General features: G+C 49.0%; 101 protein-coding genes, 4 tRNA genes, 1 other RNA gene and 1 pseudogene (2 of these 107 cut by a window edge). 33 read left to right on the top strand and 74 right to left on the bottom strand.

The annotated features are described in order from the left end of the window. The 10 genes from hppD to pspA form a co-directional block, all read right to left on the bottom strand. Positions 1–38, bottom strand: the start of a protein-coding gene (gene hppD / locus R3187_RS10395) for a 4-hydroxyphenylpyruvate dioxygenase (protein ID WP_318966891.1). It extends 1,045 nt beyond the left edge of the window; the window shows 38 of its 1,083 coding nt (coding positions 1–38); the start codon lies at positions 36–38; its stop codon lies off the left edge, out of view. Positions 39–250: 212 nt separating this feature from the next. Next, positions 251–1,813, bottom strand: coding sequence for a transcriptional regulator TyrR (tyrR, locus tag R3187_RS10400; RefSeq protein ID WP_318966893.1), 1,563 nt, complete (start codon positions 1,811–1,813; stop codon positions 251–253). Between the two features lie 215 nt (positions 1,814–2,028). Next, the gene (locus R3187_RS10405; protein ID WP_318966895.1) at positions 2,029–2,370 is read right to left on the bottom strand and encodes a 4a-hydroxytetrahydrobiopterin dehydratase; all 342 of its coding nucleotides are present in this window, start codon (positions 2,368–2,370) and stop codon (positions 2,029–2,031) included. Positions 2,371–2,378: 8 nt separating this feature from the next. Beyond that, entirely contained in the window at positions 2,379–3,179 is an 801-nt protein-coding gene (phhA, locus tag R3187_RS10410) for a phenylalanine 4-monooxygenase (protein ID WP_318966897.1), read from the bottom strand. Between the two features lie 173 nt (positions 3,180–3,352). Next, complete coding sequence (locus R3187_RS10415) at positions 3,353–4,546, bottom strand: trans-sulfuration enzyme family protein (RefSeq protein WP_318966899.1); 1,194 nt, start codon at positions 4,544–4,546, stop codon at positions 3,353–3,355. Positions 4,547–4,660: 114 nt separating this feature from the next. After that, positions 4,661–5,671 carry a TIGR01620 family protein gene (locus R3187_RS10420; protein ID WP_318966901.1) on the bottom strand — a complete coding sequence of 337 codons (1,011 nt, stop codon included), beginning with the start codon at positions 5,669–5,671 and terminating at the stop codon, positions 4,661–4,663. Continuing rightward, a complete protein-coding gene (locus R3187_RS10425) occupies positions 5,668–7,053 on the bottom strand; it encodes a YcjX family protein (RefSeq protein ID WP_318966903.1) in 1,386 nt (461 codons plus the stop codon). The genes R3187_RS10420 and R3187_RS10425 overlap by 4 nt, the downstream gene beginning before the upstream one ends. Positions 7,054–7,063: 10 nt before the next feature. Then, positions 7,064–7,477, bottom strand: coding sequence for an envelope stress response membrane protein PspC (gene pspC, locus R3187_RS10430; protein ID WP_318966905.1), 414 nt, complete (start codon positions 7,475–7,477; stop codon positions 7,064–7,066). Beyond that, positions 7,470–7,706 carry an envelope stress response membrane protein PspB gene (gene pspB / locus R3187_RS10435; RefSeq protein ID WP_214000201.1) on the bottom strand — a complete coding sequence of 79 codons (237 nt, stop codon included), beginning with the start codon at positions 7,704–7,706 and terminating at the stop codon, positions 7,470–7,472. Before pspB ends, pspC begins: the two co-directional genes overlap by 8 nt. A 25-nt stretch (positions 7,707–7,731) precedes the next feature. Next, the gene (gene pspA / locus R3187_RS10440) at positions 7,732–8,409 is read right to left on the bottom strand and encodes a phage shock protein PspA (RefSeq protein ID WP_318966907.1); all 678 of its coding nucleotides are present in this window, start codon (positions 8,407–8,409) and stop codon (positions 7,732–7,734) included. A gap of 182 nt (positions 8,410–8,591) precedes the next feature. Between pspA and pspF the strand changes: the two genes are divergently transcribed. The 6 genes from pspF to R3187_RS10470 are packed head-to-tail and all read left to right on the top strand — an operon-like array spanning position 8,592 to position 14,985. Further along, a complete protein-coding gene (gene pspF, locus R3187_RS10445) occupies positions 8,592–9,686 on the top strand; it encodes a phage shock protein operon transcriptional activator (protein ID WP_318966909.1) in 1,095 nt (364 codons plus the stop codon). Between the two features lie 2 nt (positions 9,687–9,688). After that, positions 9,689–11,317: an ABC transporter substrate-binding protein gene (locus R3187_RS10450; RefSeq protein WP_318966911.1), complete on the top strand. Its 1,629-nt coding sequence runs from the start codon at positions 9,689–9,691 to the stop codon at positions 11,315–11,317. Then, a complete protein-coding gene (locus tag R3187_RS10455; RefSeq protein ID WP_318966913.1) occupies positions 11,314–12,330 on the top strand; it encodes an ABC transporter permease in 1,017 nt (338 codons plus the stop codon). Before R3187_RS10450 ends, R3187_RS10455 begins: the two co-directional genes overlap by 4 nt. A gap of 1 nt (position 12,331) precedes the next feature. Next, positions 12,332–13,225, top strand: a complete 894-nt coding sequence (locus R3187_RS10460; protein ID WP_318966915.1) for an ABC transporter permease subunit — start codon at positions 12,332–12,334, stop codon at positions 13,223–13,225. Continuing rightward, positions 13,226–14,218, top strand: a complete 993-nt coding sequence (locus R3187_RS10465; RefSeq protein ID WP_318966917.1) for an oligopeptide/dipeptide ABC transporter ATP-binding protein — start codon at positions 13,226–13,228, stop codon at positions 14,216–14,218. Then, positions 14,218–14,985 (top strand): ATP-binding cassette domain-containing protein, encoded by a 768-nt coding sequence (locus tag R3187_RS10470; protein WP_318966920.1) that lies wholly within the window; start codon positions 14,218–14,220, stop codon positions 14,983–14,985. The genes R3187_RS10465 and R3187_RS10470 overlap by 1 nt, the downstream gene beginning before the upstream one ends. A gap of 88 nt (positions 14,986–15,073) precedes the next feature. On the opposite strand, the gene R3187_RS10475 is transcribed toward R3187_RS10470, so the two are convergent. The 12 genes from R3187_RS10475 to R3187_RS10530 form a co-directional block, all read right to left on the bottom strand. After that, positions 15,074–16,978 carry a SurA N-terminal domain-containing protein gene (locus tag R3187_RS10475; protein ID WP_318966922.1) on the bottom strand — a complete coding sequence of 635 codons (1,905 nt, stop codon included), beginning with the start codon at positions 16,976–16,978 and terminating at the stop codon, positions 15,074–15,076. A gap of 142 nt (positions 16,979–17,120) precedes the next feature. After that, the gene (gene hupB / locus R3187_RS10480) at positions 17,121–17,393 is read right to left on the bottom strand and encodes a nucleoid-associated protein HU-beta (protein ID WP_019674802.1); all 273 of its coding nucleotides are present in this window, start codon (positions 17,391–17,393) and stop codon (positions 17,121–17,123) included. 210 nt (positions 17,394–17,603) lie between these two features. Then, positions 17,604–20,000 carry an endopeptidase La gene (lon, locus tag R3187_RS10485; protein ID WP_318966925.1) on the bottom strand — a complete coding sequence of 799 codons (2,397 nt, stop codon included), beginning with the start codon at positions 19,998–20,000 and terminating at the stop codon, positions 17,604–17,606. Positions 20,001–20,113: 113 nt separating this feature from the next. Further along, entirely contained in the window at positions 20,114–21,394 is a 1,281-nt protein-coding gene (gene clpX / locus R3187_RS10490) for an ATP-dependent protease ATP-binding subunit ClpX (protein ID WP_318966926.1), read from the bottom strand. A gap of 55 nt (positions 21,395–21,449) precedes the next feature. Continuing rightward, positions 21,450–22,055 carry an ATP-dependent Clp endopeptidase proteolytic subunit ClpP gene (gene clpP, locus R3187_RS10495; protein ID WP_318967232.1) on the bottom strand — a complete coding sequence of 202 codons (606 nt, stop codon included), beginning with the start codon at positions 22,053–22,055 and terminating at the stop codon, positions 21,450–21,452. Positions 22,056–22,178: 123 nt separating this feature from the next. Next, positions 22,179–23,492 carry a trigger factor gene (gene tig / locus R3187_RS10500; protein ID WP_413229021.1) on the bottom strand — a complete coding sequence of 438 codons (1,314 nt, stop codon included), beginning with the start codon at positions 23,490–23,492 and terminating at the stop codon, positions 22,179–22,181. A 282-nt stretch (positions 23,493–23,774) separates the two neighbouring features. Beyond that, the gene (locus R3187_RS10505; protein WP_318966928.1) at positions 23,775–25,028 is read right to left on the bottom strand and encodes a glutamate-5-semialdehyde dehydrogenase; all 1,254 of its coding nucleotides are present in this window, start codon (positions 25,026–25,028) and stop codon (positions 23,775–23,777) included. Further along, a complete protein-coding gene (proB, locus tag R3187_RS10510; RefSeq protein ID WP_318966929.1) occupies positions 25,025–26,146 on the bottom strand; it encodes a glutamate 5-kinase in 1,122 nt (373 codons plus the stop codon). The genes R3187_RS10505 and proB overlap by 4 nt, the downstream gene beginning before the upstream one ends. Before the next feature lie 572 nt (positions 26,147–26,718). Further along, positions 26,719–26,795: transfer RNA gene (locus tag R3187_RS10515), tRNA-Pro, on the bottom strand. 22 nt (positions 26,796–26,817) lie between these two features. Beyond that, positions 26,818–26,893: transfer RNA gene (locus R3187_RS10520), tRNA-His, on the bottom strand. Positions 26,894–26,918: 25 nt separating this feature from the next. Then, a tRNA-Arg gene (locus tag R3187_RS10525) sits at positions 26,919–26,995 on the bottom strand. A gap of 147 nt (positions 26,996–27,142) precedes the next feature. After that, positions 27,143–27,219: transfer RNA gene (locus tag R3187_RS10530), tRNA-Pro, on the bottom strand. Positions 27,220–27,407: 188 nt separating this feature from the next. On the opposite strand from R3187_RS10530, the gene folD reads away from it, so the two are divergent. Then, positions 27,408–28,268: a bifunctional methylenetetrahydrofolate dehydrogenase/methenyltetrahydrofolate cyclohydrolase FolD gene (folD, locus tag R3187_RS10535; RefSeq protein WP_318967234.1), complete on the top strand. Its 861-nt coding sequence runs from the start codon at positions 27,408–27,410 to the stop codon at positions 28,266–28,268. Positions 28,269–28,327: 59 nt separating this feature from the next. On the opposite strand, the gene cysS is transcribed toward folD, so the two are convergent. Then, positions 28,328–29,707: a cysteine--tRNA ligase gene (cysS, locus tag R3187_RS10540; protein WP_318966932.1), complete on the bottom strand. Its 1,380-nt coding sequence runs from the start codon at positions 29,705–29,707 to the stop codon at positions 28,328–28,330. Positions 29,708–29,873: 166 nt separating this feature from the next. Between cysS and R3187_RS10545 the strand changes: the two genes are divergently transcribed. Both R3187_RS10545 and R3187_RS10550 read left to right on the top strand, forming a co-directional pair. After that, on the top strand, positions 29,874–30,368 hold the full coding sequence (locus R3187_RS10545) for a peptidylprolyl isomerase (protein WP_318966934.1): 495 nt from the start codon (positions 29,874–29,876) through the stop codon (positions 30,366–30,368). A 9-nt stretch (positions 30,369–30,377) separates the two neighbouring features. Next, positions 30,378–31,127: a UDP-2,3-diacylglucosamine diphosphatase gene (locus R3187_RS10550; RefSeq protein ID WP_318966936.1), complete on the top strand. Its 750-nt coding sequence runs from the start codon at positions 30,378–30,380 to the stop codon at positions 31,125–31,127. Here the strand turns inward: R3187_RS10550 and miaE are convergent. Beyond that, on the bottom strand, positions 31,105–31,908 hold the full coding sequence (gene miaE, locus R3187_RS10555) for a tRNA isopentenyl-2-thiomethyl-A-37 hydroxylase MiaE (protein WP_318966938.1): 804 nt from the start codon (positions 31,906–31,908) through the stop codon (positions 31,105–31,107). The two genes, R3187_RS10550 and miaE, sit on opposite strands and share 23 nt — an antisense overlap. Before the next feature lie 196 nt (positions 31,909–32,104). On the opposite strand from miaE, the gene R3187_RS10560 reads away from it, so the two are divergent. After that, on the top strand, positions 32,105–32,704 hold the full coding sequence (locus tag R3187_RS10560) for a Yip1 family protein (protein ID WP_318966940.1): 600 nt from the start codon (positions 32,105–32,107) through the stop codon (positions 32,702–32,704). A 91-nt stretch (positions 32,705–32,795) separates the two neighbouring features. Here R3187_RS10560 and purF read toward each other — a convergent pair whose 3' ends face one another. The 10 genes from purF to fabB form a co-directional block, all read right to left on the bottom strand. Continuing rightward, the gene (gene purF, locus R3187_RS10565; protein ID WP_318966942.1) at positions 32,796–34,307 is read right to left on the bottom strand and encodes an amidophosphoribosyltransferase; all 1,512 of its coding nucleotides are present in this window, start codon (positions 34,305–34,307) and stop codon (positions 32,796–32,798) included. A 20-nt stretch (positions 34,308–34,327) separates the two neighbouring features. Continuing rightward, positions 34,328–34,816, bottom strand: coding sequence for a CvpA family protein (locus R3187_RS10570; RefSeq protein ID WP_318966943.1), 489 nt, complete (start codon positions 34,814–34,816; stop codon positions 34,328–34,330). Positions 34,817–34,874: 58 nt separating this feature from the next. After that, positions 34,875–35,492 carry an SPOR domain-containing protein gene (locus R3187_RS10575; RefSeq protein ID WP_318966945.1) on the bottom strand — a complete coding sequence of 206 codons (618 nt, stop codon included), beginning with the start codon at positions 35,490–35,492 and terminating at the stop codon, positions 34,875–34,877. After that, entirely contained in the window at positions 35,489–36,778 is a 1,290-nt protein-coding gene (gene folC / locus R3187_RS10580) for a bifunctional tetrahydrofolate synthase/dihydrofolate synthase (RefSeq protein WP_318966947.1), read from the bottom strand. The genes R3187_RS10575 and folC overlap by 4 nt, the downstream gene beginning before the upstream one ends. 6 nt (positions 36,779–36,784) lie before the next feature. Next, a complete protein-coding gene (gene accD, locus R3187_RS10585) occupies positions 36,785–37,657 on the bottom strand; it encodes an acetyl-CoA carboxylase, carboxyltransferase subunit beta (RefSeq protein ID WP_318966949.1) in 873 nt (290 codons plus the stop codon). 142 nt (positions 37,658–37,799) lie between these two features. Beyond that, positions 37,800–38,579, bottom strand: coding sequence for a tRNA pseudouridine(38-40) synthase TruA (gene truA / locus R3187_RS10590; RefSeq protein WP_318966951.1), 780 nt, complete (start codon positions 38,577–38,579; stop codon positions 37,800–37,802). A gap of 84 nt (positions 38,580–38,663) precedes the next feature. Then, entirely contained in the window at positions 38,664–41,396 is a 2,733-nt protein-coding gene (locus R3187_RS10595) for a FimV/HubP family polar landmark protein (RefSeq protein WP_318966953.1), read from the bottom strand. Positions 41,397–41,622: 226 nt separating this feature from the next. Further along, positions 41,623–42,642 (bottom strand): aspartate-semialdehyde dehydrogenase, encoded by a 1,020-nt coding sequence (locus R3187_RS10600; RefSeq protein WP_318966955.1) that lies wholly within the window; start codon positions 42,640–42,642, stop codon positions 41,623–41,625. Between the two features lie 14 nt (positions 42,643–42,656). Continuing rightward, positions 42,657–43,769 (bottom strand): 4-phosphoerythronate dehydrogenase, encoded by a 1,113-nt coding sequence (locus R3187_RS10605; protein WP_318966957.1) that lies wholly within the window; start codon positions 43,767–43,769, stop codon positions 42,657–42,659. 202 nt (positions 43,770–43,971) lie between these two features. Then, entirely contained in the window at positions 43,972–45,186 is a 1,215-nt protein-coding gene (gene fabB, locus R3187_RS10610) for a beta-ketoacyl-ACP synthase I (RefSeq protein WP_318966959.1), read from the bottom strand. A 165-nt stretch (positions 45,187–45,351) separates the two neighbouring features. Between fabB and mnmC the strand changes: the two genes are divergently transcribed. Both mnmC and R3187_RS10620 read left to right on the top strand, forming a co-directional pair. Then, positions 45,352–47,280, top strand: a complete 1,929-nt coding sequence (mnmC, locus tag R3187_RS10615) for a bifunctional tRNA (5-methylaminomethyl-2-thiouridine)(34)-methyltransferase MnmD/FAD-dependent 5-carboxymethylaminomethyl-2-thiouridine(34) oxidoreductase MnmC (protein WP_318966961.1) — start codon at positions 45,352–45,354, stop codon at positions 47,278–47,280. A 129-nt stretch (positions 47,281–47,409) separates the two neighbouring features. Then, on the top strand, positions 47,410–47,739 hold the full coding sequence (locus R3187_RS10620; RefSeq protein ID WP_318966963.1) for a hypothetical protein: 330 nt from the start codon (positions 47,410–47,412) through the stop codon (positions 47,737–47,739). 30 nt (positions 47,740–47,769) lie between these two features. On the opposite strand, the gene R3187_RS10625 is transcribed toward R3187_RS10620, so the two are convergent. Beyond that, a complete protein-coding gene (locus R3187_RS10625; protein ID WP_318966965.1) occupies positions 47,770–48,654 on the bottom strand; it encodes a flagellar protein MotY in 885 nt (294 codons plus the stop codon). Positions 48,655–48,822: 168 nt separating this feature from the next. On the opposite strand from R3187_RS10625, the gene rnt reads away from it, so the two are divergent. Next, positions 48,823–49,488 (top strand): ribonuclease T, encoded by a 666-nt coding sequence (rnt, locus tag R3187_RS10630; protein ID WP_318966967.1) that lies wholly within the window; start codon positions 48,823–48,825, stop codon positions 49,486–49,488. A gap of 77 nt (positions 49,489–49,565) precedes the next feature. Here rnt and R3187_RS10635 read toward each other — a convergent pair whose 3' ends face one another. After that, entirely contained in the window at positions 49,566–49,916 is a 351-nt protein-coding gene (locus R3187_RS10635; RefSeq protein WP_318966969.1) for a Grx4 family monothiol glutaredoxin, read from the bottom strand. A 256-nt stretch (positions 49,917–50,172) separates the two neighbouring features. Between R3187_RS10635 and sodB the strand changes: the two genes are divergently transcribed. From sodB to R3187_RS10655, 4 genes are all read left to right on the top strand, one after another. Then, positions 50,173–50,757, top strand: coding sequence for a superoxide dismutase [Fe] (sodB, locus tag R3187_RS10640; protein ID WP_318966971.1), 585 nt, complete (start codon positions 50,173–50,175; stop codon positions 50,755–50,757). Positions 50,758–51,033: 276 nt separating this feature from the next. Then, complete coding sequence (locus R3187_RS10645; RefSeq protein ID WP_318966973.1) at positions 51,034–52,956, top strand: PrkA family serine protein kinase; 1,923 nt, start codon at positions 51,034–51,036, stop codon at positions 52,954–52,956. A 13-nt stretch (positions 52,957–52,969) separates the two neighbouring features. After that, positions 52,970–54,235 carry a YeaH/YhbH family protein gene (locus tag R3187_RS10650; protein ID WP_318966975.1) on the top strand — a complete coding sequence of 422 codons (1,266 nt, stop codon included), beginning with the start codon at positions 52,970–52,972 and terminating at the stop codon, positions 54,233–54,235. A 9-nt stretch (positions 54,236–54,244) separates the two neighbouring features. Beyond that, positions 54,245–55,768: a SpoVR family protein gene (locus R3187_RS10655; protein WP_318966977.1), complete on the top strand. Its 1,524-nt coding sequence runs from the start codon at positions 54,245–54,247 to the stop codon at positions 55,766–55,768. Between the two features lie 34 nt (positions 55,769–55,802). Here the strand turns inward: R3187_RS10655 and R3187_RS10660 are convergent, their stop codons facing one another. Further along, entirely contained in the window at positions 55,803–56,780 is a 978-nt protein-coding gene (locus tag R3187_RS10660) for a diguanylate cyclase (RefSeq protein WP_318966979.1), read from the bottom strand. 2 nt (positions 56,781–56,782) lie between these two features. Then, positions 56,783–57,790, bottom strand: coding sequence for a response regulator (locus R3187_RS10665; RefSeq protein WP_318966981.1), 1,008 nt, complete (start codon positions 57,788–57,790; stop codon positions 56,783–56,785). Positions 57,791–57,920: 130 nt separating this feature from the next. Between R3187_RS10665 and tpx the strand changes: the two genes are divergently transcribed. Next, positions 57,921–58,541 carry a thiol peroxidase gene (gene tpx / locus R3187_RS10670; RefSeq protein ID WP_318966984.1) on the top strand — a complete coding sequence of 207 codons (621 nt, stop codon included), beginning with the start codon at positions 57,921–57,923 and terminating at the stop codon, positions 58,539–58,541. A 183-nt stretch (positions 58,542–58,724) separates the two neighbouring features. Further along, positions 58,725–59,222 carry an Hsp20 family protein gene (locus R3187_RS10675; protein ID WP_318966986.1) on the top strand — a complete coding sequence of 166 codons (498 nt, stop codon included), beginning with the start codon at positions 58,725–58,727 and terminating at the stop codon, positions 59,220–59,222. 117 nt (positions 59,223–59,339) lie between these two features. Here the strand turns inward: R3187_RS10675 and adk are convergent, their stop codons facing one another. The 10 genes from adk to R3187_RS10725 all read right to left on the bottom strand — a co-directional run bounded on the left by adk (position 59,340) and on the right by R3187_RS10725 (position 75,377). Further along, a complete protein-coding gene (gene adk, locus R3187_RS10680) occupies positions 59,340–59,984 on the bottom strand; it encodes an adenylate kinase (RefSeq protein WP_318966988.1) in 645 nt (214 codons plus the stop codon). A 220-nt stretch (positions 59,985–60,204) separates the two neighbouring features. Next, positions 60,205–62,136, bottom strand: coding sequence for a methyl-accepting chemotaxis protein (locus R3187_RS10685; RefSeq protein ID WP_318966990.1), 1,932 nt, complete (start codon positions 62,134–62,136; stop codon positions 60,205–60,207). Positions 62,137–62,271: 135 nt separating this feature from the next. Next, positions 62,272–64,197: a molecular chaperone HtpG gene (gene htpG, locus R3187_RS10690; protein WP_318966992.1), complete on the bottom strand. Its 1,926-nt coding sequence runs from the start codon at positions 64,195–64,197 to the stop codon at positions 62,272–62,274. Positions 64,198–64,319: 122 nt separating this feature from the next. Further along, positions 64,320–64,922: a recombination mediator RecR gene (gene recR / locus R3187_RS10695; RefSeq protein ID WP_318966994.1), complete on the bottom strand. Its 603-nt coding sequence runs from the start codon at positions 64,920–64,922 to the stop codon at positions 64,320–64,322. A 16-nt stretch (positions 64,923–64,938) separates the two neighbouring features. Beyond that, entirely contained in the window at positions 64,939–65,265 is a 327-nt protein-coding gene (locus tag R3187_RS10700) for a YbaB/EbfC family nucleoid-associated protein (RefSeq protein WP_318966995.1), read from the bottom strand. A gap of 86 nt (positions 65,266–65,351) precedes the next feature. Beyond that, a complete protein-coding gene (gene dnaX, locus R3187_RS10705) occupies positions 65,352–67,487 on the bottom strand; it encodes a DNA polymerase III subunit gamma/tau (protein ID WP_318966997.1) in 2,136 nt (711 codons plus the stop codon). 45 nt (positions 67,488–67,532) lie between these two features. Further along, positions 67,533–68,081: an adenine phosphoribosyltransferase gene (apt, locus tag R3187_RS10710; protein ID WP_318966999.1), complete on the bottom strand. Its 549-nt coding sequence runs from the start codon at positions 68,079–68,081 to the stop codon at positions 67,533–67,535. 313 nt (positions 68,082–68,394) lie between these two features. Further along, the gene (locus tag R3187_RS10715; RefSeq protein ID WP_318967001.1) at positions 68,395–71,367 is read right to left on the bottom strand and encodes a TonB-dependent receptor domain-containing protein; all 2,973 of its coding nucleotides are present in this window, start codon (positions 71,365–71,367) and stop codon (positions 68,395–68,397) included. A 366-nt stretch (positions 71,368–71,733) separates the two neighbouring features. Next, a complete protein-coding gene (locus R3187_RS10720) occupies positions 71,734–72,678 on the bottom strand; it encodes a class I SAM-dependent methyltransferase (RefSeq protein ID WP_318967003.1) in 945 nt (314 codons plus the stop codon). 92 nt (positions 72,679–72,770) lie between these two features. Continuing rightward, entirely contained in the window at positions 72,771–75,377 is a 2,607-nt protein-coding gene (locus R3187_RS10725; RefSeq protein ID WP_318967005.1) for a TonB-dependent receptor, read from the bottom strand. Between the two features lie 548 nt (positions 75,378–75,925). On the opposite strand from R3187_RS10725, the gene dinG reads away from it, so the two are divergent. From dinG to R3187_RS10745, 4 genes are read left to right on the top strand one after another with little or no spacing between them, the layout of a single operon-like run. After that, positions 75,926–77,983, top strand: coding sequence for an ATP-dependent DNA helicase DinG (gene dinG, locus R3187_RS10730; RefSeq protein ID WP_318967007.1), 2,058 nt, complete (start codon positions 75,926–75,928; stop codon positions 77,981–77,983). A 30-nt stretch (positions 77,984–78,013) separates the two neighbouring features. Continuing rightward, positions 78,014–78,799, top strand: a complete 786-nt coding sequence (locus tag R3187_RS10735) for a sulfite exporter TauE/SafE family protein (RefSeq protein WP_318967009.1) — start codon at positions 78,014–78,016, stop codon at positions 78,797–78,799. Next, a complete protein-coding gene (gene priC / locus R3187_RS10740) occupies positions 78,796–79,350 on the top strand; it encodes a primosomal replication protein PriC (protein ID WP_318967010.1) in 555 nt (184 codons plus the stop codon). Before R3187_RS10735 ends, priC begins: the two co-directional genes overlap by 4 nt. Further along, positions 79,350–80,288: a histone deacetylase gene (locus tag R3187_RS10745; RefSeq protein ID WP_318967012.1), complete on the top strand. Its 939-nt coding sequence runs from the start codon at positions 79,350–79,352 to the stop codon at positions 80,286–80,288. The genes priC and R3187_RS10745 overlap by 1 nt, the downstream gene beginning before the upstream one ends. Here R3187_RS10745 and R3187_RS10750 read toward each other — a convergent pair. Beyond that, a complete protein-coding gene (locus tag R3187_RS10750) occupies positions 80,259–81,356 on the bottom strand; it encodes a tryptophan 2,3-dioxygenase family protein (protein ID WP_318967014.1) in 1,098 nt (365 codons plus the stop codon). The two genes, R3187_RS10745 and R3187_RS10750, sit on opposite strands and share 30 nt — an antisense overlap. Before the next feature lie 127 nt (positions 81,357–81,483). Between R3187_RS10750 and R3187_RS10755 the strand changes: the two genes are divergently transcribed. Then, positions 81,484–81,744, top strand: coding sequence for a late competence development ComFB family protein (locus R3187_RS10755; RefSeq protein WP_318967015.1), 261 nt, complete (start codon positions 81,484–81,486; stop codon positions 81,742–81,744). After that, positions 81,741–81,896: pseudogene (locus tag R3187_RS10760) on the top strand (DUF2496 domain-containing protein); the annotation flags it as partial. The gene R3187_RS10755 and the pseudogene R3187_RS10760, both read left to right, overlap by 4 nt. 29 nt (positions 81,897–81,925) lie before the next feature. On the opposite strand, the gene ffs reads toward R3187_RS10760, so the two are convergent. Together ffs and R3187_RS10770 are read right to left on the bottom strand one after the other, a co-directional pair. Beyond that, positions 81,926–82,022, bottom strand: an RNA gene (gene ffs / locus R3187_RS10765) — signal recognition particle sRNA small type. Between the two features lie 143 nt (positions 82,023–82,165). Beyond that, complete coding sequence (locus R3187_RS10770) at positions 82,166–83,035, bottom strand: DUF3014 domain-containing protein (protein ID WP_318967016.1); 870 nt, start codon at positions 83,033–83,035, stop codon at positions 82,166–82,168. Between the two features lie 124 nt (positions 83,036–83,159). On the opposite strand from R3187_RS10770, the gene R3187_RS10775 reads away from it, so the two are divergent. Both R3187_RS10775 and R3187_RS10780 read left to right on the top strand, forming a co-directional pair. Continuing rightward, positions 83,160–84,266, top strand: coding sequence for a patatin-like phospholipase family protein (locus R3187_RS10775; protein WP_318967017.1), 1,107 nt, complete (start codon positions 83,160–83,162; stop codon positions 84,264–84,266). Between the two features lie 121 nt (positions 84,267–84,387). Further along, complete coding sequence (locus R3187_RS10780; protein WP_318967018.1) at positions 84,388–85,362, top strand: GGDEF domain-containing protein; 975 nt, start codon at positions 84,388–84,390, stop codon at positions 85,360–85,362. Here the strand turns inward: R3187_RS10780 and tilS are convergent. From tilS to rpsB, 18 genes are all read right to left on the bottom strand, one after another. Then, on the bottom strand, positions 85,316–86,620 hold the full coding sequence (gene tilS / locus R3187_RS10785) for a tRNA lysidine(34) synthetase TilS (RefSeq protein WP_318967019.1): 1,305 nt from the start codon (positions 86,618–86,620) through the stop codon (positions 85,316–85,318). The two genes, R3187_RS10780 and tilS, sit on opposite strands and share 47 nt — an antisense overlap. A 115-nt stretch (positions 86,621–86,735) precedes the next feature. Further along, entirely contained in the window at positions 86,736–87,692 is a 957-nt protein-coding gene (accA, locus tag R3187_RS10790) for an acetyl-CoA carboxylase carboxyl transferase subunit alpha (protein WP_318967021.1), read from the bottom strand. A gap of 17 nt (positions 87,693–87,709) precedes the next feature. Further along, on the bottom strand, positions 87,710–91,180 hold the full coding sequence (gene dnaE / locus R3187_RS10795) for a DNA polymerase III subunit alpha (protein WP_318967023.1): 3,471 nt from the start codon (positions 91,178–91,180) through the stop codon (positions 87,710–87,712). Beyond that, the gene (rnhB, locus tag R3187_RS10800) at positions 91,180–91,773 is read right to left on the bottom strand and encodes a ribonuclease HII (protein WP_318967025.1); all 594 of its coding nucleotides are present in this window, start codon (positions 91,771–91,773) and stop codon (positions 91,180–91,182) included. The genes dnaE and rnhB overlap by 1 nt, the downstream gene beginning before the upstream one ends. Then, positions 91,760–92,920, bottom strand: a complete 1,161-nt coding sequence (lpxB, locus tag R3187_RS10805; protein WP_318967026.1) for a lipid-A-disaccharide synthase — start codon at positions 92,918–92,920, stop codon at positions 91,760–91,762. The genes rnhB and lpxB overlap by 14 nt, the downstream gene beginning before the upstream one ends. Positions 92,921–93,125: 205 nt before the next feature. Further along, positions 93,126–93,896, bottom strand: coding sequence for an acyl-ACP--UDP-N-acetylglucosamine O-acyltransferase (lpxA, locus tag R3187_RS10810; RefSeq protein ID WP_318967028.1), 771 nt, complete (start codon positions 93,894–93,896; stop codon positions 93,126–93,128). Between the two features lies 1 nt (position 93,897). Beyond that, positions 93,898–94,350, bottom strand: a complete 453-nt coding sequence (gene fabZ / locus R3187_RS10815) for a 3-hydroxyacyl-ACP dehydratase FabZ (RefSeq protein ID WP_413229022.1) — start codon at positions 94,348–94,350, stop codon at positions 93,898–93,900. 2 nt (positions 94,351–94,352) lie between these two features. Further along, a complete protein-coding gene (lpxD, locus tag R3187_RS10820; protein ID WP_318967030.1) occupies positions 94,353–95,408 on the bottom strand; it encodes a UDP-3-O-(3-hydroxymyristoyl)glucosamine N-acyltransferase in 1,056 nt (351 codons plus the stop codon). A gap of 4 nt (positions 95,409–95,412) precedes the next feature. After that, a complete protein-coding gene (locus R3187_RS10825; RefSeq protein ID WP_318967032.1) occupies positions 95,413–95,934 on the bottom strand; it encodes an OmpH family outer membrane protein in 522 nt (173 codons plus the stop codon). A gap of 16 nt (positions 95,935–95,950) precedes the next feature. Continuing rightward, positions 95,951–98,452: an outer membrane protein assembly factor BamA gene (bamA, locus tag R3187_RS10830; RefSeq protein ID WP_318967034.1), complete on the bottom strand. Its 2,502-nt coding sequence runs from the start codon at positions 98,450–98,452 to the stop codon at positions 95,951–95,953. A 26-nt stretch (positions 98,453–98,478) separates the two neighbouring features. Beyond that, positions 98,479–99,834 (bottom strand): sigma E protease regulator RseP, encoded by a 1,356-nt coding sequence (gene rseP, locus R3187_RS10835; protein ID WP_318967035.1) that lies wholly within the window; start codon positions 99,832–99,834, stop codon positions 98,479–98,481. Beyond that, complete coding sequence (ispC, locus tag R3187_RS10840; RefSeq protein ID WP_318967037.1) at positions 99,834–101,027, bottom strand: 1-deoxy-D-xylulose-5-phosphate reductoisomerase; 1,194 nt, start codon at positions 101,025–101,027, stop codon at positions 99,834–99,836. The genes rseP and ispC overlap by 1 nt, the downstream gene beginning before the upstream one ends. Next, entirely contained in the window at positions 101,027–101,887 is an 861-nt protein-coding gene (locus R3187_RS10845; protein ID WP_318967038.1) for a phosphatidate cytidylyltransferase, read from the bottom strand. Before R3187_RS10845 ends, ispC begins: the two co-directional genes overlap by 1 nt. A gap of 5 nt (positions 101,888–101,892) precedes the next feature. Further along, the gene (gene uppS, locus R3187_RS10850) at positions 101,893–102,654 is read right to left on the bottom strand and encodes a polyprenyl diphosphate synthase (RefSeq protein WP_318967039.1); all 762 of its coding nucleotides are present in this window, start codon (positions 102,652–102,654) and stop codon (positions 101,893–101,895) included. A gap of 126 nt (positions 102,655–102,780) precedes the next feature. After that, positions 102,781–103,338 (bottom strand): ribosome recycling factor, encoded by a 558-nt coding sequence (frr, locus tag R3187_RS10855; protein ID WP_318967040.1) that lies wholly within the window; start codon positions 103,336–103,338, stop codon positions 102,781–102,783. Positions 103,339–103,387: 49 nt separating this feature from the next. Continuing rightward, on the bottom strand, positions 103,388–104,128 hold the full coding sequence (gene pyrH, locus R3187_RS10860; protein WP_217667330.1) for a UMP kinase: 741 nt from the start codon (positions 104,126–104,128) through the stop codon (positions 103,388–103,390). Positions 104,129–104,232: 104 nt separating this feature from the next. Further along, entirely contained in the window at positions 104,233–105,105 is an 873-nt protein-coding gene (gene tsf, locus R3187_RS10865) for a translation elongation factor Ts (RefSeq protein ID WP_318967044.1), read from the bottom strand. Between the two features lie 104 nt (positions 105,106–105,209). After that, entirely contained in the window at positions 105,210–105,938 is a 729-nt protein-coding gene (rpsB, locus tag R3187_RS10870) for a 30S ribosomal protein S2 (RefSeq protein WP_318967046.1), read from the bottom strand. A 322-nt stretch (positions 105,939–106,260) separates the two neighbouring features. Between rpsB and map the strand changes: the two genes are divergently transcribed. The 3 genes from map to dapD are packed head-to-tail and all read left to right on the top strand — an operon-like array spanning position 106,261 to position 110,538. Beyond that, positions 106,261–107,049 carry a type I methionyl aminopeptidase gene (map, locus tag R3187_RS10875; protein ID WP_318967236.1) on the top strand — a complete coding sequence of 263 codons (789 nt, stop codon included), beginning with the start codon at positions 106,261–106,263 and terminating at the stop codon, positions 107,047–107,049. A gap of 30 nt (positions 107,050–107,079) precedes the next feature. Further along, entirely contained in the window at positions 107,080–109,704 is a 2,625-nt protein-coding gene (glnD, locus tag R3187_RS10880; RefSeq protein WP_318967049.1) for a bifunctional uridylyltransferase/uridylyl-removing protein GlnD, read from the top strand. Between the two features lie 9 nt (positions 109,705–109,713). Continuing rightward, the gene (dapD, locus tag R3187_RS10885; RefSeq protein ID WP_318967051.1) at positions 109,714–110,538 is read left to right on the top strand and encodes a 2,3,4,5-tetrahydropyridine-2,6-dicarboxylate N-succinyltransferase; all 825 of its coding nucleotides are present in this window, start codon (positions 109,714–109,716) and stop codon (positions 110,536–110,538) included. An 85-nt stretch (positions 110,539–110,623) separates the two neighbouring features. On the opposite strand, the gene R3187_RS10890 is transcribed toward dapD, so the two are convergent. After that, entirely contained in the window at positions 110,624–110,818 is a 195-nt protein-coding gene (locus tag R3187_RS10890; protein WP_318967053.1) for a hypothetical protein, read from the bottom strand. A gap of 221 nt (positions 110,819–111,039) precedes the next feature. On the opposite strand from R3187_RS10890, the gene cysZ reads away from it, so the two are divergent. Continuing rightward, a complete protein-coding gene (cysZ, locus tag R3187_RS10895) occupies positions 111,040–111,801 on the top strand; it encodes a sulfate transporter CysZ (RefSeq protein WP_318967055.1) in 762 nt (253 codons plus the stop codon). Positions 111,802–111,815: 14 nt separating this feature from the next. Further along, entirely contained in the window at positions 111,816–113,108 is a 1,293-nt protein-coding gene (locus tag R3187_RS10900; RefSeq protein WP_318967057.1) for an MgtC/SapB family protein, read from the top strand. On the opposite strand, the gene R3187_RS10905 is transcribed toward R3187_RS10900, so the two are convergent. From R3187_RS10905 to R3187_RS10915, 3 genes are read right to left on the bottom strand one after another with little or no spacing between them, the layout of a single operon-like run. Next, entirely contained in the window at positions 113,095–113,541 is a 447-nt protein-coding gene (locus tag R3187_RS10905) for a flavodoxin (RefSeq protein ID WP_318967059.1), read from the bottom strand. The two genes, R3187_RS10900 and R3187_RS10905, sit on opposite strands and share 14 nt — an antisense overlap. Beyond that, a complete protein-coding gene (gene truC / locus R3187_RS10910; protein WP_318967060.1) occupies positions 113,523–114,335 on the bottom strand; it encodes a tRNA pseudouridine(65) synthase TruC in 813 nt (270 codons plus the stop codon). Before truC ends, R3187_RS10905 begins: the two co-directional genes overlap by 19 nt. After that, positions 114,335–114,652, bottom strand: coding sequence for a YqcC family protein (locus R3187_RS10915; protein ID WP_318967062.1), 318 nt, complete (start codon positions 114,650–114,652; stop codon positions 114,335–114,337). The genes truC and R3187_RS10915 overlap by 1 nt, the downstream gene beginning before the upstream one ends. A gap of 109 nt (positions 114,653–114,761) precedes the next feature. Here R3187_RS10915 and R3187_RS10920 point away from each other — a divergent pair, with 109 nt between their 5' ends. Then, a complete protein-coding gene (locus R3187_RS10920) occupies positions 114,762–115,058 on the top strand; it encodes a DUF3301 domain-containing protein (protein ID WP_318967064.1) in 297 nt (98 codons plus the stop codon). Here the strand turns inward: R3187_RS10920 and R3187_RS10925 are convergent. Continuing rightward, positions 115,055–115,343: the 3' portion of a DUF962 domain-containing protein gene (locus R3187_RS10925; RefSeq protein WP_318967066.1), read on the bottom strand. The gene runs 29 nt beyond the window's last position; 289 of the gene's 318 nt are visible here — the last part of the coding sequence; the start codon falls outside the window, past its right edge; the stop codon is at positions 115,055–115,057. The two genes, R3187_RS10920 and R3187_RS10925, sit on opposite strands and share 4 nt — an antisense overlap.

Consider the following 115,343-nt stretch of genomic DNA (forward strand, 5'->3'; position numbering starts at 1 on the left):
GTACCCAAAGGATTAATTTTATTTTCAGCAGTTGCCATTTTAAGGTTCTCCGAACAACGAATGTGGGCGCTATCATGCGCTTACCAATAAAAAAAGGAAGAGGTGGCGCAGCGGTAATCTGGCGTTAAACCGCGGCCAAATATGTACAGAAATAACTACAAAAGCGGTTTTACCGGGCGGCATGAATGCAAAGGCCGACAGATAAGCCTGTCGGCCCTGCGAAAGTAAACAATTACTGACAAAGCCGCACTTATATCTTTACGGTCTTACGGTTTATGCCATAGTCGCGCAGCTTGTTCGCCACGGCGGTATGGCTTAACCCCAGCTTCTTTGCCAGCTGACGTGAACTTGGATAGGCTGGGTACAGCTTGCGTAACAGGTTTGCTTCAAACCGTTTTACCGCCTCATCCAGGGTGCCATCAAAGTCCTGCTCCAGATAACCAAAGTCGCTGGTGTAACTGGGCAGTTGCAGGTGATCTTTATCCAGCTCGTAGCCATCCAGCAAAGTCACGGCCCGATACAGCGCATTTTCCAGCTGCCGTACATTGCCCGGCCAGGGGTACTGCTGCAAGAACTGACTGCAGCTTTCGGTTAGGCGCGGCGCTTTACGGCCAAGGCGAGCAGCAAAGCGGGCGATAAAAAACTCAGCCAGTGGCACAACGTCCTGCTTGCGTTCACGCAGCGGCGGTAATGTCAGCGTTAATACATTCAGCCGGTAAAATAAGTCTTCGCGAAACCGTCCTTCCTGCACCATGCCTGGCAAGTCTTTCTGAGTAGTGCAAATAACCCGGACATCCACCTTCACTTCGTTTTCATCCGCAACCCGCCGGAAACTACCATCCTGCAAAAAACGGATTAACTTTGTTTGCAGCTGGGTAGACATCTCGCCCACCTCATCCAGAAACACACTGCCACCGTTAGCTTGTTCAAAAATGCCTTTTTTGCCTTCTGTGCTGCCGGCAAACGCATTGGAGCCATAACCAAACAACTCTGACTCGGCAACGTTATCCGGTAACGAGGCGCAGTTGACTGCCAGAAAAGGTTTGGCCGCACGGCTACCTGCGGCATGACAGGCTCTGGCTAACAGCTCTTTACCAGTACCGGTTTCTCCCATTATTAAAATAGGCGCATCCAGCTGGGCCATTTTTTTCGCCTCCCGTACGACTTTGCGCATCAGGTTACTGTTAGCCTGCAGGGTGTTAAAGCTTTCCTGATCGCCTTTTTTAAAAGCAACCATATGCTGTCCTAAGCGGCTTTCAGATTTTAAATTAATCACGGCACCCGCCAGAATCTCCAGGCCTGTTTCGTCTGGCACCATCACCGGTAAAATGTCGGCAATAAAACGCTTGCCGTGAATTTCAAAACGACGGGTTTGCGCCAGTACCTCATCACTCTCCAGCCAGCGCATAAAATTAAAACCTTTAACCATCCCCTGCAGAGACTCGCCCTGAATATCCTGCTGTGCCACCGACAGTGCCTCTAACGCAGCATCGTTTATCACAGTAACATTGGCTTTAATATCAATGGCAATCAAGCCATCTGGCAAGGTCTTCAGCAAGGTTGTCAGTTCATTGTGCTCGCGCTCAGACGGTAAAAACGCCGTAGTTTTTACATCTTCGACACCGGCTATCCGGCGCATTTTTGCCATCAGTTCCTGAAACTTTTCAAAATTGACCGTCGGAAAAGATACATACATCCGGTTCAGTGATGGATCGACCTCAATCCCGCGTAAATCGAGCTGATAACCGACCAGAATGTTTAATACTTCCTGGGCCAGCCCCAGGCGGTTCTGACATTGAATTTCTAAACGCATAACAGCGACATACCCCGATACCAGTGAATGGCTACATAATACGGTATCAGACCATCGTCAGACCAGCAATTTTGTAAAGATATGTGAACAAATAAGCCGAAAACAGCCTGGCGCACGGCAAATAGCGGCTGAAACGAGGTATTTCACAGAGGAGATAGCGACAAATGCAGACGCCAATAACAGAGCGCTATTGGCGTAATTTCAGAATAACAGGGTTAGTCAGCCAGCAAGCTGTCTGTTTTCGCTGCACAGATAAAATCGTTTTTGTGCAAACCTTTAATCGAGTGTGACCACCAGGTTACTGTCAGCTTACCCCATTCCAGCAGTAGTGCCGGGTGATGGCCTTCGTCTTCTGCCAGTTGCGCCACCTTATCGTGAAATGCCCAGGCTTGCTTAAAGTTTTTAAACTTATATACCCGCTCCAGTTGTAAAATACCGTCGCGGGACACCGGGGTCCAATCTGGAATTTGCCGCATCAATTCTGGCAATTCTGCATCAGAAACTTTAGGGGCGTCCGCCTTACAGGCTTCACATTTCATTGTTGTTAAATCAGTCATTCCAATTCCTAACTTGCTTGTTTTTGTTTAGGCTCGAACCGTGGCGCATGCAACCCAAGGGCTTTAGCCTGTTCAACCAGGGCCATAATATCCAAATGAGCAACATCGAATAAATCGTCAATATCATTCAGTAAAAAATATATGGGTTGCATAATATCGATCCGGTAAGGGGTTCGCAGCATATCGACGACATCAAAGGCTTTGCGCTCTGGCGTGTCAGATTCCAGCGCATACACTGTTTCGCCCGGTGACGATAAAATGCCGCCGCCGTAAATTCGTAAGCCATCTGCTGTTTTCAATAAGCCAAATTCAATAGTAAACCAGTATAGCCGGGCCAGGAACACCCGATCCTGTTTACTGGCGGCCAGCCCTAATTTACCGTACATATGGGTAAATTCAGCGAAAGCCGGATTAGTCAGCATGGCACAGTGACCAAATATTTCATGGAAAATATCCGGCTCCTGCAAGTAATCAAACTCTTCCCGCGACCGGATAAAGGTTGCCACCGGAAACCGTTTATTGGCCAGCAATTCAAAAAACTTATCAAAACTGATTAATGCCGGTACTTCAGCACATTCCCAGCCAGTGGTTTCCCGTAAAACTTTGTTTACTTCCTCCAGTTGCGGGATACGGTCGGTTGGCAGTTGCAGCTTCTCCAACCCTGCCAGGAATTCATCGCAGGCTTTGCCTTCGATCACGCCAAGCTGGCGGGTAATCAATTCATGCCAAATCTGATTCTCCTCCGCTGACCAGGCAATAATGCCATTGTCATCGGATTGTCTTGATACATACTGACTTGTCTTACTCATATACAACCTGTTGCGAATAAATCAGTGGCTGGTGCCACCTTATAGGTAGACCGGATACTAGAGGATAAGACCACGACTGTGTATCGGGTGCTCACTAAAAGGCGTGTAAAGCTGTGGCCACAGTTGTAAAGCTTGGGTTACACCATGCCTTCAGGCCACAGCTTACAGCGGGTTCAGCTGTGTTGCTGCATCTTTGCCAGTGCCTGCTCCAGATCTGCGATAATATCTGCAACGTGTTCTAACCCTACCGACACCCGGATCAGGCCATCGCTGATCCCGGCCATTTGCCGCTCTTCCGGCGTATAGGGGCTGTGCGTCATAGAAGCGGGATGCTGAATAAGCGACTCGGCATCACCCAGACTGACCGCCAGGCTCAGCAACTGGCACTGATTAATAAAATAACGGCTTTGCTCCAGGCTGGCGTTCAGTTCAAATGCCAGCACACCGCCGGCCCCCTGCATTTGCTCACCGAGGAACCGGTAACCCGGGTGGCTGGGCAGGCCAGGATAGTAAACCTCTTTCACTGCCGGATGCGCTTGCAAAAACTCGGCAACCTGCTGAGCATTCTGACAATGCCGCTCCATCCGCACCGCCAGGGTTTTTAAGCCGCGGATGATCAGCCAGGCATCATGCGGGCTGATTGTCGCGCCCATATCTTTTAGCGTTGTCATTTTTATCGTGGCAATTTTCTCGCTGTCAGCAACAATGATGCCGGCAACAACATCACCATGGCCATTCAGATACTTGGTGGCGCTGTGAATGATAATATCGATGCCGTATTTGGCAGGCTGCTGCAACAGCGGCGTTAAAAAGGTATTGTCGACTACTGAAATCAGCTTATGCTGCTGACAGAACTGACCTAAAAAGGCTAAATCAAGCACCACCAGATTGGGGTTTATCGGGGTTTCGGCGAATAACATTTTCGTGTTGGGTTTAACGGCTGCGGCAACTGCAGCATGGTCTGTCATATCGACAAAACTGACTTCAATACCATAGCGGGCAAACATATGGTTAAACAACGCAAAGCTGCAACCGTAGATGGCCTTACTGGCAATCAGGTGATCACCATGCTGTAAAAAGGCCATTGTGCTGGCGGCAACGGCGCCCATACCGGTAGCAGTCGCTGCGGCATCGTCCATACCTTCCAGCGCCGCAATTTTTTGCTCGAGCTCACGGGTAGTCGGATTGCCCAGCCGGGTATAAATGTAACCTTGCTGCTCACCAGCAAAGCGCGCTGCGCCCTGCTCGGCGTTGTCAAAGACAAAAGTGGAAGTCTGATACAAAGGTGTTGCTAAGGTGCCATGCTGGTTTTTTTCTTTGCCAGCATGAATACAAAGCGTATGGGGGTGAACATGTTTAGTATGCATTGGATAACTGCGTAAGGTAATGAAAGACCCGCACAGATTTAGCAGAAATCTTAACTTTTGGAAGCATGCCAGACATCTTGCAGTCTGGCCGTTGTTATTTCTCTATGGTTTTTGTCAACTTTCGCTGGCAGCGCCCCGGCCGCGAAAGCGCTGGATCAGACTCTGGCTGAGTTTGGCTACGTTAATCCGCTGCTTTTCGGTTAACGGCAGCGGTCGCAGCTGCTGCATTGCCATATTACCCAACCGGGCGACCAGCAACCCGGCAATAATGCCATGACCTGCCCTGGCTGATAATTTTGCTGTCAGTTCGCTGCTCATCACGTCTGCTGCCATATCCAGTGCCAATTCACTGCCCCCGGCCCACAGTATCGCTGCTAAAGCCCGCTTTAGCATCACCAGACTGCGCAGCTGACCAACAGGTGCGCCATATAAGCTTGCCAGCTGGCGTACCATCCGGCTGCTGCGCCAGACCACCATCAGCATATCAATCAGCGCAAAAGGGATCACCGCGACCGCCAGACTGGTATCGGTCCCTGCCCGCCAGATAATGGCTTTTGCCTGGCTATCAAGCGGTTCCAACACCATTTTGTCCAGCAGCTGCAGCTTTTCCAGATCGCTGTGCTCCGGCCGGGCCGCACTTTGCCAGTTTTCAGCACTAACTTGCAGGCTTGCTGTGGCCGGTAATTGCTTAATAATATCCTGACACAGCCCATCAGCTTCACCATACTGAACACTTTGGGCTATCCGCTGTGCGCTGCGCTGCCACTGCCTGTTCTGCTGCAGCCGCCGCCAGAGCCGCCACTCGCGCCAGAGCAGCCAGCCTGCGACCGACAGCAATGCAGCACTTAGCAGGCTGACCAACGCCCCCTTAACAGGGTTTTGCTGCCAGCTAACAATTAACAGCTCCAGCCATTGCCAGCATGCCAGAACAATCAGACTAAGCAGCGCCAACCAAATCAGTTTATTTAATCCGGCAGGTTTTGCCGGCAGCGGCTCATTTGCTGGCTCTGGCTCTGCATGCCAGTCGGCCGCATCAAATTCGGCCCGGGCTTTTAAAACAGGTTTCGCCGGCTCAGAATTTTGCTCATTAAACGTGAAAACCTGAGCGGGCTTTAACGATTTCATCGTAACTTATCTCCCAGTAAAAACTGCAGGGCATGGTCCATCCGGATATGCGGCAGGCTGGCATTTGCCACCAGCGGCAACGGTAAAAACGCCGGATAACTGAATTTATGGCTGGCAAATACCGTCGTATCCGGTACCTCGGTTGGCACATCCCCCGGGAAAAGACTTATTTTGTTACCACTCTCACTGTCGGTACCGGTTAAGCACACCTGTTTCTGGCCATGTTGTTCAATATAGCCTGTCCGGCTGGCACTTAGCGCGGCTAACGCCATCGCTTCGGTTTTCGCCAGCTGATAGGTTGTTTGTTTCAGTGGCTGGCGCAGCAGATTTTGCAGCAGCAGGGTCAGGGCCTGGTGTTGCTCCGGCGTTACATGATCAGCTTTACTGGCAGCAAATAGTACTTTACTGATTTGCGGTTTAAACAACCGGCGCAACAAACTTGATGGCCCATAGTTAAAACTTTGCATAATCAATTGCAACGCCTGACTTAACTCTGCTGTGGCCTCAGCACCAGCATTTAATGCACTTAAACAATCGACCAGCACAACCTGGCGGTCCAGCTGGGAAAAGTGCTGTTTGTAAAATGGTTTAACCACATAGTCCCGGTAGCTTTGATAGTGGCTGGTCAGTTTTGATAACAAAGCACTGTTTTCTGTCAGCTGTTGGGGCAGCAGTGGCAGCAATTGCAGCATCGGCGCACCTGCCAGCTCACCAGGCACCAGCAACCTGCCGGGTTGGTTTAAGTAGGTGCCGGCTGTGCTGCAAAATTGCTGTAATAATGTCTTATAGGCTTCAGTTAGCGCTTGCAGCTGGCTTTCACTGGCATCGGTCAGATCGGTATTCGTCAGCAAATTTTTAAACTCAGCGGCAAGTGGCTGACGATGCGGTTTGGCGAAAAGTTGCCAGCTGAACTCACACCACTGCTGATAATCAAGCTGCAATAACGGTAAATCGAGCAGCCACTCGCCCGGGTAATCGACAATATCGAGCTCCAGTTCACTGTATGATTGCAGATGTGAGCGCAGGCCATGGCTGGCTTTGTAGCGCAAGGCAAGACTAAGCTGACTCCAGCCGGTGGTAGAAGGTGGCCACTGTGGCTGAGTTTGCTGTAAAAAACTCAGATTATGTTCAAACGGAAAGCGGGGGATGGTTAATGCCTGTTCTGCAGCCAACCGGCCACCCAGGTAGCGGCCTTGCTGCACCACTGAAAAAAAGGGTAAATTTTGCGGACTGTCGCCCTGAGTGAGTTGATGAACCAGTGACGTAATAAAGGCCGTCTTACCGGCCCCGCTTAACCCCGTCACGCCCAGCCGGACATGCCGGTCAAGGGCGCGGTGGCGTAACTGACGACTTTGATGCTGCAGCTTATCAAGCCAGGTCATAAAGCTCCGTTTATAAGTTATTAAATTCCCGGTTTAACTGGAAGCGGCTGGAGGTAACATGGCGCTCCATATCCTGCAATCGCAGCTCCAGACTATTATAGCGGTTCGCCAGGTGCTGCAAAGCCTGCTTCGGCGGCTCACCGCGCTGCCAAACCCGGGTTTTCACTTCAACCCCGGGCTCTTCAGCCCTTGCCGTGCTGCCCAGCGGCCGCTTAGCAGCAACGACTGACTTTTTTTCAAGCACCACCCAGGCGGCGATATACAGCACCACAACAAAACCACCTGCGCCGAGGAAAAAGGCGGATACAGTAATGATCCGCACTAACCACAGTTCCCAGCCAAAATAGTCCGCTACCCCGGCACAGACCCCGGCTAGTTTGCCATTTGCATCATCGCGCAGCAATTCGCGTTTTGGCTTAGTCATGCTGGTTCCTCCACTGCGGGCTTTCAGCATCTAAAATCGCTTCAAGAGTATGAATGCGCTCGGCCATTTTTTCTGCCCGGGCTGCCAGATTATTTAACTGCTGTAATTCAACATCAGTTAAACCCTGCTGCATCTTACTTTTGCTGCGGTAATGCATAATGACCCATAAGGGTGCCACAAAGATCATAAACAGGATCAGGGGCACAAAAATTAACTCATGAATATCCATTTAGCTGCTCCTGCAACGCCTGAAATCAGGCGTTTTCTTTACTGGATTTTTTAGTGACTTTGGCTTTCAGTTCAGCCAGTTCATTATCGATCTTATCCTGAGCCGCCAGTTCTGCAAACTCGTCTTTCAGGGTTTTCTTCCCTAAATCATAAGACTCTACCTGCGCTTCCAGCGAATCAATTTTCTGCTCATAACGCTCAAACTTATACATCGCATCGTTAATCCGGTTGCTGTCCAGTGACTTTTTCACTTCCAGCCGGTTTTCAACGGTAGTGCGACGCATCAGCATTGATTTCTGGCGGGCTTTGGCATCAGCCAGTTTTTCCTGCAGCTGGGATACTTCATCCTGTAACTTGCTGATGTGCTCATCCAGCACCGCAATATCACGCAGCAGTGCCTCGGCCTGCTCGGCAGCTTTTTGTTTCTCAATCAGCGCGGCGCGTGCCAGATCATCCCGATCTTTACTCAGTGCCAGCTCAGCTTTCGTCTGCCAGTCATCGGCTTCATTCTGCAATCTGCTGACAACCCGTTGTAAATCCTTTTTCTCAGCAATGGTTTTAGCAGACGACGAACGCACCTCTACCAATGTATCTTCCATTTCCTGAATAATCAGCCGAACCATCTTTTCCGGATCTTCAGCTTTATCCAGCAACGAATTGATGTTTGAGTTCACAATGTCTGAAAAGCGTGAAAAAATACCCATCTTAGTTACCTCTGTCTGTTGATGTTATTACGCTATTGCTTATTCAGGTTTCTTGCCAACTTTGAAAAATATCATAACGCATTAATTTTTAATAATTTTATTTATTTCAAACAAAAGCTTTAGCTGTCACCGTTTATGAAATACACTACTTATTAGCCAAATTAACTACTTAGTAGCTGCCAATGAACAGAAAATACCAACAAGATAACCTGATTGGCCAGGCCAATAGTTTTCTCAATGTGCTGGATCAGGTGTCGCAACTGGCCCCCCTTGATAAACCGGTATTAATTATCGGCGAGCGCGGCACCGGCAAAGAACTGATCGCCGCCCGGCTGCACTTTCTGTCACAGCGCTGGGATCAGCAGTATCTGACGCTGAATTGTGCTGCCCTGAATGAAAACCTGCTGGAAAGTGAATTATTCGGCCACGAAGCCGGTGCTTTCACCGGCGCCGGTAAACGCCATGAAGGCCGCTTTGAACGGGCCAATGGTGGCACCTTATTTCTGGACGAGCTGGCGAATACCCCGGCGCTGGTGCAGGAAAAGCTATTACGGGTTATTGAATACGGCGAGTTTGAGCGGGTTGGTGGCAGCAGACCGGTACGGGTTGATGTACGTTTAGTCTGTGCTACTAATGAAGATTTACCGTCAATGGCTGAAAATGGCGAATTCCGGGCCGATTTACTCGACCGGCTGGCGTTTGATGTTATTACCCTGCCGCCGATGCGCGAACGCCGGGAAGATATTTTGCTGCTCGCCGAACATTTTGCAATGAATATGGCCAGAGAACTTGGCTTTGAGCTATTTAGTGGTTTTAGTGAGAAAGCCAAAAATACCCTGCTGGAGTATCACTGGCCCGGCAACGTCCGTGAATTAAAGAACGTGGTGGAGCGCAGTGTCTACCGTACTAACAACCCCTATGTGCCGGTACACCATATCCAGCTAAACCCGTTTGAGTCGGCTTACCGGCCTACCCAGCGGATTAAAGCCCGCTCAGCCCCTGCAGCCAGGGTAACAGAGTCGCAGGAACCGGTTATGGAAACCGCTGATAACAGTAAAGTGGTCACCACAGCGCCGCAGGCTAATGACAACATAGACTTTAGTAACGGTGTCGACTTTAAAACCTTGTCGCAGGATTTTGAAGTGAAACTGATAAAGGATGCACTCAGTGCCAGCCAGTATAATCAGAAAAAAACCGCAGAGTTGTTAAACCTGACCTATCATCAGTTACGTGGTTATATGAAAAAATATCAGTTGCTGGAAAGTCAGCAGGGATGAATTTGCCTAATAACAACTTTCTGTACCTCAAGCCTGTCAGTGTGTTACTGAGCATATTGCTGCTTGCGGGCTGTCAGCCACAGCTACCTGAAACCGCGCGCAGTGGCCTGGTATATTGCTCAGAGGGTTCGCCTGAAAGTTTTAATCCGCAATTAGTGACCTCCGGCACCACTATCGATATTATCAGCCAGCAATTATACGACCGGCTGGTCGATATCAGCCCGGACAATGGCGACATTATTCCCGGCCTGGCGACCGACTGGCAGGTCAGCGCCGATGGCACCCGTTATCAGTTTAGCCTGCGCGATGATGTCAGCTTTCATACCACCCGCTATTTTTCGCCCAGCCGTAAATTTAATGCCCGGGATGTGGTATTTACTTTTAACCGGATCACAGACCCGTTGCATCCGTTTCATTTGCAAGGCGGCGGGGTTTATCCTTATTTTCAGAGCGTCGACTGGGCCGGCCTGGTAAAACAGGTACAGGCTATTGATGAGCATACCGTGGTTTTTGAATTGCAACGTCCGGACAGCTCCTTTATGTCTAACCTGACAACCGATTTTGCCGCAATTCTGTCTGCTGAATATGCAGAGCAACTGTTAGCAGAAAAACAACCCGCCCAGATGGACCGTCTGCCGGTGGGCACCGGCCCTTTTCGTTTCAGAGAATACCAGAAAGACATCCTGGTCAGGCTTTATCGTAACAATGACTATTGGCGTGGCGACACCCAACCTGAGCAGCTGGTATTTGATATTGTGCCCAATAATGCCCGGCGCATGGCGAAATTATTTACTCACGAATGCGATATTGTCTCTTATCCCAGAGTGGCTGAGTTAGAGCTTATCGCCGCCCGGCCTGATGTCACTGTCCAGGAAAGTACCAGTATGAATGTCGGTTTCTGGGCATTTAATACCCAGAAACCGCCTTTTGATCAGTTAGCTGTGCGCCAGGCATTGTCGATGGCGATTAACAGAGCGGCGATTTTGCAGGCGGTGTATTACGGCAAAGCAACCCCGGCTTATGGTATCCTACCGCCGACTTCATGGGCGTATAATGATGGTCTGCCTGCCCCGGTGTACTCACCAGCGAAAGCCAAAGCGTTACTGGCAGAAGCCGGTTATCCGAATGGTTTTACTATGGATATCTGGGCTATGCCGGTTCAGCGGTTATACAACCCCAATGCGCTGAAAATGGCAGAATTGATGCAAGCCGATTTAGCTCAGATTGGCGTTAGAGCAAACATTGTGTCTTACGAATGGAACAGTTTCCGGCAGAAGCTGGGCAATTTCGAACATGACTCGGTGCTGATTGGCTGGGCAGCAGACAACCCCGATCCGGATAACTTTTTCAGCCCCTTGCTCAGCTGTGCCGCCAGAGACACCGGCACTAACCGGGCAAACTGGTGCGATCCGCTGTTTGACGACATTATCAGTCAGGCCCTGTTAACGGCCGATCAGCAACAGCGCCGCGCCCTGTACCTGGCCGCCCAGCAGTATTTGCATCAGCAGCAACCGCTGGTCGCTATTGCCCACTCCCAGCGTTTTCAGGCAATCAGCAGTTCAGTCAGCGGGGTCAGTATTAACCCCTATGGTGGTATTTCATTGCAACACGCAACAAGGGTTGAACCATGACCCGTTATTTATTCCGGCGCCTGTTTCTGATGGCCTTTGTTTTTCTGGCATTAAGCTTACTGGCGTTTAGTCTGGGTTACTTATTTCCCGGTGATGTGGCCCAGAATCTCAGTGGCCTGCGACAAATTGACGAGAGTCAGCGCCAGCAACTGATTAACTACTATCAGCTTGACCAGAATATTCTGCAGCAGTATCTGGCTTTTTTAAGCAGAATTGCCCACGGCGACTGGGGGCTCTCTTTTGCCAGTCAGCAACCGTTATTACAGGAAATAAAATTACTGTTGCCAGCAACCCTGGAACTGGCCTGTTACGCCTTGCTGCTCTCTTTTGTGGTCGGTATTCCGCTGGGTATTGTTGCCGCCTTTAAACCGGACAGCATTGTGGGTAAATCCATTTCTGGTTTAGCGATGGTGGGTTATTCGTTGCCGATTTTCTGGTGGGGGTTGTTACTGATTATGTTTTTCTCGCTGGCGCTGGGCTGGTTGCCATCAGCAGGCCGGATTGGCGTACTATACGAAATTCCTCATAGCAGCGGCTTTATGTTGGTTGACATTATGCAGGCAGACATTAGCTATCGCAGCGAGGCTCTGTATAGCGCCCTGCTCCATTTGCTACTGCCGACTATCGTCCTGGCGACCTTTCCGACTACCGTCATGATAAGATTTGTTCGTGAGGCGATGCTTAACGTCTGGGAGCAAAACTATATAAAAACAGCCAGAGCAAAAGGCTTGAACCGTGGCCAGGTGTTATACCGGCATGGCCTGCGCAACGCATTGTTACCGGTGATCCGCCAGATTGGATTGCAGTTCAGTACCCTGATTACCCTTGCCATGCTGACAGAGGTCATATTCTCCTGGCCCGGCATTGGTCGCTGGCTTATCGACAGTATCTATCAGCGTAATTATCCGGCCATTCAGGCCGGGCTGCTCGTTATCTCAACCATGGTTATCACGATAAATATGCTGACAGAGATTTTGCATGCCTTTTTTAACCCGTTGGCCAGGCGAGGTTAAGATGAGCAAATTCCGGCTTTATCTCGAGGAAAATAACCGCTCTCCAGTTAAACAACTGTGGCGTGAATTTAAACGGCAACACTCGGCGATGACAGGGCTGGTGCTGTTTATCACTTTCTTTTTTATTAGCGTGCTGGCACCTTTTATTACACCGCACGATCCCTACTTACAGGTGGATGAACTGCTGCTGTTACCCCCCTCCTGGAGTGCTGCCGGTCTGGTGCAGTATCCATTTGGGACAGATGACCTGGGGCGGGATTTACTGTCGCGGATGATTAAAGGCACCAGCTACACCTTTGGTTTTGCGCTTATTACCGTAGCAGGCGCACTGATAATGGGGCTGGTGCTTGGTGCGCTGGCCGGAATGAGCAAAGGGGTAAAATCGAGCGTTTTTAATCATATTCTTGATCTGGCGCTGACCATTCCGTCATTACTTCTGGCAATTATTATTGTTGCTGTTATTGGCCCGGGGTTGATGAATACCACCTGGGCTATTATGGTCGCGCTGTTACCGCAATTTGTGCATGGTATCCGAAATGCGATTGATGAAGAGTTAAAACAGGACTATGTGATAGCTTACCGCTTAGATGGTGCGAACAGCTGGCAAGTACTGACCCGACTAATTTTGCCAAATATCTGGGAGAAACTGACCATTATGGCCACTATGGCAATTTCTACCGCAATTTTAGACATTGCAGCTTTGGGTTTCCTCGGTTTTGGTGCCCAGGCACCTTTATCTGAATGGGGCGCAATGATCAGCGACTCGCTAGATCTGATTTATCTGGCACCAAGCAGCGTGGCTATTCCCGGCTTACTGATTTTTACTGCTGTGCTATCCGTTAACCTGGTAGGTGATGGTTTGAAAACCGCAATTCTGAAAAGGCGGCAAAATTAAATGTTATTGCTCGATATAAAAAACCTGACGATTGAGCTGGAAACCGCCGACGGTCTGGTAAGAGCGGTGGACAGGGTCAGTCTTAGTTTGCGTGAAGGTGAAACCCGCGGTCTGGTAGGTGAGTCCGGTTCTGGCAAAAGTCTGATAGCGAAAGCCATTGTCGGCGTACTGAATCGTCGCTGGCAGGTAACAGCCGATCGCTTTCACTGGCTGGGTAAAGATTTATTGCGGCTTACCCCTGAGCAACGCCGGCAAATTATTGGCCGTGATATTGCCATGATATATCAGGAACCCAGCCGCAGCCTCGACCCTACCGCGGTGATTGGGGAGCAGTTGGAAGAAGCCATTCCGGATCATCTGCTTAGCGGCCCCTGGTGGCGACGCAGCGCATTGCGACGCAAGAAAGCCGTTGGTCTGCTGCATAAAGTCGGGGTCCGCGATCACCAACGGGTTCTGCAAAGCTACCCCTATCAGTTGTCAGAAGGCATTTGTCAGAAAGTGATGATAGCAATGGCCATCGCCAAAAACCCAAAACTATTAATTGCTGACGAACCAACCACGGCACTGGAGAGCACCACTCAGGCACAGCTGTTTCGGCTGCTTGCCAGCTTTAATCAGCTTAAAGGGATGGCAGTATTACTGATAAGTCATGAGCTGGAAAGCGTCGCGCGTTATACCCAGAAACTAAGTGTTTTATATTGCGGCCAGTTAGTTGAAGCAGGCGAAACCACTCAGGTACTGCAAGCGCCACTTCACCCTTACACTGATGCTTTAATTAAAAGTGTGCCGGAATTTCAACCTGACTTAGCACCCAAAACCCCGCTGTATGCCCTGCCGGGCAGTATCCCTACTTTGCAGCATGTTCCTATAGGTTGCCGGTTAGGCCCCCGCTGTCCCAATGCCCGTAAAGAATGCGTAAAAACACCGGCTCTGGAGCGCCAGCAAAATCATTACTTTAGTTGTCACTTCCCGCTAACGACCAAGGGTAACTGATGACAGACTTACTGGAAGTACAGGCGCTCAGCAAAGGCTATACCAAACAACAGGGCTGGTTTGGCCGGCAGCATATTACCGCACTCGACGATGTCAGTTTTACTCTGGCAGAGGGCAAAACCCTGGCTATAGTCGGCGAAACCGGCTCAGGTAAAAGCACCCTGGCGAAGCTACTGGTGGGTATTGAAAAACCCGATAGTGGTCAGATCCTGCTGGCTGGTCAGCCAGTTGAAATCAGTCACTATAAAAAATATAACCATGTGATCCGTTTTATCTTTCAGGACGCTGGCCGTTCGTTAAACCCGTCGCAAAAGGTGGGCCAGATGCTGGAAGATGTATTGTGTTTCAGTACTGTCCTGGATCAGCAGCAACGGCGCTATAAAATTGGCCAGACATTAAAATTGCTTGGCTTGCTGGATGAGCATGCGGAATATTATCCGCATATGTTTTCAGGTGGCCAACTGCAGCGGGTGGCGCTGGCCAGGGCACTTATCCTGGATCCTAAACTACTTATTCTCGATGAAGCATTAACCGCCCTGGATCCCACGTTGCGGGCGCAAATTGTCAATCTGCTGCTGGAACTGCAGCAAAGCTCGGGCCTAGCCTATTTGTTAATCAGCAATCAATTACGGCTGGTTCGGCATATCAGCGATAGTATTCTGGTGTTGCATCAGGGCAAGGTGGTCGATTACGGTACAACGACAGAGGTGTTTGCCGCGCCTGCTCACGATTACACTAAAAAACTGATAAACAGCTCTGCTGGATAGCGGCTTACCTCTGCCGGGCCTGGCCAGCGTAAAATAAAAAACCGTGCACAAAGCACGGTTTTTTATTTCGTTAAAAAAGCAACGTTGCTTAATTTTGTTCCGGGGTAGCAGCGCGCAAGTTACGACTGATTTCTGCATTAGCTTTCAGCGTTGCCACTAATGCCAGGTAACCCTGCTCAGCCTGCCGCTGAGCCATTCTTTCAAGCTCCTCTGCCGCAGGTACTGCTGTCACTTCAACGTCCTGTACGGCAGACACCGCAACCACTGCCACATCACCACTGGCAAGTGTCACTGAGTCTATACTCGGCGTTCCTGCTACCGGTCTGGCCAATTTAAATGCTTTAGTCCGGATTTCAGGGTCCAGGCTACCGCCAAAACGCGGCGTGGCAGGCGCAGACTGAACAGTACTGCCAACCTGCTCTGCCAGACTGGTAATATCAGCCTGCTGTTGCAGTAAGGCACTAACTTTCTCCTGTGCAAGACGGGCTTGTTGTTCTACTTTCAACGACTCAGTAATTTGAGCTTTTACTTCCTCAAGCGGCAGGGTCCGGGCTGGCTGAAACTCTTTAACCCTTACCACTACCAGGTGCTGATTACCAATTTCAATTGGGTCACTGTTTAAGCCATCAGCGATAAATTGCTGATCAAACAGTTTGTTAATTACCGCAGGGTGGTCCAGTGGATTGGTAGCCTGTTCTTTGCTGAACAATGGCGTAGCGCGCACGCGCTGCCCCAGCACTGCAGCTGTCTCTTCAAGATTGTCGGGCACTTCAAACGCGACCTCAGCCATCCGGGTCTGTAACTGATAGAACTGCTCAGTCGCCTGTTCCTGCTTTAAACGCTCGGCTATGCTGTCACGCACTTCGGCTAATGGCTGTTGCTGGCTTGGGGTAAGACTAACCAGTTTAATAATATGATAGCCATACTCACTTTGAACAACGCCTGTCAGCTGGCCCGCTTCAGTCAGGGCAAACGCGGCCTGTTCAAAGTCCGGGTCCATTTGCCCTGGCTCCAGACTATCCAGCAGCCCGCCATTTTCTGCCGAAAAAGTATCGTCAGAATGGGCTTTAGCCAGCTCAGCAAAATCAGCTCCTTGCTGCAACTGACTCAGTAACGATGCTGCTTCAGCAGCGACCGCTTGATCAGTGCCATCAGACTCCAGCATAATATGCGCAACCTGACGTTGTTCAGCACTGCTGAACCGGGCCTGATTTGCTTCATAATATGTCTGGATCTGCTGGTCGGTAATCTCTATGTCTTCAGCCAAATCTGCTGCAGACAATTCCACGTATTCCGCCGCCACCTTAGGGTCAGTTTCAAAACGCTGCAAATTCATCTGATAATAGTCTTCAATCATCTGCTCACTGATTGTGACCTGATCGGCAAAGCTTTCGGCTTTAACAACGAAGTAACTGATATCACGGCTTTGCTGCTCAAGCTGACGAATTTGCTGCATTTCCGACGGTAAATAGAATTCACTGGCGAACACACCGGCGCGGAATTGACTGGCGGCCATGTCTTCCCGCACCAATTCACGGAAATCTGCACTCTGATAACCCATCTGTCTTAACAACGCGATGTAGCGGTCATTATTAAAGGTGCCGTCAACCTGAAACTCACCCAGATTTCTGATGGTGTCCCGTACCTGATCGTCACCTACCCGGATCCCCAGCTTACGCACAAACTGCTGCTGCAAGGTCTCGTCAATAAGTCGTTCCAGCACTTCAGAACGGAACCGACTATTGTAAGCAGGATCTGCCGCAATGGTGTCATACATTTCACCAAACTGCTGTTGCATGCGAGCCCGATCGCGTTGTAGTGCTTGTTCGAACTCGGTTTGACTGATCTCTTCCCCATTGACTACCGCCACCGACACTTCGGTTGGCGAGCTTAAATAACTGCCTACACCTGCAAGGGCAAAAGTAAGAATAACCAAACCTAAAATAGTTTTGGCTACAACCCCCTGGGAGCCTTCTCTGATTCTCTCTAACATCTTCGCGATATCTCTATATTCAACTTAACGGTAAGTTGTCTTAAAAAAAAAGCGCATCTTAACAGATGCGCCTTTTTTAATGAAGCCCGGTAACTTACCCGTGCTTTACAGGCTGCCCCGGCGCGCCGGGGCGAGCAACCAGTTAGTTAACGGCGTCTTTTAACGCTTTACCTGGCTTGAAAGAAGGAATTTTCGCAGAAGCGATTTGAATAGTAGCACCGGTTTGCGGGTTACGGCCAGTACGGGCAGCACGCTCGCGTACGCTGTAAGTACCAAAACCAACCAGAGCTACAGAGTCGCCTTCTTTAAGAGCATCAGTAACAGCGTCAATGAACGCGTCCAGTGCACGACCAGCTGCCGCTTTTGAGATATCTGCGTTAGCAGCAATTTTGTCGATAAGTTGAGACTTGTTCACAATATCATCCCCTTCAATTGTTATTATTTTCTACAACCAGCAGTTATTAGCTTTTCTAGACTGCGCTTCGTTATAACAAGCATCTTGTTGTCTTGCAAGCAGAAGACGCTTTCAAACTAATAATTTTTCGCTTTAACCGCAGCCCTTGTTCTACAAGGGCTGGGTCGAAACTGACCATAACTTAGCACAGCCAACGGGAATGAAAAGCCCCTAAGCCGGATTTTTTGTGGTTTTTTTACTTTTTGCTGCATTTTTTGCCGTATTTACCACGCTGACGCGGTCTGTAGGCTCCTGCAGGGCAAATTCAAGCACATCTTCAATCCATTTGACGGGCTTAATTTCGATGTCACCTTTGACGTTATCCGGTATTTCTTTTAAATCCCGAATATTGTCATGCGGTATCAGCACCCGCTTAATACCGCCCCGATGCGCTGCCAGTAACTTCTCTTTTAAGCCACCAATAGGTAATACCTCACCACGCAGGGTAATTTCGCCGGTCATTGCCACATCAGCACGCACCGGATTGCCGGTTAAGCTGGATACCAATGCGGTAACCATTGCTATACCGGCACTTGGGCCATCTTTAGGGGTAGCACCTTCTGGTACGTGGACATGAATATCGCGCTTTTCATAGAAATCTTCATTAATCCTCAGCACTTCAGCCCGGCTGCGGACAACGGTCATCGCTGCCTGAATAGACTCTTTCATGACATCACCGAGGGAACCGGTGTAGGTCAGTTTACCTTTACCTACCACTGATGCTGCTTCGATAGTCAGCAAATCACCGCCTACTTCAGTCCATGCCAGGCCGGTAACCTGACCAATCCGGTTACTGTCTTCTGCTTTACCGTAATCATGCCGTTGCACACCCAGATAATCTTCCAGGTTATCAGCATTAATAACGACTTTCTTCACATCAGCATTAAGCAGAATTTCTTTTACTGCTTTACGGCAGAGTTTAGAAATTTCCCGTTCCAGACTGCGCACCCCGGCCTCGCGGGTGTAATACCGGATAATGCCGATAATGGCGCTGTCTTCAATATTTAATTCATTGGGCTTTAAGCCGTTGCGGCTGATTTGCTTGGCAATCAGATGTTGCCGGGCAATATTCAGTTTTTCGTCTTCGGTATAACCTGATAAACGGATTACTTCCATCCGGTCCAGCAAGGCGGCCGGAATATTCAGGCTGTTGGAGGTGGCAAAAAACATCACATCAGACAAATCGTAGTCAACTTCCAGGTAATGATCACTGAAAGTAGCATTTTGCTCAGGATCAAGCACCTCAAGTAAAGCTGCCGCCGGATCACCACGGAAGTCAGAGGCCATTTTATCAATTTCATCCAGCAGGAATAGCGGATTCCGCACGCCTACCTTAGCCATTTTCTGGATAATCTTACCCGGCATCGAACCGATATAAGTCCGACGATGGCCGCGAATTTCGGCTTCATCCCGCACACCACCAAGCGCCATCCGCACATACTTGCGCCCGGTCGCTTTGGCAACCGATTGACCAAGCGAGGTTTTACCAACGCCTGGCGGACCAACCAGACATAAAATCGGTCCTTTTAATTTATTTACCCGTTGCTGCACTGCCAAATATTCGATAATCCGCTCTTTGACCTTTTCCAGGCCATAGTGATCAGCGTTCAGTACCTGCTCAGCCGCTGCCAGGTTTTTCTTGACCTTACTGCGCGCTTTCCACGGCACCGTTGATAACCAATCGATGTAGCTGCGCACTACGGTGGCTTCCGCTGACATTGGCGACATCATCTTCAGCTTTTGCAGTTCAGCCCTGGCTTTATTTGCCACTTCTACCGGCATTTTGGCATTTTCAATCTTGGCCGCCAACGCTTCAAACTCGTCAGGTGCATCTTCCAGATCGCCAAGTTCGCGCTGAATCGCTTTCATTTGCTCATTCAGATAATACTCGCGCTGGCTTTTTTCCATTTGCTTTTTAACCCGGCTACGAATACGACGCTCAACTTGTAATATGTCGATTTCGCTTTCCATCATCGCCATCAGGTATTCCAGGCGCTCGGTGACGTCAACCAGTTCCAGCACCTTCTGTTTATCTTCTACCTTCAGCGGCATATGGGCAGCCATGGTGTCAGCAAGCCGCGCTGCATCATCAATGCCACTTAGTGCGGTCAGCACTTCCGGTGGGATCTTTTTGTTGAGTTTAATGTAACCTTCAAACTGATTAATTGCTGAGCGTAAAAATACTTCCTGCTCGCTACTATCGATATCGACAGACGGGATCAGTTCAACATGCGCAGCAAAGGCGTTTTCGGTTTCAGTAAATTCTGTCAGCCTGGCGCGTCTGGCCCCTTCCACCAGCACTTTGACGGTACCATCAGGCAATTTCAATAACTGCAAAATGGTCGCGACGGTACCAATTTGATAAAGGTCGTCGGCACTGGGATCATCCAGCGAGGCATCTTTCTGCGCCACCAGAAAAATCTGCTTATCGTTGTCCATCGCCGCATCTAAACACTTAATAGATTTAGCCCGACCAACAAACAGGGGGATCACCATGTGGGGGTAAACGACGACGTCACGCAATGCCAATACCGGCATATGCAAACGTTCAGTTTGTTCTACTGTCATTGATTATCTCTCGAATTAATACTGCGGGCGACTCTTAATAGCCAGTATATGGGGTTAAATTGGCAAACTTCAATTGTGAAAATAAAAAAGGAGCTGAACCAGCTCCTTTTTTGTTAGTTTGACTGCGCCACGTCCGGCTCACTGTTCTCATATATCAGTATGGGCTGAGTCTCACCGCGGATCACTGTTTCATCAATAACCACTTTGCTGACATCATCCATTGAAGGCAACTCATACATCGTATCGAGCAATACACCTTCAACAATTGACCGTAATCCCCGGGCCCCGGTTTTTCGCTCCATCGCTTTCTGACCAATGGCTTTTAACGCATCGTCGCGGAATTCCAGCTCAACGTCTTCCATTTTAAATAACGCAGCAAACTGTTTTACCAGCGCATTTTTAGGCTGGCTCAGGATCTGTACCAATGCGTCTAAGTCAAGCTCAGTCAGGGTAGCCACTACCGGCAGACGCCCGATAAACTCAGGAATTAAACCATATTTCACTAAATCTTCCGGCTCTACGTCCCTGAAGGATTCACTCAGGCTGCGGGTGCTTTCCTTGCTTTTCACCATAGCGCCAAAACCAATACCGGCCCCTTTGGCACTGCGCTGCTCGATTACCTTATCAAGGCCAGCAAAGGCACCGCCACAGATAAACAGGATTTTGGAGGTATCGACCTGCAAAAACTCCTGTTGTGGATGCTTGCGTCCCCCTTGCGGCGGTACAGACGCAATGGTGCCTTCAATTAGTTTAAGCAGTGCCTGCTGCACACCCTCCCCTGATACATCCCGGGTAATAGAGGGGTTATCAGATTTACGGGAAATTTTGTCTATTTCATCGATGTAAACAATGCCGCGCTGGGCTTTTTCCACATCGTAATCGCATTTTTGCAGCAGCTTCTGGATGATATTTTCGACATCTTCACCGACATAACCCGCCTCAGTCAGGGTGGTTGCATCAGCCATCGTAAACGGAACATCTAACAAGCGCGCCAGCGTTTCTGCCAACAGGGTTTTACCACTGCCGGTAGGACCAATTAACAAAATATTACTTTTGCTAAGTTCAACTTCCTGCTTATGCTGAGCACTGCGAAGCCGCTTGTAGTGGTTGTACACTGCCACCGCCAGCACTTTTTTGGCGTGCTCCTGACCGATGACGTAGTCGTCAAGGTGGGCCCGGATTTCCCTTGGCGTCGGCAAGGTATCAGACTCGCGTTTAGGCGAAATATCTTTAATTTCTTCACGGATAATGTCGTTGCATAAATCAACGCATTCATCACAAATATAGACTTGTGGGCCTGCGATCAACTTACGCACTTCATGCTGTGATTTGCCACAAAACGAGCAATACAATAACTTGCCGCTTTTATCGCCGTCAGTGCGGTGATCAGACATGTAACTACCTCTTATTACGTCGCTGGTGACCGCAAAAATGGTCACCCTGCTTTATTTACTTCGTTTCTCTTTTACTTAATATGGTATCAATCAGACCATATTCCAAGGCTTGCTGCGCACTTAAGAAACGGTCTCGCTCGGTATCATTTACGATTTCTTCGTACGTTTTGCCGGTATGGTCAGCCATAAGGCGGTTTAATTTTTCTTTAATACCCAGAATTTCCCGGGCATGTATTTCAAAATCAGTGGCCTGGCCCTGAAACCCGCCTAAGGGCTGGTGAATCATTACCCGGGCATTTGGTAAGCAGTAACGCTTGCCCTTGGTGCCACCTGACAACAAAAATGCGCCCATACTGGCGGCCTGGCCAACGCATACCGTCGCTATATCAGGTTTAATATAGCGCATAGTGTCGTAAATTGATAAACCTGCAGTAACTGAACCACCAGGTGAGTTGATATAAATGTAGATATCTTTTTCCGGATTTTCCGATTCAAGAAACAATAACTGCGCCACGATCAGGTTCGCCATATGATCTTCAACCTGACCGGTTAAGAATATTACCCGCTCTTTTAACAGGCGGGAAAAAATATCATAAGAACGTTCACCTTTGGCAGTTTGCTCAACCACCATCGGGACTAAAGCATTAATGATGTCAGTCATATCGCGTGACATTGGCATAAAATGGGATCCCTTACTCTACTCTCGGAATGGTACGGCCGGAAAATAAAATGGCCCGAACTACTGTTCGAGCCATTAAAACCGTCATACCACGATAAGTCAATCTTAGTTAGTGGCTTGCGGGTTCATTATCTCGTCAAAGGCTGCAGCTTGTTCATTAACCTTGGCTTTGGCCAGAATTAACTCAATCGCCTGCTCTTCCAACGCAACATTACGCATGCTTTGCATTAACTCGTTGTTGCTGTGGTAATACTGCACCACTTCAGCCGGGTCTTCATAAGCAGAAGCGACGTTGGCAATTAACTCTTCCACTTTGGCGTTGTCAACTTTCAGCTCATTGGTTTTAATTACTTCACCGAGCAACAAGCCCACTTTTACCCGATCTTTTGCCTGCTCTTCAAACAATGACGCGGGCAATTCAGGTAACTGCTTAGGATCAACGTTATTGCCAAAGCGCTGTAACGCTTGCTTACGCAATACTTCAACTTCACCGCCGATCAGTGATTGCGGTACTTCCACTTCGTTATTTGCCAGTAAGCCTTTGATCACCTGCTCTTTTACTTTACCTTTGATCGTTTGCTTCAGCTCACGTTCCATGTTTTTGCGCACTTCTGTTTTCAGGGCGTCAACACTGGCTTCGGCTAAACCAAATAAAGTAGCAAACTCATCATTTAATTCCGGCAGTACCTGCTCTTCCACCGTGTTTACCGTTACGGCAAAGCTAGCCGCTTTACCTTTCAGGTTTTCAGCATGGTAGTCTTCAGGGAAAGTAACCTCGATGGTGGTTTTCTGGCCGGCTTTTTTGCCAATAATGCCATCTTCAAAACCCGGGATCATCCGACCAGCACCTAATTCCAGCTGGAAGTCGCTGGCCTTGCCGCCTTCAAATTCTTCACCATCAATGGAGCCGACAAAGTCCATTGTCACGCGGTCACCTTCAGCCGCAGCGCCTTTCTTCGCCTGCCATTTCGCATGTTGCTTACGCAACGTTTCCAGCATTTTGGTCAGGTCTTCTTCACTGATTTCAACTACCGGCTTGTTTACTTCAATTTTTTCCAGGTTTGCCACAGTAACGTCAGGATAGACTTCAAAAGTCGCAGCAAACTCTAAATCTTTACCTGCCGCCAGCGTGCCTGGAGCAAAGGTAGGTGCACCGGCAGGTGTCAATTTGTTTTCAATCACGGCTTCGTAGAATGAGCGTTGCATTTGCTCTGAGGCTACTTCCTGCAATACCGCCTGGCCATAACGTTTCTGAATGATAGAAACCGGCGCTTTACCCGGACGGAAACCATCGATACGCTGGCGCTTTGCCAAATCACGTAAACGGTTTTTCACTTCTGAATCAATTTTGTCAGCCGGTACAGTAATAGTTAAACGGCGCTCTAAACCCTGGGTGGTTTCCACAGAAACTTGCATCATGCTACCTCGAAATCAAAATCAGGCGTCTGAAATACGCCGTACTTGTATGGTCGGGACTCGAAAAAACGTAAGCTGAACCTGACCTGTTATAAAATTGGACGCGGCATTATAGCGGGCTAAATCGCCATAGTCGAGCCTTTAGCCACGCTTGTTTTAACGACGTTGCTTGACAAAAAATAAAAAACAGACTTAAGCCAGTAAAGCTAAGTCTGTTCAATAAGTTAGTCAGCTAATTACCTGCTACAACCTGCTGGTTTAGCTCTATACAGTGCCGACTGCCTGCTAGTTCCTTACCTGGCCATTGCCGGTTACCACGTACTTTTCGGTAGTCAGCGCTTCCAGCCCCATTGGACCATAGGCATGCAGCTTACTGGTCGATATACCAATTTCTGCGCCTAACCCCAATTCACCGCCGTCTGAAAAACGTGATGAGGTATTGTGCATGACTACTGCAGTATCGACCGTGCGGATAAAGCGCTCAGCATTGCCCTGATCAGCAGTACAGATTACCTCGGTATGCTGACTGCCGAACCGGTCGATATGCTCCATTGCCTCGTCCATATCTGCTACAACTTTAACTGCGATTTCCGGTGCCAGATATTCCTGACCAAACTCATCATCTGCAATAGCTGACGCACCATTAAAGTAGCCGACACTCTGCTTACAGGCATGGACTTTTACCTGATGCTCAGCCAGTGCTTTGGCAACCATCGGCAAAAAGTCTGCAGCCTGATGCTTGTTAACCAGCAAGCCTTCCAGCGCATTACAGACACCGGGACGTTGTACTTTGCCATTTAGCAGTAAATTCAGCGCCATGGTCAGGTCTGCGCTCTGGTCAACATAAAGGTGACAGACGCCTTTGAAATGCTGAATAACCGGAATACGACTGTGCTCAGTAACAAAACGGATAAGCCCTTCACCACCTCGCGGAATGACCAGATCAATAAACTGATCCTGCTTTAACAGGGCCAGTAATAAATCCCGGTCCGGATCTGGCACTATGGTAATAACCTCTTCCGGCAATTCATGATCACGCAATGCCTGACGCATCGCAGCAGCGATTGCCAGACTGGTATTAATCGCTTCTCGGCCACAGCGCAGAATAACGGCGTTACCAGACTTAAAACACAGTGCGCCGGCATCCGCGGTGACATTGGGCCGGGCTTCATAAATCATGCAAATTACGCCGAGTGGGATCCGGGTTTTCGCAATATTAATACCATTTGGCCGTTGTTCAATTTGCCGCGTTAATCCAACCGGATCGGGTAATTGAATAATTTGTTCAATCGCCTGCGCCATCGCTTCAATCCGCTCAGCATCCAGCGTCAGCCGGTCAATCATCGCCACGCTGGTCCCATTACTTTTAGCCTGGGCCACTTCATCTTTGTTCGCCGCAATAATAGCCGCAGTGGCTTCACGAATACGGTTAGCAAAGCTTTGTAATACAAAATTTTTCTGCTCTGTAGATAATACAGCGACAGCTTTGGCAGCTTTTGCTGCCTGGGCAGCCAGGGTGGCTGCAACATCAGAAATCATAATTTCTCCAATAACATCATTTCACTACGGTGGATAACAGCGTCACTTCCTGCCGGGCAGTAGCCCAGACATTTTGGGATGTCCCGGCTTTGTTGCCCTTTGATTGAGAACAGCTCCGTAGCACTAAACCGGCTGACGCCTTTGGCGATGCGGCGTGTGCCTTTGGCACAGCGAATAATAACCGCATCACCTGAATCAAACTCACCCTTAATCTGGACAATACCGCTGCTTAACAGCGATGCGCCATGCTGGCTCAATGCTTCTACACAGCCATCATCGACCCAGATTTCACCCTTAGCACGCAGAGTGTGACGTACCCAATGTTTTTTAGCCGGTAACGGTTTGTGCTGGCCAAAGAATACTGTGCCAGGATTCTCACCCGCTAAAAGACACTCAAAAGTTTCCTGCTGATGACCATCAACAATCAGGGTATCAATGCCCTGAGCCGTTGCTTTCTCGGCCGCTTCAACTTTAGTACGCATACCACCGGTGCCCACTGCCGACGCAGCGCCACCCGCCAGAGCGAAAATAGCCGCATCAATGGTGCTCACTTCCGGGATCAGAGTAGCCATCGGGTCCTTACTCGGATCAGCGGTATATAAGCCTTTGACGTCTGAACAGATAATCAGCGCATCGGCATTAACGACCGTAGCGACCATCGCCGCCAGATTGTCGTTATCACCCACTTTCAGCTCATCGGTGGCAATAGTATCGTTTTCGTTAACGATAGGTAGCACCTGATGATCGAGTAACCGTCTCAAGGTGTTCTGAATATTGACGTGACGCACCCGGTCACTTAAATCACCGTGTGTCAGTAGCACCTGAGCACAGGGAAAATCGAAACAGTTGGTCCAGAAATTCATCATCTGATTCTGGCCGACCGCTGCCATCGCACGTTTTAATGCTATGGGCACCCGTTGATGTGAAAAATTAAAGTGATGACGGCCTGCCGCTACACTACCAGAAGACACCAGAATAACTTCCCGACCCTGTTGTCTGCATTGGTGGATAAATTCAGCGATTGGACGTAAATATTGTTCACTACATCCTTCGTTATCTGGCGCAATCAGGGCACTGCCCACCTTCAGTACGACCCGACGCCAGCTTGGGTTTATCATAGCTCCTCCGTTATTTTGACCGCCGGCAGTATAGCAAAAAGGCTACCCCGGCACCACCGCCAGTACTGGCATAGAGACCAGCACGCAGTAAAAATAAGCATTAATATTCATTAATTTAGCATGAAACCTGAAGTTGAACGCCAACCGCCTGCTCACTTTTCAACCAGCAAAAGTGTAATAAAATTACAGTTTTAGCGGATATCCCGTTGAGTAGAAAAACGATAAAAACGACTGCATAGCGCACACCACTATAGATTGTGTGAATACCTGGTATACACGAGATAAAATTAAGAAATAGCTTAATTTCAGCCTGCATAATGCAGCACAGCTGAATAGTAATAAGGCTAAATTTGAAATCAGGAAGAGTGGTCGGTCAGGCACGCTGCTTTAACTTTAGGGAGAATGGTCGGTGATGCAGGATTTGAACCTGCGACCACGTGGGATCAAGAATACCCAAACCAAGTGCGCTGCTTTAATTTAAGGGAGAATGGTCGGTGATGCAGGATTTGAACCTGCGAACCGTGGGATTAAGAATACCCAAATCAGGCGCGCTGCTTTAACTTTAGGGAGAATGGTCGGTGATGCAGGATTTGAACCTGCGACCCCTTGGACCCAAACCAAGTGCGCTACCAAGCTGCGCCAATCACCGACTATAAGAACGCTGGGAAAAATGGGGTGGATGATGGGGTTCGAACCCACGACAACCGGAATCACAATCCGGGGCTCTACCAACTGAGCTACAACCACCACTGAAACTGTCTTGCGCTTGTTATGGCGCGCCCGATAGGATTCGAACCTATGACCCACGCCTTAGAAGGGCGTTGCTCTATCCAGCTGAGCTACGGGCGCACAATCGAACCCTATACCAAGCTAAAAAATCGGTCTGTGTAATGTTTTACAAAACCTTTTTAAAATTGGTCGGTGATGCAGGATTTGAACCTGCGACCCGTGGATTAAGAGTACCCAAACCACGTGTATACCAGACCTTTTTAAAATTGGTCGGTGATGCAGGATTTGAACCTGCGACCCCTTGGACCCAAACCAAGTGCGCTACCAAGCTGCGCCAATCACCGACTTTGCTGCACTGCTGCAACGGGGCGGAATATTAACGCCCGCCACCTGAAGCGTCAAACCTTTTTTTGCAATTATCAGCCGATTGCTGATTATTTGAACCTTTATTGCGATTAACTGCTCAGGATGGAGTTCTGCCGGCGGCTGTGCGAAAATGGCGGCATTAAAACGTGACAGAGATCCCTCCAGCATGACAGCACAAATTATTGATGGTAAAGCAGTAGCTCAGGCAACCAAAGACAAAGTTGCATCCCAGGTAAGAGCAAGGGTAAAAGCGGGGAAAAGAGCACCGGGTTTAGCGGTTGTGCTGGTAGGTATGGATCCGGCTTCCCAGGTTTATGTCGGCAGTAAACGCAAAGCCTGCGAGGAAGTGGGTTTTCATTCTGTATCTTACGATCTTCCCTCTGATACGACCGAGCAGCAATTGGTTGAGTTAATTGACAAGCTTAACCAGGACAACACCGTCGATGGCATTCTGGTGCAGTTACCCCTGCCGGCCGGGTTAGACTCGTCTGTCATATTAGAGCGGATAGCCCCGCATAAAGATGTCGATGGCTTTCATCCTTATAACATTGGCAGGTTAGCGCAGCGGATGCCGGCACTGCGCTCCTGTACGCCGAAGGGCATTATGACCCTGCTGCAAAGCACCGGAGTGAATATCAAAGGTATGGATGCCGTTGTAGTAGGCGCTTCTAATATCGTTGGCCGGCCAATGGCGCTGGAATTGCTACTTGCCGGTTGCACCACCACGGTATGTCATAAATTTACTAAGAATCTGGAAGCTCAGGTGCGCCGTGCCGACTTACTGGTGGTCGCCGTTGGCCGGCCGGAATTTATTCCAGGTGACTGGGTAAAACCCGGCGCCCTGGTCATTGATGTTGGTATTAACCGGCTCGACAGTGGCAAGCTGGTCGGTGATGTCGAATATGGCACGGCAGTAAAACATGCGCGTTATATCACTCCGGTACCAGGCGGCGTTGGCCCGATGACCGTCGCCAGTTTAGTAGAAAACACCCTGGAAGCCTGCGAGCTGTATCACGATAAGCACTGACAAATCGTTTATAGATAAAAAAACCGCCAGCAGGCGGTTTTTTTTATCACGGTATTAAATCAGCCTTTGCGCCAACTGGTTACGCCGTTTTTATCTTCAACAATAATCCCTTTGGCGGTTAACGCATCGCGGGCGGCGTCTGCTGCTGCCCAGTCTTTGTTAGCGCGGGCGGTGTTACGTTGGGCGATCAGTGCTTCTATTTCAGCGACATCATCATCTGACGCGCCTGATTGTAAGAACTGCTCAGCATCGCCCTGCAGTAAACCCAAAGCGCCGGCTAACAGTTTCAGCAACGCAGCCAACTCTGCTGCTTTGGCTGGTTCAGTTTCTTTAAAGCGGTTTACTTCACGCGCCAGTTCAAACAACACCGGTAACGCTTCCGGGGTGTTGAAATCATCGTCCATCGCGGCTTTAAACTGAGCGATATACGGGCTTTTTAAGTCGATACTGTGGCTTGGCGTAACATTCCGCAGCGCGGTGTATAGCCTTCCTAACGCTGCATGCGCCTGGTTTAAATTTTCAGCCGAGTAGTTTAACTGGCTGCGGTAGTGGCTGGATAATAAAAAGTAACGAACCGCCTCGGCGTTATACTCCGCCAGCACGTCTTTTACGGTAAAGAAATTGCCTAACGATTTAGACATTTTTTCTTTATCGACCTGCACCATACCGGTGTGGATCCAGGTATTAACGTATTTGTGGCCATGAGCACAGGTAGACTGGGCAATTTCATTTTCATGATGCGGGAACTGTAAGTCTGAGCCACCACCATGAATATCAAAATGCTGGCCTAAATGCCTGGCACTCATTGCCGAACATTCGATATGCCAGCCCGGCCGGCCATTGCCCCATGGCGATTGCCAGAACGGCTCACCAGGCTTGGTACTTTTCCATAACACAAAATCCAGCGGATCGTCTTTATTGTCGGCCACTTCCACCCGTGAGCCCGATTGCAGCATCTGCAGGTTTTGCTGGCTCAGTTCGCCATAAGCGTCATATTTGCTGACATCGAACAATACATCGCCATCACTGGCAATATAGGCATAACCTTTGGCTACCAGCGTCTCAATCAGGCTGATAATTTCTGCCATATGCGTAGTGACTTTTGGCTCTATATCGGCAGGCAGTAACCCCAGCGCGTTAAAATCAGCATGCATGGCTTGGGTAAAACGGGCAGTCAGCGCATCGCAACTTTCATTATTTTCTGCAGCACGTTTAATAATTTTGTCGTCAACATCGGTAATATTGCGCACATAAGTCACGTCATAACCACAAAAACGCAGGTAGCGGTTAATGACATCAAAGGCAACATAGGTACGGGCATGACCCACATGGCAATAATCGTAAATGGTAATACCGCAGACATACAAACCGACTTTGCCAGGCTCAATAGGGCTGAACACTTCTTTTTTACGGCTTAAGGTATTGTAGATCTGTAACATTGGCGTCCCCAAAAAAATTGACTTACAAATAACGAGCTAACATTGATATAAAGGCATAACATTCAGCCCGCTAGTGTACCACCGGCAAACTTCAGCCGCTATCGTTGCTTTATGAAATGCCCTGGCTGAGTTACAATGACGCCATTCAAACAGAGGACCTTATTCAATGATTAAATTACATACCAATTATGGCGTTATTACCCTGAACCTGTTTGCCGATAAAGCCCCGGTTACTGTGGAGAATTTTATCAGCTATGTGAAAGATGGCTTTTTTGACGGCACCATTTTTCACCGGGTAATAGACGGCTTTATGATCCAGGGTGGCGGTTTTACCAAGGATATGGATCAAAAAGAAACCAAGGCAACGATTAAAAACGAAGCTAACAACAAAGTGGCCAATAAAAAAGGCACCATCGCGATGGCGCGGACCAATGACCCACATTCTGCTACCTGCCAGTTTTTTATCAACATCGCCGATAACAGCTTTTTAAACCATACTTCAGAATCTGGTCAAGGCTGGGGTTACTGTGTATTTGGTGAAGTGAGCGAGGGAATGGACGTTGTGGATAAAATTCGCCAGGTAAAAACCGGTCGTTTCGCTGGCCACAGCGACGTGCCAGTTGAGCCGGTAGTAATTGAAAAAGCTGAGCTTGTCGCTTAAGCGTTAGTGATGCCCACCCCACATACGCTGTTTATCGCCGATTTGCATTTATCTGCAGATCGGCCCGATATAACCGCTGCGTTCCTGCGTTTTTTACAACAGCAAGCCGCTCAGGCTGATGCGCTGTATATTCTCGGTGATTTGTTTGAAGTCTGGATTGGCGACGACAATCCTGAGCCGTTGCTTGATACGGTAGCGACTGCCTTAGCAACACTTAGCCAACAGCTGCCTGTCTATTTTATTCATGGCAACCGCGATTTTGTATTACGCCAGGGCTATGCCAGTCGCGCCGGCATGCAATTACTGCCGCAGCAGCAGGTTATTGACTTGTATGGTACCCCTACCCTGATTATGCATGGCGACAGCCTTTGCACACTGGATATTGCCTATCAGAAATTTCGCCGCTGGTGGAACCAGCCCTGGTGGCAATGGTTATTGCTAAAAACACCGATCGCCTTCCGGCAAAGGTTAGCGGCAAAAGCCAGGCGCAAAAGTGCTGAGCATAAAAAACGTTACAACGAGCAGCAGCAACCACAGATTATGGATGTTACGCTGGAAGAAGTGCCAAAAGTCATGGCACAATTTGGCGTTACCCGGCTGATCCATGGCCATACCCACCGCCCGGCCGTGCATCAGGTCGATATTAATGGCGTGCCGGGTCAGCGCTATGTGCTTGGTGACTGGTACAGTCAGAGTAGTTACTTAGCCGTCTCGGCTGACAAATGGGATCTGGTATTTACGCCGCTGACTGATCACTAGCAGCTACCTGAGGGCAACCACTGTGAAATTTAAAGTCAGCATCCGGGCTGCTAATTAACTCAGCTTCCACCCTGCCAAAAAACGTTATCCTCTCAGCCACTTCATCATTATTATTCGCACCGGCAACCTGATAAGCCAACGCTAAATAATCCTGATAATGCCGAGCTTCTGAGCGCAGTAACGAAATATAAAATCCGCCAATATCGTCTGGCAATAAAGGCGCCAGTTTAGCAAAACGTTCGCACGAGCGCGCTTCAATGTAAGCACCGCAAATAAGCTTATCAACCATAGCGGCAGGTTCGTAAGTGCGAACATGGCGCAGCAAACCTTTGGCGTAGCGACTGGAGGTCGTTTTTTCATAGCCAATTCCGTTTGCCGCCATCATCTCCAGCACCTGATAAAAGTGATGCAGCTCTTCTTTTATCAGCAATACCATTTTATCGATTAAATCCTGAGCATGACCGCTGCTGGCCTTTGGGATCATCGACTTTTTCAGGGTTAAACCCGCCAGCGCACGCCAGTCACCCTGCTGACGATAGGTAAAATCTTCATAAGGCTTTAACCATTGCAGCAGGGCGTCAGCACTACTTTCCTCCACCGCATAGCGGCGGATAAGATACATAGCACTCTGGGCCGCTTTTAACTCACAAATAAGATGATCGCGCAGCAACGTAGCCAGATTTTCAGGCCGGGCGGCTTCTGCCAGCCAGGTTTGTGGTGTGGCACAGTCCAAAAAATAGCTGATGGGCTGTATCAGGTTGTCTAATTCACTGCTTAGCATGACGGTCACTGTATAAAAATTAAGACTGCATTATACCTAAAGGCAGCCGCCCCACCAAGTTTGACCTGGATCCAGGCTTTGCTGAAATTTAGTACAAGCCGCTTGACGAATGGCTAAGTTTTAGTCATAACTGAGTTAAGGGTGGCTTTGTAACATAGTTGCCCGATTTGAGGGCGTAGTAAAAAGGATAATAATTATGATACTAAACCATTTATGGGGCATATATGCCCATCCGAAAGAAGAGTGGCATACCATTGATGCCAGACACGAAAGTTTCCGTTACAGCATGGCGCACATTATGATTGTAGCGCTGATACCGGCCATATGTGCCTATTATTCTGCGGTTCATCTGGGCTGGAGTATCGGCGTCGGCGACCCGATAAAACTGACCGCGCAAAGCGGCCTGGTAATGTCTGTCGCCATGTACTGTGGCTTAATCATAGGCGTTTTTGCCCTTGCCTGGCTGGCGCACTGGATGGCCCATACTTTTGGCGCTGAACCCACTTACACTCAGACAGTAGAGTTGTGCTCTTACACCTCTACGCCATTATTTATGGTAGGGTTCGCCGCACTGTATCCGGAACTGTGGTTCGTGGTCAGTGTCGGCCTGGTTGGTCTGGCCTATTCTATTTACTTACTTTATGTTGGCGTACCCATATTAATGCATATTCCGGAAGAGCGCGGTTTTATATACGCCAGCTCTGTCGTTACCGGTGGCCTGACCCTGTTAGCGGTGCTGATGGCGACAACAATGATCCTGTGGATGTCCGGGTTCGGGCCAACCTATACCCACTGACCGACTGACTATGCCAGTCAATATAATAAAACAGGCGCCAATGGCGCCTGTTTTATTATTGCACATAGCTATCTGGGCCACCTGGCCACACTTAGCCTTCGTTATATGTTTCTAAGTTAGTCGCCATTGACATCGCAGTCTGGGCCTTGGCATCGTCGCTGCGTGACTGATCTAAGCGGTTCAGATATTCCTGATCAATATCATTCGTAACATAGTGACCATCAAACACGGAGGTTTCGAAGCGTTTAATATCCTGGTTTTCAGAACGTACTGCAGCGATTAAATCTGGCAATGACTGAAAAATCAGGCCATCTGCACCGATGGTTTCACAAATGCTGTCAACGTCATGGCCGTGGGCGATTAACTCATTGGCTGACGGCATATCAATACCGTAAACGTTAGGAAAACGTATTTCCGGCGCGGCTGAAGCAAAGTACACTTTTTTTGCACCGGCTTCACGCGCCATTTCAATAATCTGACCAGAGGTGGTACCCCGTACTATTGAGTCATCCACCAACAGGACATTTTTCCCCTTAAACTCCTGCCAGATGGCATTCAGTTTACGTTTTACTGACTTTTTCCGTTGCACCTGACCAGGCATAATAAAAGTACGGCCGATATAGCGATTTTTGACAAAACCCTGGCGGAAAGGCAACTGCAGCTCATTGGCTATTTCCAGGGCTGCATCATTACTGGTTTCAGGGATAGGAATAACGACATCGATATCCAGATGTGCCCATTCCCGCTTAATTTTCTGGCCCAGTACCTTACCCATTGCCACTCTTGACGCATACACAGAAATATTGTCAATGGTAGAGTCAGGACGGGCAAAATAAACGTACTCGAAAATACAAGGCGTATAATTGGGGTTCTCGGCGCATTGCTGGCTGAATAGCTCGCCCTGCTCAGTAATGTATACCGCCTCACCTGGTGATACATCACGCAATACGGTAAAGCCGTCTGCATCCAGTGCAACGCTTTCAGAGGCAACCATATATTCGGTACCGGCAGCGGTTTCCCGTTTGCCCATCACTAATGGCCGGATGCCGTTCGGGTCACGAAATGCTACCAGGCCATGGCCGATTATCAGTGCCACAGCAGCGTAACCACCACGAATTTTGCGGTGAGCACTGGCAACAGCATTAAAAATCTGTTCAGGCTCTAACTGCATCGTCGACTTTGACTGCAACTCATGTGCCAGGATATTCAGCAAAATTTCTGAATCTGACGTGGTATTGATATGGCGGCGGGCAAGTCTGAACATGTCTTCTTTTAGTTCGTGCGAATTGGTTAAATTACCATTATGCGCCAGGGCAATACCGAATGGACTGTTCACATAAAACGGCTGAGCTTCAGCGGTACTGGATGAACCAGCAGTCGGGTAACGCACATGGCCAATACCAATATTACCCGACAGCCGTTGCATATGACGGGTTTCAAACACATCTTTTACCAGACCATTGGCTTTACGTAATCTGAGCGTATTGTTATCAACTGTAACAATACCTGCGGCGTCCTGGCCCCGATGTTGTAACACTGTCAGACCATCATACAGCGCCTGATTGACCGGATACTTGCCTACGATTCCAACGATACCACACATTGATTATTTCCTCGCCCGCCCTAAGGCTTTTGCATAAAACTGGAATGGTTTTCCAGATACTCAAAAAACCACTCGATAATAAAACCAAATTCGGGGATCAACACCGATTGCTGCCACCACAGCGCTTGCGCAGCCGGGGTAAAAGCATCCATAAAGAATAACACTGCGCTTACCACCAGCACGCCCCGTAGCGCACCAAATACCAGACCTAAAACCCGATCAGTACCCGACAGCCCTGTGCTTTGCACTAGTTTAGCAATAACAAAGTTAATTAAAGCCCCAAGAATTAAGGTGCAGATAAACAAAATAGCAATGGCGGACGCATTACGGATCGTCGGGTCAGCTATATTAGTAAAAATTGATGCGAGCTTTGAGTAATATTGGCTGGCTATAAAAAAGGCCAGAAACCATACTACCAGCGAGATAGCTTCTTTGACGAAACCGCGGATCAGACTGATAACAGCCGATAAGGCAATAATTGCCAGTATAACAAAATCAACCCAAACCATTTGCTACCAAAGGATGCCTGATGACGGCGCGCATTCTATCAAACCGGCTGAAGCTTGGCTAATTATTTTCAGTTACCTGATAACGGCTCACCACTAACCGCGCGATGCCTGTTAACTCTTGCAGTTTCTCAACCTGTTGTTCCAGATGGGCTTTTCGAAGATCTGGCCCTACCAGCACGCTGGTTAACTCCTGGCCATTACTATTGGTGATATCGCGGGTAAAGGTGACATATCCCTGCTGGCGCAGTTTCGCCACCAATGCATTAGCATTTTGCGGATTACTGAAACTGCCCACGCGCACTACCCAGGCGTTTTCAGCGACTTCGGCGGCGGCTTGACTATCAACATTAGCGGCTGCTGACTCACCATTAACAGTCACCTGCGCAAAAGTATCAGAGGGCAAATCGTCCGGATTACGCTGAGTAACGAGGCGATCATCATCCAACGCACTTTCCTCCACTTGCTCTGTTGCCGCAATACTGCTGACTTCATCAAAAGCGGCCTGGTTGAATGGTTCGGCCTGCTGTACGCCTTTAAACTCAGGACGGTCCGGGATCACTTTGAAATCATCTTTCACTACCTGTTTTTCGCCATCCAGTAAATCAGGCAGAAAAATGATACCGGCTAGTATCAATATAGTGGCACCGAGTAACCTGTGCTTAAATCCCGCGGTCATGTTGTCTCCTGATGGTAGCTTGCCAGCACTGCTGAAACCGTGACAAATGATCCAAAAATAATCAGTAAATCATCATCCTGCAACTTAGATAATAGCTGTCTGAATGCCGTTGTCACGTCCTGATACTGCTGATAATCAGCCTGCGCCGGGGCCGCTGCTTCCAGTGCAGCCGATAACTGTGCCGCTTGTGCTCCCCGGCTGCCAGGCAGGCTGCTAAGATGCCATTGATCAATTACCGGGGTCAAGGGCACCAGTGCCTGCGTCATGTCTTTGTCTTTTAACATGCCGACCAATGCCAGCACCTTATTGTAGCGTGGCTTCAGCGCGGCCAGTTGCGTGGCCAGATAGCGGGCGGACTGCGGGTTATGTGCCACATCAATGATTATTGCCGGTTTTTCCTGCAGAACCTGCATCCGCCCGGCCAGACTGATCTCAGTCAGTACCTTTGCTAATACCGCATGCTCTGGTAATAACGCCAACTGCTTAAGTACTGCCAGACTGGTTGCGACATTCTGAACAGGTAACGCTGGTAGCGGCAGGTTCTGGTATGCCGAAGCGCCGCAATGCCAGCTCCAGCTATCAACATTTTGCTGATAAAAATAATCCTGATTAACGATCAATGCCGGACAATGTAATTCGGCAGCTTTGGCCCGCACTGTGGCCGGAGGTAACAGCTCACCAATCACCACAGGTTTATCCTGGCGGAACACCCCTGCTTTTTCCCAGCCTATTGCCTCGCGATCAGAACCGAGCCAATCCTGATGATCTAAATCTATAGTGGTAATAACGCTGATGTCAGGACTGACAATATTGGTCGCATCCAACCTGCCGCCCAACCCCACTTCAATAAGACAAAAATCGACCGGCTGACGTTTCAGAATTAACAATGCAGCTAAGGTAGTGAATTCAAAATAGGTCAGCGCAGTGTCGCCACGTAGCGCTTCAATTTCCGCCATAGCGCTAACCCACGATGCGTCGTCGACATCATGGTTATTCAGCCGTAGTCGCTCATTAAAGCGCAGCAAATGCGGAGAACTGTAAACACCAACACTGAATCCCCCGGCCAGCAATAATTGCTCAAGGGTGCGGGCAGTGGACCCTTTACCATTAGTTCCGGCAATCAATATCACTTTACCGGGTAAAAGAGCTAATTCAGCGCGGTCGGCAACCCGTTTTACCCGCTCCAGCCCAAGTTCAATTTTATCGATGGGATGGCTTTGCTCAATATAACAAAGCCAATCGGCCAGAGTCTGGCACGATTGGCTTGACGTTAACATCTCTGACATATATTCCTAAGCAGCGTCGTGCTCGGATACCGGCGCCGGCAGCTGCATAAACTTGGCAACAAGGCGGGCAATTGTATCGCGCATTTTCCGCCGGTCAACAATCATATCAATGGCACCATGCTCAAGCAAAAACTCACTACGCTGGAACCCTTCCGGTAATTTTTCCCGCACGGTCTGCTCAATAACCCGCGGTCCGGCAAAACCAATCAATGCTTTAGGTTCACCAATATTAATATCGCCCAGCATCGCTAAACTGGCTGAAACGCCGCCCATGGTCGGGTCGGTAAGCACAGAAATATAGGGTAAACCCTGCTCGCTCAGCTTTGCCAGCGCGGCAGAGGTTTTCGCCATCTGCATTAATGAGAACAGCGCTTCCTGCATCCGTGCACCACCACTGGCTGAAAAACAGACAAAAGGCACTTTATGGGTAAGCGCATACTCTACCCCGGCGACAAACTTGGCACCGACAACAGATGCCATTGAGCCCCCCATAAACTCAAATTCAAACGAGGCGGCAACCATTGGCATACCGTGCAAGGTACCGTGCATGACAATCATCGCGTCTTTTTCGTTAGTTTGCTTCTGGGCTGCCGTGATCCGATCCTTATACCGCTTGCTGTCTTTAAATTTCAGCAGATCCTGGGGTTCAAGCTCAGCGGCGAGTTCGGTGGTGGAATGGCTGTCAAAAAAGTGGCTCAGCCGGGTACGGGCATTTACCCGCATATGGTGATCACATTTCGGGCAAACGCCTAAGTTGCGATCCAGATCGGCTTTGTATAACACAGCGTCACAGGCGCTGCATTTGGTCCAGACTCCCTCGGGAATATTACGGCGCGCCGAGGTGGAGGTTCTGGGCAGGATTTTTTCTAACCAACTCATAATGCATTCCTATCAACAGGTAACAGACGTTAGACCTAAGAGTAGACAAAATACGTCAAAAAACGCCGAAATAAAACTAAACGGGCGCTATTAAAGCATAAACAGCGGCATACAGAATATAAAAAACTGGTCTTAGCAGCCATTATAAGAATAATGGGCCCGGTGCAGCTGCAGGGATTGCATAGTGTTCCGGGTAGTCAACGGCAACCAGATAAAGGCCGCCAGGTTTTGCTGTGGCCGCTGCCAGATTGCGGTTGCGGCTTTGCAATAACTCACCAAGCCAACCGACAGGTTTTCGCCCCATACCAATTTCCAGCAAACTGCCGGTAATATTGCGTACCATATGATGTAAAAAAGCATTGGCTTTAATATCTAAAACCAGATAGTCGCCTACCCGGCTTAACTGCAGATGGTGAATATTACGAAAAGGCGTTTTTGACTGGCACTGCACAGCCCGGAACGCACTAAAATCATGTTCACCAATTAAGGCAGGTGCTGCCTGCTGCATCAGGCTGATATCCAGCTGCTGATGATAATGACTAAGCCCAGAGCGTAATATCGCCGGCCGGTATTTCTGATTACAGATAATGTAGCGATAGCGGCGGGCAGTGGCACTAAAGCGGGCATGAAAGTCGTCCGCTACCGGTTTAGCCCAGCGAACCGCAATTTGATCAGGCAACTGGCTGTTAGTTCCCATGATCCAGGCTTTCTCATCGCGCAAGGCGTCAGTATCAAAATGGACAACCTGACCCGTTGCATGCACACCTGCATCGGTGCGGCCGGCACAAAAAACTTCCACCGGACTGTTTGCCACTGTCGCCAGCGCTGTCTCCAACTCCTGTTGCACACTGTTTACCTCTCGCTGGCGCTGCCAGCCAAAGAAACCAGTGCCGTCATACTCAATACCTAAAGCTACTCGCATGGGGTGCCCTCTGAAAAACTGCGATGATTATACCGCAGAGCACTCCCGATAGCAGCCCGGCAATAGCCTGACTGGTTCAACAATTTATTGCGCTTTTTGCTGCAGCGCTTTAGCTTCGGTTTTTACATGCTCAGGGGCGTCAGAATCAAGCACCTCAGCAATAATCTGACTGGCACTTTCCAGGTCATCAATCTCAATGTACGCCCGCACCAGATCAAGCTTTGCCGCAAAACCATTATCTTCAGCATCAACATCCTGTGGATTGTCATTGCCAATAACATCTGCAAATTCATCCAGACCGACATCAACGTTCAGCTGTTCAAACCTGCCGTCATCTTCCTGTATCTGTTCGCTGCTGGCGAGTAAATTATCAATCTCAACAAAATCAGCATCAGATAAGGCAATAGTATCTTCATCTTCCAGCGCCGGACTAAACACCGCATCAACATCCAGACTTAACTCTTCGCTGTCACTGGCGGTGGTCTGGGCCATCGCTTCAAGCTCAGTCAACAGATTATCAAACTGGCTATCGTCTAGTTTCGCCAAACCTTGATCTGCGTCTGTATCGGCCGCTGCAATATCGACACTGACCGAATCTTCATCGGGCACCAGATGCTCACCGTTAAAATCTTCGTCACTCAGCTCAAGCTCCGGGTAACTCTCCAGCATTTTGCTGGGATTCTCCACAGATAACGCAGCTTCCGACGGTTTGGTTACTGAGTCATCCTCGTGATGTTGTAAGTCAGGGCCTTCGCTATCCACCGTAATATAGGTATCGTCAGCAAGCTCATCCGCAGTTTCATCCGCTTCAAACGGCGTATCTGAATTTATCTGCTCATCAGTGTTGGATTCGGCAAGCCCGGGGTCTACCGCTTCAACCTGTTGCAGCAGTTCATCAAGTTCTGCGCTCAGTAACTCCGATGCCTGGTCGTCTTCAATAGAGTCAGCCCCTTTTACCTGTTCGCCTCCTTCCAATGCCAACGCTTCAGCAAATGCATCAAGCTCGGTGCGATCAAAGCTTTCGTCTTCCACCATATTGGCAATCTGGCTGTCGGTTAACTCCTCGCTGTCAGTGCTAACATACTCACTGATTAACTGCTCACTGCTGTTGTCAGTCTCGACCAGGATCTGTTCAGCATCGCTTTCGTCTGGCACCAGTGCATCTTCAGATTGAACGTCGTCTGGCCCGGGCTGCTGTTCCACCGCAGAAAATGATACCTTGTCTTCAGGCTCATCCGGCACATCCAGCTCAATTTCTTCAAGTAAATCATCGTCTGCAATATCTTCGGCAACAACATCAGTGTCATCCAGCTGATACTCTGCTGTTTCCTGCGGTTGTGCCAGCTCTGTCAACTCGCTGTGGTTATCCTGCTCAGACGCATCTTCATCCAGATCTATTATTTCCTCATCTGTTTCAGTGCTGGCGCCGGCCTGCGCTGCGTCATCAGTAAGATCATGTTCGGTATCAATAGTAAACTGTTCGTTATCTGCTGAAGCCAGATCCAGATCATCGTCATCCAGCGAAATAATGGCGTCGTCATCATCTTCGGCTGACAGCAACGCATTCAAATCGCTGTCTGACAGAATATTATTCGCATCAAACTCAGTTTTGGCCGCATCATCCGCTAATTCTGGGGTTGCCAGCACATCGTCCAGCAAATCGTTATCTGCTGCCGGGCCGCTGCCGCCATTTGCCAGTAAGCTGTCATCGTCCAGCAAAATATCATCGTCCAGCAGCGCGTCATCATCCAGCAACTTATCATCGCTAAAGTCAGGCAGGCTATCGTCCAGTATTTCAGTTCCGGCAAAATCGCCACTATCAGCAAACGTATCATCCAGCAGGCTTTCATCTATATCGAACAAACCGCTGTCGTCCAGATCATTGTTGTCATCAAGCGGCGGCAAAGGTGATTTATAGTCAGCCGGCGGCGCTGCTGCACTATTGGCCGCCTCTACAGCGGCTTCGGTTTGCTGGCCACGTCGTTTTAGCAAAACCACCACCCCAAGCAGCATTAATAGTGCTGGAATTGACGCAGCCAGCACCCATACCAGCGGATTATTAAGAAAAGCAGCGCTCTGCTCCTGTTCAGCAGCCAGGGTCTGAGCGGCTTCTGCTGCTTTTTGCTCCTGCGCTTTTTGCGCCGCAAGAATATCGGCTTGCTGCTGCAACACGGTATTTAACTGTTGCTGTAAAGTGCTGTCTTCGCCCAATTGTTGCTGCAGTGCCAGCAACTCGGTTTGAACCTGGGACAAGGTGGCTTTCAGTTGGTTATTTTCTCTGGCTATTGCTTCAATCATCAGCAATGAATTACCAAACTGATCTTTTAACTCAGTAAGCTCCTGCAATTGTTCGGCGGACACAGCAGGTGTTGCAATCTGCTGGTTGCCGCGTTGTGTTGCAGTGGCCTGACTGGCCGCTTTAGTTCGCGCTGCCCAGGCCTTATCATCAGAGTCCGATTTAGCGCGGGCAATAGCATTGTCAATTGCCCTGATCTCTTGCAGATTAGGCAACTGCAAGGTTGAACCCGGACGCAAATGGTTAAGATTGCCATCAATAAACGAATCCGGATTCTTCAGATAAATGGCATACATCACCTGATAGGTACTGACATCTGCCGTTGCCGGCTTGACCTGCTCCGCAATGCGCCACAGGGTATCAGTTCCGCTAAGTGGCCCCAACTGGCGCTGCATCAGGGCGGTATCAGTACTCTTTGGCCCCCGTAAAGGCGTAGATACCGGTTCATCGGCCAGCGCAACGCCCGCCAGCAGCGTCGAGAAATTGACAAACAACAATAAAGACAACAGACGAAGTGGCATTACCTTTCCTTACCCGGGAAACTAAAGCTGATTTATGCTTTTTTACAGCATAAAGGTATCAATATGAAAAAACATGCAAACACTGTTCCAATATTGGAAGAGCAAAAACTAGCAAGCAGTGGCCAGCAAAATATAAAACAGTAACGGCGTTGTTACCAGCATAAACCTAAACCAGAAAAAAGGCTCCCGCAGGAGCCTTCTTTTACAGCTGGTTACAAAAAGAATATTACAGGTAATCGCGAATAAGATGTTCAGCAATCTGAATGCTGTTTGTCGCAGCGCCTTTTCGAATATTGTCAGCCACCACCCACAGGTTCAGACCATTTTCATGCGAAATATCCTGACGAACCCGACCAACAAATACCTCATCCTTGCCGGTTGCACTGCAAACCTGGGTCGGGAAATCGGCGTTGTCGTCTAACAGGACAACCCCTGGCGCATCTGCTAACAGCGCCTTGGCCTGTTCAACAGTAATCGGCATGCGGGTTTCAATATGAACAGCTTCTGCATGGCCATAAAACACCGGCACTCTTACCGCAGTGGCATTTACTGCAATGCTGCTGTCAGCAAAAATTTTCTGGGTTTCCCAGTGCATCTTCATTTCTTCTTTGGTGTAGCCGTTATCCAGGAATACATCAATTTGCGGAATTACATTAAAAGCGATTTGGCGGGCAAACTGACCTTCACCTTCCAGCGGCCGGCCATTCATTAACTGTACCGTTTCCTGCGCCAGCGCATCCAGCGCTTCCTGGCCGGCACCACTTACCGACTGATAGGTTGCAACGTTAATCCGGCTTATTCCCACTGCATCATAAATCGGCTTTAAAGCCACTAACATCTGAATAGTAGAACAATTCGGGTTAGCAATAATGTTGCGATTGCGAAAATCGGCGATAGCCGAGGCATTCACTTCCGGCACCACTAACGGAATATCGGCCTCATAGCGATAGTGTGATGTGTTATCAATCACCACGCAGCCCGCATCGGCCGCTTTGGGGGCATACATTGCAGAAACACTGCCACCTGCTGAGAATAAGCCGATTTGCGCCTGACTCCAGTCAAAGCTATCCGCATCCAGTACTGTTATTTTTTTACCTTTAAAGGTCACCGTACCACCGGCAGAGCGACTACTTGCCAGCGGAAACAGCTGCGCCACCGGAAAATCTCGTTGCTCCAGAATTTCAATCAAATGCTGCCCAACCAAACCCGTTGCGCCTAAAATTGCTACATTATATTGCGATGCCATGCCTGAACCTCTTTTTACTGACTTGTAAAGCCTAACTGCGCCATCCAGTGCGGTATCTTACTGCCCATAAGCTGTACCGAACTGAATTCTCGTCGCGGCGGATAAGACTTTCGCAGCCAGTCAAACCCTTCTCGCTGGATATGAAAACGGAATAACGCATCATCCCGCCGCACATCATATAACATTCGCGCCAGATTTTGGACATCTGGAAGCCCAAAATTATCAGATATCTGTACTTTTTCCACTGCGGGTACTGGCAGTAGTCCGCTAAGCTGGCGCTGCGGAGCCTGATTAAGCTGCTGACAAAGCCGCTGATACAGCATTGCAGTGCCCCGGGCTTTCCCTTCAATGCTATGGCCGGCAATATGCGCGGTTGCAATATCCAGATATGGCAGCAACTCGTGCAGTATGTCCGGTTCCTGCTCCCAGACATCCAACACCACCGGTCTGGGTTGTGTTTTCAGCGTCTGCAACAATGCCTGATTGTCGAAAACGGCGCCGCGGGATGCGTTAATCAGCGCACAACCCGGTTTTAACAGGGCCAGGCTTGCTGCATTGATTAAATGCCAGCTGGGCGCCGGGCCGGTTGCCACCATGGGAGTATGAAAACTGATGATATCGGCTTGCCGACATAACTCAGTAAAATCGGTGTGATTAAAATCAGGTTCGACCGCAGCACGGGGCGGATCACACAACAACACCTTAATATTCAGTGCCGCGGCAGCTTCAGCCAACCGTTGGCCGATATGCCCTACCCCGACAATACCAAGGATTTTGCTGCTCAGATGCCACTGGTATTTTTCGGCCAGATGCCAGATGGCACTTAACACATACTCCACAACTGACTGGGCATTGCAGCCCGGCGCTGAACTAAAGCTGATATTACGCGCCGCCAGATAAGCCTGGTCAATGTGATCCATTCCTATGGTCGCCGTGCCGACAAACTGTAATCCTTTATTTTCTGCCAGTAATGCCTGATTAACCTGAGTCACCGAACGGACCAGCAGCACGTCAGCATCAGCAAGGTCAGCGGCACTGACCCTGCGACCGTTGAACAGGGTTACCGGCCCCAAATGGCCAAAAAAGTCGGCGACCAGCGGCATATTTTCATCAGCGTATATTTTCATCAGCTTATACTTTCATCCCTCGGTATTTTTTGTTTCAGCCTTATCATTCGGCAGTTATCGCACCACTGGCGCAGTCTAGCAAAAAAACAAAAAGCCAGACGGTATTTCGTCTGGCTTTTTCAGCATACTATATTCAGCACCGCGTATTCAGCACCGCATATTCACCACAGCATATTCAACATCGTCTGCTACTTAACTTACTTCAGGCGCGATAACGTTGCATCACTAAGGTTGCATTAGTGCCACCAAAGCCGAAACTGTTCGACATAATAGTATTCAAGGTTGCCGGTTTCGTTTCGGTAACAATATTAAGCCCTGCTGCCGCTTCATCCAGCTTACTGATATTGATTGAAGGTGCAATAAAGTCATGCTTCATCATTAGCAGCGAATAAATGGCTTCGTGAACACCGGCAGCACCAAGCGCGTGGCCTGTCATTGCTTTGGTAGCGCTGATTGCCGGCGATTTCCCGGCGAAAACCTGCTGAATCGCCGCCAGCTCTTTAACGTCGCCTACCGGGGTGCTGGTACCATGAGTATTGACATAGTCAACCGGCGCAGAGACGCCCTGCATCGCCATTTCCATACAGCGCACCGCGCCTTCACCGCTTGGCGCAACCATATCATAGCCGTCAGATGTTGCGCCATAACCCACTACTTCAGCATAAATCGTGGCGCCACGAGCCAGGGCATGCTCCAGTTCTTCGACCACAACAATACCGCCACCGCCACTGATCACAAAACCATCACGTTCTGCATCATAGGTGCGGGATGCCAGTTCCGGTGTTTCATTATAGCGGCTGGATAAGGCGCCCATCGCATCAAATTCCATTGCCAGCGTCCAGTGCACTTCTTCACCACCACCAGCGAAAACTACATCCTGCTTACCAAGCTGAATAAGTTCAACAGCGTGGCCAATACAGTGGGCACTGGTCGCACAGGCTGAGCTGATAGAATAGTTAACGCCTTTAATCTTAAAAGGCGTAGCAAGACAGGCTGAACAGGTGCTCGACATGGTCTTTGGCACCGCATAAGGTCCAACCCGCTTCACGCCTTTTTCACGCAGGGTGTCGGCCGCTTCGATCTGCGTCTTGGACGATGCGCCACCTGAGCCTACTACCAGGCCAACCCGCGGATCGGAAATTTGCTCAGCGCTTAACCCTGCATCAGTCATCGCTTCCTGCATGGCAATATAAGCGTAGGCAGCGGCATCACCCATAAAGCGCATAGCTTTGCGATCAATGTGCTCAGCCGGGTTCATTTTAATATTGCCCCACACCTGCGAGCGTAATCCAAATTCAACAAACTCTTCTGAAGCAGTAATACCTGAGCGGCCTGCCTTTAACGATTCCAGCACTTCTGCCTGGTTATTGCCAATACTTGAAACAATACCTATACCAGTGATAACGGCTCTTTTCATGCTTACTCCCATGTCTGCCTGGCGGCAGCGAAATTAATTTGGTTGCGGCTATTGTACGGACTTTGCAGTCAAAACTGGTCAGCTTTCAGCGTACAGCTGTACTCTTTTTTAATTTTGCGTCAGCTTGAGGTAAACTACAAGCCGATTTTCCTGCCGGACACCAAGATGCAATCGCTGAAACACGCCAATATTCACTTTAACCAACAGGGTACCCCTGTTGCTACTGATTTTGACGACATTTATTTTTCAAATGACGGTGGTCTGGCAGAAACGGAATATGTTTTTTTACAACAAAATGGCTTGCCAGAGCGCTGGCAACACACCAGCACAACGTTTTTCCATATTATAGAAACCGGTTTTGGCACCGGTGCAAATTTTTTACTAAGCTGGCAACGTTTCCGCCAATTTCGCCAGCAGCAACCTGGAGCAGCCTGTCGCACATTATATTTTTCCAGCTTTGAAAAATACCCTCTCAGTCAGGCAGATCTTAGCACAGCACTGCAAACCCATACTGAGCTTAGCGGATTGTGCGAGCAATTACTCGCGCAATACCCGCCGGCAATCCCCGGCTGTCACCGACTGGTTTTTGATAACGGCACTGTTGTGCTTGATTTATGGCTGGGTGATGTCAATGAACTACTGCCGCAATTAGCTGAGAATAATCAGGCCGATGCATTCTTTCTGGATGGTTTTGCTCCCGGAAAGAACCCGGATATGTGGCAACAAAGTTTGTTTGCTCAGATGGCCCGGCTTAGTCACAACCAGACAACAGTCGCCACCTTTACCTGTGCAGGCCTGGTGAAGCGCGGCCTGCAGCAAAGCGGCTTTGCCATAAAGAAAGTCAAAGGCTTTGGCCGCAAACGGGAAATGCTGACTGCTACCTGTCTCCCCGAAACGGCCCCTGCCGCTGTGCCAGAACACCGCGCTCAGGACGAGCATTACAAAGTGTGCATTATCGGCGGTGGTATCGCCTCAGTTTGTCTGGCATTGCAGTTAGTCGAAAAAGGTGTGAGCACTGAGCTGATTTGTGCAGACGCTGATTTGGCACAAGGCGCTTCTCATAATCTGCAGGGGGCAGTTTACCCAAACCTGCACCCTGCCCCTTCGCTTGCCAGCCTGTTGCATTGTCAGGCTTTTTACTTTGCCCGCCATTTTTATCAGCAATGCTCTGCTAAAGGGTTGTCATTCGCTATGCAGTGGTGTGGGGTATTGCATCTGGCAACTAATCCGGCGTTAGCAGAGCGTCAGCACAAACTGGCAGCACTGGCAAACTGGCCACCAGAGCTGGTTTATCCGGTAACGGCGGAGCAGGCATCAAACCTGGCCGGGGTCGCGCTTAGTCATGGCGGCATTTTTTTGCCGCAAGCCGGCTGGTTAAGCCCTCAGCAGTTTTGCCAGGCGGCGCTGACACATTTACTGCAATCAGGATGCTTCCGGGTGCGGTTTAACAGCAAGGTCAGTGCGCTAACCCCGGCCACTGTCGAAGCCAATAACACGGAGCCTGCAGCAGGGTGGCAACTTCAGTTTGCTGACAACTCCGCTGCCATCAGGTACAAAGATGTAGTACTGGCCAATGGCGCCGATATCACCAACTTTACCGTCAGCCAGCACTTACCGGTTAACCGGGTTCGTGGTCAGGTTAGTCATGTTACCAGTAGCGGTATGCAGCCACTTAATACGGTAATTTGTCATAAAGGCTATATTACGCCTGCGCTCGGCGCGACTCATGCAGTAGGTGCAACCTTTGATCGTAACGCCGCCACGGCATTTATTGCCGAAGCTGACAATGCCGAAAATCTAGAGCTGGTGAACAGCCAGTTGCGACAACCGGCCTGGTTTGCAGATGCGAAAGTCACTGCTGCGCGAGCCGCTTTTCGGGCCACCGTGCCCGATCATCTGCCTTTACTGGGCAAAATTGCTGATTATAACAATTTGTATGCTTTTGGCGGGCTGGGCGCGCGCGGTATCTTGCTGGCACCATTGCTGGCTGAAACCCTGGCATGCCAGCTTACTCAACAGCCACTGCCACTCAGCACCTTATATATGACAAGCCTGGCAGCAGATCGTTTTAATCAAAAAGCTGCAAAGGACTGAAAAATAGCTAATATCAGTCGTTCAGCCGGGTAAGAATTATTGATAACGACAAGCGGTTATTGCTGGTCAAACTCTGCTGAAGTTTGCTATGGTTATGCCGTACTATCGCGCTGCTCAAAAGGAAATATAATGCGTTCTTCAGCTTTGTTACTGGTATCCAGTCTGTTTGCCGCTGTCACTTTCAGCGTAAATGCCGACAGTTTTTATCAGGTTCCGCTAACGGCCGACGCCCGTGAATTCGCCAGGCTGGAAAATAAACTGCCCGCAGTGCTGAGTTATTTCAGCCGGCAGTCAGTTGCACAGTTGCAGGATTTCTATCGCCAGCAGCTTGGAGAGCCCGACAACAGTAGTGTAGTGGATGGCCGTTTAAATCTGTATTACCGGGTAAACCAGCAACAGGTCAGAATTCTGATCTCTGAACAAAATGACTGGCGTCAGATTGATATTATGGTGCAGTAGTTACTGCACATGCCAGCTGCAGTGCTGCCACTAGGGTCTGGCCATTTGTAACACCACCCGCCGGTTGGTAGCCCGACCCAGACTGGTTTGATTTGACGCCACATGGCGTCGCTCACCATAGCCCTCTACCTGCACTTTTTCATTGGCGATCCCTGCTGCTGCTAAAAACTGCTTTATTGCTTCAGCCCGCTTTACCGATAACTGCTCATTCATCCAGCGCCCACCATAGCTATCGGTATACCCTTGCAGCTCTATAGCCTCAATCTGCGGATCATGCTGCAAATACTCAGCAATCTGCTTCAGCCGTCGCTCTGATTCTCTGGTCAGCTGATCACTACCCGATTCATAACTCAGTACCGTAAAGGCGATATCTTCAAAGCTGTAGGGCAGCAGAGCGGCAACGCATTCCGTAAAAGCCTGATAACCTGGTGGAAACTGCACAGGATTGAGTTTAGCGGCAACATGATCATAGGGGCTATGCCAGTCTGCAAAATAAAAGGTCGGACTGAACCCCTGCTCTAACTCAGTCAGCAACGTCCAGGCGGTTTTTTTCGGCAATTCGCCATTAAACTGCTTTAACAATGCCATGCTGGCCAGGTTTTTCCCGGGCTCGCCCGCACGCCACGCCGGTGGCATCGACATCACCTCAGCCAGACTGTACGCATCCGGCAGCCTGAGCATCTTCAGTTCAAAATTGAGATTAAGCGCTTTGCTGGCTTTGCTTTGGAAAACGGCATTACCAAAATTCGGAATAGTGTGCTCCAACTGGCAGAGTAGCGGGGTTTTCTCTGTCAGCTGCCACGCTGACTGCTCAATACTGGCAGAATATTGACGCAATTGCTGAGACACCGCATAGCTGTTACCACTTGCCAGCGCGCAGGCTAACGATATGAATACTAAAGCATAATTATGCATTTACTTTACCCTGTCACAAAATTACAACGTTTTCAGCCCGGCTTAAGCGTTGCTGCCTGGTTCGGCGAGTCAGACTACTGCAGATTAATAAGCAAACACTGTGCCGAATGCAAGACGCTAGCAATTTTTTTTGGCATAATGCGCTCTGATTTGGTTAATGGTTGGCTTATGACAGATAAAACCTCCCTGCTCGCTCAACGGTTTCGTGGCTACTATCCTGTGGTTATCGACGTCGAAACCGCAGGCTTTAATGCTCAGACGGATGCCTTACTGGAAATTGCGGTAAATCTGCTGCAAATGGATGACGATGGCAAGCTGATGCCAGGTGAGACGCTGCATTTCCATGTTGAGCCCTTTGCAGGAGCCAATCTGGATGCCAGTTCGCTGGCCTTTAATGGCATTGACCCTTTTAACCCGCTGCGTGGTGCAGTTTCTGAGCGGGAGGCGTTAACTGAAATTTGTAAAGCAGTACGCAAGGCGCAAAAAGCTGCCGGTTGCCAGCGTACCGTTATTGTCGCGCACAACTCTGCTTTTGATCAGGGTTTTGTCAATGCAGCGATAGCCCGAACCAACTATAAGCGCTCGCCGTTCCATGCCTTTGTGTCTTTTGATACCACCAGCCTGGCAGCATTAGCGTTAGGCCAGACAGTGCTCGCCAAAGCCTGCCAGCAGGCCGGCATTGCCTTTGACAGTAAAGAAGCGCACAGCGCCTTGTATGACACTGAACGTACTGCAGAGTTATTCTGCTTTATTGTCAATAAGTGGCAGCAACTTGGCGGCTGGCCGCTGGCTGTAGCTGAAGATGACGAAGAACACGAAGAACACGAAGACTAAATTTGCACTTCAAATAAAAACAGGGAGCATGGCTCCCTGTTTTTTTAACGCTCGTTAGGCCACCAGCAGATTATCACTTATTCCGTGTCTGCCGGCGCGTCAGAGCTGGCCGTTTTTGCTGCAGTTTCCTTGATGATAGGTTGCAACTCGCCGCGCTGAAACATTTCCAGAATAATATCGCAGCCACCGATTAATTCGCCATCAACCCATAACTGAGGAAAAGTCGGCCAGTTCGCGTATTTGGGTAACTCTGCGCGAATATCCGGATGCTGCAGAATATCGACAAAGGCGAACTGTTCGCCACAGGCGATTAGCGCCTGCGAGGCCTGCGCAGAAAAACCGCAACTGGGAAATTTAGGCGAGCCTTTCATAAATAACAATATAGGGTTTTCAGCAATTTGCTGTTTAATTTTATCCAACGTCTCCATTTTCACCTCGACAGAAACTTAATGATTTGAATCATTTTACGCTTATCTTTCGCTACCGCCACTTGAGTTCACAAAAAAAAACCCAATATCTGCTTTACTATCATAATAATGACTTAAAATAATCGCTGGCTGACGTAACAAACCGGCGCAGCTTGCTAAGCGTAAAAACTGACATAGTCTAAAACTTGAGTAATTTAGTCAGGTTTTGTAGTCTACGCGATGCAGACATCTTTAACAACGATAACGGAGCACAACAATGGCCTTTGAATTACCAGCATTACCTTATCCAAAAGACGCTTTAGCCCCGCATATTTCAGAAGAAACCCTGGAATACCATTATGGCAAGCACCACAATACTTACGTTGAAAAACTGAACGGTTTAGTAAAAGACACACCAAATGCCAGCAAATCTCTGGAAGAAATTATCCGCAGTTCGGACGGTGGCTTATTTAACAACGCTGCGCAGGTCTGGAACCACACTTTTTACTGGCACTGCTTATCACCTAATGGTGGCGGTGAGCCGACTGGCGCGCTGGCCGACGCAATTAATGCTAAATGGGGTTCATTTGCTGAATTCCAAAAAGCACTGAATGACAAGGCAGTAAACAACTTTGGTTCAAGCTGGACCTGGTTAGTTAAAAAAGCCGATGGCAGTCTGGATATCGTCAATACCAGCAATGCCGCAACACCAATCCAGGATGCAGCTGTTACCCCAATCCTTACTGTAGATTTATGGGAACATGCCTACTATATTGATTATCGTAACGCCCGTCCTAAATATCTCGAGGCCTTCTGGGCCCTGGTAAACTGGCAGTTTGCTGCTGATAATTTCGCTAAGTAATTGCTATAGCTGAAACTTGCTTAATTGCTTATCCCCTACCCGGCATCTGCCGGGTATTTTTTTACCCCTCCCATCTGCTGTTTCTGTTTTCAGCATTACCCTTTTTCAGTCCCCTGCAGCAAACCCGGCACGCCTGCGTTACGTAATGATAAAAAGCTGAACGAAAAATATGATTATTTTCGGTGAATTAGGCAGGCAAAGATGATTTTTACTGTCTAACCTTAAAAGCAACAGCAGCGAGATCAGGTTTCCCACGAGCAATGGCTGGAGGTGCAGATGAGCATTTTTGAGCACTACAAATCACGATATGAGGCCACCCGAGAAGAAGAATTCAGTATTCAGGAGTATCTGGCACTTTGTAAAGATGACAAAAGTTGTTATGCCACCTCGGCCGAACGATTGTTATTAGCAATAGGCGAGCCAGAGCTGATTGACACCGCGCAGGATCCGCAATTAAGCAGATTATTCTCTAACAGGGTTATCGCCCGTTATCCGGCGTTTTCCGAGTTTTACGGCATGGAAGATGCCATCGAACAAATCGTCTCTTATTTAAAACATTCAGCCCAGGGCCTGGAAGAGCGCAAGCAAATTTTATACTTACTGGGCCCGGTTGGCGGCGGTAAATCGTCGCTGGCGGAGAAGCTGAAGCACCTGATGCAACAGGTTCCAATCTATTACCTGAAAGGCTCGCCGGTCTATGACCATCCACTTTCGCTGTTTGATGCCGGTGAAGATGGCCGCTTATTGCAACAGGAATATGGAATTCCGCCGCGTTATCTGCGCAATATCCTGTCGCCGTGGGCCACCAAGCGGTTGCATGAATATAACGGCGATATCAGCCAGTTCCGGGTAGTGAAAAAATATCCATCGATACTCGACCAGATTGCCATTGCTAAAACCGAACCGGGTGATGAAAATAATCAGGATATTGCAGCCTTAGTTGGCAAGGTTGATATCCGTAAGTTAGAACATTTCGCCCAGAATGACCCCGATGCTTACAGCTATTCAGGCGCGTTATGCCGGGCAAACCAGGGCTTGATGGAATTTGTTGAAATGTTTAAAGCGCCGATAAAGGTGCTGCACCCGCTGCTGACTGCCACCCAGGAAGGCAATTATAACGGCACTGAGGGCCTGGCCGCATTGCCGTTTGACGGCATTATTCTGGCACACAGTAATGAGTCAGAATGGCAAACATTCCGGAACAATAAAAATAACGAAGCCTTTCTGGACCGGGTTTACATTGTAAAAGTACCTTACTGCCTGCGGGTAAGCGAAGAGAAAAAAATCTACCAGAAATTACTTGAGCATAGTGAACTAAGCGCCGCCCCCTGTGCACCTGGCACTCTTAGTTCACTGGCGCAATTTGCCGTGCTCTCAAGGCTGAAGCAACCCGAAAACTCCAGTATTTACTCCAAAATGCGGGTGTATGATGGTGAAAGCTTAAAAGACACCGATCCGAAAGCGAAATCCTATCAGGAATATCGGGACTATGCCGGCGTGGATGAAGGCATGACCGGCTTATCAACCCGGTTTGCTTTTAAAATATTATCGCGGGTATTTAATTTTGACAGCACTGAGGTGGCGGCCAACCCGGTACATTTATTTTATGTGCTGGAGCAGCAGATAGAACGCGAACAGTTCGCCGCTGACGTGGCAGAGCGTTATCTGGAGCACCTGAAAGGCTACCTTACCCCGAAATACATTGAATTTATCGGTAAGGAAATTCAGACAGCTTATCTGGAGTCATACTCAGAATATGGTCAGAATATTTTTGATCGCTATGTCATTTATGCCGACTTCTGGATCCAGGATCAGGAATACCGTGATCCGGAAACCGGTCAGCTGTTTGACCGGGCTGCCCTGAATGCTGAACTTGAGAAAATTGAGAAGCCGGCCGGGATCAGCAACCCCAAAGATTTTCGCAATGAAATCGTTAACTTTGTCTTGCGGGCCAAAGCCAAGAACAACGGCAAAAACCCGTTGTGGACCAGTTATGAAAAACTGCGGACCGTCATTGAAAAGAAAATGTTTTCCAGCACCGAAGAGCTGTTACCGGTCATTTCCTTTAATGCCAAAACTTCGACAGAAGATCAGAAAAAACATGATGATTTCGTCAACCGGATGATGGAGAAAGGCTACACCCGTAAGCAAGTCAGGCTGCTGTCCGAATGGTATTTGCGGGTTCGCAAGTCACAATAACGCCGGAGGTAGTATGGCGCACTTTATTGACCGTCGACTCAATGGCAAAAACAAAAGCGCTGTCAACCGGCAGCGCTTTATCCGCCGCTATAAACAGCAGATTAAAAAAGCTGTGGCCGACGCTATCAGTGAGCGCAGCGTTACCGACATCAGCAGCGGTGAAAACGTTACCATCCCCAATAAAGACATTACCGAGCCATTCTTTCACCAGGGTAAAGGTGGCCGCCGGCAGATTATTCATCCGGGCAACGACCAGTTTAGCGAGGGTGACCGTATTCCCCGCCCTCAGGGCGGCTCAGGTGGCGCTGGCCAGGGCGATGCCAGTGCTGACGGCGAAGGCAGTGATGACTTCGTGTTCTCTATTTCCAAAGATGAGTATCTGGACCTGCTGTTTGAAGATTTGGCCCTGCCTAATCTCAGGAAGAATCAACTGGATAAATTAGTTCAGTATAAAACTGTCAGAGCCGGTTATCGTGCCGAGGGCGTACCCAGCAATATTGACATTGTCCGTTCGCTTCGTGGCTCACTGGCCAGACGCGTTGCGATGACTGCGGGGAAAAAAGTGACGCTGGCTGAGCTGGAGCAACAGTTGCAAATGCTCGATCTTGAGCCGGTACCTGATCAACAGCAACGGCTGGCGTTACTGGAGCAAATCGCCAGGCTAAAAGCCAGCATTGCCGCAGTACCTTTTATCGATAGCTTTGATTTACGCTTTCGTAATTATCAGAAAAAGCCGGAACCGACCAGTAAGGCCGTCATGTTTTGTCTGATGGACGTCTCTGGTTCGATGGATCAGGCGACCAAAGATATGGCCAAACGCTTTTACATCTTACTGTATTTGTTTTTAAGCCGTAGCTACAAGAATGTTGAAGTGGTCTATATTCGTCATCATACTCAGGCCAAAGAAGTCGACGAACAGGAATTTTTCTACTCACAGGAGACAGGTGGCACTATCGTATCGTCGGCCTTAAAACTGATGCAGCAGATAATAGCCGATCGGTTCGACCCGACTCAGTGGAATATTTATGCGGCACAAGCCTCAGATGGCGATAACTGGACTGATGACAGTGCGCCCTGCGCCGCGCTGCTGGCCAATAAGTTGCTGCCGCTGGTGCGCTACTATGCCTACATTGAAATTACGCCGCGGGCGCATCAAAGTTTGTGGCTGGAATATGAAAAGCTGCTGGCCCAGCATGATAATTTTGCAATAGAACATATCCGGGAGCTGGCTGATATTTACCCGGTATTCCGTCAGCTCTTTAAAAAGCAGGCTGCCTGAGGAGATACTATGGCAAAAGCAAAAGCTCAGCCCCAATGCCTGGCCGACGGCCCGGACTGGACCTTCGATTTGCTGGAGGAGTATCATCGGGAGATTGCCCGGGTAGCCGCTTTTTATCAGCTCGATACTTATCCGAATCAAATTGAGGTTATTACTGCAGAGCAAATGATGGACGCCTACTCCAGTGTTGGTATGCCGCTGGGTTATCATCATTGGTCTTATGGCAAAAAGTTTATTCAGACCGAGCAGAATTATAAACGCGGGTATATGGGGCTGGCCTATGAGATTGTTATTAATTCTAACCCCTGCATTGCTTATCTGATGGAAGAAAATACCATAACTATGCAGGCGCTGGTGATGGCGCACGCCAGTTATGGCCATAATTCCTTTTTTAAAAACAATTATTTGTTTAAAACCTGGACCGATGCCGGTTCCATTATTGATTATCTGGTGTTTGCCAAAAACTATATTAGTCAGTGTGAAGAAAAATATGGCATCACCGAAGTTGAAGATATGCTGGATTCCTGCCATGCGCTGATGAACTACGGGGTGGATCGTTATAAACGGCCCCAGAAAATTTCACTGGAGATTGAGCAGAAACGCCAGGAAGAACGTGAAGCTTACCTGCAAAGTCAGGTTAATGATTTATGGCGCACTATCCCGCTTAAGGCCCCCACTGAAGAGCAGTGTTTAAGCCGTTTCCCGGCGGAACCTCAAGAAAATTTATTGTATTTTATCGAGAAAAATGCACCTTTATTAAAGCCCTGGCAACGTGAAATTGTCAGAATTGTCCGGAAAATTTCGCAGTACTTTTATCCACAGAAGCAGACTCAGGTAATGAATGAGGGTTGGGCAACATTCTGGCATTACACTATTTTGCAGCACCTGTATGACGAGGGAAAAGTCAGCGACCGCTTTATGCTGGAAGTGCTGCACAGTCACACCAATGTGGTGGCACAACCTGAGTACAACAGCAAGTATTACAGCGGCATTAATCCCTACGCCCTTGGCTTTGCGATGTTTACCGATATTCGGCGGATCTGTGAGCGGCCTACCGCTGAAGATAAGGAGTGGTTTCCGGATATTGCCGGCAGTGACTGGTTGCAAACCCTGCACTTTGCCATGCAAAACTTTAAAGATGAGAGTTTTATCAGCCAGTATTTGTCGCCTAAAGTCATCCGCGATTTTCACTTGTTTGCCATTATAGACGACGATGAAGCAAATACCCTCGAAGTCAGCGCTATCCATAATGCCGAAGGCTATCAACGGATCCGGCAAATGCTGTCAGCACAATATAATTTAAGTCAGATTGAGCCTAATATTCAGGTGTATAACGTCAATATAAATACCGACCGGGCCCTGACCCTGCGTTATATCCCGCAACAACGGGTGCCGTTAGCCAAAAATGCTGCGGAAGTACTGAAACATTTACATCGCTTATGGGGTTTTGAAGTCATTTTAGAACAATGTAATCAGGATGGCAGTAGTGAGCTGCTGGCACGCTGTCCGGAACCGGTCACCCGCACCAGCTGAGTGCCGGATATCTGCGATAACAATGGTGGGTGTTTTACTCGTCTTCAGCCTGGTGGCAGGTGACTTTATTGCGGCCATCCACTTTCGACTGATATAAGGCTTTGTCTGCAGCCTCTATCCAGTGACGATGCTCCTGCATGCTGACATCACGTTCGGCCAGGCCAAGACTGATGGTAACAGTAAGCGATGTACTATTATACGGGATAGTCAGATTGGCCACTTGTTGCCGGATCCGTTCTGCCAGGCACAGTGCCTGTTGCATCGTGGTATCCACCAGCAGTATCGCAAACTCTTCACCACCATAACGACCGGCAAGATCTGTTGTCCGGATGTTGGCCTTGATTACATCGGCAACTTTACGGATCACTTCATCGCCAGCAGTATGGCCATAGGTATCATTAACCCGTTTAAAATGATCAATATCACACATCAACAAGGTGCTGTGATGCTGGCTGTAACGCTGCAGCCGGTTAAACTCCTGAACCAGTGCATCTTCCCAATGCCCCCGGGTGCTGAGCTGAGTCAGAAAATCTGTTTTCGATAATTGCTGCAAGCGGCCATTCATCGATTCCAGCTCGCTACGACTGACTGCCGCATCGGTAACATCATAAATTATGATACACAAATGGGTAACCTGACCACGGGTGTCTGTTAGCGGAAAAATCGTGCTGTTCTGATACATATATTCGGCACTACCGGTAATCGGCCGGTAATTCTTGAATTTAAAAATGTAAGGCCGCTGCTCCCAGATAGTAAAAGCCCGATTTTTAAGTAAAATTACCGGGTCGCACTTTCGGCGCAGCCATTCTTCATCAATTTCAGGAAACAAATCAAATAAATAGCGTTCCCTCACCTGTCGCGGCGTCAAGCCGCTATGGCTTTCCATAAAGCCATTCCAGACCTGGATCCGATAATCACTGTTTAACACCACCAGCCCGACATCCACCGTCTGGAACATGTCCATTAACCAATGAATTTCAGAAACATCGAACTCGGCATTGGTTAAACTCATCGTTATTCTTCCAGTAAAAAAGCGACTTTCTGCTTCATAGTCTTAACACTGTCTTCAGTAAACAACAGCAGTAAATCGCAGTTAATATTATAGTTTTCAATACCGTAACTAAGCTCTATCGCCAGTGTTTTGCGCCAGCGCCGGGCGTTGGCTTTAATTAGCTCGCTTACCGGCGCATGCTGGCCAAGTACAACCGGATGGCCCTGACTAAAGCTCATATCGAGTTGCTCAGCGATACCTTTTAACACGGCACCAATCAGAATATTGGCCACATCCATCAGTAATTCCAGTTCAGTTGACGGAGTTAAGTCTCCCTGAAAATTAAGCAGGCTGGCAATATCTTTAAAACTGGAGTCAGTCAGGATCAATAATGCTTCGCCCGCGACACCACCGCCAATAAACCCCTGACATACAGCAGAGGTCGACGAGTGTTGTTCTACCGATGCCAGTGCCATATGCAATTCGCTGACTTCAATCACATTAACGTTAGGAATAGGAAGTTTTACAAATACATTCAGTAACCTCGCCAGTAAATCACCGGCCTGGCCCATGGCTACATTGGTAATTTCCTGAAACACATCGCGCATTTCTGCGTTAAGCTCGGTATCGGTGCTGCGCTTACTCTGCACCAGTGTTTTTTCAGGCTGACGTAAGCTGGCACTTTGCAGAATAACCTGAAGTTTGGCAGCATCGACTGGTTTACGAATAAAATCGAGAGCCCCCAGTTCCATTACCCGCTGATACGCCTCGGGTTGAACATCACCAGATACCACCACAACATTAACACTAAGCTGGCGTTTCTTCAGCTCAGCTAATACCTGATAGCCATCCATAATTGGCATGTTCAAATCGAGAAACAGCCAGTCAATTGACTCCTTCTTCAGGGTTGCCAAAGCATCGGCACCATGGCCGGCGAAATGGACACTGTCCTGCCAGTCCTGTGGTAAGATCCGGGCAAGTTGTTTACGTGCCAGATTCGAGTCATCACATATTAGTACTGCGGTGGTCATTGGGCACTCACTTTAATACTCAGTCTGTTTATAATAGACGCAAAACTGCTTTTGATAACAGCAGTAGTGGCAAATAAATTGCGTTATTGGTTTAAATACCATTAAATTCCAGATAATTAGGACATTCACTATGTTAACTCAGTTTAGAAAACCTGTATTGCTGCATACCCTGTTGTGCGCAACGCTCCTTAGTCTACCAGCATCGGCGATTGATCTCACTGCTGATTTAACCAGCAGAGTCAGCGAAGTAAAAGCAGGTAATCAGCAAGTTGTATTACTGGGAACGGAGCTGAAAACCGGCGAACAGGCACCGGCTTTTAAAGTCGTCGACAACAACTTTAAAACCGTTCAGTTAAGTGATTTTCGCGGTAAAACACTGTTAATCAGTGTGGTCCCGAGTATCGACACCGGTATCTGTTCCCTGCAAACCAAACGTTTTAACAGCGAAGTGGCCAATATGCCGGAAAACGTGGTCTTGCTGACGATAAGTACCGATCTACCTTTTGCTCAGAAGCGCTACTGTCAGCAAGAGCAAGTCGCTGACATGGCGGTGTTGTCAGACGCAGTATGGCGCGATTTTGGCAGCAATTATGGTTTACTGATTAAAGATATGGGCTTGCTGACCCGGGCAATTTTATTGATTGATAGCGAAGGGAAATTACGCTATCAACAATTAGTACCCGAACTGGCGCAGGAACCCGACTACGATGCAGCCCTGGCAGCACTGGCTGAATTACAGAAAAAATCATAAAAGAGCAGTAAAAAAACTTATATTTCCTCTCTTGAAAAATAGTTAAGTAACCTTATTTATTGAGCAGGTGGCCTGATAAGGCACCTGCTCAGGCAAGTCGGCAGCGCATCTGCTGATTAGCTGACAACCCGTTCATTTGAAGGGTAACTACTAACCATTTTGCTATCTACAGAGGATTTGGCTATGAACAACTTAGATTTTACTCCGTTTTACCGTTCTTTTATTGGTTTTGACCATCTGGCAAACCTGATGAACGCCGCTGCGCGTAATGAAAAACAGCCGGCCTACCCACCCTACAACATTGAGGTTACCGGGGAAGATCAATACTGCATCACCATGGCTGTTGCTGGCTTTAGCGAGCAGGAATTGTCGATCGAAACTGAAAATAACACCCTGGTGGTGCAAGGTCAGAAAAACAGTAAGGATGATGGTCGCCATTTTGTCCATCAGGGCATCGCTGAACGTAATTTTGAACGCAAGTTCCAGCTGTCAGATTACGTTAAAGTAACCGGCGCCTCACTTGAGAATGGCTTGCTGCATATTGCACTGGTCCGGGAGGTCCCTGAGGCGTTAAAACCGAGAAAAATTGCAATTGGCAATATTAAACAGCCGCAACTGGTCAATGATGACAATGCGACTAAGCAAGAAAGCAACAAGGTAAAAACTGCCGTAAACAGCTAAGCGGATAAGCAGTGTAGAAACTCGCTGTTAAATCATTGTCTTTAGAAGAAAAAAGCCCTCATCTGAGGGCTTTTTTATAAATCTGAATAACGTTGTAGCCGGCAACCGGTTTGCCGTTCAGTCTAAAAACTTAACCAGGGTGGCACTGATTTCATCTACCGGCTTGGTGCCATCAACGTAATGATACTGGGTTTCTCCCGCAGCTGCGGCATGCCGGTAGTAGCCAACCAACAACTCGGTTTGTTCGTGATAAATCGCCAGCCGTTTGCGAACTGTTGCTTCTTCATCATCGGCACGGATAACCAGATCTTCACCGGTTTCATCATCTTTGCCAGCCACTTTTGGTGGATTATATTTTATATGATAAACCCGACCTGACGCCGGATGCACCCGACGCCCGCTCATCCGCTCAACAATCACATCGTCCGGAACATCAAACTCAATAACATGATCAACGACAACACCGTTTTCTCTCATTGCATCGGCTTGTGGAATGGTGCGCGGAAAGCCATCCAGTAAGAAACCGTTGCGGCAGTCTTCTTTGGCAATCCGTTCTTTTACCAGACCAATAATAATGTCGTCTGACACCAATTGTCCGGCATCCATCACTTCTTTGGCAGCCAGTCCCAGCTCAGAGCCCTCGTTAATGGCTGAACGCAACATATCGCCGGTTGAAATTTGCGGGATCCCATATTTATTCATTAAAAACTGAGCCTGGGTTCCTTTTCCGGCACCCGGGGCCCCCAACAAAATGATACGCATAGCAACACCCTCGTGTTCTGGGATTATTCAAATATTTATAAAACCGAATCTTTACACAATGCGCTTGCTGAGACAAGAATTTTGTCCACTGGTGCTACCTGAAGTGGCGTGGTTACTAGCCTTTAGTCGATAGCCTTGATATCAGCAGGCTCTGACACTGTTTACCCACTAAAATGGCAGAAAGTATGGCTTTTCTGCCCGTTGAAACAGATTCTACCGACTAAAGTCTGAACCGCCGCACCAGTTCCTGTAGCTGCTCAGCCAGTTCAGAAAGTGCATCACTGGCTTTGGCTGACTGCACAACATTTTCGCTATTTTGCACTGCGACATCACTGATCCGGTGAATATTCTGGTTAATATCCCGAGATACCGTTGTTTGCTGCTCAGTTGCACTGGCTATCTGATGTGCAGTACTACTTATCAGCTCTACGGCTTCACTTATCGCAAACAAAGCCTGGCCAGCGCTGCTGGCACTTTCTGCAGTTCCTTTGGCTGAGTGTTCGCTACTCTGGTTGGCTTTCACTGCTCTTTCGGTACCGGTTTGCAGTTTCTCAATCATTTGTTTTATTTCAGTTGTGGAGTCCTTTGTCCTGCTGGCAAGGGTCCGCACCTCATCGGCAACTACGGCAAAGCCGCGGCCGCTCTCACCCGCCCGCGCCGCTTCAATGGCGGCATTTAAAGCAAGTAAATTGGTTTGCTCAGCAATACTTTCAATGACCTGCAAAATACTGCCGATATGGTCGCTATCCTGCTTCAGTAAATTTATAATCTCTGACGCTTTACTTACCTCTGCCGACAGCTTTTTCAAATCAGTTAAGGTGGTACTGACAATTTGCTGACCATGAGCCGTTTCCTGCTCCGCCGCTGTTGCCGCCTGTGCGGCCTGTTGCGTGTTGCGCGATACCTCTTCCAGCGAACTGGTCATCTGATTCATGGCCACCGCAGAACTATTAATTTCGCTGTTCTGCTGTTCAATACCACTGCGGGTGTGCTCGTTAATCTTTGCCAGTTCTGTGGCTGCTGAAGCGACCTGATCAGAGTAGTCTCCAACCTGGCCAATCATCTTGCGCAGATTTTGCTGCATGCTGGCAATGGATGCCAGCAGGCTGTTTTTATCGCCTGGTTTAAGTGTTATCACGGCAGTCAAGTCGCCCTCTGCCACCTGATGCACAGCTGCAGCAGCATACTCGGGCTCGCCGCCAAGTAATTTCGTGACACCACGCACAAGCAAGATACATATCAGGCCAGCGATAAACAGAACCACCAGTGAAATGACTAACAGCGTCCAGAACATGGCTTTTACATCATTCAATGCTTCGGCTTCGCGGCTTTCCAGCACCAGTGACCAGCCAAGCATCGGTATATAGTTATAGCTACCAAACACATCGGTTCCGGCCGCGTTCTGGTACTGCCCCACCCCGCTTTGCTTTGCTCTGACTGCTTCGGCTGCTTCTGTATTTAATGCTCCACTGACACCCTGTAAAGATGCGGCGTCAGTAATGGCGGCGCCCTCCGCATCCAGCAGATAAATTTCGGTATAGCTGTTATGGCTTAGCTCATTTACCTTATCGAAAATTGTACTTAGCTGGACAGCCCCCCGCATTACCCCAACCACCTGACCATTCTGGCGAATGGGAATAGCAACAGTGCTGACTCTCTGCCCGGTGGCCCGCGACACAATAGGTTGTGAGAACGCATCCTGGCCGGCGATAGCCTGCTTAAACCAGGCCCTGTCGGCGACGTTGAAGTCTGCTGCCTCAGATAACGACAACACCCTGGCCTGGCCATTGGCATAACTTACTCCTGCCCGGCCCCGGCCATCCTGGCCCACCACAAAAATAGTGTCATAGTAGCCCTGACTTTCAGCCATTGCCTGCATTAAGCTGGTGCTCATCGCCAAATCACCCTGCTGAACCTGAGCTAATGCTGCCAGGTAGCGCATTTCTTCCTGCCGCACCAGCAGCCAGTCAGTAAAAGCCCCGGCACTGGCACTGCCGTTACTTTGCAAATTGCTCAGAACTGCCTCAGTACGGGCATTTTTATATTCGATGAAAACCACGCTGGTCAGCACCATTATCGATAATAAAATCAGCCCAACCATACTGATGGTCAACCGCACACCAAAACTGTACTTTCTCCAGCTCGACAGCATTATATTCTCCTGATCCAACAACGGATAATGGACTGAGTATAGTTAGCAATCAGTAAGATGCGAGTATGGAATGGCAAATAAAGAAAGCCCGCCGGTGCATCAACAGCCGGCGGGCTTTTTAGCAATCAAAGTAAGTTACTTTGCCAGAGACAACAATAAGTTGTTTAAGCGTGTCACATAACTTGCAGGGTTCTTCAAGCTACCACGCTCAGCCAGAAGCGCTTGCTCGAATAAGACCTGAGCCCACTCGTTGAAACGCGCATCATCGGTTTCATCAGCAATATGCTTTACCAGCTGGTGCTCCGGGTTCAGTTCAAATATAGGCTTAACCTCCGGCACTTTCTGACCAACCGATTCCATCAGCTTCATCATCTGGGTGCTCATGTCATGCTCGTCGGTTACAACACAGGCCGGGCTGTCAGTTAAACGATGGCTTACCTTCACTTCCTTAACTTCATCGCCCAGCGCTGTTTTAAAGCGTTCCAGTACATTGGCAAAGGCTTCTGCCGTTTCCTGCTGAGCTTTTTTGGTTTCCTCGTCATCCAGTTTTGACAGGTCCAAGCCACCTTTTGCCACTGAACGCAGTTTTTTATCACTGAATTCGGGCAAATGCTGAATGAGCCACTCGTCAATCCGGTCTGATAACAGCAGTACTTCGATACCCTTTTTGCGGAATACTTCCAGGTGCGGACTGTGTTTGGCCGCCTGATAACTATCGGCCACCACATAGTAAATTTCGTCCTGGCCTTCTTTCATCCGGCTGACATAGTCGGCCAGAGACACGTTCTGGGTTGCATCATCATTATGAGTTGAAGCAAAACGCAGTAAACCGGCAATTTGCTCTTTATTCGCCATATCCTCAGCCGGCCCTTCTTTTAACACCTGACCGAATTCATTCCAGAAAACCTGATACTGCTCAGGATCTTTTGCCAGCTTATCAAGCATTTTCAAGGTGCGGCTGGTGCAACCTTTACGCAGGCTCTGAGTAACCTTGGTATCCTGCAGGATTTCACGCGATACATTCAGTGGTAAATCGCTGGAATCCAGCACGCCTTTAATAAAACGCAGGTAGCTTGGCATAAACTGCTCAGCGTCATCCATGATGAAGACCCGCTGCACATAAAGTTTTAAGCCATGCTTTGCTTCGCGGTTCCACATATCAAATGGCGCTTTTTTCGGCACGTACAATAAGCTGGTGTAGTTGCTGCTACCTTCAACTTTATTATGGCTCCAGCTTAACGGTTCGCTCCAGTCATGCGAAATATGCTTGTAAAACTCCTGATATTCCTGCTCGGTGATTTCAGATTTATCCCGGGTCCACAGTGCCGTTGCTTTATTTACCGCCTGCCAGCTGCCCTCTGTTGCCGGTATTTTCTCACCGTCTTCTTCCCGCTCTGGCGTGCCTTCCTGCCACATTTCCACCGGAATACTAATATGGTCAGAGTATTTGGTAATAATGCTTTCCACTTTCCAGCGGCTTAAGAATTCATCTTCGCCTTCCCGCAGGTGCAGAATAATGTCGGTACCCCGGCTTGCTTTATCAATTGGTGCCAGCGTGTAGTCACCTTCACCTGCTGATTCCCATTCCACTGCCTGATCAGTGCCCGCTTTACGGGTGCGCACGGTGACTTTGTCAGCAACGATAAAAGCCGAGTAAAAACCAACGCCGAACTGGCCGATTAATTTTGAGTCTTTGCTTTGATCGCCGGATAATTGCGAGAAAAATTCTTTGGTACCCGATTTGGCAATGGTACCCAGATGGGAAATGACTTCCTGCTCGGTCATACCGATACCGTTATCGCTGACGGTCAGCGTCCGGTTGGCTTCATCCAGGCTGATCCTGACCTTTAGCTCACCATCATCGCCATACAGGCTGGAATCAGACAGCGCCAGAAATCGCAGTTTATCGGCAGCATCTGACGCATTAGAGACCAGTTCACGCAGAAAGATTTCTTTATTGGAATACAGTGAATGGATCATCAGGTTAAGCAGTTGTTTTACTTCTGCCTGAAAGCCATGAGTCTGCTTCTGGCCAGAGTTAGTGGCAGTATTATCACTCATTTTCGGGTCCTCGAACGTAGTATTTACAGGAATAATAAGACGCGACTGCGCCCGTCAGTTGCCTGTTATATGGGGCACTCTGTTCTGGAATTCAAGTTAAAAAAAAGCGAAGGAAAGAGAGTTTAAAAGGTTTTACGACCACTGAAGGCATGGGATAACGTGGTACCGTCAATATATTCCAGTTCACCACCTACCGGCACGCCTTGCGCTAAACGGGTAACGGGTATCTGGTACTTATGACACAGCTCTGCCAGATAAAATGCGGTAGCGTCGCCCTCCACTGTCGGATTAGTGGCCAGAATAACTTCGCTGATATGGCCCTTGGCCAGTTGCTTATCCAGCCGGTCCAGGCCAAGCTCAGCGGGGCCAATACCATCCAGCGGCGAAATATAACCCATCAGCACAAAATACAAACCATGAAACTGACCTGTATGCTCAATGGCCAGCTGATCCGATGCCGAACCGACAACACACAAGGTACCGGCCTGTTGTCGTTGTGGATCGGCACATAAGGCACACATATCCGTTTCGCAAAAAGTCCGGCAACACTGGCAATGGCCAACCAGCGCCATTGCTTTGGTTAAGGCCGCGCCCAACCGCTCGCCACCTTCACGGTTGCGCTCCAGCAACTGAAATGCCATACGTTGGGCCGATTTAGGTCCCACGCCGGGTAAAACCCGCAGTGCTTCTATCAATTGCTGAACCAGTGGCGCGAGTTTGCTCATATTACTACTACCTGGATTAAAACGGTAACTTCATACCCGGTGGCAGCTGCATACCACCCGTTACTTTCGCCATTTGTTCTTTATTATTGTCTTCGACCCGCCGCACTGCATCGTTCAACGCAGCAGCCACCAGATCTTCCAGCATTTCCTTGTCATCTGCCAGCAAACTTTCGTCAATCTCCACCCGCCGGACATTATGACTGCCGGTCATGGTAATTTTTACCAGACCTGCACCTGATTCACCTGTGACTTCCATATTGGCAATTTCGGCTTGCACCTTTTGCATTTTTTCCTGCATGGCTTGCGCCTGCTTCATAATATTGCCCATACCGCCTTTAAACATAGCTTTATCTCTCTGTTAAAATTGCTGGCGCCACGATAATCAGTTACGCCATAAATTACAAGTTACGCCACACTGTTGACACGCTACTAGTTTACCTGCAGGGTGTCTAACAATAAACTGGCATCAAATTGCTGTTGTAATTGCTGTACATTCGGGTCTTCCTGCATTAGCCGGCTGACGTAATTTTTGCGCTCAAGCTCAATCCGCTGCTGGATGACCAATGGGGATTGTAATACTTCGCTGCTATAGCTTATCTCCAGCTCCAGATGCTGGCCCATGGCTTCTGACAACAAGCTTACCAGCTGGTTACGGAAGTCAGTGGTATCCAGATGTTGCTGGCTTTGATTTACTACCAGCGTAAGTCGTTGCTGCTGCAGCTGCATGGCGCTGTTGAGCAGGAAAAGCCGCATCAGCCCCCCTACCGGCATTTTTTCAATCAATGCCGCCCAGCTGTCTACTTCGGCAGCAAAACGGATTGAAAAGTTCTGCTCGTTAATTTCACCGGCAAATATTTTAGCTGGCTCCTGTTGGTGACTTTGCTGCCATAGCGAATCCAGCATTGCCTGATTTACCGGATCTTCCGGGTAAAGCTGCTCAGGGTCTGGTTCGGCCTCGTCCGGATAAACCGGCATAGAGTGATTAGCCAGCTCTGGCTCATTGCCAGCCTGCGCTGTATCGGCTGCCGATTTATTCAATATCCGATTATTATTGACTGCCGTTCTCGCCGGACCAGCTGCCGCTACCGGCGCTGGCCGGTGTTCAGACTTTTTTGGCGGCGTCGCTCCGCCATCCACACTCAGGCCTCGGCGTTTAATAATACTTGCCGTCAGCGGGTCAATACTTTCGTTCGGTACAGCCACAACCGGCTGAGGTGCGGCGGCAGGCTGCCCGGACTGCGGCGTAGCATCAAAGTCCGCAGCCTGAACATGTGGCGAAGCCTGAGCTTGTAACGACGGTTGGGCTGGCTGCTCAATATCACCCTGCTGCGGCTGTTCTGGCTGCTGTTGTTCTGGCTGCTGCGCTGGTGCAACATTGCCAGCAAGCCTGGCAGCCGGTTTTTCTGCTACGGGTGCGGGCTGCCTTCCTACCGAAGCTCCAGAGCGGTCTGACGCTGGCTGAACAGCCGTTTGCACGCCACCGGCAACTGGCACAAATGCCAGTGCCCGCAATAGCGTCATTTCCAGACCAGTGCGTTCATCGGGGGCATAGCTCAGCTCGCGTTTACCGCTAATCAGTAGCTGATAATACAACTGCAGCGCTTCCGGACTCTGGCTTGTCGCTATCATTGTCACAAACTCGGGCTGCTCTGATAACTGCGCGGCAGCAGGTTCTAACTGGCTTAACGCTGCCTGATGCAGCAGGGTTAGCATGTCATCCAGCACTTTGCTGTAATCGCTATGCTGACTGATGAGTGCCTGCAGTTCAGTCTGCATTGCCTGGTAGTTCTGGTTTAGAATAGCGCCGAGAATCGCGCTGGCAAATTGTTGATCTAAAAACCCCAGCATTGCCCGCACGGTTTCCAGCGTTAGCTGACTGTTACTCTGGGCAATGGCCTGATCGGTTAAACTTAATGAGTCGCGCAGACTGCCGTTGGCAGCTTTTGCCAGCAGCGCCAGCGCAGCCGGCTCAAAATGTATTTGCTCTGCTGTCAGCACCTGCGCCAGATGAGATGAAATCTGCTCCCGGCTCAACGCTTTTAAACTAAATTGCAGACATCGTGACAATACCGTCACCGGCAATTTTTGCGGATCGGTAGTCGCCAGCAGAAACTTGACGTGCGGTGGCGGCTCTTCCAGTGTTTTCAGTAAGGCATTAAAACTGTGACGGGACAACATATGCACTTCGTCAATCAGGTACACTTTAAAGCGTCCCCGACTTGGCGCATATTGCACATTGTCTAACAAATCACGGGTATCTTCGACTTTAGTCCGCGACGCCGCATCAATTTCCAGCAGATCAACAAAATTGCCGCCATCAATTTCCTGACAGGCACTGCAAACGCCACAAGGTGTGGCGGTAATACCGGTTTCACAATTTAAACTTTTGGCAAAAATGCGGGCAATAGTGGTTTTCCCTACGCCGCGGGTACCGGTAAACAAATAGGCATGGTGCAGCCGACTGCTGCTCAGGGCATTACTTAGTGCGGTTTTTACATGGTCCTGGCCAACCAGCTCGGCAAACTGTTTTGGCCGCCATTTTCTTGCTAATACCTGATAACTCATGCCACAGCCTGATACGTAAAGGGAGGTTCTGCTATCAGCCTAAACTTATTCGCCGCTATACTCAACCAGACTCAGGATATTTAAACCCAACGCTTCTAAACGACTGACGCCACCCAGCTCTGGCAGGGCAATAACAAAGGCAGCATGGTCAACCTTGCCACCTAAACGCCTGACCAGCTGCACCGTAGCATCAATAGTACCGCCGGTTGCCAGTAAGTCATCAACTAACAGCACTTTGTCTCCGGCCTCGATGGCGTCGGCGTGTAATTCGAGTGCATCTTCTCCGTATTCCAGCGTATAACTTTGTGAAATGCGCTCACGTGGCAGCTTGCCTGGCTTGCGAACCGGCACAAACGGTATACCCAATGCGTAAGATAACGGTGCGCCAAATATAAAGCCACGTGATTCAGTACCAATAATTTTCTCAATACCTTTGTCAGCGTAGATGGCAGCGAAGGCGTCAATCACTTTTTTAAATGCCGGACCATCCTGCATCAGACTAGTGACATCACGAAAGGTGATTCCCGGTTTCGGGTAGTCAGGAACGGTTTTAATGACAAGTTTCAGTTCGGTGGCAAGTTGTTGCAAATTCATGGTTCTACCTTTTTAGACCGGCGATGTCGGGCTGGCAATGTTTAATCAGAACAGAAGTTGTACCCAGCGCACTATTGGCACCAGACAAAGCAAAGCAACAAAAACGGCTACGAAAGCCAGAAACTGCCAAAAATTAAATGAATCTTTAAAATTTTCGTCGGCCATGCTACCCACTCTTTGCTATTGAAGAACATTTTTAAGGGCGCTAATGGTAATGAATTTACACAGCTTTGAAAAGCGCCAAAGCGAATAATCCAAAAGAAAAGCCCCGCAAAGTGCGGGGCTTGTTATTTAGCTTTGTATTACAATCAGCTTAGAAATCGTAAGATAAGTTTACAAATGCGCGACGGCCAACAAACTCATACTGAGAATACAATATAGAGTTACCCGCTGTACGAACACCTGCTGGCGAACCTTTCGGTGGGTTCTTATCAAAGATATTAGCGATACCAGCCGTCACATCTACACCATAAAACTCTTTCTGCACTGAGGCATTATGCAAAATATAAGTTGGCGTTTCTGCTACAAACGTAGATGGCTGACCACGGTAAGTGGTTTGATTACCATTAGCAAAGTACTGATAATCGTCTGTCGCTGATGCATAGCGCAGGCTCCAGGTATAGGTCCACTCATCGCGGTCCAATGTAGCACTCATGGTGCCAACATGCTTCGGATCACCTACGTCACCAACATACTGTGATGGCTCACTGTCCGGGAACTGTTTGAATGAACGTTCAAACTGAACCGTGTGATCCCAGCGTAAACGCAATGAACCAAAGTCGAAATCATCCTGATACGTTAGCATAAAGTCAGTACCGCGAACTTTCTGCTGAGCTACGTTTACATAACCACCACGAACGGTATCAATACCATAGTCACCGTTGGTACCGTCACGACGGGTAAACTGATCGCACAGTGGGTCAGTTGGGAAGTTCTCTGACCGGTAACATAAACCAAGTACCGTACCACCACCCAGGTTAGATACCTGAGAACTGATTACTACGTCATAGTAATCTGCTGAGAAACCCACAGTATCTTCAGGGCTCTTCCAGACCAGGCCAATACCTTTTGATACTGACGTTTCAGCTTCCAGTACACCTGCACCACCACCGGTGATAGAGGTCATAGAACTACCCGGGTTCACGTATTCTGCAGGTACACCATCTGCCTGACAGTTTTGCGCAACGCGCGGGTCGATAGTACCCTCTTCCAGACGACCAGCCCAGTTCAGACATGGATCATTACCGGTTTGGTTCAGGAAGCCGGTCTGGCCTTCCAGGAACAATTCGAACAGTGCTGGTGCCCGGAATGAGCTACCGCGGGAAGCCCGAACCTGGAAACCATTACCAATTACCCAGTTTGCTGAAACTTTATAAGTGGTATCAGCGCCATAGGTAGACACATCAGTCCAGCGACCAGAAGCTGTAACATCTAATTGCTCTGCCAGAAGCATGTCACGTAACAATGGCACGTAGAATTCACTGTATATGGCAGTGGTATCAGCACTTCCCCGGGTTATACCAGCGCCGGTAGAGCCCCACAAGTTGCCAGCTAAGGTGGCTTCACCTGGAATATCATTCAGTTTATCTTGCTGAAATGAACCACCCACAGCGACACCAACCATACCTGCCGGTAATTCAAATAAATCACCAGTGATATAGGCATCTACTGTCTGCTGACGATAGCTGGTTTGGCCGTAATCAATATCAAACAGGAAATCTTTAACCTGCTGTGGTTGGTTACCGTTAATATGATCCGGGCTTAACCAGTCCACTTCAACGCAGCTTTTACCTGATACTGGCGAAGTAGCACCCGCACAAGGACCGCCATATACCGCATTCTGCGCCATTAACATCGCATCATATAAAATGACCTGAGTATCGTACTCACCTTTGTTGTAACTGTTCTGATAGGAAATATCCCAGCTCCAGTCACCCAGTGCGCCTTCAAGCCCTAATACATAACGGCTGTAATTAACAGTGGTGTCACTTCCAGAATGATCTGTCATGGCCACTGGCATAAAACCGACAGAGCCATCCCAGCCATCTACAGTACCACCAAAGATATAACCGTTAGCAGCCAGTTGCGCCGTCCAGAACTGACGGAAACTATTTATTTCTGTTTTACGCTGACTGAATGTCAGTTCAGAGTAAGCTGAAATATCATCTGTTAAGTCGTAGTCACCCACCATAAAAATTGAAGCGACTTGGTCTTTTGGGATCATTGTCTGACGGTTCTGGAACGGATGATCAGCATCGGCCCAGCCATCAGTTTCTTTGTCATACGATACCGGGTACCAGCCATCTGGCACGCTGATATTATTTGGGCCAGGGGTTGTGATCAAACTGTCAAAAGTAGGCCGGTCAAATTGCTGAAAAAAGCCATCATAATCGTACTGCGCTTTCATGCCAGAGCGGAAGTTTGACGCACCAGGTGCATAGTTAAAAATCCAGACACCATATTGCGCCGCACTACAATGATAATCGCCGGTACGCGGGTCAATTGGGTCGGTCCGCTCACCGGTTTCCTGGCTGTAAAACATCCGTTCGTTACAAGCAAAATAATCACGGTCGCCACGGGCCAGTTCAGTCTGTAAATTGTAATCTGCTACTACCCGGAATGAACCACGGTCAAAGGTTTTGCCGTAAGTCGCGTTGATCCGGTAGTTTTCGCCACCACTTTCGAATGGCTGATCTAAATTTACAGTGACATTAGAACCATCACCCTTTTTGGTAATAATATTAATAACACCGGCTACGGCATCAGAGCCGTACAGCGATGACGCGCCATCTTTTAATACTTCAACCCGGTCTACCGCAGATAATGGAATAGAGTTTAAATCGAAAGCAGCAACCTGACCACGGGTACCTGCCGGGCCAGCGCGACGACCATTTAACAATACGAGGGTACGGTTAGCCCCTAAACCACGCATTGAAATTGATTCATTACCAGCACCACCTGCAGTAACAAAGCCCACAGATAAAGCTGAAATCAGCTGGCTGGAACCGGCGGCAACAGTTGAGGTACGCAGTAATTCGCCCAGAGTACTAAGGCCCTGATCTTTGGCGATATCAGCACTAATAATGGTAATGGGGGTAGCATTATCCAGTCCATCAGTACGAATACGCGAACCTACAACCTGAATACGTTCGGTTTTTTCTGCTTTTGCTTCTTCTTCTTCAGTTTCAGTTTGTGCTGAAACGGCTCCTGCAGCCAGCATGCTGGAAGCAGCACCGAAAGCAACGGCCAGGCGCACGGCTTTGCTTAGTTTGCTATTTGTGAACATTGTGATCTCCCTGGATTACTTTTTATAAAAGTAATTCTTATTTTATGTGTCTCAGTACCACACCGCTTAGGATAGGTCCGTACTAAAAAATACTGACAGCCGAAGCTGCCAGTAACCAGACCTAATATGCATACCGATTCAGCAGCGGTCAATAATAAGTTCCGTTGTTCGTCGCAAATTCAGGTAGATAAACTTATTGGCCGTAATAGTTTGATTAAACGGGTATTAAGACCAGGGTGTCAGGCGGTGGTAAAGCTGAAAAGCTGAAAACTAATCTTAGTCCGGAGACTTCAGCAAGAAACCTTCAGGTGCAACGCCTGTTCAGGCCGTTTACTTTTTTCTGTCAACGGTCAATTCTGCTATCCGCTATTTAGACAGTTGAAACACCCAAGAAAATTTACCATCTTTCGTTTCCAGGATGCTGCTTGACGCGGAAAAGCCGACTTGTTGAGCGATAATTTGAACTACGTTGCGTTGCTGAACACTCCAACAAGCGCCAACCTGATCTTCTATCCGGCATTTAAAGAAATTTAGGTTGGCAGTTAATTTGTCAATAATCTCAGTTGAATTACTTCGCCAATCGGCAAGACCTGACACTAACTCTTTGGCCACCAAATTAAACCATTCCAGCTGTTCTGCAGTTACAGATTTTTGCACTGCTATAAAATTTGCTAATAAAAGATCACTGTGTTGTTTAAGCAATTGCTGTTGCGGCAATGACAAAACTTTGACTTGTTGTAGCTGTTGACAAAATTTGGCAAATTCCCGGGCTTTATCGAGTAATCCGTCATGTTTAGTAAACAGCGGTAAAACTGACAGACCGATCACACAATCCCGTGAAATAAATGAATCCTTGTGGTGAACTAATGCAACAAATTTAGCGCCAGGCTTAAGGACCCGGTAAAGTTGCTGCAGTGTTGCCTCAGGTTCAGAGTATTCAAAACCGAACTGACTTACAACGATATCAAAGTTTTCATCAGGAAAGCGTAATTCCTCTGAAGGCATACCGCCATAAAACTTGACGCGCTGCAGATACTTGTACTGCTGACTCTGCTTGTCAAATAATTGCATTGGGCAAATATCCGCTTTATCAGAAGCTGAAATATCCAAATGGTTATTGCTCTGCAACGCCAGTACGGCCAAAGCGCCGTTACCGCTTGCCAGATCAAGCACTTTTGCGCCTTTCGTAAATTCAGCAAAAATTCTCTGCCAGAATTCAGCAACTTCGCCGTGGTATCCCTGCCCCTGCTCGCCCTCGGCAAAACTGTTTAATGTTTTTGTTTTTTGCCAGTAGTAATCCCAATGCTGCAAATCACACCTTCCTTTCTGAGCTTTTATAATAGAAAAAAGGCGGGGAAAACCCGCCTTTTTTAATTTAGCTATAAGTTTAAAAGATTATAAACTTAGAACGACTGTGATAAGCGAATATACGCTACGCGACCATAAGCATCATATAAATTGAAGTTATAGTTACGACCACCAAATGGAATCAGCTGAGGTGCTTTCTCAAACGCATTCTGCGCACCAACAGAGATTTTGGTATTTGTAGGCAGTGTATAACTTACCTGCAAGTCATGCGTTACCCAGGTACCCACATGACCAGTACGAACTACTTCACCTGGCTGGTTTGGCACTTGATCAACATCTTCAAACTGCGAACCAATCATGTTGATATTCCACGCGAAGTCAAAGTTGTCCCACGCATAAACGTTAGAGAACGTAACCCGTTGACGCGGCTCACCTGGATCGCGAATGGTGTTACGACCACCATCAATTTCGCTGCTTATCTGATGACTGATTTGTAACGTCTGGTTCAGACGACCAAAAGAGCCAAAGTCAAAGTTAGTATTCAGATTAGCATCAACGCCGCTAATCGCCCACTCACCCTCGTTTGCATAACCCTGGGTAATTAAATCGATACCGCCGTTAGGCAAACGTGCTACACCCAGACCAGCAGGGATTGGGTCGCCAGACTGCTCACGGGTCAGGATTGTAGCTGAACCGAAGAACCGGATTAAGTTTTCAATTTTGATATCATAGTAATCAACAGTGAAATTTAACCAGTCAGTAGGTTGATACGCCACACCTAAAGAAAGCTGTTTAGACGATTCTGAACTGATTTCTGAGTTAGCTAACGTAATAGCATTAACCTGAACATCACAACCAGCCGGTAAACCAAAGTTGATACATGATGGATCATCTGAAACAGTTGGGTTATCCGGAGCCGGTTTCTGAGTCAGAATATCCAGCGTTGGTGCACGGAAACCTTCACCGTAAGAACCACGGAATACTAAACCATCCAGCGGCTCATAACGAACAGAGATTTTTGGAGAGAAATCACTACCATAATCTGAGTATTTATCGTAACGGCCTGCTACAGAGAACTCTAAACCATCCATTACCGGGATCAGCGCTTCAGCATAAGCACTCTTCAGGTTACGACCACCGCCGGCACTGTTACCTGCTGAACCACCAACCTGACCTGCTTCTGACAGTGAGTCATAAGTATCAGTGTAATCTTCTTTACGGTACTCAGCACCTACTACCATCTGAATGGCGCCGGCATCAGTATCCATTACGTCAAACGACGCAGAACCGAATACTTCTTCCTGATCAAAAGTACCAATCCGTGCTGTAGTTACTTTTAAGCCACTTAGCAGAGCTGCATAGTCGCTACGTCCAGCATCAGTGGTAAAACGGGTACCGAATGGGTCATTCAGCATATATTCGCCACTATCAATTGCTTGACGGGCATTTGAACCCATCAGATAGTTACGGCCGATTTCGTAAGTTTTGGTTTTGTTTTTACGTACACCAAAATCAACGATTACATCACCGATGGCACCTTCTACACCCACTAAAAAGTCAGTTGACCAGTTATCAACATAACTATCCCGGTTACCTAAAGCTGCAAAACGGTGACGGAACTGAACTTCTCTGTTATCACCTGCAGCTGGATCATAGAACGGGCTGGCTGGGTTAGTCGGGTTATTCGGGCTGTCTGGCGACATAAACGCTGCGGCGCCTGCATCGTTTAATGACGGTGCATAACGGCCAAATGACTTGGTTTTAGCCACTAATGTGTGAGAAAAAATCTTCCAGTCATCGTTGATGTTATATTCAGCTTTTAAGAAACCAGAAGTATTGCCGGTTGAAGCTTCGTTTGCGTTGGTAGCGTTGAAGTTATAAGCACATAAGCCAGAAGACAGATAGAAGAAGTTTTCTAAGCCGTCACACTCTGCTGGTGAAATAACAGAGGTATAGCCTGATGGTGATAACCAGTTAGCACCAAAGCTTGATGCACCAGGTTGTACCCACTCGTAAGCGTTTTCGAAAATGATGTCACGGTTGTTCCATGAAACACCACCAACAACGCTTGAGTTGTCAGAACTTGAACCGAAAACTGCAGAACCTTCTTCACGGTCACCGCCTTCTTCTGGCAGGCTGATGGTTGAACCACCGATACGGAACTCTGCACCGTTAAAATCTTTACGGGTAATAATGTTGATTACACCGGCAATCGCATCTGAACCATAAACAGCTGATGCACCGTCAGACAGAATTTCAATCCGATCTACTGCAGCCATCGGGATTGAGTTCAAATCCTGAGAGCTACCGGTAGAAGGTGACTTCGGTAAACGACGACCATCAACCAGGATCAATGAACGCTCTGCACCTAAACCACGTAAGTTAACCTGAGAGATACCCTGAGCTGAACTACCAGACTGCGGGCGGAAAGAACCTGCGGTGTTAAACGTAGTATTACGAATCAAATCAGATACAGACATCTGACCTGATAAATCAATAGCAGCCCGGTCGATAACAGTAACAGGCACGGCTTGCTCTAAATCGGTACGCTTAATCCGCGAACCGGTAACTTCAATTCGTTCTACTTTCGCCGCTTCATCTTCTTCCGCTGCATTCACAGATGCAGTGAAAGCGGTAGCTGAAGCCGCGCCGAAGGCGATAGCTAAGCGCACAGCTTTGCTTAATTTATTATTTGTATACATGTATTTCTCCCTGGACCACTATCTCGCTAGTGATTCTATTTTTAAACAGTTACCAATCTTTAAAGGCAATTGGCACTCCATTCGTCTCGGATACACTCCGATTTGTCGCGTCCTGATAATAAACGGTATTTTTCGGTAGGGTCAACAGCTTTTATTGAACAATTTCGCCTGGCAAAGGTCAGCAAGGCATTTAGGTCAAAAATCAGGCGCTCCCAAAAATAGCGCAGTTTTGCCCCAAAATGGCGCCAAACCAAGCCAATCACCCTGTTTTGGCTGCAAATAACCCCATGAAACGCACTAAAACGCCCGTTTGGCTGTTCGCAGCGGCCAATTACAGCAGTAAATTTGTAATCTATTATTTACACTCTGACTATTTTTCTCGAGGTTCATTTTCGGTGCTATCAGAACTAAATGGTTTGGCTGCCTGTCGCCATGGCACTTTTCAGCTTAAAAATCGGCATATTCCGCATAACTGGCGCTTTGCTATATCTCATTTTGCTGGTTAGAATTAGCAAACTGTACATCTATACAGGCAACCTGACTCACTGATGGCAACTGAACTCATGCTTTCTGAAAAGCTCAAACAACAAATACGTGATGCCCAGCAACAGCTAAAAACAGCGTTACCCAATTACCGCAACCGACCTGGCCAGAATAAACTCATCGCCGAAATGGCTAATATTGTTGCCGGCCAGTATCATCGGCACGACCGGATTGGTCTGGTGGAAGCAGGAACCGGTACCGGTAAATCGCTGGCCTATTTACTGGCAACGCTGCCGGTTGCAATAGCACGGCAAAAAAAACTGATAGTAGCGACAGCAACGGTTGCGCTGCAGGAACAACTTATTAACAAAGATATCCCTTTTTTCCGCCAGCACAGCGCCATAGAGTTTGAATATAATCTGGTGAAAGGCCGATCACGCTACGCTTGCATTGAGCGTTTAAAGCAGCAGCTGGTGCAACCGGATTTACTGACCAGTGCTGAGCGTAGTCAATATGCCGTACTGGAAAGGCTTAACGAGGCCTGGCGGCAACGCAGCTGGCTGGGGGACCGAGACACCCTGCCAACTGTGGTGGACGATGCGCTCTGGCATAGTATCAGTGCTGATCCTTATCATTGCAGTAAACATGATAAACGCCATCATCATTGCCCCTTTCATCTGGCGCGGGCAGAAATAAATGACGCTCAGTTGCTGGTGGTAAATCATAGCCTGCTGTTGGCTGATTTAGCCGCTGGCAATGCTATCTTGCCGCCGCCGGAAGACTGCATCTATGTGATTGACGAAGCACACCATCTGCCCGCTTGCGGCCGCGACTATTTCGCCGCTTTTGCCCAGTTAAGCCAGCCCGGCCTCTGGCTGGACAGGCTGGGCATCCTGGCCAGTCAGTTAATTCAGAGCTTGCCTGAAACCAGCTTAAAAGACTTGCTGAAACTTGATGATTACCGCAATGAATTGCTCAGCCTGCTAAAGCCGGTGGAGCGAAGCCTGAACGACTGGCAAAGTCGTTGGTTCAGCAACCCGGAGCAAACCGAGCACCGCTTTGAACATGCCGCCCTGCCCAAACTGTGGCAGCAACAAGCTGAACCCATCGCCAGTTGTGCCCAGAAGACCCTCAGCCTGCTGGATAAAATCAGTGCCGCCGTAGGCGAAGTGGCAATCACATCAGCGAAGCGAAAAAGCCAGAGTAAATTGCTGCAGGAGCTCAGCCAGCTGGCACAAAAGCTGGAACAGCAACAGGCTTTATGGCAATTGTATGCCCAGCCGCAACCCGAGCCAGCGTACCAGGCACGCTGGGTAGTCAATGACAACCAGCAGCAGCTGACCGCGCATGCCTGCCCTCTCAGCGTTGCCAATACGTTGGAGCAGTTATTATTCTCACAGGCCCATGCCTGCATTTTATGCTCAGCCACCCTTACTGTGCTGAATTCGTTCGACCATATTAAATATGAGCTGGGTTTAACCGGCCACCCGGGCTTGCAGACCCTGCGGGTCGACTCGCCTTTTGCGTATCAGCAAAACGGCGTGATTGTTATACCGAAAATGCAGCACGAACCGACTGCCAGTGCCTACACGGACGAACTGATAAGCATGTTGCCAGCTTTTTTACCCGAACAGCAGGCCAGCCTTGTGCTGTTTGCCTCGTACTGGCAAATGCAGCAGGTCGCGCAGGCGCTGCGTGTAAAAGGCTTTTCATTGCTGGTACAGGGTGAAGCATCCCGGCAAACGCTGCTAAGCCAGCACAGTGAAAACTGTCAGCACAAAAAAACCAGTATTTTATTTGGTACTCAGAGTTTTTCTGAGGGGCTGGATTTGCCCGGCACACTGTTAACTAATCTGGTCATCACCAAGCTGCCATTTGCCGTACCGACCTCGCCGCTGGAAGCCGCAATGAGCGAGGCCGTTACCCGCAAGGGGGGTAATCCCTTCGTCCAGCTTGCTATCCCGGCCACTGCCAGGAAACTGGTGCAGGCTTGTGGTAGACTGCTGCGCCAGGAGCAGGATCAGGGCCGCATCGTTATTCTGGACCGGCGGCTGGTTACAAAATCCTATGGTAAGGCCATGCTGGATACGCTGCCGCCATTTCAGCGCCAGATAGAGTATTAAACCTTTTTCGTACTAACAGGATAACGCCCGGTGTTAACTGATTTGCTTCCGACCACTGATTTACTGCTGATCCTCTGTGCAGTCGCTTTTATCGCCGGCTATATCGACGCTATCGCCGGCGGCGGCGGCTTACTGACAGTACCGGCTTTACTGACTGCGGGTTTGCCACCGCACCTGGTGCTCGGCACCAATAAACTGGCCGCAACCTTTGGCTCATTAACCGCCTCAGTCACTTACTACCGCAAACGGCTGTTTAACCCGCGCTACTGGCGGCGCAGTCTGGGTTATACCGCCCTAGGCGCTTTAATTGGCACCCTGGTGGTGGATCAGCTCAGTACGGAGTTGCTCGACAAGTTATTGCCATTGTTAGTGTTGCTGGCAGCAATTTATACGCTGTTTAACCGGATCCAACCGGACGACCGGTTGCAGCTGCCCGCCGAGAACAACAAATTATACTGGCAGCAACGCTTGCAGGGCTTAACCCTGGGTTTCTACGATGGCGTGGCAGGCCCTGGCACCGGTGCGTTCTGGATGGTCTCCAGCATGGCAATGTATAAAATCAATCTGCTGCTGACCAGTGGCGTAGCCAGAACAATGAATTTTATCAGCAATGGTTTTTCGCTGGTGGCATTTATGGCCTTAGGTCATGTTGATTATGTGCTGGGTATTGCTATGGGGCTATGTCTGATGCTGGGCGCTTTTCTTGGTGCCCACAGCGCTATCCGCTATGGCAGCAAATTTATCCGGCCGGTTTTTATCAGTGTTGTTATTGCTATTGCCCTGCGTTTAGCCTGGCAGGCCTGGAGCAATGTATGAACACCCTGCAGCTATTAAGCAGTCAGCTTAACGAACTGTACCAGCGGGCATCAGTTATTGACAGCCAACGCCTGCCAGGTAAACCTCAGGATTGGTTTGAAAGTGGTTTGTTTAGTTGTCATTCCCCCGATTTAGCAGATTATGTGGCAGATGCCAGGCGCAACCTGAAGCGGCTAAGCGATGATCAGCCGCCGCTGTCAGCGGCCAGTAAGCAGCGATTAGCAGAGCATTTGGCTGCCCAGGTCGATGCACTTACCCGGGCATTCAGTAACCTGAGTACCCGCAATAAATTTCAACGCGCAGTAAAATTCAGCCGCGAGCAACCGGCTAAGCCCATCACCGCTAAGCCCGCGACAGCGAATTTGTACCAGCAGTTAACCGATTTTCAGCAGTTTGAGCGCCGCTTGCTGGATATGATAGAACAAGCTGAGCGCTACGGTAGCGATAATGCAAGCCGGGTGTTAGCACTGCACGCCCGGTTAGGCCGCTGTCGCAAAGCGATAACTGAGGTAGAACAGGCTATTTTACAACACGAGCGCCAGGTCCCCTGATGGCAGCTATGATACCGGGCCTGGTATATCATCCCTGTTACAGTGCACTTAGCCTTCCCGAGCGCCATCGCTACCCGATAACCAAATATCAGGCGTTGTATCAGGCACTGCTCGCGTCGGGATTAACAGCTGAAGCATTCAGCACGCCTGAGCCCATCGCCGCGCGCGAGCTTGAATGCATTCACGACAAAGCTTATATCGACAGCATTTGCACTGGCACAATAACCCCGCAGGCTATGCGACGGATTGGCTTTCCATGGTCGCAGGCTCTGGTTGACCGTTCACTGGTCTCCGTTGCCGGCACCCGGCTTTGTGCCGAGCTGGCGTTAAGCCGGGGTATCAGCCTGCACTTAAGTGGCGGTTATCATCATGCCAGAGCTGCAGAAGGCGCCGGTTTTTGCGTGTTTAATGATTTAGCCTTCGCTGCCCGTAGCATGCTCGGGCGCGGTGTCAGCAAAATCCTGATATTTGATCTGGATGTACATCAGGGTGACGGTACTGCCGGGATTTTTGCCCCAGAGCCGGCTATTATTACCGCCTCTGTCCACTGCGAGAAAAACTTTCCTGCCCGGAAAATCTGTTCTGACTGGGATATCGGTCTGGCGAAACACTGCACTGATAGCGACTATTTAGAAGCGGTAAGCCAGAGTCTGGAGACCTTGCTGAACTGGCATCAGCCTGAATTGGTGTTATACGATGCCGGCGTGGATATTCATCAGCAAGATGAGCTGGGGCTGCTGGATATTTCCACTGATGCAGTATATCAGCGTGATTTACTGGTATTTAATGCCTGTCGCAGCCGTGGGATCCCGGTTGCTGCGGTGATTGGCGGGGGTTATCAGCGAGATGTCGCCGCCCTGACCCAACTGCATTTACAGCTATTTAAGGCGGCATTTACTGCTTGGGGTTTAGCGCTCAGGCCCGAAATAAAAACCTAATTTACGTTTAACCTGCTCGGGTAATACCGGCAACTCAGATTTAGGCAGTAAAAAGGTTGCCATATTAAACAAGTCAGTAAAAATCCGGTTTTTTTCAGTAGTGCGCTTTAAGTAGTCATGGCCGGACGAACCACCGGTGCCAATTTTGGTACCCAGCATCCGCTGCACCATCATTGCATGCTTATAGCGCCAGATAGTCAGATTTTCATCAATCTCGGTCAGACAGGTCAACAATTGAAAAGGTAAGTTAAAAACCGGCTCTTCCTGATACAGGCTGATAAATAACGCAGATAACATCGCCCGCTGACTTAACCGGAAGCTGCCCTGCTGCTGCAACTGCTGATATTTTTCTTCATTAAGGAGTGCTGCAAACTTGGCGCGTGTCCGTTCAATTTCAGCCAGCTGTAATTGCCGCTCCGGCTCGGCAATCTGTTCAATGCCGGCTACGGTGCTGGCATCGTCATTCAGCATTTGCTCGGTGGCGTTGTGATACATCTGCCAGAAGCTGAAATCATCAAGTTGTAAAAACGGCATCCGCTCCAGCCATTTTTCAATCCGCTCAAATAAGCTCGGCTCTGTCTCCAGCGCCTCTAAAAAGTTGCGGTCTTTTTCATTCAACCGGCTGTAAAACGAATTTTTATCAAAATCAATGCGGTATTCGCTTTTAAGCCCCAAACCGATTTCCAGCATTTTAAACTGAACACTCTGAAAGCCCGACGCCGGCACCAGATAATCGCGAAACGACATAAAATCCTGTGGCGTCATCGTTTCCATTACGGCAATTTGCTGATTCAGCAATTGTTGAATACTGATCACCCTTTTCAGCTTATGGACAATACCCGTTAACTGCTGGTCTTTCACTTCCGCTTCAGCAAACACCGCCATTACCGCTTTTAACTCATGCAGAATTTGCTTAAACCACAATTCATAGACCTGATGGACCACAATAAACAGAGTTTCATCATGGGCTTCATTGGCATATCTGGCACTTTCCGGTGCCTGAGCAGTGAGAATTTTATCCAGTTGCAGATAATCACCGTAGTAACAGGGCGTGGTATTTTTTTGCATTACATATTTCCGCTTGTTCTGACCCTCGCATTGTAACAGCCCGCTTAGTTAACTCAATCTTTCTATAGCCTTTTGCCGTTAAGCTGATTATGCTGAATATCATTATCTTCAACTTGACGAGGCAACAATGAAACTGGACGATGACATTCATAACTATTATGAAAAACTGTTACTGGACCATATCGTTGAACTAAAGCTCGACGACAGTAAAGACAGCGAATACCTGGCTGACTTATGCTGTATTTCTCTTAACTTGCTGCCACCACGCTATATTCGTTATGAAGTGGATATGTCGTTTTACCTGCCGCAAAGCGAACGTTTTGAAATGCAGATGAAAGTAAAAGAAGCGGTTAGCCGGGCCAGACAATTTCTGGATGACAATAAGTGACTAGTGGGTCTAAAACCGGTCAGAACGAGAACAGCGGACTGGCAACAGCGCCGCCCCATATCAAACTGGCCGTTGATTTAATCATGTTACTGGAACAGCAACACATTAGCGAAGCCGATATTGTAGCAGCGCTGGAAATTGTGCAGAAAGATTATCGCAAAAAGCTTAAGGTGGGTGGCAACTCCACCAGCCACATCCCGGCACCTGCATCATAAGCTGTGGCTGCTTCCTTCCGGACCTGACCAGGTTAACCTACTAGCATTGCGAGAGGACCAATGGAGTTACCATTGACTGCCAGACCGGTTGCACCAGAGCGGCAGGCCCGCATTATGCGCAAAGGCCTGGCAGGTTTCAAGTAATTTAGCGGCAACAGCGCTTTACTGCTTAAACTTTAACCGCTACCGGGCAGGCCGAATCTTATTCAGTCTGTATTTTGCAGCAATTCCAGATACTTCCTGGCTACCACGCGTAAGCGCTGATGATTGTCTGGCCCCAGCCTGATAATCTGTTTCTCAAGATCGCTGCGCCCTTCCACGTCGGGGTCAGCATAGGTGTAAGCAACTGATTTACGCACCAGCGTGGTATCAGGATTATTCAGTTCAATCGCTAAAAACTGCTGCAAAGCCTGCTGTAAACGCTTTTTAAAGCTCAGTTCCGGATATCCCAGCTCGCCAAACGCCTGTTCAAACAACGGCTGATAACGCTCCAGCAACTGCATTACCTGCACGGGTTCAACACTCTCTACCAGACGAACATAAGGCTCATAGCGCTGATAGCTGGCCGGGTCTATCCGGTAGGTATCCCCCTCTTCCGCCGGGACAGCCATAAACGGCTGATCCAGCCGGGCCACAACCGGATGTTTGGCGACAAGCTGCCGCTGGGCCAGATTATCGACCGTTACCACCAGATTCCGCACCATTTGTTCGGTATTAATTAACCCGGCTAAGCCAGGCTGCCAGTCAAGTTGCAGGATGTCCTGCTTGATTACCGGATCCGAATTCTCCAAAGCCGGTAATGGCTCCGGCGCAGGCTCCAGCATGGTTTCATCAGGCTCTGCGCCCATATCAGGTTCAGTAATTTGTTCTGTTTCTGGTTCCTCCAGCGCTGGGGGAACCGGTTGTTCTTCAATAATTTCGACCCGTGCTGGCATTGGATCTTCGGTGATAGCGCCCTGCTCTGGTTCGCTGTCAGCTTTAAACAGCATCCACAGCGCCAGCAAAATAACAATAACAACTGCAGCTATACCTGCATAATAAAGCTGTTGCCCGCTGCCTGATGGTTGCGCAGTCATAAGGGTCTCCTTGTTAGTAACTTAGTTATACTGCAATATAGCAACAAGACCGTGAAATTGCAGAAAAGTTTAAAATACAACTATGGTACGACAACGACCACTTAATGGAAAAAAGACCGCTCTGTTGCTGACTGGTGGTGGTGCCCGCGCTGCTTATCAGGTTGGGGTGCTCAAAGCGATAGCCCAGCATTATCCCAGAACCAGTCCGGCCCCGTTTGACATAATCAGTGGCACGTCAGCCGGCGCTATTAATGGTGCCGGTATCGCCTGCTATGCGTCGTGTTTTCATCTGGGTGTTAAAAAAATCGAATCAGTCTGGCGTCACTTTCATACCAATCAGGTTTATTACTCTGATTACCCAAGGGTATTCTGGCATTTAATGCAAAATGTTTTTGGCGCCTTTCAGGCAGATTATGCCAATAAAAAGCCGGTTAGCGTGTTCGATAATAAACCGCTGAAGCAATTGCTTGGCCGGATCCTCGACTTGCAACGGATTGACCGCAATATTATGGGGGGTTATCTGTCCAGCTTTTCGGTTACCTCGTCTTGTTACAATAATGGTGATTCCATCACGTTTTTTCAGTCTGATCATGCAGAGGAGTGGCGACGGGCCAAACGCTGTGGTCAGCGAACTTTGCTCGGCGTGCATCATTTAATGGCCTCTGCTGCTATTCCGATCATTTTCCCCTCGGTTCGGATCCATCAGCAATATTTTGGTGATGGCTCCGTGAATCAGCTGGCACCATTAAGTGCGCCCATTCATCTGGGCGCAGATAAAATTCTGGTTATCGGCGTAGAGGACCCCCGTAAAGAAGAAACCAGCCGGCGCAACCTGCACCATCCGGACCTGGCTACGGTGGCAGGCCACTTATTAGATACCATTTTCACCGATACGTTGAACTCGGATCTGGAAAGAATGCAACGGGTAAATAAAACCGTTGAAACCCTGCAGGCAAATAATATTGAAACTGAACTTAAGCCAATACAAAGCCTGCTGATTAACCCGAGTCAGAATTTTAACCAACTGGCCAGTGAGTATTATTTATGCTTGCCATTGGCAGTACGCACCCTGCTGCGTGGCCTGGGGATCCGCCAGCATTCTGATTCCAGTCTCGCCAGCTACCTGTTGTTTGAACAAAAATACACCCGCCGCTTAATTGAACTGGGCTTTGACGATGGTTGTAAGCAAATGGACCAGATTGTGCAATTTCTTGCCGCTGAACCGGAGTAACATCTCGTCAATAGCTTGACTGTGCATCGACATCCTTACATAACCTTATGAACTAAAACACAATTAACATTTGGCTTGAATTTTGCTTTAACCAGTCATCACCGTTTAAGAAGGACTGGTAATGGACTGTATAATGACCCGCGAGTTAGCACTGGATGTCGCGCCCAGCTATGCGGCACTGAATCGTTGTCAGCAAACTGACAGCCTGCCCGATTGCAGCGAACAGACACTGACCAGCCAGCTGCAAACCAGCCTCGATATTCAGCAGCAGCTGGATATTTTTTCAATGTATGTCGGACGTTTACTCAGCATCACCGGCATCCGGCTGAATACTGCTTTTGGTCAGCACAGTGCCGCGGGCTCGAGCAATGGTGCCCATACTTATAAAAGTCTGTTGGTACTGAACCAGCAATGCCTGGCAGAACTGCATTATCAAAGCGATCAACCGTTCAGCCCGATGCAGCAGCGGGATCTGTTATTGCTGGAAGGTGAATGGTTGTTCGCTCTGCGTAATGCCCTGGTCGTCGCCCGGTTGCAACAGATGGCGCTGAAAGATCCGCTGACTGCACTGGGCAATCGCCGGTTTTTTGACGACAGTTTTGCCAAAGCAATTCAGTTATCGCGCCGCCGGCAGCAACCCTGTGCTCTGCTGCTGTTAGATCTGGATAACTTTAAACAATTAAATGATAACTATGGCCATGCTATGGGTGATGAGCTGCTGATTGTTGTTGCTGACTGTATGCGCGAAGCGCTGCGCCAAACCGATAGTCTGTTCCGGTTTGGCGGAGATGAATTTGCGGTTATTCTGGCTGACGACGATGCCGACAGCGCCGATTTAGTTGCCCGGCGCCTGCTCAAAGCGATCAATCAACACTATAAATGTCTGCAATACGGCATCAGTGCCAGTGCGGGCCTGGCTTATCTGCAGCCACATCAGGCAGCTGAACAATTTTTTGCCGCCGCTGATCGGGCGCTGTATGAAGCAAAATCATCAGGCAAAGCGAATTTAAGACAAACTGGCCGCGAGACGCCTGGCGCTAATACCCCAGTCAGTTTTGCAACCAGTCAAGCCAGCAGTCCGCCTGTATCGTGCTAACTGCAGATGCATAACCGGCAACAGCGACCAGTTTGTCCTGCTGTAACAACAACGGCACCTGCCCCCGTTGCCAGGGGGGTAACTGCCAGAGCTTAAACCATTGCTTCAGCGGCTTATGCTGAGCCTGTCCTGCGGGTTTAAATGGCAGACTCAGCTGGCCAAATACCACACTGTGTTCGCTGCGATGCATCGGCAAACGTCCGGACCCCTGCTCGTTGCAAGCTACCAACTCGCCAAGACCCGCAGGCAATATAAGACTTGCCTGCATAGACCATGCTATCCGGCAACTCGTTGCCGGTTGCGCTTTTTGTTGTATCAGATACAGCCGCTGGTGATAGCGTTTTACCTGGTAATCTGCCAACACCAGCTCCGGCATGGCGTCCTGGCGGGCTTCAATTACCTGCTCTCTGAGCGTCTGTAACCATTGGCTGGAAGGGTTAAGCTGAAACCGGGCCAGCCATTGCCGAATAACCAAATCCTGCTGCACCGGCAGCTGCAGCAGTAAAGCCGGTAAATTTAACTGTCTCTCATCAGCGCAAATACACAGCGCCAGCGCCTGCGCGGTATAATGATTGATTAGCTCCTGCTGCGCCGCCAGATGCGCCATGCTGCGCAGCGTTGTGCTAACAAACGCCGGCCAGCGCCCTGTCAGCAAGGGTGCTATTTTATTGCGGATATAATTGCGGTCAAACCGGTTGTCTTTGTTACTGCTATCCTCTACCCATCTGAGCTGATGCTGTCGGGCAAACGCCTGAATGTCCGGCCGGTTACAGTCTAATAACGGCCTGAGTAAACTTCCGCTGGCAAAAGGACGTTGCTTAGCCATACCGCTCAAACCCGCTATTCCGGCGCCACGTTTTAATGCCAGTAATAAGGTTTCCAGCTGATCGTCAGCATGATGGCCTGTCAGCAATACGGTACTTTCTGCATCAATAAAAGGGGCGAGCGCCTGATACCGCCCCTCCCGGGCTGCCGCTTCAATATTGCCAGCGCTATCTATAGTTATTGTCAGGCTGAAAAACTCAATATCACGCAAAGCGCAGGCTTGGGCACAGTGCTCAGCCCAGCGAGCCGCATCGGCACTTAAACCATGATTAACATAAACAGCCTGCAGCTGGCACGGCCTGATTTGGCGGGCCTGATGCAGTAACTCAAGCAATACCATTGAATCAAGGCCACCGCTTAGCGCCAGTACCACTTTGGTTGCACCGCAGGCCTCAAGCGTTGCGGCAAGTTCAGTTGCGCTAATGATTGCCATTGCAAATTACCATGGTTAACGATCATGTCCGGTTAACGTGTGTTACCTACTGAGGGCTATTATCCGGATAAAAAAACCAGCGACAAGCGCTGGTTTTTTGCTATTGTTGTTCAGGTCAGCAATAACCGAATGACATCAGCCGCTTATAACGGTTGTCCAGCAGCGTTTTGGTGTCAAGTTGCTGCAGTTTGTCCAGATCTTTCAGTAAGGCTTTTTTCAGGGTTTGCGCCATTTGCTCCGGCGCGCGATGCGCGCCACCAAGAGGCTCAGGAATAACCGCATCAATTAAATCCAGCTCTTTAAGACGCTCGGCCGTTATGCCCATCGCATCAGCAGCCAGTGGGGCTTTTTCGGCACTTTTCCACAGAATAGATGCACAACCTTCCGGTGAAATAACCGAATAGGTGCTGAATTGCAGCATATTCACCCTGTCACCCACACCTATGGCCAACGCACCGCCAGAGCCACCTTCGCCAATAACCGTACAAATAACCGGCACTTTTAAGCCCGCCATTACTTTCAGGTTGCGGGCGATTGCTTCAGACTGGCCCCGCTCTTCAGCGCCAATACCAGGATAGGCACCCGGTGTGTCGATAAAGGTAATAATAGGCATTTTAAAGCGCTCGGCCATTTCCATCAGCCGTAACGCTTTGCGATAACCTTCCGGGCGCGGCATTCCGAAGTTACGGCGGATTTTTTCACGGGTATCCCGGCCTTTCTGATGACCAATAACCATTACAGCATGCTCACCGATGCGGGCAGTACCCGCTACAATAGCGTTATCATTCGCATAGGTGCGATCCCCGGCCAGCTCATCAAAGTCGGTAAATATCAGCTTCAGGTAATCCAGAGTATAAGGCCGGCGCGGATGTCGGGCCATTTGCGCAACTTGCCAGGCACCCAGCTCAGAAAATATCTTTTTGGTTAACCCCAGACTTTTTTCTTTTAGTTTGTTGATCTCTTCTTCTAAACCAAGATCGTAGTCGCCGTTGCGACTGACGTTACGCAATTCGTCTATTTTTGCTTCAAGTTCAGCAATCGGCTGCTCAAACTCTAAATAATTCAGCATCATCGACTATCACTACCTAATTAATTAAATTCCAGTTCTATTGTTGCTAATTGTTTTAACTGATGCAACAAAGCGTCGGCGGGCGTCACCCACCAGGCTGTCCCTAACTGCAGTGTTACCTGCCCTTCCTCTCGACGATACCTGATAGTTACGGGTACCGTGCCGGCCTTAAATTCATCCAGTACCTGCTGCAATCTTTGCAGGTAATTGTGGTCTATTTGTGGCGATTGTACAGTGATATTCAAAGATTTCAGCGATTTTTCCCGCACGGTTGTTATTTCGCTGACATCGCGGCCCGACATTGTAAGGCCACCGTTAAAATCATCAAAGCTGACCTGTCCGGTTATCACCAGAATACGATCTTTTTGCAGCAATTCCTCGAAGGTTTCTAACTGTTCAGGGAAAAAGCGCACATCTAACCGGGCTGATTTATCATCCAGCGTGACGATAGCCCAACGCCGGCCCTTCTTATTAATCATCACCCGCACTGACACCACTAAACCTGCCACCTGCACGCTCTGATCTTTTTTAGTCGGTTGCAGCTCCACCAAACGACAAGACACATAATGGCGAATTTCATCAGCGTAACGGTTGATAGGATGGCCGGTTAAATATAGCCCCAGCGTTTCCCGCTCGCCTTCCAGCCAGACTTCATCCGGCCATTCAGGTACCTGTTTAAACGCAGTAGCGGCCTGTTCCGGTTCCGGACTAAGCAGGCCAAATAAGTCATCCTGGCCAACGGCCTGCGCTTTGGCATGCTGCTCGGCCTTTTTCATGGCTTCTTCCAGGCTGGCCATCAATGCCGCCCGGTGTGGCCCGAGTTTATCCATAGCACCGGATAAAATCAGTTTCTCCATAACCCGCCGGTTTAACCGTTTTAAATCAACTTTAGCGCAAAAATCGAAGAGATCATGAAAGCTGCCATGCTGATTGCGCGCCTCAATAATCGCCTCTATCGGGCTTTCTCCCACCCCTTTAATGGCGCCGATGCCGTATACAATATGCCCTTGTTCATTGACGGTAAACTTATACTGGCCGCTGTTGACATCCGGTGGGTTCAGTTGCAGCTTCATCCGCTCGCACTCATCCACCAGGGTCACAATTTTATCGGTGTTATCCATATCAGCCGACATAACTGCGGCCATAAATTCCGCCGGAAAGTGTGCTTTCATCCAAAGCGTCTGATACGACACCAGGGCATAAGCGGCAGAGTGCGATTTGTTGAAACCATAACCGGCGAATTTTTCTACCAAATCAAATATTTTGATTGCCAGTTCAGGGTCTATACCATTTTTTGCAGCACCTTCCTGAAAGGTATCACGCTGCTTGGCCATTTCTTCCGGCTTTTTCTTACCCATGGCCCGGCGTAATAAGTCTGCGCCGCCCAGCGAGTAACCGGATAACACCTGGGCAATCTGCATTACCTGTTCCTGGTAGAGGATAATGCCGTAAGTGGGTTCTAAAATGGGTTTTAATGAGTCATGTTGCCAGGTGGCATCCGGGTAAGATATCTCTTCGCGGCCGCGTTTACGGTCGATAAAGTTATCAACCATGCCTGATTGCAACGGCCCCGGCCTGAACAGCGCTACCAGTGCAATCATATCTTCAAAGCAATCGGGTTGCAGGCGACGGATCAGGTCTTTCATGCCGCGCGATTCCAGCTGAAATACTGCGGTGGTATCCGCCCGTTGCAGTAAATCGAAGCTGCGTTTATCAACCAACGGAATACTGTTGATATCAACCGCCTTACGGCCCTCTTTCTGCAGTCGGCTGTTGGCCATATTGACCGCCCACTGCAAAATGGTCAGAGTCCGTAAACCCAGAAAGTCGAACTTAACTAATCCGGCATATTCCACATCGTTTTTATCAAACTGGGTTACCGGGTTATTTCCTTCATCGTCACAATACAACGGTGAGAAGTCGGTAATTTTGGTGGGTGCGATAACGACCCCACCAGCGTGCTTACCGGCATTACGGGTAACCCCTTCCAGCTGGCGGGCCATATCTATCAGGTCTTTCACTTCCTGATCCTGGGCATACAGCTCCGGTAAGCGTGGCTCTTCTTTAAAGGCCTGTTCCAGCGTCATGCCCGGCGTAGGCGGGATCAGCTTGGATATACGATCGACGAAACCATAAGGATGCCCCAGCACCCGACCAACGTCCCGGATAACGGCTTTGGCGGCCATGGTACCGAAGGTAATGATCTGCGATACCGCTTCGCGGCCATACATCTCGGCGACGTGGTCAATCACTTCATCGCGCCGGTCCATACAGAAATCGACGTCGAAATCGGGCATCGATACCCGTTCCGGGTTTAAAAAACGCTCAAACAGCAGGTCAAATTCCAGCGGATCCAAATCAGTGATTTTCAGGGCATAGGCAACCAGCGAGCCGGCGCCAGACCCGCGGCCCGGACCAACCGGAATATCGTTGTCTTTACTCCACTGAATAAACTCCATCACCACCAGGAAGTATCCCGGGAAGCCCATCTGGTTTATTACATCAAGTTCTATCTGTAAGCGTTCATCATAAGGTGGCCGCTTTGCCATGCGCTCTGCTTCATCCGGAAATAACTGCAACAAGCGCTGTTCCAGACCTTCCTGCGATTTCAGTACCAGAAAATCGCCGTCGGTCATGCCACCGGTCGGAAACGCCGGTAAAAAATACTCGCCCAGGCGGATAGTCACATTGCAGCGTCTGGCAATTTCCACGCTGTTTTCTAGTGCCTCCGGAATATCGGCAAATAACGCCAGCATTTCCTGCTCAGTACGCAGGTACTGCTGTTCAGAATAATTTTTCGGTCGGCGTTTGTCATCCAGGGTAAAGCCATCATGAATAGCCACCCGGATTTCATGAGCAGGGTAGTCACTGGCCTGCAAAAATACGACTTCGTTAGTCGCCACCACCGGTAACTGGTGCTGCTCGGCTAACAATACTGCCTTCTGGATATAACGCTCTTCGTCCGGCCGGCTGGTGCGGATTAATTCAAGGTAAAATCTGTCGGGAAAATACTGCTGATAAAAACTGACCAACTCAGTAACAGTTTGCGGGTTTTCCTTTACCAGCGCTTTACCCAGCGGCCCATCTTTGCCACCTGACAGCACAATCAGACCACTGTTATGCTCGGCCAGCCACTGGTGATCAAGCTGCGGTTTGCCGGCGACATGACCCCGTAAATAAGCCTTGGAAATCAGCATCGTCAAATTCTGATAACCGACATTATCCATTGCCAGCAACAATAAGCGGGCACTTTCGTTGCCTAACAGCGGATGCTGCACCCAGCAATCAACGCCAATCAGCGGTTTAATACCAGCATCGTGTGCTGCACTGTAAAACCGTACCAGACCGCAAAAGTTCATCTGATCGGTCAGTGCCAGGGCTGGCATTTTCGCCGTGGCTGCGGCTTTGACAATAGGTTTAACCTTGGCAACCCCGTCGATCATTGAAAAGTCGCTGTGTACCCGCAAATGAATAAAAGCCGGGCTGGTCATCAGGAGTGCTGCTCCGCAATCAGTCGGACAGGTTTAAAACTGCGACGGTGCTCAGTAAGAATACCGTGCTCGCTGATGGCAGCCAGATGTTGCGCTGTCGGGTAACCTTTATGTGCCGCGAAACCAAATTGCGGATAGCGCTCAGCCAATGCCGCCATTTCGGCATCGCGGGCAACTTTGGCCAGAATTGATGCTGCACTGATTTCAGGTACCAGTGCATCGCCTTTAACGACAGCCGTTGCCGGCATCGGCAAAGCCGGGCAACGATTGCCATCGACCATCACCCATTCAGGCACAATAGCCAAAGCGGCTACAGCCCGCTGCATCGCCAGCATGGTCGCGTGCAGAATATTCAGCTGGTCTATCTCAGCCGGCTCTGCCCGGCCCAGTGCCCAGCACAGCGCCTGCTCTTTTATCAATGCTGCCAGTGCCTCACGTTTACCGGCACTAAGCTTTTTAGAATCGGTCAGGCCGGCAATTGGCCGGGTCGGATCAAGAATAACGGCGGCGGTAACCACCGCGCCTACCAGGGGGCCACGACCTACTTCATCGACACCACATAATAATTGTACGTCAGGTCTATGCCATAACATCAGATTGCACTACCTCCAGGATCGCGTCAGCAGCGCGGGCGCTGGCGTCACATTTTATTTGTTGATGGATAGCCTGATAGTCGGCAATTAATTTACTGTTGTCTGCCTGTAGCATCGGTGCCATTGCCGCAACCAGTGCAGCAGGGGTGACCTGATGTTGCAACAACTCCGGCACCATGGCACGGCCGGCCAGCAAATTAGGTAAACTGAAATGCGCCAGTTTCACCAGCCGTCGACCAATCTGATAGGTCAGCCAGTTTGCCCGGTAAGCCACTACCATTAAGCATTTGGCTAACATCGCCTCCAGGGTGGCCGTACCCGAAGTAATAAAGGTCGCATCGGCCGCCAGCAATACCTGACGCGCCTGACCGGTATACACGGTAATATTTAAATCCGCTGCCAATTGCTGTTGTATCTCTGCAAATTGCCTTGCTTTTTGCACGGTAACCATATTGGCGATAAGTTGTAATTCAGGCTGCTGATGCTGCAACATACGGGCAGCAGCCAGAAAATCAGGAGCCAGCAGTTTTATCTCGTTGCTGCGACTTCCTGGCATTATCGCCAGCACTGGCTGTGCTGCATCCAGCCCCAGGGCTGCTTTGTGCTGTGCTTTATCGACCACTAACGGCATAGTATCGGCCATTGTATGGCCAACAAAAGTACAGGGTACCTGATATTTATCGTAAAAGGCTTTTTCAAAAGGCAGCAACGACAGCACCATATTAGTGGCTTTAGCGATCTTAAAAATACGTTTATGGCGCCAGGCCCAAACCGACGGGCTGACATAATGGACGGTTTTAATACCAGCCTGTTTCAATTCCAGCTCTACCCGCAAATTAAAATCCGGCGCATCGATGCCGACAAAAACATCCGGCGGGTTCTGCAGCAACGTCGCCACAACTTCACGTTTTACCTGCATCAGCCGGGGCAGCCGGCTCAATACTTCAACCAGGCCCATTACTGCCAGCTCTTCCATATCGAACAATGCGTTAAAGCCGAGTGCTTGCATGCGCGGGCCGCCGATACCATAAAAATTCGCCTCCGGATGACGCCGGCGTAGTGCTTCTATTAAATCGGCGCCAAGGATATCACCGGAGTGCTCGCCAGCTATAATGGCAATATTCAGGTCTGACAAAGCAGGTCTCATTTATTATCTTAATTTCTTGTAATGGCCTGATTCTATCACAGGGCATAGCGCTTACTTCAAGCCTTTAGATCATTCCCATTTATGTTGCAGCCTACCCAGCTATAAAATAGTCAAACCAGCGATAAAAAAGGAGCCTGCCGGCTCCTTTTTGGGGTTTTAGTATTTACAACTTAACTTAGCGCCTTTTAACGCGCTTTAGCACTGTTTAGCGCACTATGCCGCGGCTGGCGCCAGCGATAAAGTCGGTAAAGGCTTTCAGCTCCGGATACTCAGCTGCTTTATCTTCAAGTGCCGCTAAGGCTTCAGCAACCGTCTGACCTTTACGGTAAACTTCTTTGTAAGCCCGGCGTATTTCTAACAACGCATCGCTGCTAAAGCCGCGTCGTTTTAAGCCTTCCACATTAATACCGGCTGGCTGGCAAGGGGCACCATGCACCATCACATACGGCGGAACATCTTTGAGCACAATAGAGCCGCCACCACAGAAGCTATGGGCACCTATATGAACAAACTGATGGACACCGGTCATGCCACCCAAAATAGCCCAGTCGCCGATATGAACATGGCCTGCAGCCTGAGCACCGCTGGCAAAAATGGTATGGTTGCCAATCACGCAATCATGGGCAATGTGGGTCGTGTTCATAAACAGGTTATGGTTACCAATAATGGTTTTCCCCTGATCCTGCACGGTACCACGATGAACTGAACAGCCTTCACGAAACACATTAAAGTCACCGATAATCAGTTCTGTGGCTTCGCCTTTGTATTTTTTATCCTGACAGGCTTCGCCAATACTGCAAAACTGAAAGAAATGATTACCTTTACCAATGGTAGCCGGGCCTTTAATGACCACATGAGGCTCGACCACACAGTCATCGCCCAGCACTACGTCATGCCCGATATAGCTAAAAGGCCCCACTTTAACATTCTGGCCAAGTCTGGCGCTGCTTTCTATTACCGCTGATGGATGAATCACGTTATAACTCTCGTCTGGCGCACATTAACTCTGCCGTGCATACAATGGCGCCATCCACTTTGGCTTCTCCGTAAAATTTCCACATATTACGGCGCTCTTTTAAAAACTTTACTTCGAGGATCATGGTATCGCCCGGCACTACCGGCTTTTTAAAACGGGCTTCATCAATAGCAGCAAACAGATAAAGCTCATTTTCTGAGCGCTCAGTGACCGTTTTAAAACCAAGAATACCGGTGGCCTGAGCTAACGCTTCCAGAATAAGTACGCCGGGAAAAATCGGCATCCCCGGGAAATGACCGGTAAAAATCGGCTCATTTATTGTGACGTTTTTCAGTGCTGTTAACGACTCGCCGGGCGTATAGTCCAGTACTTTGTCAATTAGCAAAAACGGATAACGATGCGGTAACAACGCCATAATTTCCTGCACTTGCAGGCTATTAAGTTGATTGGCCAAAATTAATCCTCTGTCGATGGTTGTTGTCCATCATTACTTAATTGCTGTAATTGCTTTTCCAGTAGTTTAACCCGCTGGAAGAGTTGTTCAATCTGGCGCAGTTTTGCTGTATTTTTCCGCCACTCAAGATTAGCGGTTGCCGGTATACCTGAAGAGTATACGCCCTTTTCTGTAATTGGCTTCATTACCATTGCCATGCCGGTTACCTGGGCACCATCACAGATTTCAATGTGGCCATTTATCACGGCCCCGCCACCAAAAATACAATAACGGCCTATTTTGGTACTGCCTGCCACTATAGTACCACCAGCGAGAGCGCTGTGATCACCAATCTGAACGTTATGTGCTATCTGACACTGATTATCAATAATGACATTTTTACCGATCACTGTATCTTCAATGGCCCCGCGGTCTATGGTGGTATTGGCACCAATGTCAGAATTATCGCCAATTATCACAGTGCCTGTTTGCGGTATCTTCAGCCAGTTGCCAGCCTTATTTGCGAAACCAAAACCATCTGAACCAATAACAGCACCACTGTGGATCACGCAATTGTCACCGATGATCACATTATGATAAACAGTAACATTAGCCCATAAACGGCTTCCGGCGCCGATTCTGGCACTGCGGCCTATCACGGTGCCCGCCCCCAGTTGCACGCCCTCGCCCAGCACAGCACCGGCACTGACGACGGCATTAGGCCCAATCGCGCAGTTTTCACCTAACACCGCGGTGGCGTCAATTATAGCAGAGGGATGAATGCCACTGGCAATATCTGGCGTACTGTCTAACAACTGGGCAACCTGCGCGAAGGCAACATAAGGGTCAGCTACCACCAGAGCATTGACACCCGGTGCGACATACGGCAGGTCATCTGCTTTGACCAGGACTGCACTGGCCTGTGTCTGACTGAGAAACTTCCGGTATTTACTATTTGCCAGAAAACTAATAGCACCAGCACCAGCACGTTCAAGTGTTGCAACGACAGAAACGCCGCAAGCGGCGTCTCCGATAAGCTGAGCATTCAGATGCTCTGCCAATTCAGCTAATAACTTCACCCGTTTACTTCGCTTTGCTGACCTGTGCCGCTACAGCATCAGAAATATCATATTCTGGCTTAGCATACACTGCAGCGCCAGCGTTCAGCACCACATCAAATTTTTCGCGCTCTGCTACTACATCGATAGCGTTTTTAATCATCGCTAAAATCTTATTACGCTCTTCGTTCTGACGGGCACGGATTTGTTCATCTAACGGCCGGGCAGTTGCTTCATATTGTTGACGTTGCTCTTGCACCTTGGCAGCCAGCTCTTGCTGCTGCTTTTCGCTCATCGTTGGACCGTCGCGGCGTAGCTTTTCGATATTAAAGTTAATGTCTTTTTCTAATTTACTCATTTCATCAATTTTTGCGGCGAACTCAGTCCGGATATTTTCCTGAATAGTTGCTGATTGCGGGATCTGGGCAGCAACCGCCTGAATATCAACAAAAGCAATTTTCATTTCTTTAGCTGCTGCTGTGCCAGCCATTAATAATGTGGCGACTAACAGGATTGCGGTCTTTGCTACTTTATTATTAAACATCATTTTCCTTATACCTTTGTTAGAAAGTTGTACCAATATTAAAACTGAAGTTTTCCTGCAAATCACCTTCCTGCTTTTTGATGATTTTGGCAAGGCTGAATGTTAATGGGCCCATCGGTGAAATCCACTGTAAAGATACACCAGCTGACGCCCGAATCAAACCAGGGTCGGCATAATCAATCAGGAAAGGCTGCACGCCACGCCCGCTAGACGCATTTCTGTCCTGCACTAAATTAGCATATCGATTTAAATCAAACTCAGTATCCCAGACATTACCCGCATCAACAAACACGCTGGTCCTGACTGAATTACGATAGTCTTCACTTAAAAAAGGTGTTGGCGTAATCAGCTCTAACGTCAGCACACCCATGGCGTTACCACCGATAGACCTTGAGGAAACAATATAGTTATCACCGTTTGGATTCTCAGGATAACTAATGCCGCCACTTACCGGATCCGGAATTCCCGGGACCACTCCCGGATACCGGAAAATCGCATGCGGGCCGATAATCCGATTCTCAAAACCACGTAAATTAGCGCCACCGGCATAGAAGTTTTCGGTAAATGGCAGGGTGTAATCATAGCCGTTTTTATCGCCGTAACCGTTGCCGTAACCCAGTTCCAGTTTACTGCGGAATGACCAGCGATGATCATTACTCAGCGGAATATAATTCTGTGCTTCAAACTGCATTTTATAATACTGCAAGTCAGAATTAGGCGTGGTGGCCCGTAGTACCAAATTAAACATCCGGCCTGCAGTCGGGAACAAACCACGGTTTAAGGTACTGTGGGTCCAGCCGGTGCTGAACTCGTAGTTGGTAAAGTTGTAGCCGCCGTCCGGATTCTGTTCATCCAGCAACACTGCCCTGAAATGCCGGAGCTGGTCATATTCCTGGATGGAATTAATTTTGTTTACCACATAATTCGCGCCGAAGTTTAAGCGATTAAATTCATTAACCGGATAGCCGACATTGGCACCAAAGCCATAACGGCGCTGGTTATAAGCTTCCAGGTTAGATGAGGCACTACTGTAGTCAATATCTGAATAAAACAGCTGACCACCCAGACTGACTCCATCCAGCGTATAATAAGGGTCGGTATAGCTGAGATTAAGACTTTTCTGATATTTATTCGTGCTTAAACTGATCCCGGCACTGTTACCGGTGCCAAAGAAGTTAGACTGCTGCACGCCAACTTCAAACGATAAACCCTGATAGCTGCCATAGGAAATACCGGCATTAAAACTGCCAGATGGTTGTTCCTTCATGGTAAACAGCACATCGACCTGATCATCACTGCCGGTAACCGGCATGGTCTCAAAGCTAATGTCTTCAATATAGGGCAGACGCTGGATCCGGTTTTTTGACAGTTCCAGATAATCATTTGACAGCCAGGCGCCTTCCATCTGCCGTAATTCGCGTCGGATCACTTCATCCCGGGTATTGCTGTTACCTTTAACATCAATCCGGCGCACGTAGACCCGTTTGCCAGGGTCAACACTTATCGTCAGATCAACTTCTTTACTTGTTTCGTCAATCTTCGGAATAGTGCGGACTTTTGAGTTCGCATAACCAAAGCGAGCTAACAGCTTGGCAATACTTTCTTCGGTATAAGTCACCAGGGCACCATTGTACAACTGGCCTTCTTTTAACGGCACAATGGCTTCAATAACCGCTTCCTGACCAATCAGATCACCAACAAAACTGACATCACGAATATTGTACTGCTCACCTTCAGTCACATTCAGGGTTACATATACCGCTGTTTTATCCGGGCTAACCGAGACCTGAGATGAATCAATAGCAAACTGCAGGTAACCGCGATCCAGGTAATAGCTGTTGATGGTTTCAAAATCGCCCTGCAGCGTCTGCTTCTGATAGCGATCAGAGGCTAAAAAACGCCACCAGGGTAAATCCTGCTTAGACTCGATTTGGTTCAGCAACTCATCATTAGAAAAGATGTTATTACCGACAATATTAATCTGCCTTACTGAAGCCGCATCGCCTTCATCAAATTCCAGTTTCAGATTAACCCTGTTTCGGGGCAAGTAGGTTACTTTTGCTTCCACTTTGGCCTGATATTTACCGACACCGTGGTAAAACTCCGTTAAACCGTTCTCGATACTTTTCAGGATCGTCTTATCTAACGGCTCACCAACCTGAACCCGGTTTCCGGCAAGGCTCTCGTTCAGCTGTTCTTCTTTAATATCTTTGTTGCCATCAAACTCAATATTATTGATGGTTGGCCGCTCTTTCAGCCGATAGATAACGGTATTACCATCACGAAATACTCTGATATCGTCAAAATGGCCAGCACTGTATAACGTTTTGACACTACGGGATAAGCTGTACTCTGTGACAGTATCGCCAATAGTAAATGGCAGGTTGTTCAGGGCGGCACCGAGCGCAACGCGCTGCAAGCCTTCAACCTGAATATCCTGAACGGTAAATGATTCTTCAGCGAGCACCGAGCTACTGCCTGTGGCAAGTAACATCGCAGCTACTAATCGTTTAATTGTCATTATTTGAACTACTTATGATTAGTTTATTACAAACGAGAAATATCGTTGAGCAGCGCAATTCCCATTAACGTCAGCAGGACTAAAGCTCCACAGCGAAAACCTATTTCCTGCGCCTTTTCAGAGACAGGTTTACCGCGTATTAGTTCCACCACAAGATACAATAAATGGCCACCATCCAAAATGGGTAATGGCAATAAATTAATAACGGCCAGATTGACACTAATCAGCGCCAGAAACGCCAGAAAGGCTACCAGCCCCATACTGGCAGTATCACCTGCTCCCTGAGCAATTGAGATAGGCCCGCTCAGATGCCTGACCGATACATCACCGCTCAGCAGTTTCGCAACCATCGCAAAACTTAACCGGGTTAATTGCCAGGTTTGACTAATACCTTCACTAACCGCACCCACAACCCCATATCGTTGGGTATATAACATACCCTCCGGCCAGGACGTAAATGTAGGATGCACACCAAGCATACCCTGGGTAAAACCATCCTCCCGGGTAAATAACTCGGGGGTAGCAACCAACTCTATGCTTTGGCCTGCCCGGCTTACTACCAGTTGCAAAGGTTGCTCAGCATTTTGCTGAATAAGCCGCTCCAGGGTCTGCCAATCATTTATCTGCTCATCATTAATCCGCTTAATGATGTCACCAGCTTGTAAACCCGCGCGGGACGCCGCAGAATCAGGCAACACTACCGCCAACTCTGTGGTCGGTTTGGGCTGGACCAGTTCGATACCCAAACTGGCAAACACGGTTTGTTGCTCGGGATTAAACTGCCAATCCGTTAAATCAAGCTCAACCTGCCGCTGTTGACCACTTTCTACGGCTTGCAACCCCAATGTCAGCGCCGGGCGACCCAGCTGTTCTACCAACAGCAAATTGGTACTGCGCAAATCTCTGGCGTTGTGGCCATTAATACTGATAATTTGCTCATTGCCCTGCACACCCGCTTCAGCGACTATAGATTGCGGTTGCACCGCGGCAATTACCGGTTTTGCTTCCTGCACGCCGATTAAGTACATAAGCCATAACACCACGATGGCAAAAATAAAATTAGCCGCAGGGCCAGCGGCTATAATGGCCATGCGCTGCCATACTGTTTTATGGTTAAACGCTAAATCAGCAAATTGCGGCAACACCGGATCGACCCGCTCATCCAGCATCCGGACATAACCGCCAAGTGGAATAGCCGCTATCACAAATTCCGTGCCCTGACGGTCCCGCCAGCTGAATAGTGCTTTACCAAATCCAATCGAGAACCGCTTTACCAGTACCCCGTTTTTCCGGGCAACCCAGAAATGACCAAACTCATGAACGGTAACCAATAACCCCAGGGCAACCACAAAGGTAAAGGCATTCCACAAAAATACCGCCATTAATTTAGGGTCCTTAGCAACTGCTGCGCATAGGCGCGGGCTTCAAAATCGAGCGCTACTATATCATCCAGCGAGCCGGTAGCATAGTTAAGGAAATGTGCCAGAGATTTTTCATTTAAGCGCACAATGTCAGTAAACCGGATCTGTTCGTTAATAAATGCCGAAACCGCCACCTCATTTGCGGCATTCAGTGCAGTGGTCGCTCCTTGTCCTGCCGCACAAGCGGCCATTGCCAGGTACAAATTAGGGTAGCGTTCCGGGTCGGGCTTGCTGAAACTGAAACTGGCTAGCTGACTAAAATCAAGGGGTTGCACCGGGCTGCTAATCCGGTTAGGAAAAGCCAGCGCATGAGCAATCGGGGTACGCATATCTGGCTGGCCCAGCTGCGCCAGCACCGACCCGTCAGTGTACTGCACCATGGAGTGAATAATACTCTGCGGGTGAATCACTACTTCAATATCAGCCGGTGCGCAATTAAATAACCAGCGAGCTTCAATAAACTCCAGGCCTTTGTTCATCATTGTCGCACTGTCGACTGATATTTTCTGACCCATGCTCCAATTTGGATGGGCCACGGCTTCAGCCACTGTGACAGTATCCAGTGTACTAAGTTGTCTGGTCAGAAAAGGACCGCCACTGCCCGTCAGCAATAACTTTGCGATCCCCATCTGGGCGAGCGCGGGCCGTTGTTTTGCTTGCTGAGCAGCAGGCGGCAGGCATTGAAAAATCGCATTATGCTCGCTGTCTATTGGCAACAGTGTCGCACCATGGCGCTGCACTTTATCCATAAACAGCTCACCTGACATCACCAACGCTTCTTTATTGGCCAGCAATACGGTTTTGCCCTGTTCAACTGCGGCCAGAGTTGGCAGCAAACCGGCTGCACCAACAATCGCAGCCATCACGATATCGGCATCAGGATGCGCAGCAAGCTCAGTAATGGCTTCTGCTCCCGCCAACACTTCAGTAACGCTACCGTGGCTTTTCAGCGCTGCTGATAACTCAAGCGCAGCTTTGGGACATAACATCGCTGCAAAACGTGGCTGAAACTGCAGGCACTGCGCTAATAATTTGCTAACCTGAGTCGCAGCCGTCAAAGCCAGTACCTTAAATTGCTGCGGATGCATCGCCAGCACAGACAAGGTACTGCAACCAATAGAACCGGTAGCGCCAAGAATAACGACCTGTCGCATCAATTAAAGCCACCGAATAAAGCAAGCAGTAAGGCATATAACGGCGCAGTAGCAGTCAGGCTGTCTATCCGGTCAAGAATGCCGCCATGGCCAGGTAAAAAGGCACCGCTGTCTTTTTTACCGGCAGCGCGTTTAAACATACTTTCCGTTAAATCACCAAATACTGACAGTGCAGCTAAACCTATTGCAGCCAGATACCAATAGCCAATATCAGCAGGCCAGCCTTGCCAGTAACCTACTGCACTGACCATTAACAACACAAACGCCATACCTCCAAGCATACCTTCCAGCGTTTTACCCGGGCTGACTTTGGGCAACAATTTGTGTTTACCAAACGGCTTACCAATAATATAACCGCCAATATCGGCAGCCCATACCAGGCCCAGTAAGCCAAACAACAGCCAGGCACCGGTAAACTCAGCCTGCTGATAGTCCAGACCGCGCACAAAAACAATTGCACTCCAGGCCGGTACCAGTGTGAGCCAGCCCAACAGCGCTTTTAACCAGTCACGCTGCCCCCAGAACACCTGACTACGGGGGTAGCTTAATACCAGGATAACGGCCAGCAACCACCAGACAACACCGGCGATAATAAGGGTAAGGGTCAGGGTGTCAGCAAACAGATACTGCAGGGCAACCGGCTGCAACGCATAAAGTATCAAAAGTATCACTGCGGTTAGTCCGGTGTACATCGCTCGCATAGTCCGGTTAGCCAGACCACATAACCCACTCCATTCCCAGGCACCGAGCGTAAATGCGACCGACACAAACACCGCAAAGCCGGCCAGCGGTAAATAAAACACCGCCAGAAGAGCCAGCGGTGCCAGCAACAAAGCTGTTAGTACTCGTTGTTTAAACAATCTCGTTATCCTTTATTGTGCAGCATCGCCTGAATTTGCTCACCGGTGCAGCCGAAGCGGCGCTCCCGATTGACAAAAGCAGCTATGGCATCAGCAAACACCGCTTTATCAAAATCAGGCCAGAGGGTTTCAGTGAACCACAATTCTGCGTAGGCTGCCTGCCATAATAAAAAGTTACTGATCCGCAAATCACCGCCGGTCCGGATAAGTAAATCCAGCTCTGGCTGATCGTGCAACTGCATATGTTCAGCCAGCATCTGCTCAGTCATCGCTTCAGGCAACAGCGCTTTAGCCTGCACCTTAACTGCCAGCTGGCGCGCAGCATTGAGCATATCCCAGCGGCCACCGTAGTTTGCTGCAATATTTAATGTCATAGCGGTATTGTCAGCAGTCAGGGCTTCGGCAGCAGCAATGCTGGCGCGCAGTTTCTGATCAAAGGCTGACAAGTCGCCAACTATCTGCAACTTTACGTTATGCTTGTGCAGGCTTTTAACTTCTTTTTTTAGCACCAGCATAAACAGCTGCATCAGGGTATCTACTTCAGCTTGGGGTCGTCGCCAGTTCTCGCTGCTAAAAGCGAACAAAGTCAGCGATGGGATACCTAATTGCCGGCAAAAACTAACTGCCCGGCGCACCGCCTCCGCCCCTTTTTTATGTCCCCATACTCTTGGCTTCCCTTGACGTTGCGCCCAGCGGCCATTGCCATCCATTATTATGGCGACATGGCGTGGTAACGTCTGCTGCCCGATCTGCGACTCTGCAGTCATAGAATTAGACCTGTCCTTTAGTAATGCTTTAACTCTTATGGCGTGTCGTTTTATCTGCCAATCATAATAAAAAGCGCCGCACAGCCTAGCCGTTACGGCGCTATTATCTGCTAATGGTTGACGGTTTTAAACCTCCATCAGTTCCTTTTCTTTGTCAGCCAGCACTTCGTCGATTTTCTTCACATAGGTATCGGTGACTTTCTGCACTTCATCAGCGGCCCGACGTTCGTCATCTTCGCTGATCTCTTTATCTTTTAACAGGGCTTTTAATTCCGCGTTGGCGTCACGGCGAATATTACGCACCGCCACCCGGCCGCCTTCTGCTTCAGCACGCACCACTTTCACTAAATCACGGCGCCGCTCTTCAGTCAGCGAAGGTAACGGTACCCGGATACTGGTGCCGGCAGACATTGGGTTGAGCCCCAGGTCCGAAGCCATAATGGCTTTTTCCACCGCCTGCACCAGACTTTTATCAAATACACTGATACTTAACGTGCGGGCATCTTCAATTGAGACATTCGCTACCTGACGTAGCGGCGTGTCAGCACCGTAATAAGAAACCTGAATACCATCAAGTAAGCTGGGGTGAGCACGACCGGTGCGCACTTTATTTAATTGTGATTTCAGCGCATCAACGCTTTTTTCCATTCTTACTTTACTGTCTTTAATAATGTCGTTTATCACGATCGTTATCCTTTTATATCATGTCGCTACAGCCAGAATAGCGGCTAGTTTACTGTAAATTTTCTGCGTGGTCGATAACGGTGCCTTCCTGCTCACCCATTATTACCCGTTTAAGTGCACCGGGTTTATTCATATTAAATACCCGGATTTGCAGATTGTGATCCCGGGCCAGGGTAAATGCCGCTAAATCCATTACTTTTAATTCTTTATCCAGCACTTCAGTATAGGTTAACTGCGAATACAGCGTAGCTGCCGGGTCTTTTACCGGATCGGCAGAGTAAACACCTTCAACTTTCGTCGCTTTTAACACCGCATCGGCTTCAATCTCAATGCCCCTTAAACAGGCAGCAGAGTCAGTGGTAAAAAACGGATTACCGGTGCCGGCAGAAAAAATAACCACCCTACCCGATTTTAAATAGCTGATCGCTTCAGCCCAGCTGTAGTTGTCACAGACCCCATTCAGTGGAATGGCGCTCATCATCCGCGCATTGACATAAGCCCGATGCAGCGCATCGCGCATCGCCAGACCGTTCATTACCGTGGCCAGCATGCCCATATGGTCACCTACTACCCGGTTCATGCCCGCTTTGGCCAGGCCTTCACCGCGGAAAATATTGCCACCGCCAATCACGATGCCAACCTGCACACCTAATTCAACCAGTTCCTTGATTTCCTGTGCCATCCGGTCCAGGACTTTCGGGTCGATACCAAAGCCTTCATCGCCCATCAGGGCCTCACCGCTTAATTTTAACAGGATGCGTCGGTAGGTGGGTTTCGGATTGATACTCATAGGTGCCCCTAATGCTAAAAACGTGCTGGATAAAAGACAAAAAAAAACCGCGACCTCAGGTCGCGGTTATTCTAGCGGGTTTTAGTAAATTGCTAAAGCGCAAATTACTTTTTCGCCGCAGCGATCTGTGCAGCTACTTCAGCAGCAAAATCTTCTTCTTTCTTTTCAATACCTTCGCCTACTTCTAAGCGAATGAAAGACAAAGCTTTAGCGCTGTTTTGCTTTAAGAATTCGCCAGTGCTGATTGACGGATCTTTAACAAATGGCTGGCCTGTTAAGCTCACTTCACCAGTGAATTTGCTCATACGACCGGCAACCATTTTCTCAGCGATTTCTTTTGGCTTACCACTGTTAACCGCGATGTCGATCTGGATTTGGCGCTCACGCTCTACTACTTCAGCAGACACGTCTTCCGGGTTAACATAGCTTGGGTTGTTAGCTGCAACGTGCATGGCAACATCTTTTGCCACATCTTCATTACCGCCTTCCAATACAGCTAATACACCAATACGGCCAGAGTGAACGTACTGACCAATTACGTCACCTTCAACAACGGCAGCGCGGCGTACATTGATGTTCTCACCAATTTTAGCAACCAGGGTAGCCCGGGTATCTTCAACCGAAGTACCGTTTAAATCAGCGGCCAAAATAGCTTCAGCGGTGAATAATTTATTGGCATGTGCCAAATCGGCAACGCTGTTCGCAAATGCCAGGAAGTTGGCATCGCGGGCAACGAAATCGGTTTCGCAGTTAAACTCAATAGCTAAACCATAACCGTTCGCTACGCGGGTTAAAATAACGCCTTCTGCAGCAATACGGCCGGCTTTTTTCGCCGCTTTTGCTAAACCGCTTTTACGCATCGCATCAATGGCCGCTTCGATATCGCCGCCAGTTTCTTCTAATGCTTTTTTACAATCCATCATGCCAGCGCCAGTGCGCTCGCGAAGTTCTTTTACTAAAGCCGCAGTTACAGCCATGGGAGCTTCCTCGTCTTAATTCCGGTTGGACAAACAGGGGCAAATATTGCCCCTGTTGCAAAGGTCTTCTGTCTAAAGCCTGACAGGCTTAAATGACAGAAAAATTATTCTGCTTCAACGAAGCTTTCAGCTTCCGCCTGAACTTCGATGTTTTTGTCACGACCTTCCTGGATAGCCTGACCTACCGCACCCAGATATAACTGGATGGCGCGGATAGCGTCGTCGTTACCTGGGATCACATAGTCAACACCTTTAGGATCAGAGTTAGTATCAACAACTGATACTACCGGAATACCCAGGTTGTTGGCTTCTTTGATCGCGATGTGTTCATGGTCAGCGTCGATCACGAACAGTACGTCTGGTAAGCCGCCCATGTCCTTGATACCGCCCAAGCTCTTTTCCAGCTTGTCCATTTCACGGGTACGGTCTAAAGCTTCTTTCTTGGTCAGCTTGTCGAAAGTACCATCCTGGCTTTGCGCTTCCAGGTCTTTTAAACGCTTGATTGACTGACGAACGGTTTTCCAGTTGGTCAGCATGCCACCTAACCAGCGGTGGTTAACATAGAATTGGTCAACTTTCGCTGCCGCTTCTTTGATGGCTTCAGACGCGGCACGCTTGGTACCAACGAATAAAATTTTACCCTTCTTGGCAGATACCTGTTGAATAAACGCTAAGGCGTCATTCATCATCGGTACGGTTTGCTCAAGGTTAATGATATGAACTTTATTACGGGCACCAAAAATGAACGGCTTCATTTTTGGGTTCCAGTAACGGGTTTGGTGACCGAAGTGCACGCCCGCCTGGAGCATGTCGCGCATAGAAACTTTTGCCATGATTAATTTTCCTGTTTAGGGGTTAGGCCTCCATGCATCCCATATCCCGACCGTTGCTTTCGCGCAGGCACCCCGGACTATGTGTCGATGCATGTGTGTTATTTAAAATTTAAGTTTGGTTTTCGCAACCCAGCGCATCGGCTTTTTATAACTAAGAACCAGAAGTTATCAAAAATAAGCTTCGGCGCCCGGAAAAGAAAAGTACAATGCAATTTGCTAATTTGCGGCGCGCTTTATACCATAGTAAGCTGCCAAACACAATGATATGTGTATTTTTCCAGCAGTCATAATGTCCGTAACTGCAGTAACCGAGAGAGTGTTGATGACAGCAAATATTAAAACCGCCGCCGAAATTGAAAAAATGCGTATAGCCGGTCGTCTGGCAGCTGAAGTGCTGGAAATGATAGGGCCGCATGTCAAAGCTGGCGTAACCACAGATGAGCTCAATACTCTCTGCCATGACTACATTGTCAACGAGCAGCAGGCCATACCAGCTCCTCTTAACTATCATGGTTTTCCCAAATCAATCTGCACCTCGGTTAACCAGGTGATTTGTCACGGCATTCCCAACGACAAAGCGTTAAAAGATGGCGACATTATTAATATTGATATCACCGTTATTAAAGATGGCTATCATGGCGACACCTCTAAAATGTTTGTGGTGGGCAAACCCAGCATTATGGCTGAGCGGCTTATCCGGGTGACCCAGGAGTGTTTATATCTGGCGTTAAAGCAGGTAAAAAACGGTGTCCGGCTGGGCGATATCGGCCACACCATTCAGCAACACGCTGAAAAACATAGTTATTCTGTGGTACGGGAATATTGCGGCCATGGCATAGGGGCTGTTTTCCATGAAGACCCACAGGTGTTGCATTATGGCAAGCCCGGTACCGGCGAGGTATTAAAAAGTGGCATGTGTTTAACAATAGAGCCAATGATTAATGCCGGAGGCCGCCACAGCAAAATGCTGAAAGACGGCTGGACCGTTGTGACCAAAGATCGCAGTTTATCAGCCCAGTTTGAACATACCCTGCTGGTTACCGACGATGGCTGTGAAATTCTGACGCTGCGCAGTGATGAAACACTGGAACGCCACCTGACAGCAGAGTAACCACTTACTAATCGTTCAGCAGGGAGTCGCATGACGCAAACATTGCAATTTAACCGATCACTGCCAGGCAGTTTTTCGCTGGACAACTATAAAAAACACTTCAGTGAATTTCATGACTGGCTGGTGCGCAGCTTTGAGCACCAGCCAATCAACGGTCTGGTTAAAGCTCGTGCCCGTTTTATTGACTCGGTGTTAAGTCAGCTGTGGCAACATTTTGAACTGAGCAAAGAGCACAACCTGAGTTTAGTCGCGGTGGGTGGCTATGGCCGTGGCGAGCTTCACCCCTACTCTGACATTGATTTGCTGATTTTATCTGACCGGCGCTTAACCAGCAGCCAACAAGAAGCCGTCGCCAGCTTTATTACCAGTTTATGGGACCTGCGTTTAGAGGTCGGCCACAGTGTCCGCACCTTAAAAGAAACCATAAAGCTCGGTAAAGACGACATTACCATTGCCACCAATTTACTGGAAATGCGCCTGCTAACCGGCAACAAGCCGTTGTTTGAGCAGCTGCAGCAGGAGATCAGTGCTGATAACTTCTGGAGCAGTCAGGCGTTCTTTCAGGCCAAACGGCATGAACAACAGCAGCGTCATGCCCAGTATCATGGTACGGCCTATAACCTTGAGCCAAACCTGAAAGCGAATCCCGGTGGCCTGCGGGATATTCAGACTATTGGCTGGGTGGCGAAAAAGCATTTTAACACCCGGACGATGCGTGAACTGGTAGCCTATCAGTACCTGACAGAAGATGAATATCAGGAACTGATGGAATGCGAAGCCTATTTGTGGCAAATGCGTTTTGCGCTACATATTGAAGCTGGCCGCAATGAAAACAGGATTTTATTTGACTACCAGCCGGCTGCAGCAAAACGGCTGGGCTTTGGCTCCGACGGTAAAGCTTCAGTCGAGCGGATGATGAAACGGTTTTTCCGTACAGTACAACGGGTAAGCGAGTTGAACGAAATGCTGTTACAGCATTTTGAAGGCAGCATTTTAAACCAGGGCACCAAAGTAAAAGTACAACAACTGGACGACTACTTTGAGCTGAGCGGTCATTTAATCAAAGCCCGCGACAATGCCATTTTTGCCCGGCGTGACAACCTGCTGCGGCTATTCTGGCACATTGCCAACAACTCTAACATTACCGGTATTCACTCCACTACGTTGCGTTTACTGCGCCAGGTTCGCCGGCGGTTAATGGGCGATTTACAGGACTATGAGGCTTGCCGTCAGTTATTCCTGGCGCTGTTGCGCCACCCGCGTGGTATGGATAAAGCCATTACATTGATGCACCGCTACGGCGTGCTGGCTGCTTATTTACCGCAGTGGCGCAATATTGTCGGCCAGATGCAATTTGACTTATTTCATGCGTATACGGTAGATGAACATACCCATCGTCTGCTGAAAAACCTTTATAAGTACACCCAGCCTGAACATGAAAGTGAATTCCCGCTCTGTACCGATATTGTTAAGCGGATGGAGAAGCCAGAACTGCTATACCTGGCCGGTATTTTTCATGATATTGCCAAAGGCCGTGGCGGTGATCATTCTGAACTGGGTGCGATGGATGTGCGGGAATTTGCCAAACTGCATAAACTCAGTGAGTTCGACAGTAAACTGGTCGCCTGGCTGGTGGAAAGTCATCTGCTGATGTCCGTTACCGCCCAGCGGCGTGATATTCATGATCCGGCCGTTGTCGCCGAGTTCGCCGAAAAAGTGCGGGATGAAACCCGGCTTAATTATCTGTATTGTTTAACCCTGGCCGACATCCGGGCCACTAACGATAATCTGTGGAACGACTGGAAAGGCTCATTACTGCGGGAGTTATTTCTGGCCACCCAGAAAGCCTTTCGCCGCGGCCTGGAAAAACCAATGGATTTACGCGATTTAATTCGCGAAAACCAGAGCGAAGCGATGCCGCTTTTGCTAAAACAAACTTTTACTGAATCTGAAATCCAGCACTTGTGGAGCCGGATTAAAGCAGATTACTTTGCCCGCTACAGCCCGAAACAAATAGCCTGGCACTGCGAACATATTTTACGTCATAAAAATCGCACTGAACCTTTAGTGCTGATCAGTAAAACGCCGATTCGCGGCGGGACCCAGGTATTTATATATACTCAGGATCAACCAGGCCTGTTCGCCCGGCTGGTGGCGGCGCTTGACAGTAAAAAAGTCAATATTTTTGATGCCCAGATCATGACCAATAAAGATGGTTACGCGATGGATACCTTTGTTATTCTTGAACAAAACGGCGAGCCGGTCAGTTCACCTTCAAGATTAACCAGTATTAAGCGGGCGCTGGAGCTGTATATCGCCGGTAAGCCGGATTTATCCCGGCAAAAACCGCGGCTGTCGCGGCAGATGCGCCAGTTTAATGTACCACCCAAAGTGGTATTTTTGCCGGGTAACATTAAGCAGCGCACCATGGTTGAAATTGCCGCCCTTGATACCCCTGGCTTACTGGCTGATATCGGTCAGGTATTTCAACGCTGCGGCGTAAATATTCATGCCGCTAAAATCACTACCATCGGTGAGCGGGCAGAAGACTTTTTTATGTTATCAAATGCACAGGACCAGGCCCTAAGCAGCGACGAGCAAAGTCAGCTTAGACGGGTGCTGATTTCACAACTCTCACAGGAAACAGAAGGCTAAAATAACACCATGTCTGACTTAAAAAGCATTATCGAAAATGCGTTCGAACTTCGTGCCGATATTACTCCAGGCTCGGTATCGGCTGACGTTAAAGCAGCCGTGCAGCAGGCGATAGCGCTGCTGGACTGCGGCCAGGCACGGGTTGCCGAAAAAATTGCCGGCGAATGGGTCGTGCACCAGTGGCTGAAAAAAGCGGTGCTGCTGTCGTTCCGGATTAATGATAATGTGGTAATGGACGGTGCTGAAAACCGTTTTTTTGACAAAGTACCAATGAAATACGCCGACTACACTGCCGAGCGCTTTCGTGCAGATGGTGTGCGGGTAGTCCCCCCGGCTGCAGCCCGCCAGGGCAGCTACATTGGCAGAAATGTCGTGCTAATGCCAAGCTACGTTAATATTGGCGCTTATGTTGGTGACGGCACCATGGTTGATACCTGGGCAACTGTCGGCAGCTGTGCCCAGATTGGTAAGAATGTTCACTTATCCGGTGGCGTCGGCATTGGCGGCGTACTGGAACCGCTGCAGGCTAACCCGACCATTATTGAAGACAACTGCTTTATCGGCGCCCGCTCTGAAGTGGTAGAAGGCGTTATTGTCGAAGAAGGTGCGGTGTTATCAATGGGTGTGTATATCAGCCAGAGCACCCGGATTTACGATCGGGAAACCGGCGAAATCAGTTACGGCCGGGTACCGGCTGGAGCGGTCGTGGTGCCAGGCACCTTGCCTGCCAAAGATGGCAGCCATAACTTATATGCCGCCATTATTGTTAAAAAAGTCGATGCTCAAACCCGGGCTAAAGTGGGTATTAACGCCCTGCTTCGCAGCGTAGAGTAACGCTGGCAGTACTACTTTTGAATTGACAGTATCGAACCTGCAAAGGCAGCTGCTGCCTTTGCAGGTTAACGCCGCCGACAAACCATTAGCTAAATATCGTTAACATTGCAAAACCGACCAGCCCGGCGACAGCAAAAATGCTGTACTCAAGCCGTTTTTCAAAACGTTTCTCCGCGCCACCGTCAGCAGGCACCAGCAGTGCCGAAACTAAACAGGTTAGCCCTGCCAGTAAAAAAAGTGTGGTTAAACCAAATACCAGTGCCGAGCCAAACATTGCCATTTTTCACCCTTAGTTTATTTGCCAAACCCATAATGTTGTCATACTGTACCGCCATCCGGCAAAACAGCGCGCATTCTAGCATAAAAAACCGCCACTTAGACCAGCGCTGTGTGATGCTGCGTTATATTCTGTTACTAAAAACCTTAATCATTCAGCTACAATCTGCCTGCAACATCTTATACTGGCTGCAACTGTTTAACTGAGCTTCAGTCGGAGCAAGCATGCATTACTTTTTTCAGGGCGCGGCATTAATGGGCACCAAAGGCCTAAAACGCTTTGTGCTGATCCCACTTTTGATAAATTTACTGCTTTTTTCTGCCGCATTTTATCTGCTGATGCAGCAGATTCAGGCAATGATAGCGGCCATGCAGCATTACCTGCCAGCCTGGCTGCACTGGCTGGAATACCTGCTGATCCCTCTTGGCGTGTTTTCACTGGTGATTGGCCTGGCGTACAGTTTTACCATGGTTGCCAATTTTATTGCCGCTCCTTTCAACGGCCTGCTTAGTGAAAAAGTGGAAGCCCATTTAACCGGTAAACCGTTACCCAGTGTTGGCTTTCGTGGCTTTATCAACGATATACCCCGCATGCTTGGCCGGGAATGGCAAAAATTACGCTATGCCCTGCCCCGGGCCATTGTCGTATTTGTCCTGTTTTTATTCCTGCCGGTAGTTGGCCCGGTATTGTGGTTCCTGTTTACCAGCTGGTTGCTGGCAATCCAGTATCTCGATTACCCCTTTGATAACCACCGTATCGATTTTGCCGTTATGCGCGGCCAATTGCGACGCCAGCCAGCCAGCAGCTTTAGTTTTGGCATTATGGTAAATTTTGCTTGTATGATACCGTTATTTAACTTGTTTGTTATGCCCATTGCGGTTTGCGGCGCAACGGCGATGTGGGTTGATAAACTTGCTCTGCAAAATGATCCCGAGCAGCAACGGCCCGGCCAGGCGCAGTATCGAAAACTCGACAAATATTGTTAAGAGTAACTGCCAACATGAATGCATTTGATTTTGAACTGGTCCAGAAATTTTTAATTGCCTTACTGCTTGGCGCCCTTGTAGGGATGGAGCGTGAAAAACACCGCCGCAATCAGCAATTAGGCAGCTTTGGTGGCTTACGTACCTTTATTCTGGTGGCGCAGGCTGGCGCAGTCTCTGCGTGGCTGTCGTTACATCTGCAAGCTGCCTGGTTATTTATCATGGTAGTGCTTATCGTCGGGGTGGTTGCCAGTGTGGCCTTTGTTATGGAAAGCCGACGGCGCAATGAGTTCAGCGGTTTAACCAGCGAGCTCAGTGCTATTACGGTTTGCCTGCTGGGCGGCGCGGTCATGTATGGCTACACCGAGCTGGCGGTGATGCTGGGCATTCTTACCTCTGCAATTCTGACCTTTAAACAGCCACTGCATGGCCTGGTCGACAAAATTGGCAATGAAGATTTGTATGCCATTATGAAACTGCTGATCGCCAGCTTTATTGTATTACCGTTACTACCGCAACAACCTGTTGATCCCTGGCAGGCATTAAACCTTTACCGGCTGTGGCTGTTAGTGGTGCTGATTTCTGCAATGTCATTGTTAGGTTATGTCGCAGTACGCTGGCTCGGCGAAGCACATGGTACTGTGGTTACCGGGATTACCGGGGGGCTGGCATCCTCTACAGCCACGACTCTCAGCTTTGCCCGCAACAGCAAAGCTCAGGGCAACAGCATGGCCGCGGATACCCAGGCAACCGGCATTCTGCTGGCCTGGCTGGTCATGTTTATCAGAGTGCTGGTAACAATAACAATTGTATTTAAACCGTTGCTACCGTTATTGTTAATCCCGTTCGGGGCGATGGCGACAATGACCGCAGCTCTGGCAGGGCTCTGCTACTGGCGCGGCAGTAAGCAACAGCTGGCCCGCCCGGAACAAAGTGAAGTATCGGTCAAAAACCCTTTTAGTCTGATTGCAGCGATAAAATTCGGGCTGTTTTTTGCCGTCATTCTGATCCTGGTAAAATTTGTCCAGCTCTATACGCCGAGCGAAACCCTGTATTTACTGGCAGCAGTTGCCGGGCTGACCGACGTGGACGCGATTACGTTATCGATGGCAGATTACGCCCGCTCGGCGACAGGCAGCCTGACCCTTGCTGCCGGCGCAATTACCGTTGCCGCCCTGAGCAATACTCTGGTTAAATGCGGCATGGTGGTGTTTTTAGGTAGTAAGCCGCTGGCCAGAAGCCTGATTTTCGCTACCGTACTAATCAGCCTGACCGGTGGTATAAGTATTGCGCTACTCAGATTTTTTTAAGCTGCTGCTCCAGCCAGGGCAACGCCACCGTTTCGGGCTCTAAGGTTTCACAGGCGTCAATCCGCAACATTGGCGCCAGCTCACTGCCCTGAATTTCAGTCAGTAGCTCACGCATTTGCTCGCCTGCACCGCAGAAAGTATCATAGCTGCTATCTCCTAACGCAATAACAGCAAACGGCTTACCGCTTAACAACGGAAACCGGTTTTTAAGTTCAACATAAAATGGCAGCAAGTTGTCAGGGATGTCACCCTGACCGGTCGTCGAGGTAATGACCAGCCAGGCGTTGGCATCCGCTGCCATTACGTCATCCAGCTTCGGTTCATCGAATAGTGCCAGCTCGTGGCCAGCACCGGCGATAACAGCTTCTGCCTGCTCAGCGACATATTGAGCACCACCATACACAGAACCCACAATCAGGGCGATTTTTGCCATTTTTCCTCCAGAAAATGTGCAGCGAATTGCTGCTGATAATAGAGTTCAGCCACCGGCCAACCAAAGTGATTAAACAGCGGTTCAAGCTCGTTCAGACCGGCAGATATTGTTAAAGTTTCGCCCGTCACCGGATGCGGTAACTGCAGCTGTTTTGCTACCAGCAATAAACGCCTGCAATTAAAATGCTGCTTAAATAAAGCATTGTGCTTGCCATCGCCATGACTGGTATCACCGACTATCGGATGGCGTAAATGCGCCAGATGCCGGCGTAGCTGATGCTTCCGCCCGGTAAGCGGCTGCAGGGCAACCAGAGAATAACGTGCTGCCGGATATTTACTGACTGGAATGGGCAATTCAATCTGCTGTAACGGCTGATATCGGCTGATGGCTTGCTGCGGCGCTTTATCGCTGCGGCTGAATTTATCGGCAATTTTATCCAGCTGTTCTTTTAAAGGGTAGTCTAACTGGCCTGCCGCAGATAAGAACCCGCGAACCACCGCCAGATAATGTTTACGCCACAAGTGCTGCTCCTGCTGCTGGCCAAGCAATCTGGCGACATCAGCAGATAGGGCAAACAACAATACCCCGGACGTTGGCCGATCTAACCGGTGTACCGGAAACACATGCTGCCCGAGCATATCGCGCAACGTTTGCATCACAAAGACAGTTTCATGTTTATCCAGAAACGAGCGATGCACCAGCATACCGCTGGGTTTATCGACTGCGACAATATACTGGTCCCGATACAGAATTGATAACGGCGACGTCAGGGTAAACGGCTCGGCTGAACTCATCACTGCACCGTCAGAGTGCTGTCAATTTGCTGGATCAGCTGTAATAAAGGTTGTAAGCGTTGCCCCTGCGCTTTAAATGCCTCTTCGGCATAGGGCAGGATACTGACTTTAGCCGGCAATGGCTGCCTGTTTTGCAGTAATCTCCAAAGCTTTGGCAGGAACACGAATTGCAGCCATTGCTCCAGGCGCAACGTATCACAGCAAAACGGGGTTGTGCTGGCCAGGTCGGCATCGTCAGGTGCGGTAATGCTCCATAACTGCTGTTGCTTTAATTCGGTTTCAAGCTGAATAAGAAGATATTTAACCACATCTGACATAACGACCTCACTCTATGCCAGGTAGTTTACCATAAGCTTTATCAACGACCAGCACTTGTAAAACGGTAATTTCGCCAGCATTATCAGCAGGTCGTTTCAGGAGAAAACTATGGGCCCGGTATTATTATTGCTGTTTATCAGCACAGTTTGTTATCTGTTCTGGCTGCAGCGCAAGCAGGACGAGCGGGCACGCTTGCTGGCTAAGCAGCTGTGTCAGCAGCAGGAATTGCAGATGCTGGATTGCGGTCGCAATGGCCACAGTTTTCGCAAAATTAATGGCCGGCTACGGTTTACTACTTTGTATCAGGTCGATTTCAGTGCCGATGGTGAAAGCCGCTATCCGGCAGAACTGGTGCTAAGTGGCATGCGGCTGGCCGCATTTAATTTGCCTGCCCACCGGATTTAAACCGGTGGCATTTTATGTTTAAGCTGGCCGGTTAAAAAATCTTTCAGCATCACCCAGTCAGCAGCAAGGCTGTACAAAGGATATTTAAAGGTGGCCGGTTTGTTATGTTCAAACATAAAATGGCCTAACCAGGCAAAGCCATAGCCGATAAACGGCAGCAGCCATAACCAACGCCATTGCTGGGTAAAAAGTGCAAACAGCAGCACCGCAATAACCAGGCTGCTGCCGATATAATGCAAAGTCCGGCATACCGGATGGCGATGCTCGCTCAGATAATAAGGGTAA

The sequence above is a fragment of the Arsukibacterium sp. genome (assembly GCF_033721375.1).
Lineage (GTDB): Bacteria > Pseudomonadota > Gammaproteobacteria > Enterobacterales > Alteromonadaceae > Alishewanella.

What these genes read in the sequence shown, in the direction of transcription:
- tyrR (WP_318966893.1), bottom strand. Translation starts at nt 1,813, where the DNA reads ATGCGTTTAGAAATTCAATGTCAGAACCGCCTGGGGCTGGCCCAGGAA.
- R3187_RS10405 (WP_318966895.1), bottom strand. Translation starts at nt 2,370, where the DNA reads ATGACTGATTTAACAACAATGAAATGTGAAGCCTGTAAGGCGGACGCC.
- phhA (WP_318966897.1), bottom strand. Translation starts at nt 3,179, where the DNA reads ATGAGTAAGACAAGTCAGTATGTATCAAGACAATCCGATGACAATGGC.
- R3187_RS10415 (WP_318966899.1), bottom strand. Translation starts at nt 4,546, where the DNA reads ATGCATACTAAACATGTTCACCCCCATACGCTTTGTATTCATGCTGGC.
- R3187_RS10420 (WP_318966901.1), bottom strand. Translation starts at nt 5,671, where the DNA reads ATGAAATCGTTAAAGCCCGCTCAGGTTTTCACGTTTAATGAGCAAAAT.
- R3187_RS10425 (WP_318966903.1), bottom strand. Translation starts at nt 7,053, where the DNA reads ATGACCTGGCTTGATAAGCTGCAGCATCAAAGTCGTCAGTTACGCCAC.
- pspC (WP_318966905.1), bottom strand. Translation starts at nt 7,477, where the DNA reads ATGACTAAGCCAAAACGCGAATTGCTGCGCGATGATGCAAATGGCAAA.
- pspB (WP_214000201.1), bottom strand. Translation starts at nt 7,706, where the DNA reads ATGGATATTCATGAGTTAATTTTTGTGCCCCTGATCCTGTTTATGATC.
- pspA (WP_318966907.1), bottom strand. Translation starts at nt 8,409, where the DNA reads ATGGGTATTTTTTCACGCTTTTCAGACATTGTGAACTCAAACATCAAT.
- pspF (WP_318966909.1), top strand. Translation starts at nt 8,592, where the DNA reads ATGAACAGAAAATACCAACAAGATAACCTGATTGGCCAGGCCAATAGT.
- R3187_RS10455 (WP_318966913.1), top strand. Translation starts at nt 11,314, where the DNA reads ATGACCCGTTATTTATTCCGGCGCCTGTTTCTGATGGCCTTTGTTTTT.
- R3187_RS10460 (WP_318966915.1), top strand. Translation starts at nt 12,332, where the DNA reads ATGAGCAAATTCCGGCTTTATCTCGAGGAAAATAACCGCTCTCCAGTT.
- R3187_RS10465 (WP_318966917.1), top strand. Translation starts at nt 13,226, where the DNA reads ATGTTATTGCTCGATATAAAAAACCTGACGATTGAGCTGGAAACCGCC.
- R3187_RS10470 (WP_318966920.1), top strand. Translation starts at nt 14,218, where the DNA reads ATGACAGACTTACTGGAAGTACAGGCGCTCAGCAAAGGCTATACCAAA.
- R3187_RS10475 (WP_318966922.1), bottom strand. Translation starts at nt 16,978, where the DNA reads ATGTTAGAGAGAATCAGAGAAGGCTCCCAGGGGGTTGTAGCCAAAACT.
- lon (WP_318966925.1), bottom strand. Translation starts at nt 20,000, where the DNA reads ATGACAGTAGAACAAACTGAACGTTTGCATATGCCGGTATTGGCATTG.
- clpX (WP_318966926.1), bottom strand. Translation starts at nt 21,394, where the DNA reads ATGTCTGATCACCGCACTGACGGCGATAAAAGCGGCAAGTTATTGTAT.
- clpP (WP_318967232.1), bottom strand. Translation starts at nt 22,055, where the DNA reads ATGACTGACATCATTAATGCTTTAGTCCCGATGGTGGTTGAGCAAACT.
- tig (WP_413229021.1), bottom strand. Translation starts at nt 23,492, where the DNA reads ATGATGCAAGTTTCTGTGGAAACCACCCAGGGTTTAGAGCGCCGTTTA.
- R3187_RS10505 (WP_318966928.1), bottom strand. Translation starts at nt 25,028, where the DNA reads ATGATTTCTGATGTTGCAGCCACCCTGGCTGCCCAGGCAGCAAAAGCT.
- proB (WP_318966929.1), bottom strand. Translation starts at nt 26,146, where the DNA reads ATGATAAACCCAAGCTGGCGTCGGGTCGTACTGAAGGTGGGCAGTGCC.
- folD (WP_318967234.1), top strand. Translation starts at nt 27,408, where the DNA reads ATGACAGCACAAATTATTGATGGTAAAGCAGTAGCTCAGGCAACCAAA.
- cysS (WP_318966932.1), bottom strand. Translation starts at nt 29,707, where the DNA reads ATGTTACAGATCTACAATACCTTAAGCCGTAAAAAAGAAGTGTTCAGC.
- R3187_RS10545 (WP_318966934.1), top strand. Translation starts at nt 29,874, where the DNA reads ATGATTAAATTACATACCAATTATGGCGTTATTACCCTGAACCTGTTT.
- R3187_RS10550 (WP_318966936.1), top strand. Translation starts at nt 30,378, where the DNA reads ATGCCCACCCCACATACGCTGTTTATCGCCGATTTGCATTTATCTGCA.
- miaE (WP_318966938.1), bottom strand. Translation starts at nt 31,908, where the DNA reads ATGCTAAGCAGTGAATTAGACAACCTGATACAGCCCATCAGCTATTTT.
- R3187_RS10560 (WP_318966940.1), top strand. Translation starts at nt 32,105, where the DNA reads ATGATACTAAACCATTTATGGGGCATATATGCCCATCCGAAAGAAGAG.
- purF (WP_318966942.1), bottom strand. Translation starts at nt 34,307, where the DNA reads ATGTGTGGTATCGTTGGAATCGTAGGCAAGTATCCGGTCAATCAGGCG.
- R3187_RS10570 (WP_318966943.1), bottom strand. Translation starts at nt 34,816, where the DNA reads ATGGTTTGGGTTGATTTTGTTATACTGGCAATTATTGCCTTATCGGCT.
- R3187_RS10575 (WP_318966945.1), bottom strand. Translation starts at nt 35,492, where the DNA reads ATGACCGCGGGATTTAAGCACAGGTTACTCGGTGCCACTATATTGATA.
- folC (WP_318966947.1), bottom strand. Translation starts at nt 36,778, where the DNA reads ATGTCAGAGATGTTAACGTCAAGCCAATCGTGCCAGACTCTGGCCGAT.
- accD (WP_318966949.1), bottom strand. Translation starts at nt 37,657, where the DNA reads ATGAGTTGGTTAGAAAAAATCCTGCCCAGAACCTCCACCTCGGCGCGC.
- truA (WP_318966951.1), bottom strand. Translation starts at nt 38,579, where the DNA reads ATGCGAGTAGCTTTAGGTATTGAGTATGACGGCACTGGTTTCTTTGGC.
- R3187_RS10595 (WP_318966953.1), bottom strand. Translation starts at nt 41,396, where the DNA reads ATGCCACTTCGTCTGTTGTCTTTATTGTTGTTTGTCAATTTCTCGACG.
- R3187_RS10600 (WP_318966955.1), bottom strand. Translation starts at nt 42,642, where the DNA reads ATGGCATCGCAATATAATGTAGCAATTTTAGGCGCAACGGGTTTGGTT.
- R3187_RS10605 (WP_318966957.1), bottom strand. Translation starts at nt 43,769, where the DNA reads ATGAAAATATACGCTGATGAAAATATGCCGCTGGTCGCCGACTTTTTT.
- fabB (WP_318966959.1), bottom strand. Translation starts at nt 45,186, where the DNA reads ATGAAAAGAGCCGTTATCACTGGTATAGGTATTGTTTCAAGTATTGGC.
- mnmC (WP_318966961.1), top strand. Translation starts at nt 45,352, where the DNA reads ATGCAATCGCTGAAACACGCCAATATTCACTTTAACCAACAGGGTACC.
- R3187_RS10620 (WP_318966963.1), top strand. Translation starts at nt 47,410, where the DNA reads ATGCGTTCTTCAGCTTTGTTACTGGTATCCAGTCTGTTTGCCGCTGTC.
- R3187_RS10625 (WP_318966965.1), bottom strand. Translation starts at nt 48,654, where the DNA reads ATGCATAATTATGCTTTAGTATTCATATCGTTAGCCTGCGCGCTGGCA.
- rnt (WP_318966967.1), top strand. Translation starts at nt 48,823, where the DNA reads ATGACAGATAAAACCTCCCTGCTCGCTCAACGGTTTCGTGGCTACTAT.
- R3187_RS10635 (WP_318966969.1), bottom strand. Translation starts at nt 49,916, where the DNA reads ATGGAGACGTTGGATAAAATTAAACAGCAAATTGCTGAAAACCCTATA.
- sodB (WP_318966971.1), top strand. Translation starts at nt 50,173, where the DNA reads ATGGCCTTTGAATTACCAGCATTACCTTATCCAAAAGACGCTTTAGCC.
- R3187_RS10645 (WP_318966973.1), top strand. Translation starts at nt 51,034, where the DNA reads ATGAGCATTTTTGAGCACTACAAATCACGATATGAGGCCACCCGAGAA.
- R3187_RS10650 (WP_318966975.1), top strand. Translation starts at nt 52,970, where the DNA reads ATGGCGCACTTTATTGACCGTCGACTCAATGGCAAAAACAAAAGCGCT.
- R3187_RS10655 (WP_318966977.1), top strand. Translation starts at nt 54,245, where the DNA reads ATGGCAAAAGCAAAAGCTCAGCCCCAATGCCTGGCCGACGGCCCGGAC.
- R3187_RS10660 (WP_318966979.1), bottom strand. Translation starts at nt 56,780, where the DNA reads ATGAGTTTAACCAATGCCGAGTTCGATGTTTCTGAAATTCATTGGTTA.
- R3187_RS10665 (WP_318966981.1), bottom strand. Translation starts at nt 57,790, where the DNA reads ATGACCACCGCAGTACTAATATGTGATGACTCGAATCTGGCACGTAAA.
- tpx (WP_318966984.1), top strand. Translation starts at nt 57,921, where the DNA reads ATGTTAACTCAGTTTAGAAAACCTGTATTGCTGCATACCCTGTTGTGC.
- R3187_RS10675 (WP_318966986.1), top strand. Translation starts at nt 58,725, where the DNA reads ATGAACAACTTAGATTTTACTCCGTTTTACCGTTCTTTTATTGGTTTT.
- adk (WP_318966988.1), bottom strand. Translation starts at nt 59,984, where the DNA reads ATGCGTATCATTTTGTTGGGGGCCCCGGGTGCCGGAAAAGGAACCCAG.
- R3187_RS10685 (WP_318966990.1), bottom strand. Translation starts at nt 62,136, where the DNA reads ATGCTGTCGAGCTGGAGAAAGTACAGTTTTGGTGTGCGGTTGACCATC.
- htpG (WP_318966992.1), bottom strand. Translation starts at nt 64,197, where the DNA reads ATGAGTGATAATACTGCCACTAACTCTGGCCAGAAGCAGACTCATGGC.
- recR (WP_318966994.1), bottom strand. Translation starts at nt 64,922, where the DNA reads ATGAGCAAACTCGCGCCACTGGTTCAGCAATTGATAGAAGCACTGCGG.
- R3187_RS10700 (WP_318966995.1), bottom strand. Translation starts at nt 65,265, where the DNA reads ATGTTTAAAGGCGGTATGGGCAATATTATGAAGCAGGCGCAAGCCATG.
- dnaX (WP_318966997.1), bottom strand. Translation starts at nt 67,487, where the DNA reads ATGAGTTATCAGGTATTAGCAAGAAAATGGCGGCCAAAACAGTTTGCC.
- apt (WP_318966999.1), bottom strand. Translation starts at nt 68,081, where the DNA reads ATGAATTTGCAACAACTTGCCACCGAACTGAAACTTGTCATTAAAACC.
- R3187_RS10715 (WP_318967001.1), bottom strand. Translation starts at nt 71,367, where the DNA reads ATGTTCACAAATAGCAAACTAAGCAAAGCCGTGCGCCTGGCCGTTGCT.
- R3187_RS10725 (WP_318967005.1), bottom strand. Translation starts at nt 75,377, where the DNA reads ATGTATACAAATAATAAATTAAGCAAAGCTGTGCGCTTAGCTATCGCC.
- dinG (WP_318967007.1), top strand. Translation starts at nt 75,926, where the DNA reads ATGGCAACTGAACTCATGCTTTCTGAAAAGCTCAAACAACAAATACGT.
- priC (WP_318967010.1), top strand. Translation starts at nt 78,796, where the DNA reads ATGAACACCCTGCAGCTATTAAGCAGTCAGCTTAACGAACTGTACCAG.
- R3187_RS10745 (WP_318967012.1), top strand. Translation starts at nt 79,350, where the DNA reads ATGGCAGCTATGATACCGGGCCTGGTATATCATCCCTGTTACAGTGCA.
- R3187_RS10750 (WP_318967014.1), bottom strand. Translation starts at nt 81,356, where the DNA reads ATGCAAAAAAATACCACGCCCTGTTACTACGGTGATTATCTGCAACTG.
- R3187_RS10755 (WP_318967015.1), top strand. Translation starts at nt 81,484, where the DNA reads ATGAAACTGGACGATGACATTCATAACTATTATGAAAAACTGTTACTG.
- R3187_RS10770 (WP_318967016.1), bottom strand. Translation starts at nt 83,035, where the DNA reads ATGACTGCGCAACCATCAGGCAGCGGGCAACAGCTTTATTATGCAGGT.
- R3187_RS10780 (WP_318967018.1), top strand. Translation starts at nt 84,388, where the DNA reads ATGGACTGTATAATGACCCGCGAGTTAGCACTGGATGTCGCGCCCAGC.
- tilS (WP_318967019.1), bottom strand. Translation starts at nt 86,620, where the DNA reads ATGGCAATCATTAGCGCAACTGAACTTGCCGCAACGCTTGAGGCCTGC.
- accA (WP_318967021.1), bottom strand. Translation starts at nt 87,692, where the DNA reads ATGATGCTGAATTATTTAGAGTTTGAGCAGCCGATTGCTGAACTTGAA.
- dnaE (WP_318967023.1), bottom strand. Translation starts at nt 91,180, where the DNA reads ATGACCAGCCCGGCTTTTATTCATTTGCGGGTACACAGCGACTTTTCA.
- rnhB (WP_318967025.1), bottom strand. Translation starts at nt 91,773, where the DNA reads ATGTTATGGCATAGACCTGACGTACAATTATTATGTGGTGTCGATGAA.
- lpxB (WP_318967026.1), bottom strand. Translation starts at nt 92,920, where the DNA reads ATGAGACCTGCTTTGTCAGACCTGAATATTGCCATTATAGCTGGCGAG.
- R3187_RS10825 (WP_318967032.1), bottom strand. Translation starts at nt 95,934, where the DNA reads ATGATGTTTAATAATAAAGTAGCAAAGACCGCAATCCTGTTAGTCGCC.
- bamA (WP_318967034.1), bottom strand. Translation starts at nt 98,452, where the DNA reads ATGACAATTAAACGATTAGTAGCTGCGATGTTACTTGCCACAGGCAGT.
- rseP (WP_318967035.1), bottom strand. Translation starts at nt 99,834, where the DNA reads ATGGCGGTATTTTTGTGGAATGCCTTTACCTTTGTGGTTGCCCTGGGG.
- ispC (WP_318967037.1), bottom strand. Translation starts at nt 101,027, where the DNA reads ATGCGACAGGTCGTTATTCTTGGCGCTACCGGTTCTATTGGTTGCAGT.
- uppS (WP_318967039.1), bottom strand. Translation starts at nt 102,654, where the DNA reads ATGACTGCAGAGTCGCAGATCGGGCAGCAGACGTTACCACGCCATGTC.
- pyrH (WP_217667330.1), bottom strand. Translation starts at nt 104,128, where the DNA reads ATGAGTATCAATCCGAAACCCACCTACCGACGCATCCTGTTAAAATTA.
- tsf (WP_318967044.1), bottom strand. Translation starts at nt 105,105, where the DNA reads ATGGCTGTAACTGCGGCTTTAGTAAAAGAACTTCGCGAGCGCACTGGC.
- rpsB (WP_318967046.1), bottom strand. Translation starts at nt 105,938, where the DNA reads ATGGCAAAAGTTTCTATGCGCGACATGCTCCAGGCGGGCGTGCACTTC.
- map (WP_318967236.1), top strand. Translation starts at nt 106,261, where the DNA reads ATGACAGCAAATATTAAAACCGCCGCCGAAATTGAAAAAATGCGTATA.
- glnD (WP_318967049.1), top strand. Translation starts at nt 107,080, where the DNA reads ATGACGCAAACATTGCAATTTAACCGATCACTGCCAGGCAGTTTTTCG.
- dapD (WP_318967051.1), top strand. Translation starts at nt 109,714, where the DNA reads ATGTCTGACTTAAAAAGCATTATCGAAAATGCGTTCGAACTTCGTGCC.
- R3187_RS10890 (WP_318967053.1), bottom strand. Translation starts at nt 110,818, where the DNA reads ATGGCAATGTTTGGCTCGGCACTGGTATTTGGTTTAACCACACTTTTT.
- cysZ (WP_318967055.1), top strand. Translation starts at nt 111,040, where the DNA reads ATGCATTACTTTTTTCAGGGCGCGGCATTAATGGGCACCAAAGGCCTA.
- R3187_RS10900 (WP_318967057.1), top strand. Translation starts at nt 111,816, where the DNA reads ATGAATGCATTTGATTTTGAACTGGTCCAGAAATTTTTAATTGCCTTA.
- R3187_RS10905 (WP_318967059.1), bottom strand. Translation starts at nt 113,541, where the DNA reads ATGGCAAAAATCGCCCTGATTGTGGGTTCTGTGTATGGTGGTGCTCAA.
- truC (WP_318967060.1), bottom strand. Translation starts at nt 114,335, where the DNA reads ATGAGTTCAGCCGAGCCGTTTACCCTGACGTCGCCGTTATCAATTCTG.
- R3187_RS10915 (WP_318967062.1), bottom strand. Translation starts at nt 114,652, where the DNA reads ATGTCAGATGTGGTTAAATATCTTCTTATTCAGCTTGAAACCGAATTA.
- R3187_RS10920 (WP_318967064.1), top strand. Translation starts at nt 114,762, where the DNA reads ATGGGCCCGGTATTATTATTGCTGTTTATCAGCACAGTTTGTTATCTG.